Below are 114,332 nucleotides of genomic sequence, written 5' to 3'. Positions count from 1 at the left end.
TTTCCAGTATTAGGCCAAAATTGTGTACCTTTAATTTCTGGATAACCAACTTCGAAAAGCAAAGTTACAGGAGTATCATACATTGCTACATAGCTTTCTTTTAATTTTCGCAAGTAACCTACTGCCTTTTGGATTTCAGGCATCTTCATTATGATCATTTTCAAGTACTGTTAGTGTCCCCTCTTTCCCTGTATCAAAATCGATATCAAACCGCCAATGTGGTTTTCTATCAACGCCACCAAACACCAAAACTTCAAAACTTCATCATTACCATAATATTTAATTCTTATAGTTATACATTCCTCTGTTTTATCTACCACGATATATTCTATAATTGCATCAATAACTTTTCTGATCTTATCCCTATCATTATCTTCCATATTTATAAAAACAGCCCATTGAATAAGGATGAGAAACTCCATGATATCTACTTCAAAAGAACCTTTTCCTTGCAATGAAACTAATCTTTCTTTCAGTTTCTCTACGGATAAAACAAGTTCCTTTCTCTTGCTATTAATTTCGTTCAAAGAATGACCCAAAGAACTTACATCAGGTGCAATAGCTATTGCAATAACAATATTAGAAATTTGAGTATCTAAATCTTTGATCAAGGTTTCTTTTTTATTGAGTTCTTCTTCTAATACGGTTGTATCAGTACCACTTCTCCTACTTTTATCCATGTAGCCAATTAATAGTGCAATCATAGTACAGTGTTCAACTAATTGTGCTGTGATTGACCAACCTGAACACCCCTTTTGTAGATGTACTCCGTTTGTACAGATGTATCGTGCTTTGCCATGATTCATAAATGAATGCATAGTACCGCCACACTTATTACATTTGAGTATCGATAGACCAGAAAGTAATTTTCTATTATCTACAGAATTTTTTCCGATTTATAGTTGCTTTGTTTTTTTCTTTCTTCCAGTAACAAAAACTCTGCTTCATCTTTACATAACCAAGGATAGTAATTTTCTAATTTATAAGGAATGCCCTTTATAGTTACAATACGTTCACCAATTAAAGCACGGTTATCACGCATTTTTTTAGTACCTGATAGTCCCACTCTTTACCTTTCAGACCATTTGAATACTTCTGATCAAGATATTTTTTTACACTGTATACACCACTGCCGGACAAGAACATATCAATCGCTTCACGTGCAATATTCCAATAAGTAGGATGTTTTTCACCGCTTCGTATTGCGATCCTGAATCATCAATCCAGAATGGGTGGCGACCTACGGATTTTATGTTAACTGGCAATCCATTTTTATGGCGTTCTACTAACGTTTCAACATTACCTAAAGTACGTTGAGACTTAGTTTCTGATTCTTCATTGGCACGACTGAACAGCAATAGTGAAATCATTAATTCTGTTGGTTTTTTGTTCACAGAATCAAGTGTATATACCCGCTTATCCATGCCTGTGACGAGTGTCAAACCTAACTCTAACAATTCAATAAAAAGTTTCTGTGCAGTTGTAACATTCTGTCTTGTAATGTGGTCCAGATTTTCCACATATAGCCAGGAATCAGAGGCAATAGCTCCTTGTTTAACAGCATCTATAAAACCCCTAATTTTCCTGAGTTGGTATTCTTGCCACGAAAGGCACTGACGCCTGGGTCTTCGATCTCATCCATTTCCAGCCCAGCATCAGCCGCATATGCTTTCGCGGCTGCAAGCTGCCTGTTTCTGGTTGTCCCTTTGTCCTGGCGATCTGTTGACCACCTGATGTAGCTATAAAGTTGCGGCATCTATATAATCCCCGGCAAAGTGAGCAACTGATTGTACAAAAAAATGTCTAAGATTGGATTTATATCATTAGGGTGCCCGAAAAACCTGGTGGATTCAGAACGCATCCTGACCGAACTGCGCACCGAGGGCTATGACGTGGTGCCAAGCTACGACAACGCCGATATGGTGATCGTTAACACCTGCGGGTTTATCGACAGCGCGGTTCAGGAGTCACTGGAAGCCATCGGTGAAGCCCTGACGGAAAACGGCAAAGTGATCGTGACCGGCTGTCTGGGCGCGAAAGAAGACCAGATCCGCGAAGTGCACCCGAAGGTGCTGGAGATCACCGGCCCGCACAGCTACGAGCAGGTGCTGCAACATGTTCATCACTACGTGCCAAAACCCAAGCACAACCCGTTCCTCAGCCTCGTGCCGGAACAGGGCGTGAAGCTGACGCCGCGCCACTACGCGTACCTGAAAATTTCCGAAGGCTGCAACCATCGCTGCACCTTCTGCATCATCCCGTCCATGCGTGGCGATCTGGTGAGCCGTCCCATTGGTGAAGTGCTGGCGGAAGCCAAACGTCTGGCCGACGCGGGCGTGAAGGAGCTGCTGGTCATCTCCCAGGACACCTCGGCCTACGGTGTAGACGTTAAACACCGCTCCGGTTTCCACAACGGCGAGCCGGTGAAAACCAGCATGGTGGGCCTGTGTGAGCAGCTGTCCAAACTCGGTATCTGGACGCGTCTGCACTACGTCTACCCGTACCCGCACGTTGACGACGTGATCCCGCTGATGGCGGAAGGCAAAATTCTGCCGTACCTGGATATCCCACTGCAGCACGCCAGCCCGCGCATTCTGAAGCTGATGAAGCGCCCTGGCTCCGTTGACCGCCAGCTGGCGCGCATCAAGCAGTGGCGCGAGATCTGCCCGGATCTGACCCTGCGCTCCACCTTCATCGTCGGCTTCCCGGGTGAAACCGAAGAAGACTTCCAGATGCTGCTCGACTTCCTGAAAGAAGCGCGTCTGGACCGCGTTGGCTGCTTCAAGTACAGCCCGGTAGAAGGCGCAACCGCCAACGAGCTGGCGGACCAGGTGCCGGAAGAGGTGAAAGAAGAGCGCTGGAACCGCTTCATGCAGCTGCAGCAGCAGATCTCTGCTGAGCGTCTGCAGGAAAAAGTGGGCCGCGAGATCATGGTTATCATCGACGAAGTGGATGAAGAAGGCGCGATTGGCCGCAGCATGGCGGACGCCCCTGAAATCGACGGTGCGGTGTACCTGAACGGCGAAACCAGCGTTAAGCCGGGTGATATTATTCGCGTGAAGGTTGAAAACGCGGATGAGTATGACCTGTGGGGTAGCCGGGTTTAATCTCCCCCTCTGTAGTAGGCCGGGTAAGGCGTAGCCGCCACCCGGCACATTTCACAGCACTACCCCTTTATCCTCGGATCCAGCGCGTCGCGCAACCCGTCACCCAGCAGGTTAAACGCCAGCACGGTCAGGAAAATCGCCAGACTTGGGAAGATCGCCACGTGCGGGGCAATCACCATATCTGCCCTCGCCTCGTTCAGCATCGCGCCCCACTCCGGTGTCGGTGGCTGCGCCCCTAACCCCAGAAACGACAGGCTGGCCGCCGAGATAATCGACACGCCGATACGCATGGTGAAATAGACCACGATGGACGACACCGTCCCCGGCAGAATATGGCTGAAGAGAATGGTGGCGTCGCTGGCCCCCATACTGCGGGCCGACTCGATAAAGGTCTGCTGTTTCAGCACCAGCGTGTTGCCGCGCACAAGACGAGCAAACGCCGGAATCGAAAACACCGCGACCGCAATGATGACGTTCGCCATGCCGCTGCCCATGATCGCCACCACGGCAATTGCCAGCAAAATGCCGGGAAAAGCAAACAGCACGTCGCAGATGCGCATGATGATGCGATCCCACCAGCCTTCGTAATACCCGGCAACGAGACCCAGCACGGTACCGATGGCCGCGCCGATCAGCACAGCGAACACCCCGGCGGCAAGCGAGATCTGCGCCCCCACCAGCACGCGGCTAAAGATATCGCGCCCGAGGGAGTCCACGCCGAACCAGTGCAGCATCGACGGTCCGTCGTTCAGACGGTCGTAGTCAAAATAGTTTTCCGCATCAAACGGCGCCACCCACGGCGCAATCACCGCCACCGCAATCAGCAGCAACACAAACAGCCCCGCGGTCATCGCGACCGGCTGACGGCGAAAACGCCGCCAGAATTCAGACCATGGGGTGCGGACGTGGTCCGGTTTTAGACCCGGCATCGCGTTTAAAACGGCCTGACGTCGCCAGTTCAACAATCGCATCTTACTTGTACCTGATGGCCGGGTTAATGGCGGCGTAGAGCACATCCACCACTAAGTTGATAAGAATAAACTCCAGCGAGAAAAGCAGGACTTCCGCCTGAATCACCGGGTAGTCGCGCATCTCGACGGAATCGACCAGCAGGCGTCCCAGCCCCGGCCAGTTGAAGACCTTTTCCACGACGATAGAGCCGCCCAGCAGGAAGCCAAACTGCAGTCCCATCATCGTCACGACCGGGATCATTGCATTGCGGAACCCGTGCTTGAGAATGACCCACTTCTCGCTGACCCCTTTCGCCCGCGCGGTGCGAATATAATCTTCGCTCAGCACGTCAACGAACGAGGCGCGGGTAAAGCGGGCCATCACCGCCGACACGGCAGCTCCCAGCGTCATGGAAGGCAGAATGTAATGCTTCCAGGTATCGGCCCCGACGGTCGGCAGCCAGCCCAGTTCGACGGAGAAGATCTGCATCAGCAGCATCCCCAGCGCGAATGCCGGGAAGGAGATGCCGGTCACCGCCAGCGCCATGCCGAGCTTGTCCGGCCAGCGGTTGCGCCAGACGGCCGCGATAATCCCGGCGCCCAGCCCAAACACGACCGCCCAGCTCATACTGGCAATCGTTAACCAGAACGTCGGCATAAAGCGGCTGGCAATCTCCTCCGACACCGGACGGCGCGATACCATCGAGATACCAAAATCGCCCTGCAGAACGTTGCAAATATAATGGATGAACTGCATATACAGCGGCTGGTCGAGGCCAAGCTGCTTACGCACCAGCTCAATGACGGTGGCATCCGCTTCAGGCCCGGCAACCAGACGCGCCGGATCGCCCGGCAGCATATGGACAAACAGAAACACCAGGACCGCCACAATCAGCAGCGTCGGGATAAGCCCCAGCAGGCGTTTACACACATAATTCAGCATGAGGTTTATTTTAAATCCGCATCGTCAAAGCTAAAGCCCGTATCCGGCATGATGTAGAACCCGGTCAACGCTTTATTATGGGCTGACACCAGTTTCTCCACCACCAGCGGCACCCACGGCGACTCTTTCCAGATGATGTCCTGCGCGTCCTTGTAGAGACGTGCTTTCTCCTCCGGCTTGGTGGTTTTCAGGGCATCGGCCAGGTCTTTATCCACCTGCGGGTTGCTGTAAAACGCGGTGTTGAACAGGGTTGGCGGCCAGTTCTGCGAGGCAAACAGCGGCGACAGCGCCCAGTCTGCTTCACCGGTCGAGGCCGACCAGCCGGTATAGAACATCCGCACGCCGCTCTCTTTCTGCCCTTTGCCCTCCACCTCTGCCGCACGCTGTCCGGCATCCATCGCGGTGACCTGCGCCTTGATGCCGACCTGCGCCAGCTGCTGCTGGGTAAACTGCAGCACCTTCTGAGCGGTACTGTGATTATGCGAGGACCACAGCGTGGTGCTGAAGCCGTTCGGGAAGCCCGCCTCTTTCAGCAGCTCGCGCGCTTTGGCCGGATCGTACGGCCACGGCTGATAGCTTTGCGCATAGGCGATAGCCGGCGGCAGCACGCCGGTGGCCGGAGTGGCATAGCCCGCAAAGGCGACCTTCACCAGCGCCTGACGGTTAATGGCGTAGTTGATGGCCTCACGCACCTTCGGGTTATCGAACGGCTTTTGCGTGACGTTCATGCTGATGTAGCGCTGCATGATCGACGGGCTGGCGACCAGCTCCAGCTTGCTGTTTTTCTGCAGAATGGCGGCCTGCTCATACGGGATCGGGAAGGCAAACTGCGCCTCGCCGGTTTGCAGCATCGCCGCACGGGTGTTGTTGTCCACCACCGGGCGCCAGGTGATGGTATCGAGCTTCGGCAGCCCCTGCTGCCAGTATCCGGCGAATTTCTTCACCTTCACAAAATCGGTCTGGTTCCAGGTGAGCAGCTCGTACGGACCGGTGCCAACAGGGTGGAAGCCGATCTCCTTGCCGTATTTCTTCAGCGCGGCAGGGGAAATCATCGCCGTTGCCGGATGCGCCAGAATATTGATAAACGCGGAGAACGGCTCTTTCAGGGTGATTTTTACCGTTGCCGGGTCGACCACCTCGGTGCTGGCGATATTTTTATACAGGTTATAGCGCTTGAGGCTATTTTCCGGATTGCTGGCACGATCGAGGTTAACCTTCACCGCCTCCGCATTGAAATCTGTCCCATCCTGGAACTTCACGCCGGTCCTGAGCTTGATGGTATACACCAGTCCGTCGTCGGACACGGTGTACCCCTCCGCCAGCACGTTTTTGAGCTTCATCTCTTTATCCAGGCCAAACAGGCCCTGGTAGAACGATTTCGCCACCGCCTGAGAGAGCGTGTCGTTGGCGTCATACGGATCGAGCGTGGTGAAGTTAGAGCCGACGGCAACCACCACATCTTTGGCAGCGAACGCGGGGGCAGCGGCCAGGGCTGCCGTCACGCTCGCGGCTAACAACCATCTACGCGCTACAAATGTAACCATTGTGTTCTCCTGCCTGTTGAAAGTTATAACCGCGAAAAGGCATTGTCCTGACGCGGGGGAGCCACGAAATGCCCCGGACTGACCTCGCGCAGCGTCACGCGCTCCACGGCCTCGCCACGCTTACGAATATTGCTCGGCATTTCATCCTGCAGCAGCACGCGCTGGCCGTGACGATGCGCGGGATCGGCTACCGGGACCGCCGCGATGAGCTTGCGGGTGTACGGGTGCTGTGGGTTCTCAAACACCGCTCTTCGCGGACCAATTTCCACGATTTGCCCCATAAACATCACCGCCACGCGATGGCTGATGCGCTCGACCACCGCCATGTCGTGCGAGATAAACAGAAAGGCAATGCCCATATCCCGCTGTAAATCCAGCAATAAGTTGATGATTTGCGCCCGGATAGAGACATCCAGCGCCGAGACGGACTCATCGGCAATCACCACTTTCGGGTTTAGCGCCAGCGCGCGGGCGATGCAGATACGCTGCCGCTGTCCGCCGGAAAACTCGTGTGGATAACGCCAGGCGTGCTCCGGCTTCAGGCCGACGCGCTCCAGCAGCCAGGCCACGCGACGCTGTGCCGCTTCGCCATCGAGCAGGTTATGTACCCGCAGCGGCTCCATGATCGAATACCCCACCGTATGGCGCGGGTCGAGGGAAGCATACGGATCCTGGAAAATAAACTGAATATCCCGCCGCACCGCCTGCAGCCTGCTGTCCGGAAGGATATCAATGCGCTCACCGTTAAAGGTAATACTGCCTTCCTGTGACTCCACCAGACGGAGCAACGCGCGTCCGGTGGTAGATTTACCGCAGCCGGACTCCCCCACCAGCGCCAGCGTTTCACCCGGCCAGAGATCGAAACTGACGTTTTCCACCGCGTGCACTTCGCGCTTCACCCGGTTCAGTACGCCGCTGCGCAGCGGAAAGCGGGTGACCAAATCGCGCACTTCCAGAATGGGCTTACCCGGCACCACGGTGTCCTGCTCGCGCTCATCCTCCTGCTGCTCAGACGCCTCGAGAGAAATCAGGGGGAAGCGGCGCGGCAAATCGCTACCGTTCATCGCCCCCAGACGCGGAACCGCCGCCAGCAGGGCTTTGGTGTAAGGATGCACGGGCGCGTGAAAAATCTGCTCAACCGTGCCGGTTTCCACCGCGCTGCCCTTGTGCATCACCAGTACGCGATCGGCGATATCGGCGACCACGCCCATATCGTGGGTGATGAAAATCACCCCCATCTCCATCTCCTGCTGCAGGACTTTGATGAGCTGCAGGATCTGCGCCTGAATCGTCACGTCCAGCGCCGTCGTTGGTTCGTCGGCAATCAGCACTGCGGGACGGCAGGAGAGCGCCATGGCAATCATCACCCGCTGGCGCATGCCGCCGGAAAGCTGATGCGGATAGCGCCCCAGAATGGCCTGCGCCTCCGGAATGCGCACCAGCTCCAGCATCCGTCGGGCCTCTTTGAGCGCTTCATCGCCGCTCAGCCCCTGATGCAGACGGATGGACTCGGCAATTTGCTCCCCGACCGGGAACACCGGGTTCAGGGAGGTCATCGGCTCCTGAAAGATCATCGCAATGTCCGCCCCGCGCACGCCCTGCATCTGCGCGCCGCTCAGCTCGTTTAAATCAATGACCTGACGGTTACGGCGGCGCAGCAGCATTTTCTCGCTGCTGATTTGCCCGCCCGTCTGTTCCAGCAGGCGCATCAGCGCCAGCGCGGTGACCGATTTCCCGGAGCCGGATTCGCCAACAATCGCCAGTGTCTCGCCGCGCCTGAGCGAAAACGATAAATTCTGTACTGCGGGGATGAACTGCCGCTCTTCCTGAAACGCAATATTCAGCTGATGGACAGCCAGCACTTCGCGGTTGTCCAGCTCTTCACTGTGCGGCACGCGCTGCCCCCTTATTCACGATAGATCCCCGTGCTCGGTTCATCACCGGCATAACCCCAGGCGCGATACATGCCTTCGCTGTTGAACGGCAGTGCCACGTTGCCCTCATGATCCACCGCAATGAGTCCGCCGACGCCGCCCAGGGCAGGCAGTTTTTCCATCACCACGCGCTCGCAGGCCTCGCTCAGGCTTAAGCCGCCGTAATCCATCAGCGCGGTGATGTCGTAGGCCGCGAGGGCGCGAATAAACACTTCCCCGGTTCCGGTACACGACACCGCCGCCGTCGCGTTATTGGCATAGCAGCCAGCGCCTGGCAGCGGGCTGTCGCCGACGCGTCCGGGCAGCTTGTTGGTCATCCCGCCCGTTGACGTCGCCGCCGCGAGGTTTCCGGCCTTATCCAGCGCCACCGCGCCGACCGTGCCCATTTTGGTGGTTTCATCAAGCGGCGCACTGTGGTCAAGCTGCGTCATGCCCGCCGAACGGGCTTCCAGCAGCTGCTGATAGCGCGCTTCCGTGGAAAACAGATCCGGCGATACCGGCTCCATTCCGTGTTCGAAGGCAAACCTCTCCGCCCCCGCGCCCGTCAGCAGCACGTGCGGGCTCTCTTCCATCACCAGACGCGCGGCCAGCACCGGGTTACGCAGGTGGCTGACGCCTGCCACGGCCCCCGCTTTCAGGGTGACGCCGTCCATCACGCAGGCATCCAGCTCGTGCGTTTCATCCCGGGTAAAGACCGAACCGATCCCCGCATTAAATAACGGGCACTCTTCCAGCAGGCGCACCGCCTCGGTGACCACGTCCAGCGCGCTTTCGCCCGCTTCCAGCATTCTCTGGCCCGTTTCCACAATGGCGTACAGCGCGTCGATGTAACGTTTTTCCTGCTCAGGCGTGAGCTGTGCTCGGGTGATTGCCCCGGCCCCGCCATGAATTGCGATTACCGCCTTAACCATTCGCATCACCCGTTAGCCTGTTTTGCGGCTTTTTCTATAAATATCATTATCGTCGACGAAACTTCAGATGATTTTTGAATATAGAAAGACGTAACAGTGATGTAAAGCGTGCCCCCTTCGGTCATACAGTTAGCCGCACTTTTCTGCCATAATGGACGCTTTCGTTGTTACTCCGCAGGAGCCCACCATGGATTTTACCGCCGGATTGATGCCGCTTGAGACGGCACTCACGCAGATGCTTGACCGAGTTTCCCCGCTGCATGACGTTGAGACGCTGCCCCTCGTGCGCTGTTTTGGCCGTATTGCCGCGCGCGATATCGTCTCTCCGCTTAACGTGCCGGGGTTTGATAACTCCGCGATGGACGGTTACGCGGTACGCCTGGCGGATCTCCAGACGGGTAACGCCCTGCCGGTGGCGGGTAAAGCCTTTGCGGGTCAGCCGTTTAGCGGTGAATGGCCTGCGGGCACCTGCGTGCGCATTATGACCGGCGCACCGGTTCCGGCAGGCTGCGACGCCGTGGTGATGCAGGAAGAGACCGAACAGACCGACGACGGCGTGCATTTTACCGCGAGCGTCAAAGCGGGCCAGAACATCCGCCGTACCGGCGAGGACATTACCCTCGGCGCGACGGTCTTTGCCGCCGGACAGAAGCTGACGGTGGCGGAGCTGCCGGTCCTGGCCTCGCTCGGCATCGCGGACATCGACGTTATCCGTAAAGTGCGCGTTGCCGTTTTCTCCACCGGCGACGAGCTGCAGCTTCCGGGCCAGCCGCTGCAGGACGGCCAGATTTACGATACCAACCGCCTGGCGGTACACCTGATGCTGGAGCAGCTGGGCTGCGAAGTGATTAACCTCGGCATCATTCCTGACGATCCGGAAAAACTGCGCGCCGCGTTTATCGAGGCGGATAACGCAGCCGACGTGGTCATCAGCTCCGGCGGCGTCTCCGTGGGCGAAGCGGATTACACCAAAACCATCCTCGAGGAACTGGGTGAAATCGGCTTCTGGAAGCTGGCGATCAAGCCGGGCAAACCGTTCGCGTTTGGCAAGCTTTCACACAGCTGGTTCTGCGGCCTGCCGGGTAACCCGGTCTCGGCGGCACTCACCTTCTACCAGTTGGTGATCCCGCTGCTGGCGAAGCTTTCCGGCAACACGGCCAGCCCGCTGCCGGAACGCCAGCGCGTTCGTGCCGCCACGCGCCTGAAAAAATCACCGGGCCGCCTCGATTTCCAGCGCGGCATTCTGGCGCGCAACGCGGACGGCGAGCTCGAAGTGAGCACCACCGGGCACCAGGGCTCGCACATTTTCAGCTCCTTCAGCCAGGGCAACTGCTTTATCGTGCTGGAGCGCGAGCGCGGTAACGTGGAAGCAGGCGAGTGGGTTGAGGTCGAGCGCTTTAACCACCTGTTCGGAGGCTGACATGACGGTGGAGCTGAGCGACCAGGAGATGATGCGCTACAACCGCCAGATTGTGCTGCGCGGGTTTGACTTCGAGGGTCAGGAAGCGCTTAAGGCGGCAAACGTGCTGGTTGTCGGTCTGGGCGGTCTGGGCTGCGCCGCCGCGCAGTATCTTGCCGCAGCGGGCGTGGGAAAGATGACGCTGCTGGATTTCGATACCGTATCGGTCTCGAACCTGCAGCGCCAGACGCTGCACAGCGACGCGACGGTGGGCCAGCCGAAAGTGGAATCCGCCAGGGCTGCGCTGGCGCGCATCAACCCCCACGTTCAGTTCACGTTGATTGACGCAATGCTGGATGACGACGCGCTCTCCGCGCAGATTGCCCGGCACGACCTGGTGCTGGACTGCACCGATAACGTCACCGTCCGCAACCAGCTCAACGCGGGCTGTTTTGCCCACAAAACCCCGCTGGTCTCCGGCGCGGCGATCCGCATGGAGGGGCAAATCAGCGTCTTCACGTACGCCGAGGGTGAACCCTGCTACCGCTGCCTGAGCCGTCTGTTTGGCGAGAATGCGCTGACCTGCGTTGAGGCGGGCGTGATGGCGCCGCTCGTCGGCGTGATTGGCTCATTGCAGGCAATGGAAGCGATCAAAGTGCTGGCGAATTACGGCACGCCCGCAGCGGGGAAAATCGTGATGTATGACGCGATGACCTGCCAGTTCCGCGATATGAAGCTGATGCGTAACCCGGGGTGTGAGGTTTGCGGAGGGTAAACCCTGCTGCGGCCTGATGCCCTCACCCCGGCCCTCTCCCACAGGGAGAGGGAGAAAACCGTAGGTCGGGTAAGCGTTAGCGCCACCCGGCAACCGCGTCAGATCGACGTCCTTCCAAACGCCCCCTGCCAGTCCTGCTCAAACTTCACAATCGCCGCATCCACTGCCGGAGAGGTAATAAACTGCTGCGCCACGTCCAGCGGCAGCGTGATGGACTCGCACCCTGCCAGCAGGCAGTCCAGCGCCTGACGCGGGGTTTTAAAGCTCGCGGCCAGCACCTTTGACTGTGGGGCATGCAGCGTCAGCAACTGCTGTAATTCCACAACGGTCTGGATCCCGTCCCCGCCCTGCGCGTCCACGCGGTTAACGTAAGGCGCCACATACTCTGCACCCGCCAGCGCGGAGAGCATCCCCTGCGCGGCACCATAAACCGCCGTGCCCAGCGTCGGGATCCCTTCCGCTTTCAGCATCTTGATTGCCGCCAGCCCCTCTGCGGTCACCGGCACTTTCACCACCAGATCGTTGATGATAGCGCGCAGCTTACGCGCGTCCTCCACCATCCCTTCGGCGGTGGTCGCCATCACCTGGGCGAACAGACGACCTTTGCCGCCCAGCGCGTCGTGTAGCGCCGGCAGCAGTTCGTCGAGCGGCGTTTTACCGGCCGCAACGATGCTTGGGTTGGTGGTCACGCCCGCCAGCGGGAAGATACGCGCCAGCTTTTTGACTGCCGCAACGTCAGATGTGTCGAGATAAAGTTCCATGATGTCACCCTCAAAATTAGCCTGCACTTACCCTATCACGACAAAACCTGCTCAAGAGTTGACCTGCATCAAGATAACTTTCATTCGAAAGTCATTTAATCTTCATATGCAAGATGAGAGGCAAAATCATGATCTTCAATATTCAGCGTTACTCTACCCACGATGGCCCCGGCATTCGAACCGTGGTGTTCCTGAAAAGCTGCTCGCTGGGCTGTCGCTGGTGCCAGAATCCGGAAAGCCGCTCCCGCAGCCGGGACGTGCTGTTTGATGCACGCCTGTGCCTGGACGGCTGCGACCTGTGCCAGCAGGCGGCACCGGGCTGTATCGAACGCGCGCTGAACGGGCTGGTCATTCATCGTGAGAAATTAAGTGAAGAGACGCTTAATGCCCTGACCGACTGCTGCCCGACGCAGGCGCTGACCGTCTGCGGTGAAGAGCAGCAGGTCGAGGAGATCATGGCGACCGTACTGCGCGATAAACCCTTCTACGACCGCAGCGGCGGCGGGATCACCCTCTCCGGCGGCGAGCCGTTTATGAACCCCGAGCTGGCACAGGCCCTGTTTAAAGCCAGCCATGACCAGGGTATCCACACCGCCGTCGAAACCTGCCTTCACGTGCCGTGGCACTATATCGAGCCGTCATTACCTTACGTCGATCTGTTCCTCGCCGACCTGAAGCACGTCGACGGTGACGTGTTCAAACAGTGGACGGACGGTTCGGCTAAGCGCATCCTGGACAACCTGAAACGCCTGGCCGCTGCCGGGAAAAAAATCACCATCCGCGTGCCGCTGATCCAGGGCTTTAACGCCGATGAAGCCTCCATCACCGCCATCACCAACTTCGCCGCCGACGAACTCGGCGTCGACGATATTCATTTTCTGCCGTATCACACGCTGGGCATGAACAAATACACCCTGCTCGGCCAACCCTACTCTGCCCCTGACAAACCGCTGGATAACCCTGCCCTGCTGGACTTCGCGCAGCAGTACGCCTGCCAGAAAGGGTTAACCGCGACCTTACGAGGATAAACTTATGACAACCCTGAATCTCAATACCCTCAGCGAGCGCATTAAGGCGCACAAAACGGCGCTGGTGCATATCGTTAAGCCGCCGGTCTGTACCGAGCGCGCGCAGCATTACACCGAAATGTACCAGCAGCACATGGACAAGCCGATCCCGGTCCGTCGCGCCCTGGCGCTGGCCCATCACCTGGCCGAGCGTACCATCTGGATCAAACACGACGAGCTGATTATTGGTAACCAGGCAAGCGAAGTGCGCGCCGCACCGATTTTCCCGGAATACACCGTCTCCTGGATTGAGAAAGAGATCGACGATCTGGCCGATCGCCCGGGCGCGGGCTTTGCGGTGAGCGAAGAGAACAAGCGCGTCCTGCACGAGATCTGCCCGTGGTGGCGCGGCCAGACGGTGCAGGACCGCTGCTACGGCATGTTTACCGACGAGCAGAAAGGCCTGCTGGAAACCGGCATCATCAAAGCCGAAGGCAACATGACTTCCGGCGACGCACACCTGGCGGTGAACTTCCCGCTGGTGCTGGAGAAAGGTCTCGACGGCCTGCGCGCTAAAGTGGCCGAGCGCCGCTCGCGCATCAACCTGACGGTGCTGGAAGACCTGCACGGCGATCAGTTCCTGAAGGCAATTGATATCGTGCTGGAAGCGGTGAGCCTGCACATCAAACGCTTCGCCGATCTGGCGCGCGAGATGGCCTCAACCGAAACCCGCGAAAGCCGCCGCGACGAGCTGCTGGCGATAGCAGAAAACTGCGACGTGATTGCTCACGAGCCGCCAAAAACCTTCTGGCAGGCGCTGCAGCTGTGCTACTTCATTCAGCTGATCCTGCAGATTGAGTCCAACGGCCACTCCGTTTCCTTCGCGCGTATGGACCAGTATCTCTATCCGTACTACCGCCGCGACGTGGAGCTGAACCAGAGCCTGGACCGCGAACACGCCATTGAGCTGCTGCACAGCTGCTGGCTGAAGCTGCTGGAAGTGAACAAGATCCGCTCCGGCTCGCACTCCAAGGCTTCCGCCGGTAGCCCGCTGTACCAGAACGTCACCATCGGCGGCCAGAAGCTGGTCAACGGTGAGCCGATGGACGCGGTGAACCCGCTCTCGTACGCGATTCTGGAATCCTGCGGTCGTCTGCGCTCCACCCAGCCGAACCTGAGCGTGCGCTATCACGCGGGCATGAGCAACGACTTCCTCGACGCCTGCGTGCAGGTGATCCGCTGCGGCTTCGGAATGCCGGCGTTCAACAACGACGAAATCGTGATCCCGGAATTCATCAAGCTCGGCGTTGAGCGCGACGACGCCTACGACTACGCGGCCATCGGCTGCATCGAAACCGCGGTGGGTGGCAAGTGGGGCTACCGCTGCACCGGCATGAGCTTTATCAACTTCGCCCGCGTCATGCTGGCGGCGCTGGAAGGCGGGCGCGACGCCACCAGCGGCAAGGTGTTCCTGCCGCAGGAGAAAGCCCTCTCAGCCGGTAACTTCGACAATTTCGACGAGGTGATGGCGGCGTGGGATACCCAGATCCGCTACTACACCCGTAAATCCATCGAGATTGAGTACGTGGTGGACACCATGCTGGAGGAAAATGTCCACGATATTCTCTGCTCGGCGCTGGTGGACGACTGCATCGAGCGCGCGAAAAGCATCAAGCAGGGCGGCGCGAAGTATGACTGGGTCTCCGGCCTGCAGGTGGGCATCGCCAACCTCGGCAACAGCCTGGCGGCGGTGAAGAAGCTGGTGTTCGAACAGGGCGTCATCGGTCAACAGCAGCTGGCGGCCGCCCTGGCGGATGACTTCGACGGGCTGACCCACGAGCAGTTGCGTCAGCGCCTGATCAACGGCGCGCCGAAGTACGGCAACGACGACGACAGCGTGGATATGCTGCTGACCCGTGCCTATCAGACCTATATTGAAGAGCTGAAGCAGTACCACAACCCGCGCTACGGCCGCGGCCCGATTGGCGGTAACTACTACGCGGGCACCTCCTCGATTTCCGCGAACGTGCCGTTTGGCGCGGCGACGATGGCGACACCGGACGGACGTAAGGCGCACACGCCGCTGGCGGAAGGGGCAAGCCCGGCTTCCGGTACCGACCACCTGGGTCCAACGGCGGTCATCGGTTCCGTGGGTAAACTGCCTACCGAGGCGATTCTCGGCGGCGTGCTGCTGAACCAGAAGCTTAACCCGTCAACGCTGGAAAACGACAGCGATCGCCAGAAGCTGATGGTGCTGCTGCGCACCTTCTTCGAGGTGCATAAGGGCTGGCATATTCAGTACAACATCGTCTCGCGCGACACGCTGCTGGAGGCGAAGAAACATCCTGACCAGTATCGTGACCTGGTGGTGCGCGTCGCAGGCTACTCGGCGTTCTTCACCGCCCTGTCGCCGGATGCGCAGGACGATATTATTGCGCGTACTGAGCATACGCTGTAACGGTGTATCCCCTCTCCCTTGAGGGTGAGGGGGAAATACGCACGCTGATGCCCTCACCCCGGCCCTCTCCCACGGGGAGAGGGAGAAAACACTAAAAACGGCAACCTCGGTTGCCGTTTTGCTTTTACTTTCGAATGAAATTAAATTTGTGCTCCCCGTCACCTTGTTATTAGAATGTTTCAAAACGCAGTGACCCAGGAGCACAGTATGACCGTTAAAGTTATCGTCACCGATATGGACGGAACTTTTCTTGATGATGCCAAGCAGTACGATCGTGACCGCTTCCAGGCACAGTTTGAACAGCTTAAAGCCCGCGGCATTGAATTCGTTGTCGCCAGCGGCAACCAGTATTACCAGCTCATCTCCTTCTTTCCGGAGCTGAAAGACAGGATCTCCTTCGTGGCGGAAAACGGCGCGCTGGTGTTCGATCGCGGGGAGCAGATTTTTCACGGCGAGCTGACCCGCCATGAATCGCAGATCGTCATTGGCGAGCTGCTGAAAGATAAAGGGCTGAACTTCGTGGCCTGCGGGCTGGAGAGTGCCTACGTGAGCGACAAAGCCCCTGAAGCGTTCGTGGCGCTGATGTCAAAGCACTACCACCGCTTAAAGCGCATCAGCGATTACCGTGAAATTGACGACGTGCTGTTTAAGTTCTCCCTGAACCTGCCGGACAGCGATATCCCTAATCTGGTGGATAAGCTGCACGTCTCCCTGGACGGCATCATGAAGCCCGTCACCAGCGGCTTTGGTTTTGTCGATTTGATTATCCCCGGCCTGCACAAAGCCAACGGCATCAGCCGTCTGCTGAAGCGCTGGAAAATCTCCCCGCAGGAGTGCGTGGCCATTGGCGACAGCGGCAACGATGCCGAGATGCTGAAGCTGGTGAAATATTCCTTTGCAATGGGCAACGCGGCGGAAAGCATCAAAGAAATCAGCCGCTACAGCACCGACGACAACAACCATCAGGGCGCGCTGAACGTTATTCAGGCCGTGCTCGACCACCACTCCCCGTTCGACGCCTGATCCTCTCCTCGCCGGAGCCTGGCTCCGGCTTATCACTCTTTTTCCGTCCTGTGGCTTGCGTCAAGTTTTTAAACTTGCATTAACTTAATTTTAACTTAAAGTATCACTTATAGACATTTTTACTTTCGAATGAAAGAGGCGAGGCAGTTATGACCTTTACCAGTGAAACTTTGCCGGCGGATCACAAAGCGGCAATCCGTCAGTTGAAACGTGAGCTGCGTGCGCAGATCGGCGACGTGCAGGCGGTGTTCAACAAGCTCAGCGATAAAATTGCCACCCGCGTGGCGGAAATCAACGCCCTTAAAAACAAAGGCGAATCCGTCTGGCCGGCGATCCCGTTCGCGGATGTAAAAAACGGCACCATTACCGACGCGCAGCGCGAAGCCGTTAAGCGCCGCGGCTGCGCGGTGATTAAAGGTCATTTCCCGCGCGAGCAGGCGCTGGCGTGGGATCAGTCGATGCTCGACTACCTCGATCTGAACAAGTTTGACGAGGTGTACAAAGGGCCGGGCGATAACTTCTTCGGCACCCTGACCGCTTCCCGTCCGGAGATTTACCCGATTTACTGGTCGCAGGCGCAGATGCAGGCGCGCCAGAGCGAAGAGATGGCGCAGGTGCAGTCGTTCCTGAACCGTTTATGGACATTCGAGAGCAACGGCAAACAGTGGTTTGACCCGGACGTGAGCGTGATTTATCCGGACCGTATCCGCCGCCGTCCGCCGGGAACCACCTCGAAAGGACTGGGCGCGCATACCGACTCCGGCGCGCTGGAGCGCTGGCTGCTGCCGGCTTACCAGCAGGTCTTTGCCCGCGTGTTTGACGGCAACGTCGAGAAATACGATCCGTGGAACGCCGCGCACCGTACCGAAGTGGAAGAGTATACCGTCGATAACACCACCAAATGCTCGGTATTCCGCACCTTCCAGGGCTGGACCGCGCTGTCGGACATGATCCCCGGACAGGGGCTGCTGCACGTGGTGCCCATCCCGGAAGCGATGGCGTACATTCTGCTGCGTCCGCTGCTGGACGACGTGCCGGAAGACGAGCTGTGCGGCGTGGCGCCGGGGCGCGTGCTGCCGGTTTCCGAGAAGTGGCACCCGCTGCTTATCGAGGCGCTGACCAGCATTCCGGCACTGGACGCGGGCGATTCCGTGTGGTGGCACTGCGATGTGATCCACTCCGTCGCGCCGGTGGACAATCAGCAGGGCTGGGGCAACGTGATGTACATCCCCGCCGCACCGATGTGCGAGAAAAACCTCGCCTACGCGAAAAAGGTCAAGGAAGCGCTGGAGACCGGCGCGTCGCCGGGGGATTTCCCGCGTGAGGATTATGAAAAGAGCTGGCAGGACCGCTTTACCGTGAACGATCTCAACATCCACGGCAAGCGCGCGCTGGGCATGGTCTAACTGTCGTACAGCCCTTCCCGCTCCACGGCGGTGCGTCGTTTCCCCTGACGTATCCGCCGTACCGAATCCCGCACGGTCAGCGTTCCGTTAAGCAGCAACGTCCCCACCGGCGCGTCCGGGCGCATCAGCCGCTGCTGGAGCATGTGTACCGCTTCGGTTCCCAGTTCGTCGCGGGGAACGTGCACGGCCGTTAATGGAACATCCTGGATCGCCGCCAGGTTAAACCCGTCGATGCTCATCACCGACACGTCCTGCGGCACGCGCAGACCGTGGTTTTGTAATGCGCTGATGGTGCCCGCCGCCATAAAGTCGCCGCCGACCAGAAACGCGGTAGGTAAATCTTTCCCCTGCACTTCGCTGAGCCAGCTGCTGACCGCCTGTTCCGTTTCGCGCGCGCTGAAGCTGGGCACCACCAGCAGATCGCGTTTATCGCTGAACGTCAGGTTGTGGGACTGCCACGCGTCGCGGATCCCCGACAGGCGCAGCTCCATGGTGTAGCGACGCAGGCACAGCACGTTCATCACCTCACGGTGTCCCATCTCGAACAGGTATTCCGCCGCCCGCTCGCCAATGGCGCGGTGATCCGGCGCAACGGCAGGCAGACGCATGTTCCGGTCGCGGCAGTTAATCAGCATGCAGGGTTTACCCACATCCACCGCCAGATCGTGAATGTGGGGATCGTCGATGCCGAGAAGGATTGCCGCCTGAGTATCCGGTTCATTCATGCGCGCCAGAAAAAGCTGGGCATCGCTGTCGTTCTCTTCCAGCGCGCAGTAGCGCAGGCGCACATCGTGGGATGCCAGGCCTTTACTCACGCTCTGGATCACGCGGTAGTAAAAGATGTCGGACCGCTCGTCGAAGGCGCGCTGGGGGGCAAAAACCACCAGGCTATTGAGCAGCAGCCGTCCCGCCGCCATGCCCTCCATCACCCCCAGCTCCCGCGCGCACGCCAGCACCTTTGCGCGCGCTTTTTCGCTGGTATTCGCTTTCCCCGCCAGCACCCGAGACACGGTGCTGATCGAGAGCTGCGTACGGGCGGCGATTTCGGTGATTTTTAGCCTTTTGTCCATTTTGTGATCTGGCTCCATTTGCGAAATGAAAAAATTTTCATAGCGTATCCGTCAGGCAATAACTGACATAAATGCCATCATGCCAGAGTGGTTGAGTCAGTTATGAGAAATTTTGCACAAAATCCACTATTGCCCACTCATTTTCTCCCTTAAGGTGAACTTGTCACACAACTTCCATACTAGTTGTATACCAACTTAAGCAGTTTAAACGGATAGAAATCAAAGGCATAAAAATCTGTGTGACACCTGAACCTCCGTCCCCTTACCGTCCGTCTTGTGGAGAGTAAAATGAGTCAGGACATCAATAACACCGTTGCGACAAGCAAAACCCGTCGCGTCATCAAGAACCTGCGCTGGTACGTGCTGGTGCTGTTCTTACTTGGCGTCACCGTTAACTACATCACCCGAAATTCGTTAGGCATTCTTGCCCCCGAGCTGAAAGAGAGCCTCGGGATCACCACCGAGCAGTACTCCTGGATCGTTGGCGCGTTCCAGATCGCCTACACCATTTTCCAGCCCCTCTGCGGCTGGCTGATTGACGTGATCGGCCTGAAGATTGGCTTTATGGTCTGCGCCGGGATCTGGGCGCTGATGTGTATTTTCCACGCGGGCGCCGGAAGCTGGCTGCACCTGGCTATTTTGCGCTTCTTTATGGGTGCCTCTGAGGCCGCCGCTACCCCGGCTAACGCCAAAACCATCGGTGAATGGTTCCCGAAATCAGAACGACCTGTTGCCGCCGGCTGGGCGGGCGTGGGCTTCTCCATCGGCGCGATGCTGGCTCCGCCAATCATCTACTTTGCTCACGCCTCGTTTGGCTGGCAGGGGGCGTTTATGTTTACCGGCGTGCTGGCGCTGCTGTGGGTGATCCTGTGGTGGGCGTTCTACCATAACCCGGAGCAGCACCCGAACCTGAGCAAGGACGAGCTGGCGTTTATCAAGCAGGATAACGAACCGCCTGCCGTCAAACTGCCCTTCCTGACCGCGCTGAAAACCGTCTCGAAAAACAAACGCTTCTACGGTATCGCCATCCCGGCCTTTATGGCGGAACCCGCCTGGGCGGTGCTAAGCTTCTGGGTGCCGCTGTACCTTGCCAAAGAGCACGGCATGGACCTGAAGCAGATTGCGATGTTTGCCTGGCTGCCGTTCCTCGCCGCCGACCTCGGCAGCGTGGCGAGCGGCTACCTGACGCGTCTGTACACCCGTCTGTTCGGCTGCTCCCGCGTTAACTCGGTCGTCGCCAGCTCCGTGACCGGCGCGTTCCTGATGATCTCGCTGGCCATCGTGGCCATTACCCGCGACCCGTATATCACCATCGTGCTGATCTCCATCGGCGGCTTCGGGCACCAGATCATCTCCTGCATGCTGAGCGCCCTGGTCGTGGAGTCCTTCGACAAAGGCCAGATGGCAACCGTCAACGGCATGCGCGGCTCGGCGGCGTGGATCGCCAGTTTCCTGTTCTCGCTGTTAATCGGTGTGACCGCCGACAAAATCGGCTTTAACCCGCTCTTTATCGCCATGGGCTTCTTTGACCTGATTGGCGCTGTCTTCCTGGTAGCATTTATTGCTGAACGTCGCGCCAAGCGCGCCTGATAGTGGATGTATTGCATATGAAAACCCTGAAAAACTGGACCGTTGATATTCAGTCAGCAAACCATCTGGAACTGCTGGTCGATAACCAGCACCGCCTGTGCCTGTATGTGCTGGAAGAGAACCTTTTCCGCGTGCTGATTAAGCGCAAAGGCGAGCTGGCGCTGGACCGCACCTGGAGTATCGCTCCGGAAAAAGACGTGCCCTGGGAAGGCCGCCGTCGTGACGACATAAGCGGTTTCTCCTGCCCGGCCTGGAACCTGACGCAGCAGGGTGAGACGCTAACCGTGGCAACCGAACAGCTGCGCGTGACCGTCCACCAGCCGCTGTGGCTGGAGTGGCACTACCGCAATGAGGCGGGCGAATGGCTGCCGCTGGTCAATGACCGCCCCACCAGCGCCTACCTGCTGAACGCCCACGGCGACGGCGTAGCGCACTATCTCAGCCGTCGTAAGGACGAGCGTTTCTACGGCCTGGGCGAGAAAGCGGGCGATCTGCAGCGCAACGGTAAACGCTATGAGATGCGCAACCTCGACGCAATGGGGTACAACGCGGCCAGCACCGACCCGCTCTACAAGCACATCCCGTTCACTATCGCCCGCCGCGACGACGTCAGCTACGGCCTGTTCTACGACAACCTGAGCAGCTGTTGGCTGGATCTGGGTAACGAAATCGACAACTACCACACCGCCTATCGCCGCTGGCAGGCGGAAGCGGGCGATATCGACTACTACATCTTTACCGGCAGACGCGTGCTGGACGTTACCAAAGCCTTCGTGCGTCTGACCGGGAAAACGCTGTTCGGACCGAAATGGAGCCTGGGCTACAGCGGCTCGACCATGCACTACACCGACGCGCCGGATGCGCAAAACCAGCTGATGAACTTCATCCGCCTGTGCGAAGAGCACGCCATTCCGTGCGACTCGTTCCAGCTCTCCTCCGGCTATACCTCCATCAACGGCAAGCGCTACGTCTTCAACTGGAACTACGACAAGGTGCCGCAGCCGAAGGTAATGAGCCAGGCGTTCCACGACGCGGGATTGAAGCTGGCCGCCAACATCAAGCCGTGCCTGCTGCAGGATCATCCTCGCTATAACGAAGTGGCGGAGAGCGGCCTGTTCATTCGCGATTCAGAAACCGATGCACCCGAACGTTCCAGCTTCTGGGATGACGAAGGCTCGCACCTCGACTTTACCAACCCGCAGACGGTGCAGTGGTGGCAGAACGGCGTCACCACGCAGCTGCTGGAGATGGGCATCGACTCCACCTGGAACGACAACAACGAATATGAAGTGTGGGACGGGGAAGCCCGCTGCTTTGGCTTCGGTAAGGAGATCGCCATCAAGCACATTCGCCCGGTCATGCCGCTGCTGATGATGCGCGCCTCGCTGGAAGCGCAGCAGCGCTTTGCGCCGGAAAAACGCCCGTATCTGATCTCCCGCTCCGGCTGCGCCGGGATGCAGCGCTACGTTCAGACCTGGAGCGGCGACAACCGCACCAGCTGGGACACACTGCGCTATAACATCCGCATGGGGCTGGGCATGAGCCTGTCGGGGCTGTTCAACGTCGGCCATGACGTGGGCGGTTTCTCCGGCGACAAGCCGGACGCCGAGCTGTTCGTGCGCTGGGTGCAGAACGGCGTGATGCATCCGCGCTTTACCATTCACTCGTGGAACGATGACCACACGGTGAACGAGCCGTGGATGTACCCGGGCGTCACCCCAGCCATTCGCGGCGCGGTTGAGCTGCGCTACCGCCTGCTGCCGTATCTCTACACCCTGCTATGGCAGGCGCACGCCGACGACGAGCCGATGCTGCGTCCGACCTTCCTCGACCACGAGCACGATGCGCAGACCTTCGAAGAATGCGATGACTTCCTGCTGGGCCGCGACCTGCTGGTCGCCAGCGTCGTCGAAGCCGGGCAGCGCGAGCGCCGCGTCTGGCTGCCGGATAACGACACCGGCTGGTATGATTTTTACACCCACGCGTGGTATGCGGGCGGCCAGTCGATCGTTCTCGACGCGCCGCTGGAAAAACTGCCGCTGCTGGTGCGCGCCGGAGCCGGTCTGCCGCTCAGCGAGCGCATCACGCATGTGAGTGCCGAAAAAGATACGACCCGCGAGCTGAAGCTGTTCCCGGTGAAAGGTGTCGGCGCGACCTCCGGGCTGCTGTTTGAAGACGACGGTGAAAGCTGGGGCTATCAGAACGGCAACGCGCTGTGGGTGGAATGGGAAATGGTGTGCGATGGCGCAACCATCAACCTGAAGGTCAACGCGCGCGGGGATTATCGTCCGGCGTGGAAGGCGCTGAAGGTGTCATTACCGGCGGGGGAAAAACGTACGCTGCGGGTGAACGGGGTTGAAGGGATTGAGTGGGTGCTGTAGTGCGGCCTGATGCCCTCACCCTAACCCTCTCCCACAGGGAGAGGGTATAGAACGTAGGCCGGGTAAGGCGAAGCCGCCACCCGGCATTTTTTTAGTTCTCGATACCTTTGCTGCGCAGGTAATCTTCGTAGTTACCGGTGAAGTCCACCACGCGCTCTGGCGTAATTTCGATCACGCGGGTCGCCAGCGAGCTGACAAACTCACGGTCGTGAGAGACGAAGATCAGGGTGCCCTGATACATCTCCAGCGCCATGTTCAGGGATTCGATAGATTCCATGTCCAGGTGGTTAGTCGGTTCGTCCATCACCAGGATGTTTGGTTTTTCCATCATCAGCTTGCCGAACAGCATGCGGCCCTTCTCGCCACCGGAGAGCACTTTAGCCGGCTTTTTGATGTCGTCCTGGCTGAACAGCAAACGACCCAGAATGCTGCGCACCGCCTGCTCGTCGTCGCCTTCCTGCTTCCACTGGCTCATCCAGTCAAAGACGGTCAGGTCATTTTCGAACTCGTACTCATGGTCCTGCGCGTAGTAACCAATCTGCGCGTTTTCGGACCATTTCACGGTGCCGTTGTCCGGTTGCAGTTCGCCGACCAGGGTTTTCAGCATGGTGGATTTACCCACGCCGTTAGCGCCCAGAATGGCAATCTTCTCGCCCACTTCCAGCAGCAGGTTGAAGTTTTTAAACAGCGGGCCTTCATCGAAGCCTTTGGTAAGGGCTTCCACTTCCAGCGCGTTACGGAACAGCTTCTTGTCCTGTTCGAAGCGGATGAACGGGTTCTGACGGCTGGAGGCTTTAACCTCTTCCAGCTTGATTTTATCAATCTGACGCGCGCGCGAGGTTGCCTGACGCGATTTAGAGGCGTTGGCGCTGAAGCGGCTGACGAAGGACTGCAGGTCAGCAATCTGCGCTTTCTTCTTGGCATTGTCCGCCAGCAGACGTTCACGCGCCTGGGTGGCCGCCGTCATGTATTCGTCGTAGTTGCCCGGATACACGCGCAGCTCGCCGTAGTCCAGATCCGCCATGTGCGTACAGACCATGTTCAGGAAGTGACGGTCGTGCGAGATGATGATCATGGTGCTGTCGCGATCGTTCAGCGTCTGCTCCAGCCAGCGGATGGTGTCGATGTCCAGGTTGTTCGTCGGTTCGTCGAGCAGCAGGATGTCCGGGTTAGAGAACAGCGCCTGAGCCAGCAGCACACGCAGCTTCCAGCCTGGCGCGACTTCGCTCATCGGGCCGTAATGCTGTTCAACCGGAATACCCACGCCCAGCAGCAGCTCGCCCGCGCGCGCTTCCGCAGAGTAACCGTCCATCTCGCCGTACTGCGTTTCCAGGTCGGCCACTTTATAGCCGTCTTCTTCGCTCATTTCGGCCAGCGCATAGATGCGATCGCGCTCCTGCTTCACTTCCCACAGCTCCGCGTGCCCCATGATCACGGTGTCGAGCACGGTGAACTCTTCGAAGGCGAACTGATCCTGACGCAGCTTACCGATGCGCTCGTTCGGATCGAGCGACACGTTGCCGAGGGTCGGCTCCAGATCGCCGCCGAGGATCTTCATAAAGGTGGATTTACCGCTACCGTTGGCACCAATCAGGCCGTAACGGTTGCCGCCGCCAAATTTGACGGAAATGTTTTCGAACAGCGGCTTACTGCCAAACTGCATAGTGACGTTGCTGGTAACTAACACGGGGAGATTCCTGCGAAAAGTGTGATAAACACGGCATTATGCCACAATTCCGAATTGAGATCCCGCGTTGCAACCATCCACTAAACTTTAACAAAATCGAAAAAAATGTGATTTCGTACACATCTGAATTCCCTGTGAGCGGGAATGCACATATAATGCGCTCCCATCACAGATTCAGACTTATCAACTCATCGCCTGAATGGCTTAGATACCTCGCACAACATGAACATGAAATTAACAGCGCTTTTTGCGGCGGCGTTAGCCGTAGTAGGTTTTTGTAAGACCGCGTCTGCGGTGACGTATCCCCTGCCGACCGACGGAAGCCGTCTGGTGGGTCAAAACCAGGTGGTGACGGTTCCTGAAGGTAACTCTCAGCCGCTGGAGTATTTCGCTGCGCAGTACCAGCTGGGCCTGTCTAACATGCTGGAAGCGAACCCGGGCGTTGACCCGTACCTGCCGAAAGCAGGTACCGTGCTGAATATTCCTCAGCAGCTGATCCTGCCGGATACCGTTCATGAAGGTATCGTGATTAACAGCGCCGAAATGCGTCTGTACTACTACCCGAAAGGCACCAACACCGTTATCGTGCTGCCAATCGGTATCGGCCAGCTGGGTAAAGACACCCCAATGAACTGGACCACCAAAGTTGAGCGTAAGAAAGCGGGCCCAACCTGGACGCCGACCGCCAAAATGCACGCAGAATACATCGCGGCGGGCGAACCGTTGCCAGCCGTTGTACCGGCAGGCCCGGATAACCCAATGGGCCTGTACGCGCTGTACATTGGTCGTCTGTATGCGATCCACGGCACCAACGCCAACTTCGGTATCGGCCTGCGCGTGAGCCACGGCTGCGTGCGCCTGCGTAACGACGACATCAAATTCCTGTTCGAAAACGTGCCGGTCGGTACGCGCGTGCAGTTCATCAACGAACCGGTGAAAGCGACCTCTGAACCAGACGGCAGCCGCTACATCGAAGTGCACAACCCGCTGTCCACCAGCGAGGACCAGATCAACAACAACGAAGTCGTTCCTGTTACGCTGAACAGCGCGGTGCAGGCGGTGACGTCTCAGCCAGATGTCGAAACGGCGATTGTTGACCAGGCCGTGCAGAACCGCTCCGGTATGCCGGTGCGTTTGAACTGATTACGCTGAATCAATAACGTATCTTATAAGACCCCGTATTATCGGGGTCTTATTGCACTGTAATCTCCATCACGCTGACCCTTTCTGAACAGCTATTACTGCCGTAAGTGCCTTTCTTGCCATTTTCTGCTAACCCAGCGGGGTTACATCTAATCCTCTAAGTGTTATGATGCGCCCACTTATAAAATCAGTTTTATCTGCTTTTATAAGGTCTTTTTATCTCTGGAGCACGCATAGTTTGATGATTAGCATTAACTTAACAACAACAAAATCGCGCCTTTATCTCTGTTCGCAAACGGTGTGGTCACTGGCGAACCAGAGTAAGAAGGTCGATCAAATTGTTGTGTGGGTCTCCAGTACACCTTATCTCAGTGACGAAGGCATCACTGAGGAGCCGGAGTGGGCGCAGAAAATTCGCCAGACGGGCACCAACCTGGTTTTTAAATGGGTTAAGAACACCGGCCCTTATCGGAAATTGTTTCCGGCGCTGCAAGCAGCAACCGAAGACGATATTCTGATTTATGCCGATGATGACGCAATCTATAACGAAATTTGGGCAGAAACACTGCTGGATGATTTTTATCGCCACAATCAAAAATATGTGGTTGCCGCGCGGGTGCGTGAAACAGTAAAGAAGAAGAAAGAACTTCTTGATACCTATCGTAATTTCCCGCTTATCACCGTGCCAAAAGTCGTTGAGCAGAACTATATCATCACCGGTCTTGGTGGCGTTGTGCTCAAGAAAAATATGATCCCGGAATATTTCCATTATAACGAAGATTTTATTACGGTTTGTCCTCGCGCGGATGATATTTGGATCAGCAAACTGATTCAGCTAACCAAAACACCTGTCTATGTTTCTGCACAAAGCATTCGTTTTGTTCATGAAATAATCCATGACTATGGATTATCGCGCGAGAATACCAGCAAAATAAAACGTTCCTGGTTTCAAAAAATCCGTTTTACATTTAAGCCTGGTCAAATACAGCATCTGTGTCAGAACGATCTTTACATAAAAGACACGGACAGCTATTTCGAGTCGTGTGCCTGAAAGACTGATTACCCGTTATTCACGATCACGATCCCGCCGTGGTCGTAGCGATAGTGGCAGTGGGCATACTCCAGCGGCGTGCCATCTTCCAGATAAATCACCTGCTCCACCTCCAGCACCGGATCGGTTTCCTCGCAGACCAGATGCTCTCTGTCCAGCGCGCTGGGCTTAAGCGCCCGCACCACCCGGTACGACCCCATAATTTTCAGCCCCAGCGTTTCCTGAACGTACTGGAACACTGAAGCTTCAAGATGGTTTTTCGTCAGGCCCGGGACCAGATTCATCGGCATCACCGTGGAATCCAGCGACATCGGTTCACCGTTCAGCAAACGGAGTCGAATAAAGTCATAGATCGGCGCATCGGCGTTAATCATCAGCGACGCCTGCTCTTTTTCGTTCGGGAAGCGCAGCTCGAAATGCACCACCTGGCTCGTGACCGTGCCCAGATGTGCCCAGGTTTTGGTCGCGCCAAAGTAGTCGCTGCCGGAGAGATCCCACTGCGAGAGCTGGAGGAAGTTTTTGCGGATGAACGTGCCCTGGCCCTGACGGGTATAGACCAGACCTTCGACGATCAGCTGGCGCATCGCCTGCTGAATGGTCATCCGGCTGGAGCTGAACTCCGCCGCCAGCGCAAACTGGTCCGGCAGGGGTTCGTTGGCGGCGTACTGCTGGCTGATAATGCGTTTCTTAATTTCCCGCGCTATGGTGATGTACTTCGCCGCCATCGTCCTTCCTTTCTGTTAGTTTTCTATCCCGCTGTTTTTCAACGCCACTCGCTCGGCAATTTTGAGGAAAGGCAGGTAGAAGAATACACCAAATACGATGATTGCCAACTGCACCACCACCGCCCGCCAGTCCCCCGCCGTGGCCAGCCAGGCGCTCAGGATCGGCGGCGTGGTCCACGGGATCATCACCACGCAGCGCGACATTAACCCCAGCGTGGTACAGAGCCAGGCGAAATAGATGCCGATGGCGGGTAGCAGCACAAACGGGATCATCAGCGGCAGGTTAAACACGATCGGCAGGCCAAAAATCACCGGCTCGTTGATATTAAACAGGCCCGGTGCCAGCGAGAGACGCGCCACCTGCTTCGCCGACTGCTGGCGCGAGAAGATAAATATCGCAATCAGTAGCGAGATCGTGCTGCCCGTGCCGCCTACCATGCCGAACGTCGGCACGAAGATATTGTTGATGATGTGCGGAATGGGCTGACCGTTGGCGAAGGCCAGCATGTTTTCGTTGGTATTGATCAGCAGGAACGGCTCCAGCACCACGCTGTTGACCACCGACTGATGAATACCGAGCGTGAACAAGAAGTTGCCGAAGCTGTAGATGAAAATCGTCCCCGGCAGGCTGGTGTTGATCAGCCGCAGCGGCTGCTGGATAAAGGTCGTAATGAGATGGATCAGATCCGTATGCAGCACGTTTGCCAGCACCGCCGCCAGCACCGCGAACAGGGAGAGCGTGAGGATGGTCGGGATCAGCGCGGTAAAAGATTTGCTCACGGCCGGAGGCACGTTTTCCCCCAGCGAAATATGCAGCGCCTTCAGGCGCGAAATAGCGATAAACACTTCCGTTGAGAGCAGCCCAATCAGCACCCCGGCGAAAATCCCGGTGGAGCCGATATTGGCGAACGTCAGCACCTGGGTGACTTTCACCGTGGTATCGCTGCCGACGGGCATAATCTGCAATCGCATCGGCATCATGATGATGAAGCTGCTGACGGCGATAACCACTGCCGAGACCGGATTGTCGAAATCTTTGTTGCGCGCCAGCGACCAAGCAATCATCGGCGCCAGCAGCAGCGCGGCAATGTTCAGCGTGCCGTTGATAATCGCCTCGCCCCACACTTTGAAGTGTGCCAGCGTATCGCCGTGAAAAATCCACGGAAACACCACGTTGTTCACCAGCACCACCAGACCGGCGAGGATGAAAATCGGCATCACCGTGGCGAAGGCGTCGCGCAGGGAGCGCAGGTGCACCTGGTTTGCCAGGCGCGCCGAAAACTCGACAAATTTATCGACAAAGGACTGCATGTGCGGTGTGATTTTTGTTTCAGACATAGCGGAGTGTTCCCATCAATCAGTCACAAAAACGGCCCGGCAGCGTACGGCTTACATCTCGCGTCCGTTGGTATGGATAACCTGTTTTAACCACGCGTAGCTCTTCTTCGGCACGCGCTTCAGGTCTTTCAGGTCGTGGTTTTCCCGGTTGACATAGACCACGCCGTAGCGCTTACGCATGTCGCCCTGGGAGCTGAGAATGTCGATCAATCCCCAGCCGAGGTAGCCAATGACCTCTGCCCCGTCCTCGAACATCGCCGCTTTCATGGCCTCGATGTGCGCCCGGTGATAGTCGATGCGGTAGGTGTCCTCAATCGGGTTCACGCCGTCCCATGACTCAATCACCCCAATGCCGTTCTCGATCGGGAACACCGGCAGGCGCCAGTCGTTGGCGTAGCGGGTGATGATGGTGCGGAAGCCCAGCGGATCGATCTGCCAGTTCCACTCGGTGGCCTTCAGGTACGGGTTATTTTTCTCGCCGTGCAGCAGGTAATAGTTCACCGGCGTGCCTTCCGGAATCGCATCGCTGTCCAGCGTTTTGCTGGCGTAATAGCTGAAGGCCATATAGTCGTTCTTTGTACGAGCGAACAGCGCCAGGTCCTCGGCGCGGTAGATATCACCAAAGCCCTCCTGTTCCACCACCGCCATCACCGCCGGGCTGTAGCCTTGCCCTGCGAAGACGCGCAGCAGGTTCTGGTTGAGAAACTCGTCATACTGCTGGGCGCAGAAGATATTGCGCGGTTTGCAGGTAGCCGGGTAGATCAGCTGGTGCGCCAGCATGCCGCCCATCAGCTGGCCCGGTTTAGTCTGGTGCAGGTATTCGGTCAGCGCCATGTGTGCCACCATGGTGTGATGCTGCAGCTCATACAGCTCGCGCAGGGTTTTCTCGCCTTTCATATAGCCGGAAATACGGAACGCTTCTGGCATATGGAAGATGTTCTGCTCGTTGAAGGTCAGCCAGTACTTCACGCGGTCGCCATAACAGTCGATCATCTTTTTGCCATAGCGGATAAAGGCGTCCATTACGTGGCGGTCGTTGAAGCCGTTGTACTCCTGCGCCAGCGCCAGCGGCATATCGAAATGGTACAGGCAGATCATCGGCTCGATGCCGCGGGCGATCAGATCGTCAATAAAGCGGTCGTAAAATGCGATGCCTTCGTCGTTGAACGGGCCGTCACCCTGCGGGCAGACGCGGCTCCATGAGATCTGGAAGCGGTAGCAGTTCATGCCCAGATCCTGCATCAGGTCAAAATCTTCCCGGTAGCGGTGGTAGGAGTCGGTCGCCACTTTCCAGTCGGAGACGTTCTCCCCGGCTTCACGAATGTCGTATACCGACATGCCTTTCCCGCCCTCGTTCCAGGCCCCTTCCGTCTGCATGCTGGACACCGAGTTGCCCCACAAAAAGTTGGTCGGCAGTGAATTGATCATGGTCTCTCCCTATATGACTAGTCATTTAAAATTTCATGACTAGTCATATAGGCGAAGATGAAAGGTCGATCAAAGAGGAGGATCGTTTTTTGTGAGCAAGGCGGGAAAAAAAGCCCCGGTAAGCGATGCACTCCCGGGGCAAGAAGGGTTATTGCTGCGCTAGCTGATTGCGGCGATATTCACCCTGCCGCTCCAGCATCCAGCCCGGATATTCCCGCGGCAGCGCGCTGACCGCATCCAGCTGTTTGAGCTCGTCTTCGCTGAGACGGATCCCGGTGGCGGCAATGTTGTCGTCCAGCTGTTCAACGCGTTTCGCGCCAATGATGACGCTGGTCACCGCTTTCTGATGCAGCAGCCACGCCAGCGCGATTTGCGCGACGGAGACGCCCTTGCTTTCGGCGATAGTGCGCATCACGTCCACGCAGTCGAAGGCGCGCTCTTTATTCACCGGCGGGAAGTCAAACTCCAGACGACGACCACCGGCTTCGCTCTGCCCATCGCGGCCATATTTTCCGCTCAGCAGACCGCCCGCCAGCGGGCTCCAGACCATCAGCCCGACGCCTTCGCTCTGCATCATTGGCACCAGCTCACGCTCAAGATCGCGTCCGGCGATGGTGTAATACGCCTGCAGTGATGCGAAACGCGCCAGCCCGAGACGCTCGGAAATACCCAGCGCTTTGGCAATCTGCCACGCCGCCCAGTTCGAGACGCCGATATAGCGCACGTGGCCGTGCTGCACCAGGTTATCCAGCGCATACAGCGTCTCCTCAATCGGCGTGGCCGGGTCGAAACCGTGAAGCTGATAGAGATCGATATGATCGAGCTGCAGGCGGCGCAGGCTCTCCTTCACGCTGCTGATGATGTGATAGCGCGAGCTACCGCGCGAGTTCACCCCGGCGGTGCCCGTTTCGCCGAACACCTTGGTGGCAACCACCACATTTTCGCGCGGGACGTTGAGGTTTTTCAGCGCCTGCCCGAGGATCGTCTCTGAGCGCCCTTCCGAATAGACGTCAGCGGTATCGATGAAGTTAATGCCCGCATCCAGCGCGCGGCCCACCAGCTGCTCGGCTTCGTTTTGCTTAAGCTGGCCAATCTTGCCCCACATGCCGTCTTCACCACCGAAGGTCATGGTGCCGAGGCACAGTTCAGAAACAAACAGTCCGGTGTTGCCCAGTTTTTGATAACGCATAAGATAATCCTCGCATGTCGTTTAAGGGGTACCCGATAGTTATACCCGCCCCTCAGCGATCGCGAATGTGGCGTTCCTGTCCGTTTCTTGCCCAATCCTCTGAATATTTATCCGCGCGGGGCGTCGCCAAAGACGCTGTAGTCCGGTAATTGCACCTGCTGATACGGCTCCCAGCCGCCGCCGAGCGCCTTGTAGAGCGCCACCAGATCGAGCGCGCTCTGCACCTGCGCCTGCGCGCGCTGCTGCTGAGCCTGCGCCAGCTGTCGCTGGGCGTCCAGCACGTCGATAAAGCTGGCGATCCCCTGGCGGTAGCTGTCGCTTGCCAGGTCAAACGCGTTTTGCAGCGCATCGATCGTTTTCGCCAGCCCCGCTTCACGCTGCTGGTCGGTGCGATAGCTCACCAGCGCGTTTTCGACATCGCCAAGCGCGGTGAGCACCGTCTGACGATAGTCCAGCACCGCCGCCCCCTGCTGCGCGCGCGCCACCTTCACGCTGGAAACCAGTCGACCGCCCTGGAAGATGGGAATGGAGACCTGCGGGCCAAAGCTGTAGAAGTGGCTGCTCCAGTCGGTCAGCCAGTTAGTTTCGCTGTTGCGCAGGCCAAACTGCCCGGAAAGCGTAAAGCTCGGGAACAGCTCCGCCACCGAGACGCCTATTTGCGCCGTCGCGGCGTGGAGGTTCGCCTCCGCTTCGCGCACGTCCGGACGGCGTCGCGCCAGCGTCGACGGAATGCCTGTTTGCACAATATCCGGCAGGTCAGGCATCGGCTGCACGCTTTGTAATTCCGCATCCAGCGCCCCCGGCGGCTTGCCGAGCAGGATCGCCAGGCCGTTCATCGCCTGCCGCTCCTGCGCCTGATATTGCGGAAGCTGTGCTTCAAGGTTGCCTAACTGCGCCCGGGCGTTTTCCACATCCATTTGCGGCGACAGCCCGCCGCGCTGGCGGCTTTCGGTCAGATCCAGCGTCTGCTGCGCGCTTTTAATCTGGGTGTTCAGCGTGGCGATAATGCTCTGCGCCCCGCGAAGCTGGAGCCACGCGCGCGCCACTTCGGCTTCCAGCGACACCAGCGCGTCGTTACGCTGTTCGATAGCCGCTTTCTGCTGCGCTTCGGCGGCTTCCACCTGACGGCGCACCTTGCCCCACAGGTCGATTTCCCACCGGGCGTCGAAGCTGCCCTGGTAGAGGTTGATCGGCTGCGTCAGCGACCCCAGCGCGCCTTTCAGAGCGGGATCGATGCTATCCACCTGGTCGTAAACGCCGTGAGATTTTAGCTCTCCTTCCAGCCCAAGCTGCTGGCGCGTCGCCTGCAGATTGCCGTTCACCGACGGATAAAACGCCCCGCCCGCCTGGTTAATCTGTTCACGCGCTCCCGCGATGCGCAGCACCGTTTGCTGCAGCGTCAGGTTCCCGACGATGGCGCGTTCAACCAGGCTGTCGAGCTGCGGCGAGCCGAAGGTCTTCCACCAGCGCGGGTTGGTCGCGGCGGAGGTCGTTTGCGATTTTACCGAGCCGTCGCCCTTATCGTTCCAGTGCGTGACGGAAGGTGGCGCGGGCTGCTGGTAGTCCGGCCCGACGGCGCAGCCTGCCAGCAGCATCATTATCATCAGGGGGTGTAAACGTCTGTGTATCATCAATGTGCTCCAGCACTCCCCTCGCTCTTAACCGGCGAGAGCAACAAACAAAACGGAATCAGTAACAAGGCCACCGCGCTCAGAATGGTGAAGACGTCGATGTAGGCCAGGAAGCGCGACTGCTCAATCATCGTCTGGTACATACGCCCGGTGGCGATGCCGGTGGGATCGCCCACCTGGGTGGTGAAGTTCTGGATCGCCTGCGCGCTTTCGCGTATCGCCTGCTGAAACTGCTCGTTAAACGGCGAGGCGTGGTACGCAAGGTGCGCGCTGTGCGCCTGCGAGCGCTCGGTAATCGCCGCCGTCGACAGCGAGATCCCGACCGAGCCCGCCACGTTGCGGAACATGGTGAACAGCGCCGCCGCATCGGCGTTCAGCCGCCTTGGTATCGAGATAAAGGCAATGGTAGTCAGCGGCACAAACAGGAACCCCAGCCCCAGCGACTGGGCGCTGCGGAACAACACCAAGGTTTCGAAGTCGATATCCGGGGTCAGCGTGCGCGACCAGAAGAACGACACCGCCAGGCAGGTAAAGCCAAAGGCGATAATCCAGCGCGTCTGCACCACCGGCATCAGCTTCAGCACCAGCGGAATGGTCAGCACAATCAGTACCGCTCCGGGCGACAGCACCAGCCCGGACCAGGTGGCGGTATAGCCCAGGTCCTGTTGCGCCAGCTGCGGGATCACCACCGAGCTGCCGTACAAAATCATCGCCATCCCCGCCATCAGCAGGCTGGAGATGGCAAAGTTGCGGTCCTTCATACAGTGCAGATCCACCACCGGTTTTCTGGCATACATCAGCCAGTAAATCGCACCAATGATGCCGATCAGCGTTAATACCGCGAAAGTGCGGGTAAAGTTCGAGTTAAACCAGTCTTCGTCTTCTCCCCGGTCGAGCATCACCTGCAGACAGCCCAGCCCCAGGGCGATCAGGCCGATCCCCGTCCAGTCGATGGTCAGCTTCTCTTTAGACTTGCTCTCCCACGGCGGATCTTCCAGCAGCTGGTAGATCGCCAGCACCGTGACAATCCCCACCGGGATGTTGATAAAGAACACCCAGCGCCAGGAGTAGTTGTCGGTGATCCAGCCCCCCAGCGTCGGACCGAGGACCGGCGCAACGATAATCGCGATGGACGAGAGCCCAAAGGCTTTGCCCCTGTCTTCGGGCTTGAAGTAGTCGAGCAGCACCGACTGCTGCGTGGGCTGCAGCCCGCCGCCAAAGAAGCCCTGCATCACGCGGAACAGGATGATCTGCCACAGCTCGGTGGCGATCCCGCACAGGAATGAGCAGACGGTGAACATGACGATGCAGATCAGGAAGAACTGCTTGCGGCCAAACACCCGGCTCAGAAACGCCGAGATGGGCAGCACGATGCCGTTCGCGACCAGATAGCTGGTTAACACCCAGGTGGATTCGTCATAGCTGGACGAGAGCGAACCCGCCACGTGGGGCAGCGCCACGTTGACGATGGTGGTGTCCAGAATTTCCATAAACACCGCCAGGGTGACGACAATCGCCACCGCCCACGGATTGCTGGCTGGCTTCCAGCTGTCGTGGCTGTGGTCCGTCATTCCACCGTCACCTTCGGCGCAACCGACAGCCCCAGCGGCAGCGGTTTGTTCGGATCGAGCCCCTTATCAATCACGATTTTCACCGGCACGCGCTGCACAATTTTGACGAAGTTACCGGTGGCATTTTCTGCCGGGAAGGCGGAGAAGCGCGAGCCGCTGCCCTGCTGGATGCTGTCAACGTGGCCCTCGAGCGCCATATCCGGCCACGCGTCGACGGACACGGTGACCTTATCGCCGGGCTTCATGCGCTCAAGCTGGGACTCTTTGAAGTTCGCCACCACCCACACGTTCGGCGAAACCAGGGAGAACAGCGCCGTTCCCGCCTGCACCAGCGTGCCGGGCTGAACGTTGCGTTTTGTGACAAACCCGTCGAACGGGGCGCGGACTTCGGTGTAAGAGAGGTTCAGATTGGCCGTTTCCAGCTGCGCTTTCGCCTGATCGACCTGACGCTCGCGCGCTTCAACGTTGGTTTCCTGCTGGCGGATTTGCAGCTGTACCTGTTCCGCTACTTCCAGCTGCGCCTGGGCGCTGGCCAGCCCCGCCTGCGCGCTGCGCAGCTGAGCGTTCGCGGAATCAATACTTTGCTGGGTGGTTGCCCGAGGGTCGACGCCGCGCTGGCGACGGTACTCCGCCTGCGCGTTCGCCAGATCGGCCTGCGCCTTCAGCACCTGCGCTTTGGCTTCGTCACGCTGGGCGGGATACTGCACTTTTGAGAGCGCCAGCTGTGCCTGAGCCTGATGCAGCTGCGCGATAGCCAGCCCAAGCTGGGCCTGGGCCTGATCGCGCTGGGCGGTGGTATCACGCGGATCGATGACCACCAGCAGATCGCCCTTTTTCACGCGCTGGTTATCAAGCACGCGCAGCTCGGTGACGTAGCCCGCCGTTTTGGGGGCAATCGTCACCACGTCGCCGTCGGTAAAGGCGTCGTCGGTCGTCTCTTCGTTACGGGTTAAAAACCACCAGACCAGCGCCACGACGACCATCACCACCACGACAATGCCGAGGATAATTAACGGTTTCTTGCCCGGGCGCTTACGCGCATTATTGTTTTTGTCCTGCTCGTCTGCAGGGGGAGTTTGATCTTCAGCCATAGGTCAGCAACGGTCCTGTCAGTGAGCGGCATCACACTATGCCGTTCACTAAAGCTAGGACGTTGCTATACGTTTGCCAGGAAAAACTGACAAATTGCGCACTATATGAGAAGGAATAGTCCGAAACCGATCGCCGCGGCCCAAACCAGCATCGGAATCGACCAGACGTGGAAACGCCACCAGATACGACGGTCGTTGGCCATACGCAGGGCAATCAGGTTGGCCAGCGAGCCGGGCAGCAGGCCAAACCCGCCAATGTTAACGGCCCAGGCCAGGAGCGTATCCGGCGGAACGTAGTTGAGCAGCAGAATGGTGGAAGGCACGTTGCTGATAAACTGCGACAGGCCAATCGCCGTTAGCCACAATCCCGGCTGAGACAGCGTGCTGACGCTGTGCAGAACGTTTTGCAGCACCGGAAGCTGGATAAGGAGATGCACATCAATAAACATCGCCATAAAGACCAGCAGCAGCGTCCAGTCCACGCTCACCAGCACACGCCGCGCCAGGACGACAAAGCCCGCGGCGACCAGCAGGACGCCCGCCACTTCATACTTCAGCTCCAGCGCGAACAGAAAGACGATGTATAACCCGAGGCAGCTCCACACCAGACGCGGCTGCCACTGCGGGCCCGTTGTGCCACTGTGGTACTGCAGTTTTTTATCCGGGAAGGCAAACCAGCAGACCGCCAGCAGGGACAGCATCATCACCAGCGCCAGCGGGGCCATCTGCCAGGTAAAGGCGGCAAACGACAGGCCGGAACGGCCCCAGAGCAGGATATTTTGCGGGTTGCCGATAGGCGTCAACAGAGAACCGGCGTTTACGGCGAGCGCTTCAAAGATAATCAGACGACTGACCGGAATTTCACAGAGCTTACGCAGCGTGAGCGTGAGCGGCACGATGATAAATAGCGCCACATCGTTGGTCAGAAACGTCGACAGCACCGCGGCGGAGAACACCATAAACAGGGACAGCCTGCGTTCGGTGGCAAACCGGCGCACCATTTTACGTCCCAGAACGTCAAAATAGCCGCTCAGCTCGACCCCTTTGGTGAGCATCATCAGGCCGCTCAGGGTAATGATGGTGCGCCAGTCAATCGCGGCGGGCCAGGCGTGTGGGGCAAAAGGCACAAAGAGGCTTAACGCTGCGCCAATAATTAATAAGAGATGGAAGAAACGATCGCGTGCCAGGGCCTGCAGTCCAGGGATTTTCATTCAGCGGAGGGACCATATTTAAGCGTAAATTCACGAAATTTCACCAGCGTCTCTTCGCTAACGTGGTGTTCCATTCCTTCCGCATCCCGGCGGGCAATCTCCGGGCTGACGCCCAGCACCAGTAAAAAATTCTCGACAAGCTGATGGCGCTCGCGGCTCTCCTGCGCGAGTTTCTCCCCTTCCGGCGTCAGAAAAACACCGCGCCAGGGGATCATTTCAATTAAGCCCACGGAGGCCAGGCGTTTTAACATTTTAGCGACAGTTGGCTGTGAAACCCCCAGCCTGGCGGCCATATCGACCTGCCGCGCTTCACCAACCTCACGGATCAGATCGGAAATGAGTTCAACATAATCATCAATCAGTTCACGCCGGTGCGCTTCACGGACCTGGCGAAAACCTTCGACATGTTCTTCAACATTCACCAGTTGCGTCGTTTTCCTCATTGTCGGATGACCTGCGCGACGGTTCATTGTACTTCCTCAGTGGGGTGACGCTTCCAGCGCCCGGTTTCGAGAGCGCACATTGTAAACCATAGCTCCGCAAGCACAAAAAATTAACGAAATAGCCATAGCTATACAATATAGCCTGTGCTATATCTGTATGTAATGCAGTCACCTTTCACGGATCGAAGGGATCAAAACTCAGGAGGTCTTATGAACGAATTCAAGAGGTGCATGACCGTGTTTACCCACTCTCCTTTTAAAGTGCGCTTAATGCTGTTGAACATGCTGTGCGATATGTTTAACAACAAACCGCATCAGGACGACAAATCTTCCCACTAAGCGGCGTTGCGGTACGCCGCTTCATTTTCCCGTCACAATCTCGCTCTAAACTGGCTTCCAGCCGCCTTATTCCCGATCTTTTTTACGGATTTGCAATCCCCTTCGCAAAACATCTGCTTAGCAACTGTTGATATTATTTAGCGCTCGCACTATCTTCTTGCAGCCCTGCACAATTTGCGGCTCGCTGAAGCGGACCCTCATTCCCTCTCCACGCACTGTCAGGCAGGTTATGACCCTTGACGCCAGGGTGAGCACATGGCGTTTTCATCCATGATAGTGACCTATGAATGTAACCCTGATAGATACCGTTGTGACCCGCAGCCGGGCCTTAAGCCCGTGGACGGGTTTTTACTTTTTGCAGTCATTACTGATTAACTTTGCGCTGGGTTATCCCTTTAGTCTGCTTTACGCGGTGGCGTTCACCTGCGTTCTGCATTTGCTGTGGCGATCCGCACCGCGCGTGCAAAAAGCGTTAATCGGCATCTGTTCGCTGGTTGCTGCACTCTATTTCCCGTTTGGTCAGGCTTACGGCGCGCCAAACTTTAATACCCTGCTGGCGCTGCACTCGACCAATATGGAAGAGTCAACGGAGATCCTGACGATCTTCCCGTGGTACAGCTACGTGGTCGGGATCTTTATCTTCGCGCTGGGCGTTATCGCCATCCGCCGTCAGTCGGGCGAGAAAAAATCCTGGGGTAAGATCGAAATACTCTGTCTGGTGTTCAGCATTGCCGTGGCCTTTGTCGCTCCCATCCAGAATATTCCCTGGGACGGTAAACTAAGGCTCAGCAATATCGGTTATCCGGTTTTCCGCTTCGTGAAAGACGTCGTTGTAAACAATAAAGAGGTTCTCGACGAACAGGCGCGCATGGCTGAGCTTTCCAATATGAAAGACACCTGGAACGTGCTGGCCGTTAAGCCGAAATATCACACCTATGTGGTGGTGATTGGCGAAAGCGCGCGTCGCGATGCGATGGGAGCGTTTGGCGGTCACTGGGATAACACACCGTTTGCCAGCTCAGTCAAAGGCACGCTGTTTACCGATTATGTCGCGGCCAGCGGCTCGACGCAGAAATCGCTCGGCCTGACCCTTAACCGGGTGGTGGATGGCAAACCGCAGTATCAGGATAATTTCGTCACCCTGGCAAACCGTGCGGGTTTTCAGACGTGGTGGTTCTCTAATCAGGGGCAAATTGGCGAATACGATACGGCCATCGCCAGTATCGCCAAACGCGCTGACGAAGTGCAGTTCCTGAAAAATGGCGACTTCGAAGCCGACAAAAACACCAAAGACGAAGCGCTGTTGAAAATGACGGCACAGGTCTTCGCCACCCCGCGCACCCAGCCTCAGCTGATCGTCCTGCACCTGATGGGGTCGCACCCGCAGGCCTGCGATCGGACCGGTGGGAAGTACGCGGAGTTTGTGCAGTCCAAAGAGACGTCCTGCTATCTCTACACCATGACGCAAACCGACGACCTGCTGAGCAAGCTGTACGATCAGCTACGCAATACGGGCGACAGCTTCTCCATGGTCTATTTCTCGGATCACGGGCTGGCGTTTAAAGAGCGTGGTAAAGAGGTGCAGTACCTGGCGCACGATGACAAGTTCCAGCAGAACTTCCAGGTGCCGTTTATGGTGCTGTCGAGTGACGATAAAACGCATCGCGTTATTAAAGCGCGTCGTTCGGCAAATGATTTCCTGCAGTTCTTCTCGCAGTGGACCGGGATTAAGGCCGAGCAGATAAAAAATGCTTACCCGTTTGTCTCTAACAAGAAAGCTTCCCCAGTGTACGTTACCAACTTCAAGTTACAGAAAGTTGACTACAACCATCTGGGTACGGATATTTTTGATATTAAGAATAAGTAATTGCCGTCTCGTGCGGACCGATGCCCTCACCCTGGCCCTCTCCCACGGGGAGAGGGAACAAACACTAAAAACGGCAACCTAAGGTTGCCGTTTTGCTTTTCACTTCGACAAAAAAATCCGCCACATTGGGCGGATTTTTTATTTAATCACCGAAGTGATTAGAAGCGGTAACCTACGCCAGCGATCCAGGTGCCAACGTCAACGTTGCGGATACGGCTCTGCTCATAGGAGAAGTCCAGAGCAACGTCCTGGATTGGGTTGAACTGCAGGCCTGCGCCATAGGAGAAGCCATAGTCGCTGTTGCTTGCAGTGCGGTTCAGACCCTGGTTTTCGGTCTGCTGGAATTTACCGTAGCCAACACCTACAACACCGTAGATGCTCGCCCAGTCATTCAGACGGTAAGCCGGGCCCGCGGTGATACCGTAGTACTGGCCTTTGTTGTATGCGCCGTTTTCAGAACGATCTTTCTCGGTGTAGGTGAAAGAACCGATCACGCCCAGTGGGTTGTTATCCTGCTCGTAACGATACTTCAGGTTGAAACCGTTAGCTTTGTTCATCACGCCCTGATAGTCGCTCTGAGCGTAACCACCAGTAACAGTAGAAGTAGCAGCTACAGCGGTACCTGCGGAAACAGCCAGTACAGCGGCCAGTGCTGAAAGACATGCAATTTTTTTCATAACCACCTCAAATGTGATCCAAGTAAGTCCGTAAGTTTTAAATATATCAAAAAAATTTGCGAAACTCTTTGTGATTCGTGATGTCTAATGAAACCTTTCCTGTAACAGAACGTTTCCAGCGTCAGCTATCTCTTTCAAATCACATGCAATTTTCACTAGTAAATGCGCATAGTGCGCGTCTGCGCAGTTACATTCATCCAGATTATTCCTAATCTGACAGGCGATAAATCCACCAGCGCTTAACCATTTTACGGATTTGACGTGGTTTTTTTTCAACAGCGCCTCAACCGTAGCCGCATATTTCCTTTACACTGCAACTTTTACCTCATTTGACATAAGCTGACAGGAGAAAGGATGCCTGGGTTATCCCGCACGTCGTCGGTCTGGTTGCCGGTCGCAGTCATACTTATTGCCATGTTGTCCATTCAAAGCGGTGCTTCGCTTGCAAAATCGCTTTTTCCGCTGGTTGGTGCGCCTGGGGTAACTGCCCTGCGTATCGTGCTGGGCACGGCGATACTGGTGGTTATTTTCAAACCCTGGCGTCTGCGATTCAAAAAGGAGCAGCGTTTACCGCTGCTGTTTTATGGACTCTCCCTGGGGGCAATGAACTACCTGTTCTACCTCTCTATTCAGACGATACCCCTGGGGATCGCCGTCGCGCTGGAGTTTACCGGCCCGCTGGCGGTGGCGCTTTTCTCCTCGCGACGTCCGGTCGATTTCATCTGGGTCGTGTTAGCCGTACTGGGGTTGTGGTTCCTGCTGCCGCTGGGCAAGAGTGTTTCTGAGATTGATCTGACGGGCGCAGCGCTGGCGCTGGGTGCAGGCGCCTGCTGGGCCGTCTATATACTTACGGGTCAGCGTGCAGGAGAAGAGCACGGTCCGGCGACCGTCGCGTTGGGGTCACTGATCGCTGCTATCGTCTTTGTACCCATCGGCATGGCGCAGGCGACCGAATCTATCTGGCAATGGTCCGTCATGCCCATCGGGCTGGCGGTCGCGATCCTCTCTACCGCACTTCCCTATTCTCTGGAGATGATTGCCCTGACGCGTCTGCCGACGCGCATATTTGGCACCCTGATGAGCATGGAACCTGCGCTAGCCGCCATTTCCGGGATGGTGTTTCTCGGCGAAACCCTGACATTGACCCAGACGCTGGCGCTCTGCTCGATTATCGCGGCATCAATGGGCTCGACGCTCACCATGCGCCCTGAACCTAAAGTGGAGAAAGTGGATATCCGCTAAGCCCATATATTCTGCATGGCTTCCACGCCATGCAGAATAAAGGCCAGAAAGACTGTCGTTATAATTTTTTACACACTTCACCCTATTTTCAAAATATCCCTCTGGGTTTACATTCCCAGCCAGTAATTAAGATTGATCTGTATCAATTTTAAAATTTCAGATTAATTTCAATGAGTTAAATTCTCAACCTCCTTCTCGCTATTAAACCGATAGGCATATCCAAACCGCAGGGAAAAAATCCGGTGCTATACTTAGTTCCGTAATTACCTGGGACATAAACATCAAGAGGATATGAGATTATGAGTACCGCTAAACTGGTGAAAACGAAAGCGTCTAATCTGCTTTATACCCGTAACGATGTATCGGACAGCGACAAAAAAGCAACCATTGAGTTGCTGAATCGCCAGGTGATCCAGTTCATCGATCTTTCGCTGATCACCAAACAGGCCCACTGGAATATGCGCGGTGCAAACTTTATTGCCGTTCATGAAATGCTGGATGGCTTCCGCACAGCACTGGTGACCCACCTCGATACGATGGCTGAACGTGCCGTTCAGCTAGGCGGCGTGGCGCTGGGTACCACGCAGGTGATCAACAGCAAAACGCCACTGAAGAGTTATCCGCTGGATATCCATACCGTTCAGGATCACCTGAAAGAGCTGGCGGACCGCTACGCGATTGTGGCAAACGATGTGCGCAAAGCGATTGGCGAAGCCAAAGACGAAGATACCGCTGACATTTTCACCGCCGCGTCCCGCGACCTGGATCAATTCCTGTGGTTTATCGAATCTAACATCGAATAATTCATACGAATTTTCTATCAAACCCTCGCCCTCCGGTGAGGGTTTTGCACATCTATGGTGCACAGTTTTTGTCTGCACACCTGCAAAAGTGAACGAAATGTAATAATCACCTCACACAACCGTTAACGGAAGATTGTTTTTTCGTCATAATTTACGCTAAATATCTCCCCGTCAGTTGAGCCAAACGAAGCGCACCAAAACAGTGCTCCACTTTGGTGCAATAAAACCTCATTGCCCCATTTAATGTGCAATGTATGACATCATCCCCTTTGCAAAACAATAGCTTGTAAAGTTGGCACGATTTTTTCATTGTGCCACCTGTTCTCGCAGGGGATCGCCCCGTGGATATAAAAGGAAATGCTATGAAGTCTGTATTAAAAGTTTCACTGGCTGCACTTACCCTGGCTTTTACGGTGTCCTCTCAGGCTGCCGACAAACTGGTTGTGGCGACCGACACGGCGTTCGTTCCGTTTGAATTCAAACAGGGTGATAAATACGTTGGTTTTGATGTGGATCTGTGGGCCGCAGTCGCAAAAGAACTCAAACTGGATTACACCCTGAAGCCGATGGACTTCAGCGGCATCATCCCGGCACTGCAAACCAAGAACGTTGATCTGGCGCTGGCGGGCATCACCATTACCGATGAACGTAAAAAAGCGATCGACTTCTCTGACGGCTACTACAAAAGCGGCCTGCTGGTGATGGTCAAAGCCGATAATAACGACGTAAAAAGCGTGAAAGATCTCGACGGCAAAGTGGTGGCAGTGAAGAGCGGCACCGGTTCGGTTGATTACGCGAAAGCAAATATCAAAACCAAAGACCTGCGTCAGTTCCCGAACATCGACAACGCGTACATGGAACTCGGCACCAACCGTGCTGACGCGGTTCTGCACGACACGCCGAACATCCTGTACTTCATCAAAACAGCCGGTAACGGTAAGTTCAAAGCGGTTGGCGAGTCTCTGGAAGCCCAGCAGTACGGTATCGCGTTCCCGAAAGGCAGCGACGACCTGCGCACGAAAGTTAACGGCGCGCTGAAAACGCTGAAAGAGAACGGCACCTATAACGAAATCTACAAAAAATGGTTCGGTACCGAGCCTAAATAATAAGACGTAACAATGACGTTCACTCGGGGGCGACCTTTCGCCCCTGCTATTTTTGAAACACGGTAACAGTAACAGGAAATTATCATGCAGTTTGACTGGAGCGCCATCTGGCCTGCCATTCCTATCTTGCTTGAAGGCGCTAAAATGACCCTGTGGATTTCGGTCCTGGGTCTGGTTGGTGGGTTGATTATCGGTCTTGTCGCCGGTTTCGCTCGCACCTACGGCGGCTGGATTGCAAACCACATCGCACTGGTTTTCATCGAAGTGATCCGCGGCACCCCAATTGTCGTACAGGTCATGTTCATCTACTTCGCCCTGCCAATGGCGTTCACCGACCTGCGCATCGATCCGTTCAGCGCAGCCGTCGTCACCATTATGATCAACTCAGGCGCTTACATTGCGGAAATCACCCGCGGTGCGGTGCTGTCGATTCATAAAGGTTTCAGTGAAGCCGGTCTGGCGCTAGGTCTTTCTCGTCGCGAAACGATCCGCCACGTTATTCTGCCGCTGGCGCTGCGTCGCATGCTGCCACCGCTCGGTAACCAGTGGATCATCAGCATTAAAGATACGTCGCTGTTCATTGTTATCGGCGTGGCCGAGCTGACCCGTCAGGGTCAGGAGATCATTGCTGGCAACTTCCGCGCGCTGGAAATCTGGAGTGCGGTAGCCGTTGTCTACCTGATCATTACTCTGGTTCTGAGCTTCGTTCTGCGTCGTCTTGAAAGAAGGATGAAAATCCTGTGATTGAATTTAAAAACGTTTCCAAGCACTTTGGCCCAACCCAGGTGCTGCACAATATTGATCTGAACATTAAACAGGGTGAAGTGGTGGTGATTATTGGGCCATCCGGCTCCGGTAAATCCACCCTGCTGCGCTGCATCAACAAGCTGGAAGAGATCACCAGCGGCGATCTTATCGTCGACGGTCTGAAGGTGAACGACCCGAAAGTGGATGACCGTCTGATTCGTCAGGAAGCGGGCATGGTGTTCCAGCAGTTCTACCTGTTCCCGCACCTGACGGCGCTGGAGAACGTGATGTTTGGCCCCCTGCGCGTGCGCGGCGCCAACAAAGCGGCGGCAGAAGCGCTGGCCAAAGATCTGCTGGCGAAAGTCGGCCTGGCTGAACGCGCGCACCACTACCCTTCTGAGCTGTCCGGTGGTCAACAGCAGCGCGTGGCGATTGCCCGCGCGCTGGCGGTCAAACCGAAAATGATGCTGTTTGATGAGCCTACGTCCGCACTCGACCCCGAGCTGCGCCACGAGGTGCTGAAGGTCATGCAGGATCTGGCAGAAGAAGGGATGACGATGGTGATCGTGACCCACGAAATCGGCTTCGCTGAAAAAGTGGCGTCCCGCCTGATCTTTATTGATAAAGGCCGTATCGCGGAAGACGGTAACCCGCAGGAATTAATTTCGAACCCGCCGAGCCCGCGTCTGCAGGAGTTCCTGCAGCACGTCTCCTGATCCATCGCTTTACGCTAAAGCCGGGCTTGCCCGGCTTTTTTACGCCAGATTGTTCCCAAAAATCCCCCTCCGCGTCCCGACTTCTATACTTATCATTTTGTTCGACATTTTCACCGGAGGACGCCGTGCCGTGGATCCTGTTGCTGTTGATTAGCCTGTTTAGTGCGCCATCGTTCGCCGTCGCGATCCCCGGCGTGACCACCGGAACAACCGCCAGCCAGCAAAATACGCCGCCACCGGAACCCGATGTCGAACAGAAAAAAGCCGCCTACAGCGCCCTCGCCGACGTCCTTGAGAACGACACCTCCCGGCAGGAACTTATTGGTCAGCTGCGGAAAGTGGCCGCCACGCCGCCGCAGGAGCCGGTGCCTGTCATCACCCCTCCCCAGGTGGAGGAACAAAAAACGGTACTGGAAAATGTCACCGACGTGAGCCGGCACTATGGGGAAGCGCTCTCCTCGCGCTTTGCTCAGCTCTACCGCAACCTGATTGGCTCGCCGCATAAGCCGTTTAACCCACAAACGTTTACCGCCGCCGCCACGCAGTTCCTGATGCTGGCCGGCGCAGTATTTCTTTTTTACTGGCTGGTGCGCCTGTGCGCGTGGCCGCTCTACCGCAAAATGGGGCAATGGGGACGCAGAAAGAATCAGCAGAAAAGCAGCTGGCTGCACCTGCCGTTGATGATAGCCTCAGCGTTTATCATCGATTTACTGCTGCTTGCGTTGACGCTGTTTTTAGGTCAGATGTTGGCCGACAGGCTGAACGCGGACAACAAAACCATCGCCTTCCAGCAGTCGCTTTTCCTGAACGCCTTTGCCCTGATTGAGTTCTTCAAGGCGCTGCTGCGGTTACTCTTTTGCCCGCACGTACCGGCGCTGCGTCCTTTCGCCATCCGGGATGCGAGCGCGAAGTACTGGGCGCTGCGTCTGAGCGTGCTCAGCGGGCTGATTGGCTACGGTCTGCTGGTTGCCGTGCCGATCATCTCCAACCAGGTGAACGTCCAGTTCGGGGCGCTGGCAAACGTCATTATCATGATCTGCATTACCGTCTGGTCGCTGTATCTGATCTTCCACAATAAAAAAACCATTACCCAAAGCCTGCTGAATCTGGCCGATCGCTCCCTTTCGTTCTTTAGCCTGTTTATCCGCGCTTTCGCCCTGGTGTGGCACTGGCTGGCAAGCGCCTACTTCATCGTACTGTGCTTCTTCTCGCTGTTCGACCCGGGCAATAGCCTGAAATTCATGATGGGGGCGACGTTCAAAAGCCTGGCCATTATCGGTATCGCGGCGTTTGTGTCGGGGCTGCTGTCGCGCTGGATCTCGAAAACCATCACCCTGTCGCCGCAGGTACAGCGTAATTACCCGGAGCTGCAAAAACGGGTGAACGGCTGGATGTCCGTATCGCTCAAAGTGGCGCGCATTCTCACCGTCTGCGTGGCGATTATGCTGCTCCTGAATGCGTGGAGCCTGTTTGATTTCTGGAACTGGCTGCACAACGGTGCGGGTGAAAAAACGGTCGACATCCTGATTCGCATCGCGCTGATTTTGTTCTTCTCTGCCGTCGGCTGGACGCTGCTGGCGAGCCTCATCGAGAACCGTCTGGTGTCGGATATTCACGGCCGCCCCCTGCCCAGCGCGCGGGCAAGAACGCTGTTAACCCTGTTCCGCAACGCGCTGGCGGTGATTATCAGCACCATCACCATCATGATTGTGCTGTCGGAAATCGGGGTGAATATCGCCCCGCTGCTGGCCGGTGCCGGTGCCCTGGGGCTGGCGATCTCCTTCGGGTCGCAAACGCTGGTGAAGGATATTATTACCGGCATCTTTATCCAGTTTGAGAACGGGATGAACACGGGCGATCTGGTGACCATCGGACCGTTAACCGGCACCGTGGAGAGGATGTCCATCCGCTCGGTGGGCGTGCGCCAGGACACCGGGGCGTACCACATCATTCCCTGGTCTTCGATCACCACCTTCGCCAACTTTGTGCGCGGCATTGGTTCAGTTGTAGCGAACTACGATGTGGATCGCCACGAGGATGCCGATAAAGCGAAGCAGGCGCTGCGCGATGCGGTAGAAGAGCTGATGCAGATGGAGGATATTCGCGGGCTGGTGATTGGCGAGCCGTCATTCGCCGGCATCGTCGGGCTGACGAACACGGCGTTTACCCTGCGCGTGTCGTTCACCACCCAGCCGCTGAAGCAGTGGACGGTGCGCTTTGCGCTCGACAGCATGGTGAAAAAACACTTCGATCTGGCGAACGTGCGGATGCCGGTCCAGACCTATCAGGTACTACCGCCGCCCGCAGCGCCGCTTCCACCGCAGGAGCCGACGCTGTAGCCCGGTTGCCGGGTGGCGGCTTCGCCTTACCCGGCCTGCGACGGAGTGCTATTTGCGACGTTTGTTATTGTCCATAAACGTCCAGGCGATAAAGCGGCTTTGCTTCTGGCCCTGCGCCATCTCTTTTTTCACCACTTTTACGGCGCCCGCTTCGGTCAGCGCGCGGTAGAGTGGCGGCAGGTTATCTCCGCGGGAAACCAGCGTTGTGAACCACTTCACCTGACGGCCAAACTGTTTGCTTTCCGCAATCATGCGCAGGATAAACGCCACTTCGCCCCCTTCACACCAGAGCTCCTGCTGCTGACCGCCGAAGTTCAGCGCGGCGTCTTCAGCCTGACCAAGATTGCGGCGCTTGCGCTCGCTGCCCGCGCGGGCCGATGCCGCCGAATCATGGAACGGCGGATTGCACATCGTGGCGTCATAGCTTTCGTTTTTGTGAATAATGCCGTTGAAGATCGACGCCGCCTCTTTCTGACGACGCAGGCGAATGGCGCGGCTCAATCCCGGGTTAGCGCTGATAATTGCCTGGGCGCTGGCAAAAGCCTCGTCACCGATTTCGCTTCCGGTAAAGCGCCAGTGGTATTCATGCGCGCCGATCAGCGGGTAAATCAGATTCGCCCCGGTGCCAATATCCAGAATGGTGGCCTGCGGTGGAACAACGCCCTCATTACCTTCGGCAAGAAGGTCGGCAAGGTGATGCACGTAATCCGCGCGGCCCGGCACAGGTGGACAGAGAAAGCCTTCCGGAATATCCCAGTGAGCCACACCGTAAAAATGCGCCAGTAGAGCTTTGTTCAACATTTTAACCGCCTGCGGGTCAGCAAAGTTGACCGAGGGCTCTCCCGCTGGGGTCTGAACCAGGTAGTCCTGCAGCGGAGGGCAGCTCAGGCATAACGCATTCATGTCGTAGCGGCTGCGGTGGCGATTTCGCGGGTGCAATCCCGGCTTTTGGGCAGTCATGGCATTCTCCTTTAAACAGCGGCGTAAGATACCCTTTGCTGGCCCAACGGTAAATCTTTCTCTGCGTCGCGCAAAAAACCGCCGTAAATCAAACACCTTTATGTCTATGATCTGTCAGCGAATTGTCAATTTATATCGTTCAAAAAATAAGCAGATCATCATCAAATATTTGCGCTAAGTCACACTCATCAGGCTTCTAAACTTAAAGGGAATCACCTGCTGTTTCCTCATGAGGATGTGATTATGAAAAAGTATCTGACCCTTGCTATTATCGCTGGCGTCCTGGCAACCGCTTCATTCTCTGCCATGGCCGTTCAGTCACTGACCCAGAGTACCGACACCAGCCAGCTCCGTCCTGCAGGCACCGTTTCAGTTAGCCGTGCCAGCAACCTTGACGATCTCCAGGCTAAACTTGCCGAAAAAGCCCGTCAGGAAGGTGCAAAAGGATTCGAGATTAATTCCGCCAGCGGCGATAACCATATGTTTGGCACCGCGACCATTTACAAGTAATCCCACTACACTCCAACACACTGCATCTGCCGCACAGATGCAGTTCTCTTTTTCCTTCGCCTTGATTGTTCATTTTTTAACCCCATAGTAAACGTATGGCTTAAACCGATTTCAGGAGGACGCTATGGCTTCCGGCTGGGCAAATGACGACGCTGTTAACCAACAGATCAACAGTACTATTGAAGATGCGGTTGCGCGCGCCCGCGGTGAAATTCCGCGCGGCGAAAGCTTAACGGAATGCGAAGAATGCGGAGAACCCATTCCGGAGGCGCGCCGGAAAGCCATCCCCGGCGTAAGGCTTTGCATCTCCTGTCAGCAGCATAAAGATTCAAAAAACTCATCATATTCGGGATATAATCGCAGAGGTTCGAAAGACAGCCAGTTACGTTGACTTTCCTTTACCTAAGTTAACCCCGCAGGCCCATACCTTTACGCTCACGATTTTTAACGAACCGCGTGGCAAAATGTGCCCTTCATTTCGCTTCTGTAAAGCGCATTAAAAAGAAGTGTAAATCGCCAGTTTGAATTTATTAATATTCAATAAGTTATTTGTCATTCAGTTTTTTTGAGCAACCACGTCAATTCTCTTCGATTTTATCCCTCGCAAAAAAACGTGATACTCATCACATCGACGGAACATCGTCTCCTTAACAGAAACACCTGCGAGAGATTAATTATGAAAACCATCAAATATGCTGTAGCTGCTGTTGCCCTGTCCGCTCTGTCCTTCGGCGCTTTCGCCGTAGAGCCAGTCTCTTCAACTCAGGCACAGAACATGAACAAAGTCGGTGTGGTGAGTGCTGATGGCGCGACCACGCTGGACGGTCTGGAAGCCAAACTGGCTGAGAAAGCCGCTGCTGCCGGTGCAAGCGGATACACCATTACCTCCGCTAACGGCAATAACAAGCTGAGCGGTACCGCGGTTATCTACAAATAATCGCCTGAACGAATGCTGTCCCCTCGCCAAACCCTCTGGTGAGCTGCTCCAACCCTCATTGACCCTGTTGTTTGTTACCCTTGCTTGCCCGTCCGCCACTGGACGGGCTTTTTTTTTAGTTAAAAAGACTGCGCCACGCGTGCCAGCCCGGCTTCTACCGTGTCCACTTCACCGGTTGCCAGCAAACAGCAGGCCATCTGCAGCTTGATCGAATGCGGAACAGGAACTTTTCCGGCAAGGCACTGCTCAATCCAGTGGGCTGTAGTATGGGGATCTTTTGCCTCAGGCAATATCACACCGCTATTTTCCTCCCCGCGTTCCAGAATGGTGCGCGTACCTGCAGAATCAATCAGCATCACCTGCGGGCAACGCTGTGGGTTCGCATAAACCTCACCTTCCGTGCCGTGCATCAGTAACGCCCTTCCACCAATAGCCGCAAAGAACTGACCCACACGCGCCACGTATTCCGGGTGCGAGACGCTGGAAAGACGAAGGGCGGCATCTTCGCCAAACGGTGTGGCCAGCTTCGCCAGCGTGTGCGCGCTGTTGCGCACGCCCATGCGCCAGCGCATATCGAGCTGCTTTTCAAGCGGCGGGCAAAGTGTGCCAACCGGGATATAAACGGGCTGATGGCCATCCAGCTTCGCCTGCGCCTGACCGGCATGACGCGTTGGCTCGATGCCCAGCATCCCGAAAATGGTTTCCGTCAGTACGCGAGTGGGGTCTTCACTCACCCCGTGCACCACCACCGGGAACCCCAGCTTGTGTAATAAAATAGCAAGAAGCGGGGTTAAATTTGCCTGCTTGCGCGCGCCGTTGTAGCTCGGGATTACGATCGGCATGGGCTTTGCCACAGGCGGCGCTAAGCGCAGCGTTTGCGCCTGCATGGCTTCATAGAACCCGCGCATCTCCGCCTCACCCTCTCCTTTGATACGCAGCGCGATCAGAATGCCCCCCATTTCCAGGTCGGGGACGTCGCCCTCAAGCATGCGGGTGTAAAGTGCACGCGCGGTTTCATGGTCCAGATCGCGGGCATGATTTTTCCCACGCCCTACCTCTTTGATAATTTTGCGGTAATCCACGACTTTTCTCCTGACAGCATCATCTTGTTAACAATATAGCCCTGATGATTGCCCGGCCGTTAGTGTTTTATCCCCTAACCCAATGCTCTGTTTTAATGAAAAAAAATATATACAAGCAATTTTTCAATTATTTGTGATTTCTGCAGAAGATTCTTAGACATGTATTTTTTGATTAAATAACCAGCGGAAAGTCTTCCAGGGTCAACGGTGAAAACGTCCAGGCAACGTTCGCACCAGTCACATATCAGGATTCACTATGAACAAGGTTGCTTTAGGTTTATTCATCGCCGCAGCGGTGGGATGTTCTGCATCCGCATTTGCGGCAACAAACGGTGAAGGGCAGATCAATTTCACCGGGGAAATTATTGATTCAGCGTGTCAGGTGGTTAATGGGTTAAGTAACCCGTTAAACGTTCAGTTAGGCAAAGTCTCTAAAACGGTATTTACCGGGGCAGGCTCTACCAGCACGTTAACGAAGTTCGATATTCAGTTAAAAGACTGTCCGGAAACCGTTACCTCTGCAGCGATTAACTTCGGCGGAACGCCGGATGCGAATAACAACGCAACGCTGGCATTAACGCCCGATGTGGATGCGGCAACGGGTGTCGCTATTCAGCTGGTTGACGCTTCTGAGCAGCCGGTGAGTCTGTACACCCCTTCTCAGCAATATCCGTTAGCCTCCGGTACAGCAGTTAACGACCTGATATTCGGCGCGCGTTATATTCAAACCGGGGCCGCGATTACCGCAGGGCCGGCTAACTCCGTTTCGACCTTCACCGTTATCTATAACTGATATTATCAATCCTGAGATATTAACGCGGTTATACGCGTTAATATCTCTCATCTTATTGAGAAATATTTATGCGCCACGGTTATTTACTGAGCACGCTTTTACTGGCGGCCACTACTGCACATGCAGGTGTCATTATTAATGGCACACGTCTGGTCTACCAGGGAGAGAAAAAGGAATCGTCTCTTGGTCTTTCAAACCCAGATGCAACAGATTATCTGGTACAGTCCTGGGTCGACTCTGGCGGTAAAAACCTGGCCAAAGCGCCGTTCCTGATCACCCCTCCTCTTTTCCGTCTGGATGCGAAAGAAGATAACGTTCTGCGCGTTGTACGTACGGTCGGAAATTTACCGGAAGACAGGGAATCTCTGTACTGGTTAAATATTAAAGCGATCCCATCATCAAAGCACGTCGAAGGTGTGAATACGCTACAAATTGCCATTAATACGCGTATTAAATTGCTTTATCGCCCGTCAGCAGTAAAAGGCAGACCAGAAGAGGTGGCCGATAAGCTTGAATGGCGCCGTGAAGGTAATGAGCTGGTGGTGAATAACCCCACGCCTTTCTTTATGAACTTCCAGACCGTCACGCTGAACGGTCATAAAGTAACAAAAGCCACCTGGGCGGTCCCGAAAACGGAAACGCATTTTGCCTTACCTGGCAATATCGGAGGCTCAACCGTCACGTATTCCATTATTACTGATTATGGCAGCATCAGCCATACCTGGTCGAAAGCCGTTCGTTAATACTATCCGCCGGTAATAAAATAATCATGTACAGCCATAAAAAGCCGTTCACCTGCCGAATTTCATCACTGCTGGTCATTCTCTGTGGTCTGGTACTGGCGATCTTTGCGCAGCAGGTTATGGCTGATGATTATTTTAACCCGGCGCTGCTGGATATTGATAATCCGCAACAGGGTAAGACCGATCTGTCGGTTTACGAAAAAGGGCCAGGGCAGGCACCGGGTAAATATCAGGTCGCTATTTTTATTAATAATAATAAAATTGATACCCGCAACGTCACGTTCACATTGCAAAAAGGTTCACACGGCAGCAGTTCACTTCAGCCCTGCTTTAGCCTGAATGATTTAAAAAGCCTTGGGATCAAAACCCAAAAATATCCGGCGCTGATGGCAAAAGGCCAGTGTGCCGATTTAACCGCCATCCCGGCAGCCTCCACGTCGTTTCACGTTCGCAATCAGCAGCTGCTGCTCAGTATCCCTCAACTGGCCCTGGGCCAGGTTCCACGCGGCTATATCGACCCGAAAGAATTCGACGAGGGGATCACCGCAGGTATTCTCAACTACAGCGCGACCGCCAGCCAGAGCCATGCGCGACAGTCGGGCGAGCAGAATAACAGCAGCCAGTACGTTAACCTGCGTCCCGGGTTTAACGTTGGCGCCTGGCGCGTACGCAACTACTCCACGTGGAATCGCAGCACCCAGGGCAAGGAAGAGCAGCAAAGATTCTCTTCCGTTTATACCTATGCCCAGCGCGATATCGTGGCGATGAAAAGCGATCTCACCGTTGGACAAAGCTCTTCGCCTTCTGATGTTTTTGACAGCGTACCCTACACCGGCGTGGAGATTAAATCCGACAGCGACATGCTGCCGGACAGCGAAAAAGGCTATGCGCCCATTATTCGCGGCACCGCACACAGCAATGCGCTGGTGATGGTTCGCCAGAACGGCTACGTCATTTATCAGAACACGGTCGCCCCCGGCGCGTTTGAAATTAACGACCTTTACCCCACCGGCAGCAGCGGCGATCTGCAGGTCACCGTGAAAGAGACCGACGGCAGCGAAAGCCATTTCGTAGTGCCATATGCCTCCGTACCAGTACTGCAGCGCGAAAAAAACCTGCGCTACAGCGTGACCGCCGGGCGGTACCGTTCCTACGACAAAGACGTCGAGAAAACTCCGTTTGCCCAGGGCAGCGCGATTTACGGCCTGCCCTTTGGTTTTACCGCTTACGGCGGCATACAGCAGAGCAGCCACTATCAGTCCCAGGCGCTCGGCGCTGGGAAAAACATGGGCGATTTAGGGGCGTTCTCCATCGACGTCACCCGCGCAAAGGCCCTGCTGAAAAAGCAGCAGGCCAGCAAAGGCCAGTCCTGGCGCGTGCGCTACAGCAAAGATTTTGCCGGTTCAGGCACCAACTTCTCGCTCGCGGGCTATCGCTACAACAGCAAAGGGTTTTACACCCTTGAAGACACCATGGAGTCATATACCCGCTCTGACGACTGGTCTGCCCCCCAGCAGCGCCGCGCCCGAACCGAGGCCACCATCGACCAGACGCTGCCCGAAGGCTGGGGGTCCGTCACCCTGAGCATGGTGAAAGAGACTTACTGGAGCCAGAACCAGGACATGACCTCCATGAGCGTCAGCTACAACAACAGCTGGCACGGGGTGAGCTACAGCCTGAGCTACAGCATGAACAAGAACACCCAGGACAGCGATGAAAAAGGCGACGAAGTGACGAACGACAACCAGTTCTCACTGAGCGTTTCCGTGCCGCTGGACCACTGGATGCATAACACCTGGGCCACCTACAACCTGAACAATACCAAAGACGGTACCACGCAGAATATCGGCCTGAACGGCACGGCGTTGAAGGAAGACAATCTGAACTGGAATATTCAGGAAGGGCTGAGCAGTACCGGCAGCGGTAACTCCACCAGCATGAACGCCGATTACAAAGCGACCTATGGCGAAGTGAGCGCAGGCGTCAGTCAGGATAAATACCAGCAGACCGTGAACGTCGGTTTGCAGGGCGGCGTGGTTGCCCATGCGAACGGCATCACCCTGAGCCAGCCGCTCGGTGAGACCATCGCGCTGGTGAAGGCGCCGGGAACGCACGGGACGCATATCACCAACCAGACGGGCGTTGAGACCGATTTCCGCGGCTACACCGTCGTACCATTCGTCACCGCGTATCGCCATAACACCATTGCGCTGGATACCGAAACGCTGCCGGATGATGCCGACGTGACGCACGCGGCGCAGGTCGTCACCCCAACGCGGGGAGCGGTGGTGCGCGCCAGCTTTAACACCCGCGTGGGCAATCGCGTGCTGATGACGCTCACGCACAACGGTAAACCGCTGCCCTTCGGCGCGACGGTGACCACTGAGGATAAGGACAGCGAATTTATCGTTGGCTCAGATGGCCAAACGTACCTCTCCGGCCTCCCCGCACGCGGAAAACTCTCCGTTATGTGGGGTGACAATGTCAGCGAACAATGCATCGCGCAGTACGCGCTGGCTGAAGAGAGAGATAAATCCGGCATTATTACCGCTGCCGCAACATGTCAGTAATGCACTGGCTGAGACGAAAGATGATGCAAATCGTTAAACAGAGTTTTTTATTGTTAGTGCTGGGAATATCCGCATTTTTTATGCCGCACGCGAAAGCGTCATGCACGTCACCGGATATGCCAAAGATGATTGATGTGGCCTCCATATCGGTACCCACCTCGCTGGCCGTTGGCGCGACCATTCCGGGTTCAGAACAGACGGTGCACGTTGCCGGAAGTTGCTCCAGTACCTACAGCCCGGGGATGGAAATAGTGGCTTGCTATTATGGTTCCGGTTCAGAAATACCGGGCCTGCCGGGCGTGTACGACTCTGGTGTCGCCGGGATTGGTATCGCCCTGATGAACGATCAGGGGCAACGCATCCAGGGGGCCGGCGGCGTCCACTGTGATTCCCGGAATACGCCGGTGGGATATCTCTCTTCAGATGGACAGCTCTCGTTCAATTTTGACGTAACTCTGGAGCTGGTGAAAACCAGCTCCACGGTGTCCTCTGGCTCACTTTCTCAGGCTCAGACGGAGTTTGGGCTTGGCGTTTACAATCACGAAGGTTTAGGCAGTCCGAACACCCTTTCCTATTCAGGAAATATCACGTTTAACGAAGTCACCTGCTCCGTTTCGCCGAAAAGCCTCACCGTGACGCTGGGCAATTTCCCTGTCAGCGACTTCACCGGGACAGGAACTCTGACGTCGCCTCAGACGTTCGACATTACCGTTAACTGCAATAACACCGTACAGCCTCAAGTGATGATCACCAGTGCAAACGGCTATGAAACAGATTTCCCTGGCGTCGTAAAACTGACTCAGGAGAGTGGCGTAGCAACCGGCGTGGGAGTGCGCATGATGTTCGACGGGGAAATTGCCAACTTTGATACTTACAAGAATACGGCGGCAGTTGCACAAGCGAACGTTCCGCTGGCGATCCCGTTTGAGGTCGCATATCAACAAACGGCAGCCAGCGTCACCCCCGGGACAGCAAACAGCATTGCCACGATTACGTTGGGATATAAATGAAAAAAATCACCTTGTTACTACTGGCAGGCCTTCTCACGCAGGCGAATGCCGATGAGATCGCGATCCAGATGAGAGGCAATATCATCGCCAATACCTGCTCGGTAGACAGCCCCAGCCAGAATTTGACCGTTAACCTGGGACAAGCCGCCTCCAGCGATTTTAAGGATGTGGGGGATACCGGGGAGTGGAAGAATTTTGACCTTACGCTGTCCAAATGCCCGTCCACCACCACGCTCGCCACCGCGACCTTTAACGGCCAGGCAGACAGCGCACACCCGACGAAATTTGCCAGCACGGGCAGCGCCGGCGGGCTGGCTCTGGAGCTGGCAGACCGCCTGGATCGCATTACCATTGCCCCGCAGGCGAGCTTCAGCGCCCTGGTTAATCAAAGCGATCATACCGTCGATTTCCCACTTGCCGCACGCTACTACGCCACCTCCATGCCGGTGAGCGCGGGGACGTTCAGCAGTGTGGTGCAGGTGACCTTCACTTACCAGTAGGACCGCGCCCCTTAGCACGGAGGCTTTTCCTGCGCCCGGCGGTCAGTGTTGCCGGGCGTTTTTTTACCTCGGGCACCTCTGGCTGTTCAATCGGAAAGATCGGCAGCGCGTTCAGCAGCCGCTGGCCGTAGTTTTTGGTGAGCAGACGCTTGTCATAAATCACCACTTCGCCCCAGCAGCCGTGGCTACGAATCAGACGCCCCACCTGCTGAATCAGGTTAAACGAGGCCGCAGGTAAACTCTGCACCTCAAACGGATAGCGGTTGAGGCTTTTCAGCCACTCGCCTTCGGTGATGACGACCGGGCTGTCGATAGGCGGGAAGGCGATTTTATGGATATGCACCTGCGTCAGGTAGTCCCCTTTCAGATCCAGACCTTCCGCGAAGGATTGTAATCCCACCAGCACGCTGCGCTCGCCGTTATCGATGCGTTTGCGATGAGTTTCCACCAGCCTGTAGCGCGGCTGATCGCCCTGCACCAGCAGCAATAAACGCAGATCGGTGACGTGCTCCAGGAAGCGCTGCATCGCGCGCCCGCTGGCAAACAGCACCAGCATGCCGGGGTACTTTTTACTCTCGACCTGTTCGCGGAAGTAGGCCGCCATCTCCGCAATGTGCTGCTCCTCGTTGTCGATAAGCGGCTCGAATTTCATGCGCGGAATGACCAGCTTGCCCTGCTCGCAGTGGTTAAACGGCGAGTCCAGCGCCACGAAGCGGTCGCCCGCTTTCTCTTTAAGCCCGCTCATCTCCTGCAGCCTTGAGAAACTGTTTAGAGAACGCAGCGTAGCAGAGGTGACCACCACGTGCGGCACGCTGCGCCAGATCAGCTTTTCCAGCTGATCTGCCACACGGATGCCCACGCAGTGGAAGAACAGGTGCACCTGCCCGTCCCGCACTTCGCGGGTGGCCCATTTGGTGACCGGCGCGCCGGACGCCTGCGCCATCGAGGCGAGCCGCCAGAGCTTGCTCTGCGCTTCGAACATGCCCAACGCGCGGTTCATCTGCAGCAGGATGCGGTGCAGACGCACCACGTCATGCGAGCCGGTTTTCTCGCTCAGATCGTTTAAGAACATCTCCGCCAGCCCGCGCAGCTTTTCCAGATGCTTCGCCAGCTGCTGGCAGATCTCCATTACCTCGTCCGGCAGCTCGCCCATCGCAAAGCGGTGTTCCGCTTCCTGCGTTTGCGGAAGATAAAGATTCAAAATGTTGTTGAGCGATGAGATCAGGCCGTAGACCTCTTCACAGTGGTCGCTCAGCCGCTCGGGTACCGCCAGCGGCGGCGTGGTTTTCGGGCGGAACTGCTCCATGCAGGTGGCGACAAGCTTACAGAACAGATCGAGCTGCAGGCGGAACCAGGGCGCGGTAATTTCCGCACTCATCTCCAGCGCGTCCCGCGCCACGTCCGGCAGGTGGTGGCCTTCGTCTAGCACCAGCAGCAGGTTTTTCGGCTCCGGCAGCACCGCTTCGCTCTCCAGCGCCGCCATCACCAGCGCGTGGTTAGCCACAACCACTTCGGCTTCCTGAATTTCGCGCCGGGCGACAAAGAACGGGCACTCGCGGTAGTAGTGACAGTTGCGGTTCAGGCAGCTCGCTTTATCGGTGCTCAGCCTTCTCCATAAGTCGTCGCTGATGGCCTGGCTGGTGTGATCCCGCAGGCCGTCCCACTTATAGCCGTCGAGCTCGACTTTGAGTTTTGCACACTGCTCCTGCTCGGCCTTATTGTTTGGCGTCAGCTCGTCATCCAGAAACGCGAGCAGATCCTGTTGATTCGGCTCGCTGCTGGCCAGCGCCGCCAGGTTACGCGGGCACACGTAACGCCCGCGCCCAAAGGCGGCCGTAAACCGCAGGTCGGGGATGATTTTACGCAGCAGCGGTAAATCTTTGCTGAAGATCTGATCCTGCAGCGCCACGTTGGCGGTGCTGACCACCAGCGTTTTGTCCTCTTCCCGCGCAATCGCGATGCCGGGGATGAGATACGACAAGGTTTTCCCGACGCCGGTCGGGGCTTCAATCGCCAGATGTCGCCCGTCGTCCCCGGCGAGTGTTTTTGCCACGTCAGCAATCATCTGCCGCTGCGGCGCTCGGGGGATAAAGTCGGGGATCTGCTGTTGTAGCGCCTTATACCAGGCGCCAATTTGCGCTTTCAGCGCCGCGGTTAAAGCCATCGGAAAACCTGAAATACTGTATAAACAGCCACTATTGTGGCACTTTCTCTTCGCTGCCGCAAAAAGAAAAGCCCGGCTTTACGACCGGGCTTCCAGATTACTGCGGGTTAGCAGGTTTACGCGGGCGGCGTCGACGCTGCCCTTCCCCTGCCGGTTTCCCTTCGCCGCTGCGCCACGGGTTTTCACCCGCCGGTTTGCTGTCGCTGTTACGACGCGGCGGTTTGCCGGATGATTTCGGTGCACCGCCTTCTGCTCGACGCGGCTGTTGACCGCGACCGCCGCCACCCTGGCCACGTCCACCACCGCCCTGACGACCGTTCTGAATCGGCTCGGCTTTGATCGACGGGTCCACTTCGTAGCCCGGGGTTTCGATGCGCGGGATCTCTTTCTTCAGCAGACGTTCGATGTCGCGCAGCAGCTTGTGCTCGTCCACGCAGACCAGCGAAAGCGCTTCACCGGTTGCCGCCGCACGGCCGGTACGGCCGATACGGTGAACGTAATCTTCCGGGACGTTTGGCAGCTCGTAGTTCACCACGTGTGGCAGCTCTTCAATATCGAGGCCACGGGCGGCGATGTCGGTCGCCACCAGCACGCGGATGTCGCCGGATTTAAAGTCCGCCAGCGCACGGGTACGCGCGCCCTGGCTCTTGTTACCGTGAATGGCGGCGCTGCGGATGCCGTCTTTATTCAGCTGTTCCGCCAGGTGGTTGGCGCCGTGCTTGGTGCGGGTAAAGACCAGCACCTGCTGCCAGTTACCCTGACCGATCATCTGGGAGAGCAGTTCCCGCTTGCGCTTTTTATCAACAAAGTGAACGTGCTGGGTCACCTGCTCAGAGGCGGTGTTGCGACGCGCCACTTCCACTTCCAGCGGGTTATGCAGCAGCTTTTCCGCCAGCGCCTTGATCTCGTCGGAGAAGGTCGCGGAGAAGAGCAGGTTCTGACGACGCGGCGGCAGCTTGGCCAGCACGCGACGAATATCGTGAATAAAGCCCATGTCGAGCATGCGGTCGGCTTCGTCCAGCACCAGAATTTCAATGCTATCGAGCTTCACCGCGTTCTGGTGTTCCAGATCCAGCAGACGACCAGGCGTTGCCACCAGCACGTCCACGCCGCCGCGCAGCTTCATCATCTGCGGGTTGATGCTGACGCCGCCGAACACCACCAGCGAGCGAATGTTGAGATAGCGGCTATAGTCACGCACGTTCTCACCAATCTGCGCCGCCAGCTCACGGGTTGGGGTGAGGATCAGCGCACGAACCGGACGGCGGCCTTTGGCGTGCGGCTGATTTTTTACCAGCAGCTCTAACAGCGGCAGCGTAAAGCCCGCGGTTTTACCGGTGCCGGTCTGGGCGCTGGCCATCAGGTCACGCCCCTGAAGAACGGCAGGAATAGCCTGCTGCTGGATTGGGGTTGGCTCAACGTAGCCCTGCTCTGCGATCGCGCGCAGAATTTCCGGGTTCAGGCCAAGGGAATCAAAAGACATAAAAACTCCGAACCGCCCCGACCATCACAGGTGTAGTTTTCAGGGAGATATAACGAATAGGGGAGGACAAAAACCACAATGTCGAGAAGGAGCGGAGTGTAGCAGCTTTTGTGACGTGGCGCATAAAATATCCCTCCGCATTCCCTCGACGTTAGCGTGAATCAGGCATAATCTTAATCAATCGATTGATTAATTCTTAATGCCGCTATGAATACAACCCCGACGACATCAAAAGGTGAACAGGCCAAAAACCAGCTTATTGCCGCCGCGCTGGCGCAGTTTGGTGAGTACGGGCTGCATGCAACCACGCGCGATATTGCGGCGCTGGCCGGGCAGAACATTGCGGCGATTACCTACTATTTTGGCTCAAAAGAGGATTTATACCTCGCCTGCGCCGAGTGGATCGCCGATTTTATCGGCACGCAGTTTCACCCGCACGTTGAGGAAGCCACCGCGCTGCTCGGCCAGCCGTCGCCCGATCGCGCCGCCGTTCGCCAGCTTATTCTCAACGCCTGCCACGATATGATCCGCCTGCTGACGCACGACGATACGCTCAACCTGAGCAAGTTTATCTCCCGCGAGCAGCTCTCCCCCACTGCCGCCTACCAGCGGGTACACGATCGGGTGATTGAGCCGATGCACTCCCACCTGACCCGGCTGATCGCCGCCTATACCGGGCGCGATGCCAGTGATACCGAGACAATTTTGCATACCCACGCCCTGCTGGGTGAAATTCTTGCCTTCCGTCTGGGCAGGGAAACCATCCTGTTACGCACCGGCTGGACACAATTTGATGAGGATAAAGCCGCGCAGATTAGCCAGGTCATCGCCTGTCATCTCGATCTAATCCTGCAAGGCTTAACGCAAAGGAGCCTGAAGTCATGAAAAAACCTGTCGCCATCGTTCTGGTGGTTGTTGTTTTGCTTGCCGCCGGAGTCGGTGGATGGCTGTGGTATCAGAGCCATCAGGATAAAGGCCTGACCCTGTACGGTAACGTGGATATTCGCACGGTGAACATGAGCTTCCGCGTGGGCGGACGTCTCGCCTCGCTGAGCGTTGACGAAGGCGATGCCATTAAAACCGGGCAGACGCTGGGGATGCTGGATAAAGCGCCCTATGAGAATGCGCTGCTGCAGGCCAAAGCAGGCGTGTCCGTCGCCCAGGCACAATATGACCTGATGCTGGCAGGCTATCGCGACGAAGAGATCGCCCAGGCCGCCGCCGCCGTTAAACAGGCGCAGGCGGCCTATGACTACGCGCAGAACTTCTACGCTCGCCAGCAGGGGCTGTGGAAAAGCCGAACCATTTCCGCGAATGACCTGGAAAATGCGCGCTCCTCCCGCGACCAGGCGCAGGCAACGCTGAAATCCGCGCAGGATAAGTTAAGCCAGTACCACACCGGTAACCGCCCGCAGGATATCGCTCAGGCGAAAGCCAGCCTTGAACAGGCGCAGGCGCAGCTGGCCCAGGCGGAGCTGGATCTGCACGACACCACGCTCATCGCACCGTCTGACGGCACGCTGATGACCCGCGCCGTGGAGCCGGGCAGCATGCTCAGCGCGGGCAGCACCGTGTTGACCCTCTCCCTGACCCGCCCGGTGTGGGTACGCGCCTACATTGATGAGACGAATCTCGGCCAGATGCAGCCGGGCCGCGAGCTGCTGCTCTATACCGACGGTCGCCCGGACAAGCCGTATCACGGCAAAGTGGGCTTTGTCTCCCCTACCGCGGAATTCACGCCGAAAACAGTAGAAACACCGGATCTGCGTACCGATCTGGTGTATCGCCTGCGCATCATCGTGACCGATGCGGATGACGCGCTGCGTCAGGGCATGCCCGTCACCGTAAAAGTGAACGGCGGGGAACGACATGAATGACGCGGTTATTCAGCTCAACAATCTGGTTAAACGCTTTAAGGGGATGGATAAGCCCGCGGTCGCACCGCTGAACTGTACCATCCAGAAAGGCTATGTGACCGGGCTGGTCGGCCCGGACGGCGCGGGGAAAACCACGCTGATGCGGATGCTGGCCGGGCTGCTGAAGCCGGATGAAGGATCGGCCCGCGTGCTCGGCCTTGACCCGATAAAAGATGACGGCGCGCTCCACGCCATGCTCGGCTATATGCCGCAGAAGTTTGGCCTGTACGAAGACCTGACGGTGATGGAAAACCTGAACCTGTACGCCGACCTGCGCAGCGTCACCGGCGAAACGCGACAGAAAACCTTCGCCCGCCTGCTGGAATTTACCTCCCTCGGCCCGTTCACCGACCGGCTGGCGGGCAAGCTCTCCGGCGGGATGAAGCAGAAGCTGGGGCTGGCCTGTACGCTGGTGGGCGAACCAAAGGTGCTGCTGCTGGACGAGCCCGGCGTCGGCGTTGACCCGATTTCCCGCCGCGAATTGTGGCAGATGGTGCACGAGCTGGCGGGCGACGGGATGCTGATCCTCTGGAGCACCTCCTACCTCGACGAAGCGGAGCAGTGCCGGGACGTGCTGCTGATGAACGAAGGCGAACTGCTTTATCAGGGCGAGCCGACGACGCTGACGCAGAGCATGGCCGGGCGCAGCTTCCTGCTGCACAGCCCCCAGGCGTCCAACCGCACGCTGCTGCAGCGGGTGCTCAAGCTGCCGCAGGTCAGCGACGGGATGATTCAGGGCCGCTCGGTGCGGGTGATCCTCAAAAAAGAGGCCACCGTCGACGATATTCGCCATGCGCCCGGCATGCCTGAGATCGACATGGAAGAGACGGCGCCGCGTTTCGAAGATGCGTTTATCGACCTGCTGGGCGGCGCGGGGACGTCAGAGTCGCCGCTTGGCGCCATTCTGCACACGGTGGAAGGCACGCCGGGCGAAACGGTCATTGAAGCCAAATCCCTCACCAAAAAGTTCGGGGATTTCGCCGCCACCGACAACGTCAATTTTGCGGTGAAGCGCGGGGAGATTTTTGGCCTGCTCGGGCCGAACGGTGCGGGAAAATCGACCACCTTTAAGATGATGTGCGGCCTGCTGGTGCCGACGTCCGGCAAGGCGCTGGTACTGGACATGGACCTGAAGGTCAGCTCCGGCAAGGCGCGCCAGCATCTGGGCTATATGGCGCAGAAATTCTCCCTGTATGGCAACCTGACGGTCGAGCAAAATCTGCGCTTTTTCTCCGGCGTGTACGGCCTGCGCGGGCGCGCGCAGAACGACAAAATCCGCCGCATGAGCGACGCCTTCGGGTTAACCAACATTGCCTCCCACGCCACCGACGAGCTGCCGCTCGGCTTTAAGCAGCGGCTGGCGCTGGCCTGCTCGCTGATGCACGAGCCGGATATTCTGTTTCTGGATGAACCGACCTCGGGCGTTGATCCTCTCACCCGCCGCGAGTTCTGGCTGCATATCAACAGCATGGTGGAAAAAGGGGTGACCGTGATGGTAACCACCCACTTCATGGACGAGGCGGAGTACTGCGACCGCATCGGGCTGGTGTATCGCGGTAAGCTGATTGCCCACGGTACCCCGGACGACCTGAAAAACCAGGCCGCCGACGAGGAGGTCCCGGACCCGACCATGGAGCAGGCGTTTATCACCCTCATCCACGACTGGGATAAGGAGAATGCCCATGCGCAGTAACACCCTTTCCTGGCGCCGGGTGCGCGCGCTGTGCGTTAAAGAGACGCGGCAGATCGTGCGCGATCCCAGCAGCTGGCTGATTGCGGTGGTGATCCCCCTGCTGCTGCTGTTTATCTTTGGCTACGGCATTAACCTGGACTCCAGCAAGCTGCGGGTCGGGATTTTGCTGGAGCAGCAGAGCGAGGAGGCGCTGGACTTCACCCACGCCATGACCGGCTCGCCCTACATTGACGCCACCATCAGCGACAATCGTCAGGAACTGATCCAGAAGATGCAGGCCGGGAAAATTCGCGGTCTGGTCGTCATTCCGGTGGATTTTGCCGCCAATATGGCGCGGGCGAATACCGATGCGCCGATCCAGGTGATCACCGACGGCAGCGAGCCGAACACCGCGAACTTCGTGCAGGGCTACGCGGAGGGGATCTGGCAGCTCTGGCAGATGCAGCGGGCGGAAGATCGGGGTGAAGAATTTAAACCGCTGATCGACGTGCAGACGCGCTACTGGTTTAACCCCGCCGCCATCAGCCAGCACTTTATTATTCCGGGCGCGGTGACGATTATCATGACGGTCATTGGCGCGATTCTGACCTCGCTGGTGATCGCCCGCGAGTGGGAGCGCGGCACCATGGAGGCGCTGCTTTCAACCGAAGTGACGCGCGTCGAGCTGCTGCTGTGCAAGCTTATTCCCTACTACTTCCTCGGCATGCTGGCGATGCTGCTCTGTATGCTGGTGTCCGTCTTTATCCTCGGCGTGCCGTATCGCGGCTCGCTGGTGGTGCTGTTCTTTATCACCAGCCTGTTTTTACTCAGCACGCTGGGGATGGGGCTGCTCATCTCCACCATCACCCGCAACCAGTTTAACGCGGCCCAGGTGGCCCTCAACGCCGCCTTTTTGCCGTCGATTATGCTGTCCGGCTTTATCTTCCAGATAGACAGCATGCCTGCCGTGATCCGCGCCGTGACCTACGTGATTCCGGCGCGCTACTTTGTGAGCACGCTGCAGAGCCTGTTCCTGGCAGGGAATATTCCGGTGGTGCTGATCGTCAACACGCTGTTTTTACTGGCGTCTGCGGCGATGTTTATCGGGTTAACGTGGATGAAAACCAAACGGCGGTTAGATTAAGGAGCGCGCATGTTTCACCGTTTATGGACATTAATACGCAAAGAGCTGCAATCCCTGCTGCGCGAGCCGCAAACCCGCGCCATTCTGGTGTTGCCGGTGCTGATCCAGGTTTTACTGTTCCCGTTTGCCGCCACGCTGGAGGTGACCAACGCCACCATCGCCATTTACAACGAAGACAACGGCAAACACGCCGTTGAGCTAACGCAGCGCTTTGCCCGCGCGAAAGCCTTTACCCACATCCTGCTGCTAAAAAGCCCGCAGGAGATCCAGCCCACTATCGACACGCAAAAAGCGCTGCTGCTGGTACGGTTCCCGGCGGATTTCTCCCGCAATCTGGATACCTTCCAGACCGCGCCGATGCAGCTGATCCTCGACGGACGTAACTCCAACAGCGCCCAGATCGCGGCCAACTATCTGCAGCAGGTGGTGAAGGATTACCAGCAGGAGCTGATGGACGGCAAACCGAAGCCTAACAACAGCGAACTGGTGGTGCGCAACTGGTACAACCCGAATCTGGACTACAAGTGGTTCGTGGTGCCGTCGCTGATCGCCATGATCACCACCATCGGGGTGATGATCGTGACCTCCCTCTCCGTCGCCCGCGAGCGCGAACAGGGCACGCTGGATCAGCTGCTGGTCTCCCCACTCGCCACCTGGCAGATTTTCGTCGGGAAAGCTGTGCCGGCGCTGATTGTCGCGACGTTCCAGGCCACCATCGTGCTGGGAGTCGGTATTTGGGCCTACCAGATCCCGTTCGCCGGTTCGCTGGCGCTGTTTTACTTCACGATGGTGATTTACGGGCTGTCGCTGGTGGGGTTTGGGCTGCTGATCTCGGCGCTCTGCTCGACGCAGCAGCAGGCGTTTATCGGGGTATTCGTCTTTATGATGCCCGCGATTTTGCTCTCGGGGTACGTATCGCCCGTCGAGAATATGCCGGTGTGGCTTCAGGATCTGACGTGGGTAAACCCGATTCGGCACTTTACGGACATCACCAAACAAATCTATCTGAAGGATGCGAGTCTGGATATTGTCTGGGGAAGTTTGTGGCCGCTACTGGTGATTGCGGCCACGACGGGCTCAGTGGCGTACGCGATGTTTAGACGCAACATTGCGTAGCTTTTTCTCTTTGGTCAGCAATGAGACGACCGCAGGCCCTGCGAGGATAGCCATACCCGCCAGGGCCAGCAGCAGGTTGTTTTGCAGCACGCGTGACAGCAGCCACAGGACGATCATCGCCGCACCAAAATACCAGGTGGTGGTGAGCTCTTCGAGCACATCACCCACCTCGCGCCAGCGTGCTTCATGGTGGCGCTGTAAGAACAGCATCGACAGCACGGTGACGCCGTAAAGGACGCATAGCCCCAGGCCAACATGCACCAGCGTGCCGCTCATCCAGCCCATCACCAGTACGGCCACGACCAGTAAATGCAACATTATCTGCCAGCAACTCAGGCCAGTTGCGACACGAACACGTTGTTGCCACTTCATGGCTTCTCTCCTGAAGGATTTTTCTCTGCTTAATCAGACTACCGCACTTTACGGAAAATTCCGTAACGCCGCATCTTTTTGTGACGCCGACTACACTTTATTTTCATTGGGATAGTCACTCAGGAAGGAGCTTATGACGAAAAAAATGCAGCATTTCTCGCTTAAAGTGCTGACGATAAACATTCATAAAGGCTTCACAGCATTTAATCGCCGCTTCATTTTACCGGAGCTGCGCGACGCGGTTCGCACCGTCAGCGCGGATATTGTCTGCCTGCAGGAGGTGATGGGCGCACACGAAGTGCATCCGCTTCACTTTGAGAACTGGCCCGACACGCCGCACTATGAATTTCTGGCCGACACCATGTGGAGTGATTACGCCTACGGCCGCAATGCGGTCTATCCGGAAGGGCATCACGGAAACGCGGTGCTGTCCCGTTATCCCATAGAACATTACGAAAACCGCGACGTTTCCGTCGGGGAGAGCGAAAAACGCGGCCTGCTTTACTGCCGCGTTACCCCGCCCGATCTTGAGCTGCCCATCCATGTCGGCTGTGTTCATCTGGGCCTGCGCGAAGCCCATCGTCAGGCGCAGCTGAAAATGTTGGCCGAATGGGCCAACGCGCTTCCCGAAGGTGAACCGGTGGTAGTGGCGGGCGATTTCAACGACTGGCGACAGCGGGCAAACCATCCGTTAAAGGTAGAGGCCGGACTGGAGGAAATTTTCACCCGGGCGAACGGCAGGCCTGCGCGCACCTTTCCGGTCCGTTTCCCGCTGCTGCGGCTTGACCGCATCTACGTAAAAAATGCCCATGCCAGCAGCCCGACCGCCCTGGCGCTCCTCAACTGGCGGCATCTTTCCGACCATGCCCCGCTCAGCGCGGAGATCCACCTATGAAATGTTCCTGGCAGGAAGGCAACCGGATCACGCTGCTGGTCAACGGGGACGAGTATTACCCGGCCGTGTTTAAGGCGATTGATCACGCTCAGCAGAAGGTGATCCTCGAAACCTTTATCTGGTTCGAAGACAACGTTGGCAAGCAGCTGCACAGCGTGCTGCTGCGCGCCGCCCAGCGCGGGGTGAAAATTGAAGTGCTGCTGGATGGCTACGGCTCGCCGGACCTCAGCGATGCATTCGTCAATGAACTGACCGCCGCGGGGGTGGTGTTCCGCTACTACGATCCCGGCCCTCGCCTGTTCGGTATGCGTACCAACCTTTTCCGCCGGATGCATCGCAAAATTGTGGTGGTGGATGAGACGGTGGCGTTTGTCGGCGGCATTAACTACTCCGCTGAGCATATGTCCGACTACGGCCCGGAAGCGAAGCAGGATTACGCGATTCGCATTGAAGGCCCGGTGGTGCAGGACATCTTGCTGTTTGAGCTGAAGAACCTGCCGGGGAAAGAGGCCGTTCGCCGCTGGTGGAAACGCCGTCATCGCCCGGAAGAGAATCGGAAGCCCGGCGAAGCGCAGGCGCTTTTCGTCTGGCGCGACAACGGCGAGCACCGGGACGATATTGAACGTCATTATCTCAAGATGCTGGCCAACGCGAAGCGTGAAGTGATCATCGCTAACGCCTACTTTTTCCCGGGCTATCGTCTGCTGCATGCCATGCGCAATGCCGCCCGACGCGGCGTGCGCGTGAAGCTGATTGTGCAGGGCGAGCCGGACATGCCGATCGTCAAAGTCGGGGCACGGCTGCTGTATAACTATCTGGTGAAGGGCGGCGTCCAGATCTACGAATATCGCCGCCGACCGCTGCACGGCAAAGTCGCGCTGATGGACGATCACTGGGCCACCGTGGGCTCCAGCAACCTCGATCCGCTGAGCTTATCGCTCAACCTTGAAGCCAACCTGATCATTCACGATCGCCAGTTTAATCAGACCTTGCGGGATAACCTGCAGGCGTTGATCGTTAACGACTGCGTGCGCGTGGATGAGTCCATGGTTCCCAAACGCACCTGGTGGAACCTGGGCATCAGCGTGGTGGTGTTCCACTTTCTGCGGCATTTCCCGGCGATGGTCGGCTGGCTGCCGGCGCATACGCCGAAGCTGGCGCAGGTGGACCCGCCGGTACAACCCGAAATGGAAACCCAGGACCGCATAGAAGCGGAAGACGGAGGCAAACCCTGATGTCGAAATCGCATCCACGCTGGCGGCTGGCAAAAAAGATCCTCACCTGGCTGTTTTTTATTGCGGTCGCGGTTCTGCTGGTGGTCTACGCGCAGAAAGTTGACTGGGAAGAGGTGTGGAAGGTCATCCGCAACTATAACCGGATGGTGCTGCTGGGCGCTGTGGGGCTGGTTATCGTGAGCTACCTGATGTACGGCTGCTATGACCTGCTGGGCCGCGCTTACTGCGGCCACAAGCTGGCCAAACGTCAGGTAATGCTGGTGTCGTTTATCTGCTACGCCTTTAACCTGACGCTGAGTACCTGGGTCGGCGGCATTGGCATGCGCTATCGCCTTTATTCGCGCCTTGGCCTGCCGGGCGGAACCATCACGCGCATTTTCTCGTTAAGCATCACCACTAACTGGCTGGGCTATATTCTGCTCGGCGGGGTGATCTTCACCATCGGCGTGGTGCAGTTGCCCGCGCACTGGTATATCGATGAGGCTACGCTGCGCATTCTGGGCATCGTACTGCTGCTGATTATCGCCGTTTATCTCTGGGCCTGCGCCTTTGCCAGACGCCGTCATATGACCATTAAAGGGCAAAAGCTGGTCCTGCCCTCGTGGAAGTTTGCGGTGCTGCAGATGGCGGTTTCCAGCGCTAACTGGATGGCGATGGGAGCCATCATCTGGCTGCTGATTGGCGAGGACGTAAACTACTTCTTCGTGCTGGGCGTGCTGCTGGTGAGCAGTATTGCGGGCGTGATTGTGCATATTCCGGCGGGGATCGGCGTGCTGGAGGCGGTGTTTATTGCCCTGCTGGCCGGGGAGCATGTTTCTCAGGGAACGATTATCGCCGCCCTGCTGGCGTACCGCATGCTGTATTACTTCCTGCCGCTGGCGCTGGCAACGATCTGCTATCTGGTGCTGGAAAGTCGGGCGAAAAAGCTGCGGGCGAAGAATGAGAGGATGCTAGCGAAGTGAATAAGTCGGGTGGCGGCTTCGCCTTACCCGACCTACGGTTCGCGCTTCGTAGGCCGGGTAAGGCGAAGCCGCCACCCGGCAAAGCAACCTTAACGACGGTTGCCGAAAATACGCAGCAGCATCAGGAACAGGTTGATGAAGTCCAGATACAGCGTCAGGGCGCCCAGGATCGCGTATTTGCGCAGGTTCGAGCTGTCGCGCACGTCAATCTGCTCGCCGATGTTTTTCAGCTTCTGGGTGTCATACGCCGTCAATCCAACGAAGATCACCACCCCGATGTAGGTCACGGCCCACATCAGCGCTTCGCTCTTCAGCCACAGGTTCACCAGCGACGCCAGCACAATCCCGATCAGCCCCATAAACAGCATGCTGCCGAAGCCGCTCAGATCGCGCTTCGTGGTGTAACCGTACAGGCTCATCGCGCCAAACATCCCGCCGGTGACCACAAAAGTGCTGGCGATGGAGGAGTAGGTGTAGACGATGAAAATACTGGAGAGCGTCAGCCCGGTCAGCGCCGAATAGAGCATAAACAGCGTGGTCGCCATTCCGGCACTCAGCTTTTGCACCAGACCCGAAAGCACAAACACCAGCGCCAGCTGCGCGATAATCAGCCCAAAGAAGGTGATCTTACTGGAGAAGATAAACATCATCAGCTCCGGCGTGTTCGCCGCATACCACGCGATAAACGCGGTAAGCAGCAGGCCAACCGTCATCCAGCCGTACACCTGAGCCATATACGTCTGCAGGCCGCTACGGGTCTGCTGTACTATTGAATCGGAACGCGGAAATCGGTCCATGATTCACTCCTGATTAAGTTTAAGTAGACACACACGTTAAGATTAACACATCCGCGTAAACCGACTACCAACGGCTGGCGGCTTGTTTATCGCTGTCGCGAGATTCTACCCAGCGGTCACCCTCCGGCGTGGCTTCGCGCTTCCAGAACGGCGCCCTGGTTTTGAGGTAATCCATAATGAACTCCCCGGCGGCAAACGCGCTGCCGCGGTGCGCGCTGGTCACCCCGACGAAGACAATCTCCTCGCCGGGCCACATCTCGCCGATGCGGTGAATCACCGTGACGCGGCCGAGCGGCCAGCGGCCCCGCGCCTCGCCAACAATCTCCGCCAGCGACTTCTCCGTCATGCCGGGATAATGCTCCAGCGTCAGCGCCTTCACGCTGTCGCCGAGGTTGTGGTTGCGCACTTTGCCAGTGAAGGTGACAACTGCGCCGTCTTCATCGCGTTCCGCCAGCCAGCTGTATTCGGTCCCCACGTTAAAACGCCCGGGGCTCACCAGAATTCGGGTTTCAGCCATCTTAGCCCCCCGTTACCGGCGGGAAGAAGGCCACTTCATCCCCTTCGGCCAGCGGGTGGGTGAATTCCACCAGCGTCTGGTTAACGGCGGCCAGCAGCTTGCCTTCGTCCAGCGCCAGCGCCCAGCGGTCGCTTTGTGCCGCCAGATGCGCGCGCAGGGCAGCAACGTTTTCAAAAGACGCATCCAGCGTCAGGCTGTCGGTATTCACCAGCTCGCGCACCTGCGCAAAAAAGAGCACCTTAATCATGACTGTCCACCTTAAAATCTCCGGATTTGCCGCCGCTTTTTGCCAGCAGGCGAACCGGGCCAATCACCATATCTTTCTGCACCGCTTTGCACATGTCGTAGATGGTCAGCGCGGCAACGGAGGCCGCCGTCAGCGCTTCCATCTCCACGCCGGTTTTGCCGGTTAAGCGGCAGAGTGACTCAATGCGCACCCGGCTCTGCTCCGGCTGGGCCTGCAGGTTCACCTCCACCTTGCTCAGCATCAGCGGATGGCACAGCGGGATGAGATCCCAGGTGCGCTTGGCGGCCTGAATCCCCGCGATGCGCGCGGTGGCAAAGACATCGCCCTTGTGATGGCTGCCGTCGATAATCATCGCCAGCGTCTCCGGCAGCATGGTGACGAACGCTTCGGCGCGCGCCTCGCGCACCGTTTCCGCTTTGGCGGAGACGTCCACCATATGCGCTTCGCCTGCGGCGTTAATGTGGGTCAGTTGTGACATAGCTTATTTCTTTAAATGGGGATGGAAATTACACGGACGGGTACGGGCATCCAGCTGCGGGGCGATGATGTTTTCCCACGCGGTGCGGCAGGCTTTGGTCGAGCCCGGCATGGCGAAAATCAGGGTTTTGTTAGCCACCCCGGCAACGGCGCGCGACTGCAACGTGGAGGTACCAATCTCTTCAAAGGAGAGCATGCGGAACACCTCGCCGAAGCCTTCCACCTCGCGGTCGAACAGCGGGATAAGCGCTTCGGGGGCCTGATCGCCTGCGGTAAAGCCGGTGCCGCCGGTGATCAGCACCACCTGCACCTCATCGCTGGCGATCCACTGAGAGACCTGCGCGCGAATGGCGTAGCGGTTCTCCTTCACGATCGCTTTATCAACAATGTGATGCCCCGCGTCATGGGCCGCCTCGCGCAGCCAGTGGCCGGAGGTATCATCCTCTTCGCCACGGCGATCGGAAACGGTAAGGATAGCAATGCGTGTCGGGATAAATTCTGCGCTTACCTGACTCATTTTCTGTTTCCTTCTTAAGCCTGATTACCCGCCGATGTAGGACAGGTTCTGAGTAATGCCGGTATTGCCCTGATGCAGGAAGTGGGTCTGTTTTTTATGCGTCAGCGCTTCAGAAATGCGTGCTTCAAGCGCGTCCTGCTGCGCATCGTCTTCCAGCAGATCGCGAAGGTCTACGCCGCCGTCACCAAACAGGCAAAGATGGAGCTTGCCCACGGAGGAGACGCGCAGGCGGTTGCAGCTGGCGCAGAAATCTTTCTCGTAAGGCATGATAAGCCCGATCTCGCCTTCGTAATCCGGGTGGCAGAAGACCTGCGCCGGGCCGTCGCTGCGCTGGCGGATCTGATGGAGCCAGCCGCGTTTTAGCAGCTCGTCGCGCAGCACCATGCCGGAGATGTGATGGCGGCGGAACAGCTCGCTACCCTCGCCGGTTTCCATCAGCTCAATAAAACGCAGCTGAATGGGGCGGGATTTAATCCACGCCAGGAAGGTATCAAGCTGGTGATGGTTTACATCACGCATCAGCACCGTGTTGACTTTGACTTTTTCGAAGCCGGCCGCAAATGCCGCATCGATACCGTCCATGACCTGCTGGAATTTATCCTGGCCGGTAATGGCGTGGAACTGGCGGGCGTCCAGGCTATCGACGCTGACGTTGATCGCCGTCAGCCCCGCATCGCGCCAGGTCGCCACGTCGCGCGCCATGCGGTAACCGTTGGTGGTCACCGCAATCTGGCGGATACGTTCGTTTTCACGTACCGCGGCAATGATGTCGGGGAAATCGCGGCGCAGCGAGGGTTCACCGCCGGTAAGGCGCACTTTTTCGGTGCCGAGCTCAGAGAAGGCGCGCGTGACGCGGCGCACTTCATCCACGGAGAGAAAGCCGTTATTGGTGACGCTGCCCGGTTTGTAGCCATCGGGCAGGCAGTAGGTGCAACGGAAGTTGCACACATCGGTAATCGACAGACGTAAGTAATAAAACTTACGCGCGAAAGCATCAGTAAGTTGTGAAGCCATGTACACCTTTCCAGATCGGGAGGCACAGTCATTTCTTTCTGTACCCTGGTGGCAAATTCGCCACGGCCAGAGCGCCATATCTTTCGACACAGGCGCAAGGGCTAGAGTGTATGTTTTCAATTTTGAAAACGTGGTTAGGGCGATAGTAGCGCGGAAATTCTGACGGCGCCATTATCGCTTTTCGCTATATAATTAAGTATATAGCGAGTCATTCGTCCATTTTCGCTACAGAATACCTAAAAACCGCATTTTCACATTGATATACGTCATTTTGCATCGGGTGAAGCATCGTCTTTTAGGGGTAGTTAGGTTACTGTTACGCGATCGAACGTAATAAGGAATACGTATGCGCAATCGCACTTTTGCGGATCTTGACCGAGTGGTCGCTCTTGGCGGAGGACACGGCTTAGGCCGGGTTATGTCCTCTTTGTCGTCACTGGGCTCAAGGCTGACAGGGATAGTGACCACCACCGATAACGGCGGCTCAACCGGGCGCATTCGTCGTGCCGAAGGCGGCATTGCCTGGGGAGATATGCGCAACTGCCTGAACCAGTTAATTACCGAGCCGAGCGTCGCGTCGGCGATGTTTGAGTACCGTTTTGGCGGTAATGGCGAACTTTCCGGGCATAACCTCGGAAATCTGATGTTAAAGGCGCTGGATCACCTGAGCGTACGGCCTCTCGAAGCCATCAATCTGATCCGTAATCTGCTCAAAGTGGACGCATTCCTGATCCCCATGTCTGAACAACCGGTTGACTTGATGGCTATCGACGCCGAAGGGCATGAAGTTTACGGCGAGGTGAATATTGACCAGCTCCTTCTGCCGCCAACGGAGTTGATGACCTATCCGAGCGTGCCCGCCACGCGTGAAGCGGTAGAGGCAATCGGGGAAGCGGATCTTATCCTGATCGGTCCAGGCAGTTTTTATACCAGCCTGATGCCCATTCTGCTGGTGAAAGAGCTGGCGCAGGCGCTGCGCCGCACCCCGGCGCCGATGGTTTACATCGGTAATCTGGGACGTGAACTGAGCCCGGCGGCGGCGAGCCTGTCGCTGGCGGACAAGCTTGAATTAATGGAGCATTACGTCGGCAAGAAAATCATTGACGGCGTAGTCGTGGGACCAAAAGTGGATGTGTCAGGGATTGGCGATCGTCTGGTGGTGCAGGAGCCACTGGAGGCCTCAGACATCAAGTATCGCCACGACCGTCACCTGCTGCGCGAGGCGCTGGAGAAGGCGATTCAGGCGCTGGGTTAGGTTCGTTTTTTGCGGCCTGATGCCCTCACCCCGGCCCTCTCCCACGGGGAGAGGGAGAAATACGCTGCTTTAACCTATGATGCCGCGATAAACAGATCCCGCAGTTGATGAAGCTGGTCGCGGATCTGCGCCGCCTCTTCGAACTCAAGGTTCTGCGCGTGCTGCATCATCTGCCCTTCCAGCTCGTGGATTTTCTGCTGCAGCGCTTTCGGCGTCAGCACGACGGTATCTTCTTCCACCACTGAACGCGCCTTGCCGCGGCCTTTCGCTTTGGTTTTGGCAATGTTCTGACCCAGCGCCAGAATATCCACCACCTTCTTGTTCAGACCCTGCGGCGTAATGCCGTGTTCTTCGTTGTAGCGCTGCTGTTTCTCGCGGCGGCGTTCCGTCTCACCAATCGCTTTCGCCATCGACGGGGTAATTTTGTCACCGTACAGAATCGCTTTACCGTTGACGTTACGCGCCGCACGACCGATGGTCTGGATCAGGGAGCGTTCAGAACGCAGGAAGCCCTCTTTGTCCGCATCGAGAATCGCCACCAGCGAGACCTCCGGCATATCGAGACCTTCTCGCAGCAGGTTAATCCCTACCAGCACGTCAAACTCGCCCAGACGCAGGTCGCGGATAATCTCCATGCGCTCCACGGTATCGATATCCGAGTGCAGATAACGCACCTTCTCGCCGTGCTCTTCGAGATACTCGGTCAGGTCTTCCGCCATACGCTTGGTGAGCGTGGTCACCAGCACGCGCTCGTTGATGGCGGAACGGGCGCGGATCTCAGAGAGCAGGTCGTCCACCTGGGTGGCCACCGGACGCACCTCGATAACCGGATCCAACAGCCCGGTCGGACGCACCACCTGGTCAACCACCTCATCGCCCGATTTTTCCAGCTCGTAGTTGCCCGGCGTGGCCGAAACGTAGATGGTTTGCGGCGCGAGCGCCTCAAACTCTTCAAATTTCATCGGACGGTTATCCAGCGCCGACGGCAGGCGGAAGCCGTACTCTACCAGCGTCTCTTTACGCGCCCGGTCGCCGCGGTACATCCCGCCGATCTGCGGGATCGTAACGTGGGATTCGTCGATCACCAGCAAACCGTCTGCCGGAAGGTAGTCAAACAGCGTCGGCGGCGGCTCGCCCGGCCCGCGCCCGGAGAGGAAGCGGGAGTAGTTTTCGATGCCGGAGCAGTAGCCCAGCTCGTTCATCATCTCAAGGTCAAACTGGGTGCGCTGGCTCAGGCGCTGCTCCTCCAGCAGCTTATTGTTGGCCAGCAGCACCTTACGGCGCTCGGCCAGCTCCACTTTGATCTCTTCCATCGCCTGCACGATACGCTCGCGCGGCGTCACGTAGTGCGTTTTTGGGTAGATGGTGAAGCGCTGGATCACCGACTCAACGTGTCCGGTCAGCGGGTCGAAGAGCGACAGGCGTTCAACCTCTTCGTCGAACAGCTCGACGCGCAGCGCCATATCGTCCGATTCCGCCGGGAAGATGTCGATCACCTCACCGCGTACGCGGAAGGTGCCGCGCTGGAACGCCTGATCGTTACGGGCATACTGCAGCTCCGCCAGACGACGGACGATGGCGCGCTGGTCGATGATCATCCCCTGCGTCAGGTGCAGCATCATCTTGAGATAGAGATCCGGATCGCCGAGACCGTAGATCGCGGAAACCGATGCGACAACGACCACATCGCGACGCTCCAGAAGCGCCTTAGTGGCCGACAGACGCATCTGCTCGATGTGTTCGTTCACCGAGGCATCTTTCTCAATGAAGGTGTCAGAGCTCGGTACATAGGCTTCAGGCTGGTAGTAATCGTAGTAGGAGACGAAATACTCCACGGCGTTTTCCGGGAAGAACTCTTTCATCTCGCCGTAAAGCTGTGCGGCCAGGGTTTTATTGGGTGCCAGCACCATCGTGGGGCGCTGGAGATCCGCAATCACGTTGGCGATGGTGAACGTTTTACCCGAGCCGGTTACCCCCAGCAGCGTCTGGTGCGCCAGCCCATCTTCCAGCCCTTCTTCCAGACGACGGATCGCCTCAGGCTGATCGCCAGATGGACGGAAAGCAGAATTCAATTTGAACGGTTTACTCATGGGCGACAACCTGATGACGTTATAAGCGGCAGGTGAGTAATTTTACTCCTTGTTGCCAGGAATGCCAGTAAAAAACACTGGATGAAAAACCAGTAGCGTGTCAGGATATTTAGAGTAGCGCCTGAATGATTAGCGCGATAGCGACCAAAATTTGGACTGTGACAATATAAAACACCAGTCAGGTCAGGTTATCCCCAGAACTTTTTCTTTTTTAACATTTGTCAAGCCAGGTAATGATAGTTTTGTGGCAACGAGTGACACTTTCATGACGGGAATTGCTTTTATCTAAGCAATTAAATAATAAACGATATTTTCTAAAGCCGCGTTTCGCGTCAATTTGGGCGTAAGCCGCGTCTTCTCTCGCTTATCGCGTGTTTTCTAACTCTAATGCACATGGTTATCCACAGGAATAGTGGATAACTGCTTCCAGCCCATGCAGACTGGCGCTCGGCAAATTCCCGGATTTTCCCACGAGACGGCGGTAAAAAATTTTTATAGCTATTTTTTGCTGATTAACAGTTGCGTCATTCATAACCAACCGATGCGATCTTGCTCACATTTTCAGCATTTCGGGTTCTGCACCACAACTCAACACCGCCAGCACCGTCGATGTGCAATCCCGTTTTTTCTCGGCCCCTCTCCGATGACTTATTCCTAAAAAAGCCGGTTTTTTAAACATTTTTCGGTTTCTGGCAGGGGTTTTGCAGATTCAAACCCGAGCCTCACCTACACACATTTTTAAGGAGAGAAAGATGTTGAGTCTGCGTGCTGTGAATCAGTTTTACGGAAGCCAACATACGCTATGGAACGTGAATTTGGATTTTCCGCAAGGAATGTGTACAGGCGTCGTTGGCCTGCCGGGAATGGGGAAAACCACCCTCATGAATTGCATCGCCGGAAGAGTGCCCGTCGAAAGCGGCAGCATCATCTGGCATGAGGCAGGCGCGCCGCCGCGCGATTTGCTTAACCTGCCGCCAGAACAGCGTTCAGGAACGGAGATAGGCTATGTCCCGCAGGACAGGCGGATCTTCTCCCAGTTAACGATTGAGGAGAATCTGCATATCGCCATGCGGGCGATGGGGAAACCCAACCCGGAAGCGAAAAATGACGTTTACGACCTGTTCCCGGCGCTCTACGCATTGCGACAGACCCGCGCCAACACGCTCTCTCCGGACGACCAGTACCAGCTGGCGCTGGCTAATGCGCTGGTGAACCGTCCTCACCTGCTGATCCTCGATGAGCCCCTGCACGGCGCAGGACACAGCTTCGCCCAGAAGCTGGGGCAGCTGCTGGTGCGCTTAAACCGGGAGTTAGGTATGACGGTGCTGTTAGCGGAGCAGCAGCTGTCGTTTATCCGCCGGGTGGCGGACCGTTTCTGTATGCTCTATCGCGGGCGTAACGTGGCGCAGGGCCACGTTAACGAACTGGATGACGAGCTTATCGCGCACTGGATGTCGCGGGAAGCAAGACGCTGAGATCGAGATAACGCCCGGTTTCGGCATTTTCCGCGCCGTCAGCAAGCCAGGGAATTTCCCCGAGGCACGGGGCGGGAAGGACGCGCCTGAGCGTCGCCAGATACTCCTGGTGTCGTTTCCCCGGCGCAACCACGTCGTTGGCTATCCAGCCCGCCAGACGCAGCCCGGCCTGCCGTATGGCCTGCGCGGTCAGCATGGCGTGATTGATACAGCCCAGCTTAACGCCGACGACCAGAATGACCGGAAGCTGCTCGGCCTGCACCCAGTCAGCAAACGTCTGCGTGTCCGAAAGCGGCGTAAACCAGCCGCCAGCCCCTTCCACCAGCACCCAGTCGGCCTGGCTTTCCAGCGCCCGTAACCCGGCTGAAAGCACGGCGAAATCAATCGGACGACCTTCGTCAGCGCTGATGATGTGCGGCGAGGTCGGCTCGGCAAAGGTGTACGGATTGACCGCTGAATAGGCGAGTTCACGCGTGCTGTTACGCTGGAGCGCCAGCGCGTCGGTGTTGCGTAACCCTTCCGCCGTCATCTCGCTGCCGGAAGCAACGGGCTTATATCCGGCGGTGTTTTTTCCGAGCTTTCGTGCCGCCTGCAGCAGCGCAGAGCTGGCCACCGTTTTGCCCACTTCCGTATCCGTTCCGGTGACAAAATAACGTTCAGTCACGTTCGATAATCCCATGAAAAAGTTGATAAGAGAGCGGGAAATAACCCCGCTGCTGAGGCCAGGCCAGCTCCAGCCGCTGCAGCTGTCCGCGGGTGAGTGGTTTTTTCTCCCGTCCGGCATGCAGGTGCGTGGCGCCGATGCCCTTCAGCGAGCGCATCGCGCTGAACGCATCGCTAAAATTGAGGGTGATGGTCTGCACCGTGCTACGGTAGCGCCAGCCTGTCAGCGCCTGCGTCACCTGCTCATGCGATAAAAAACGGTTAGCGTGCGGCTGCTCATCCACCGCTTTCCACGCCTGATTCAGCTCCGGCAGCGAACTCTCCAGCAAGGTGGTAAAGGCCACCTTCCCGCCCGGTCGCGCCACGCGATAAAGCTCACGCAAGGCCTGCGGCAGGCTGCTGCACCACTGGACCGCCAGATGGCTCCAGACCAGATCGAACTGCGCATCCGCCAGCGGGATCGCCTCGATATCGGCCAGCAGATAGCGATCCGCTGCCTGCCTTTGACGCGCCTCGTCGAGCATCTGCTCTGAGAGGTCGATAGCCGTGACCTGGCTTCCCGCCCCGCGCCAGTAGCGGCTGTTGCTGCCCGGACCACAGCCGGCGTCCAGCACCTGGGGAAAACGGCTCTCGCCAAGCGCGGTCAGAAGCCCCTGCGCGCTCAGACGCTGCAGCTCATCGTGCTGCGAATAGCTCTGCGCGGCGCGACCAAATGCCGCCGCGATGGCCTGCTTATTCACCGGCAACATGGAGCGCCTCCAGCAACGTCTCAATATCCTGTGCTTCATGCGCCGCCGTCAGGGTTAAACGCAGCCGCGCGGTACCTGGCGGGACCGTTGGCGGGCGGATAGCGGTCACCCACATGCCGCGCTGGCGCAGCGCCTGTGCCAGCGCCAGCGCGCGGCCGTTTTCACCGACAATCACCGGCTGGATAGCGCTCTGCGAATCGGGACTGCGGAAGGGCAGCGCCTCAAGTCCCTGACGGAAGCGGGCGATATGCTCTGCCAGACGCTGGCGACGTTCATCCCCTTCTGCGCTGCGGATCACCGCCAGCGATGCAGACAGCGCCACGGCCTGCGCCGGGGGCATGCTGGTGCTATAGATTAGGTGTCGGGCAAACTGCAGCAGATAGTCGGCGACGGATTCGCTGCACAGCACGGCGGCGCCGCTGACGCCAAAACCTTTGCCGAAGGTGACAATCAGCAGCTCCGGCTTCACGTTTTGCTGATACGCGCTCCCGCGCCCTTCGTTACCCATTACGCCAATGCCGTGGGCATCGTCCACCAGCAGCCAGGCGTTTTGCCGTTTGGCGGTATCGTGCAGCGCGGCAAGCGGCGCGCTGTCGCCGTCCATGCTGAATACCCCTTCCGTGACCGCCAGCTGTTGTCCGTCGCAGGGTTTATCCAGCAGCGCAGCTAGCTGTCCCGCATCGTTATGAGCAAAGCGGCGCAGCTGCGCCGGGCTTAAATGTGCCGCCTCCAGCAGGGAGGCGTGACTTAAGCGGTCGGCGACAATGCGGTCCTCTTTTTCCATCAGGGCAGTAATCACCGCCTGGTTGGCGGCAAAGCCGGAGATAAACAGCAGCGCACGCGGGTAGCCGAGCCAGTCAGCCAGTTCCTCTTCCAGCGCATGATGCGCTGTGGTGTATCCGCTGACGTGTCCCGAGCCGCCGCTGCCCACGCCAAACCGCTCAGCGCCCTGCTGCCAGGCGCGGATAATGGCCGGATGCTGGCTCAACCCGAGATAATCGTTGCTGGAGAAATTACAAAACTGCCGCCCGTCGCGGGTAAGAAAACGGCCCGCGCCGTTTTCCACCACCCTGCGAACGCGAAATGCCTCTGCCGCCCGACGGTCGTCAAGCGCAGAGTTGATACGTGCCTGCCAGGTCATACGGCTGCCGCGTTGTAGAACTGGTCGGTGTCAGCGTTAAAAATCTGCTGCTCCAGCTGCTGCTGTTGCTCGTTATCGCCCGTCAGCACCTCGGTCTGATGCGGGTTAAGCCCCAGCTTGCGGAACAGCTGAACGTCTTTGTCTTCTTCCGGGTTCGGCGTGGTCAGCAGCTTGCAGCCGTAGAAGATGGAGTTGGCTCCGGCCATAAAGCACATGGCCTGGGTCTGCTCATTCATCTGCTCGCGACCGGCAGAGAGGCGCACGAAAGAGGTTGGCATCATGATGCGCGCCACCGCGATGGTGCGAATAAAATCAAACGCATCCACGTCGTCGTTGTCCGCCAGCGGCGTGCCCTTGACCTTCACCAGCATGTTGATCGGCACGCTTTCCGGCGGGGTCGGCAGGTTAGCCAGCTGCAGCAGCAGGCCCGCGCGGTCTTTCACCGTTTCTCCCAGGCCCACGATACCGCCGGAGCACACTTTGATTCCGGCATCACGCACTTTATCCAGCGTATCCAGACGCTCCTGGTAGGTACGCGTGGTGATGATGTTGCCGTAAAATTCCGGCGAGGTGTCGAGGTTGTGGTTGTAGTAGTCCAGCCCCGCCGCCGAGAGGCGCTGCGCCTGCTCCTCGTTGAGCGTGCCGAGCGTCATACAGGCTTCGAGACCCATCTCCTTCACGCCTTTTACCATCTGCTCCAGGTAAGGCATGTCGCGATCGTGCGGGTTCTTCCACGCCGCGCCCATGCAGAAGCGGGTCGAGCCGGCGTTTTTCGCCTTGCGCGCCGAGTCGAGTACCTGCTCAACTTCCATCAGCCGTTCGGATTCCAGGCCGGTTTTGTAGCGCGCGCTCTGCGGGCAATATTTGCAGTCTTCAGGGCAGGCGCCGGTTTTGATCGACAGCAGCGTGCTGACCTGAACATGGCGAGGATCGAAGTGCTGACGATGCACCTGTTGGGCTTCGAACATCAGCTCAAGGAAAGGTTTATTGAATAATTCAGTGACTTGCGACATCGTCCAGCGTGCGTGGTGAGCCATGGGGCTTCTCCAAAGGGTTTTGTTAATTTTCGGTTCGGTTTATACTCGTAAACCTAAAACTTTTCAAAATGGTTTACAAGTCGATTATGACCCAGGACGATCTCGCCTTCGACAAGCAGCATATCTGGCACCCTTACACCTCCACGACCCGCCCCCTTCCCGTCTATCCGGTGACCTCCGCCCACGGCTGCGAGCTGCATCTCGCCAGCGGCGAACAGCTCGTTGACGGGATGTCCTCCTGGTGGGCGGCCATTCACGGGTACAACCACCCGCGCCTGAATGCGGCGATGAAGGCGCAGATTGACCAGATGTCCCACGTGATGTTCGGCGGGATCACCCATCAGCCCGCGGTGGATTTATGCCGTCGCCTGGTGGCGATGACGCCTGACTCGCTGGAGTGCGTGTTCCTGGCGGATTCCGGCTCCGTGGCGGTGGAAGTGGCGATGAAAATGGCGCTGCAGTACTGGCACGCCAAAGGCGAAACGCGCCAGCGGTTCCTCACCTTCCGCAACGGCTATCACGGGGATACCTTCGGGGCGATGTCGGTATGCGATCCGGACAACTCCATGCATAGCCTGTGGAAGGGCTATCTGCCGGAAAACCTGTTTGCCCCGGCCCCCCAGAGCCGCTTCGACGGCGAGTGGAACGAAATGGACATGGTCGGCTTCGCGCGGCTGATGGCGGCGCATCGCCATGAAATCGCCGCCGTGATACTTGAGCCGATTGTGCAGGGTGCGGGCGGGATGCGGATGTACCACCCGGAATGGCTGAAGCGTATTCGCAGGATGTGCGACCGCGAGGGCATTCTGCTGATTGCCGATGAGATCGCCACCGGCTTTGGCCGCACCGGCAAGCTGTTTGCCTGCGAACATGCGGGTATCGCCCCGGATATTCTGTGCCTCGGCAAAGCGCTGACCGGCGGCACCATGACGCTCTCCGCCACGCTCACGACCCGCCAGGTCGCCGACACCATCAGCGACGGCGAAGCGGGCTGCTTTATGCACGGCCCGACGTTTATGGGTAACCCTCTCGCCTGCGCCGTCGCAAGCGAAAGCCTCGCCATTCTGGAGAGCGGCGAGTGGCAGACGCAGGTTGCGGCGATTGAAGCGCAGCTGAAAGCGGAGCTGAGCGCCGCCTCGGGGGCGAATTTCGTGGCGGACGTGCGGGTGCTGGGCGCCATCGGGGTGATTGAAACCACCCATCCGGTGAATATGGCGGCGCTACAGCGCTTCTTCGTGGACCAGGGCGTGTGGGTACGGCCTTTCGGCAAGCTTATCTACCTGATGCCGCCGTACAGCATTACGTCGGAGCAGCTGCGTAAATTAACCGACGCGGTTGTAACAGCCGTTAACATTCCCGCGCATTTCACGATTTAACCCTATGCATTACACTTGCTGAACGAGCGATCAACGAGGGTAAACCGTATGAAAATCATCAGCAAAGATCTGCGCGACGGTGAAAAACTGCCGGAGCGTCACGTTTTCAACGGCATGGGGTATCAGGGAGACAATATCTCCCCACACCTGGCATGGGATGAGGTTCCGGCAGGCACCAAAAGCTTTGTCGTGACCTGCTACGACCCGGATGCGCCTACTGGCTCCGGCTGGTGGCACTGGATTGTGGCGAACCTGCCTGCCGACACGCGCGTCCTGCCGCAGGGTTCCGGTTCAGACCTGGTTGCCCTGCCTGAAGGTGCCATTCAGACGCGCACTGACTTCGGTAAAGCGGGCTACGGCGGCGCGGCGCCGCCAAAAGGGGAAACCCACCGCTATATCTTCACGGTGCACGCGCTGGATGTGGAGAAGATTGAGGTCGATGAAGGGGCGAGCGGCGCGATGGTCGGGTTTAACGTGCATTTCCATACGCTTGGCAGCGCGTCGATTACGGCGATGTATTCGTAATAGTGCGGGCTGATGCCCTCACCCCGGCCCTCTCCCACAGGGAGAGGGAGAAAACCTGGCAATTCCCTCTCCCTTTGGGAGAGGGTTAGGGTGAGGGGAAAAATCACAGCACCGAAGGTAACAGCCCCACCAGCCGCCCCTCTTCCAGAAGCTGCATCGCCTTATCAATATCCGGCGCAAAGAAGCGGTCGTCATCGTAATGCGATACATGCTCGCGCAGCGCATGACGCGCCTGCTCCAGCAGCGGGCTGGATTTTAGCCCTTCACGCAGATCGATACCCTGACTTGCCGCCAGCCATTCCACCGCCAGCACGCCGCGGGTGTTGGAGGCCATTTCCCAGAGACGACGCCCGGCAGCCGGTGCCATCGAAACGTGATCTTCCTGGTTTGCAGACGTTGGCAGGCTGTCCACGCTGTGCGGGTGCGACAGGGCTTTGTTCTCGCTTGCCAGCGCTGCGGCCGTCACCTGAGCAATCATAAAGCCCGAGTTGACCCCGCCGTTACGCACCAGGAACGGTGGCAGCTGGGACATATGTTTATCCATCATCAGCGCGATACGGCGCTCGGACAACGCGCCGACTTCGGCAATCGCCAGGGCGATATTATCCGCCGCCATCGCTACCGGCTCGGCGTGGAAGTTACCGCCGGAGACCACCTCGTTTTCCTGAGCGAACACCAGCGGGTTATCGGACACCGCGTTGGCCTCCACCAGCAGCACCTCCGCCGCCTGGCGCAGCTGCGTCAGGCACGCGCCCATCACCTGCGGCTGGCAGCGCAGGGAATACGGATCCTGCACCTTTTCGCAGTTATGGTGTGAATCGGCAATTTCGCTGGTGTCGGTAAGCACGTGACGGTACATCGCGGCGGCATCAATCTGCCCACGCTGACCGCGCACCTCGTGGATGCGGGCATCGAACGGGCGACGCGAGCCCAGCACGGCTTCGGTGGTCAGCGCGCCGCACACCACCGCAGAGGCAAACAGATCTTCCGCTTCAAACAGGCCGCGCAGCGCGAAGGCGGTCGATGCCTGCGTGCCGTTCAGCAGCGCCAGCCCCTCTTTCGCCGCCAGCGTAATGGGCGTTAAGCCGGCTTTTTTCAGCGCCTCTTTCGCAGGCAGCCACTCGCCCTGCCAGCGCGCTTTGCCTTCGCCCAGCAGCAGCAGCGACATGTGCGCCAGCGGGGCAAGATCGCCGGATGCCCCAACAGAGCCTTTTGCCGGGATCCACGGATAGACTTCCGCATTGACCAGCGCCATCAGCGCCTGAATCACGCTCAGGCGAATGCCGGAAAAGCCGCGCGCCAGGCTGTTGATTTTGAGCACCATCATCAGACGGACAATCTCATCGTCAAGCGGCTGGCCGACGCCCGCCGCGTGCGACAGCACCAGCGAACGCTGTAAGTTTTCCAGATCGTGCGTCGCGATGCGGGTCTGTGCCAGCAGCCCAAAGCCGGTGTTAATCCCGTAAGCCGTGCGCCCTTCGGCCACAATGGCTTCCACACAGGCAACGCTGTCATTAATGGCCGCGTGCGCGCTTTCATCAAGCGAAAGGGTGACCGGTTTACGCCAGACGTTACGCAGCTGTTTGAGCGTCAGCGAGCCGGGAGTGAGTGTTAATGCGTTCATTCATGCTTTCCTTGTGTGGCAGGGATCATCGGCAGGTTAAGGCCCTGCTCTTTGGCACAGTCAATGGCAATCTCATAACCCGCATCCGCGTGACGCATCACGCCGGTTGCCGGGTCGTTGTGGAGTACGCGAGCGATACGCGCGGCGGCTTCATCGGTTCCGTCGCAGACGATGACCATCCCGGAATGCTGGGAGAAGCCCATCCCCACGCCGCCGCCGTGGTGCAGCGATACCCAGGTCGCGCCGCTGGCGGTATTGAGCAGAGCGTTCAGCAATGGCCAGTCGGAGACCGCATCCGAGCCGTCGCGCATGGCTTCGGTTTCGCGGTTCGGGCTGGCGACGGAGCCGGAGTCCAGGTGGTCGCGGCCAATGACGATCGGCGCGGAAACTTCACCGCTGCGCACCATTTCGTTGAAGGCCAGACCGAGTTTTTGCCGCCACTCCAGCCCTACCCAGCAGATACGCGCCGGCAGGCCCTGGAAGTTAATGCGCTCGCGGGCCATATCCAGCCAGCGGTGCAGGTGTTCGTCATCGGCGACGATCTCCTTCACTTTGGCGTCGGTTTTGTAGATATCCTCCGGGTCACCGGACAGGGCAACCCAGCGGAACGGACCGATGCCGCGGCAGAACAGCGGGCGAATATAGGCAGGAACGAAGCCCGGGAAGTCGAAGGCGTTATTCACGCCCATCTCTTTCGCCATCTGGCGAATGTTGTTGCCGTAATCAAAGGTCGGGATCCCCATCTGGCTGAAGGCCAGCATCGCGGAGACGTGTTCCGCCATGGAGCGTTTCGCGGCAAGCACCGTGCCTTCCGGATCGGTTTCCGCTTTTTGCTGATAGTCTTCCCACGTCCAGCCTTTTGGCAGGTAACCGTGCAGCGGGTCATGGGCGCTGGTCTGGTCGGTCACGAGATCCGGGCGTACGCCGCGGGCGACGAGCTGCGGGAGAATGTCCGCCGCGTTGCCGCACAGGGCAATCGACACCGCTTTGCCTTCAGACGTGTATTTTTTGATGCGCGCCAGCGCATCGTCCAGATCGGTTGCCTGTTCGTCGACGTAACGGGTACGCAGACGGAAATCAATGCGGCTCTGCTGGCACTCAATGTTCAGCGAGCACGCGCCGGCAAGCGTGGCGGCCAGCGGCTGCGCGCCGCCCATCCCACCGAGACCCGCGGTCAGTACCCAGCGGCCTTTCAGCGAACCGTTATAGTGCTGGCGACCGGCTTCCACGAAGGTTTCGTAGGTGCCCTGCACAATCCCCTGACTGCCGATATAGATCCAGCTACCCGCGGTCATCTGGCCATACATCGCCAGCCCTTTCGCGTCCAGTTCGTTGAAGTGTTCCCAGGTGGCCCAGTGCGGCACGAGGTTAGAGTTAGCGATCAGCACGCGCGGCGCGTTTTTGTGCGTTTTGAACACGCCCACCGGCTTGCCGGACTGCACCAGCAGGGTTTCGTCGTGTTCGAGTTCGGTCAGGGATTTTACAATTGCGTCATAGCATTCCCAGTTGCGCGCGGCGCGGCCTATGCCGCCGTAGACCACCAGCTCGTGGGGGTTCTCCGCCACCTCAGGATCAAGGTTGTTCATCAACATACGCAGCGGGGCTTCGGTGAGCCAGCTTTTGGCGGTGAGAGTGGTGCCGCGCGCGGCGCGGACATCCTGCTGGCGGTATTTACCTGACGACATTGTGTGCTCCTCATACGGGACAGTGATGCATTTAGATATACTTGTATAGACAAGCACACACAAGGTCGGATTTAACAAAAAAGATACAATTTTGTTATATTGCGTTAGCTATCACGCTTTTAAAACTTATGACATAAAGTGGCCCTGCAGCCGGTAACGGTTCCCCGGGAAAAGCAGTCGGGCATGCGACACGATGTGCGACGAGGACCAGGTCCGACGGCGAATTAGCAGGCACGGATCGTGCTCTTTAATGCGCAGCCGCTCGCACTCCTGCGGCGTGGCGCGCACGGCCTCCACAATGTGCTCCCCTTCCGTCAACGGTGCGACGAGCGAGAGATAGGCGTGCGGGGTGGTCTGGGTGTAATCCTGGTTCAGATAGTCCGGTATCCGTTCAGCGTTCACGCAGCGATCTTCAATCTGCACCGGAATGTCGTTCTCAAAATGCACCATAACCGAGTGGAAGATCCGGCTACCTTCTTTGACGTTCAGCTCTACCGCCTGCTCGGCGCTGGCCTGGGTCTCTTCGAGCACCAGTACCTCACAGCGGTGCTGGTGATTACGCGAGGTTATCTCATCGGCAATACTGCGGATTTCAAACAGGGCAGATTGCCCTTTCGGTTCCGCCACAAATGTCCCCACGCCCTGCAGGCGCACCAGAAGCCCTTCGTCGGTCAGCTCGCGCAGCGCCCGATTGACGGTCATCCGGCTAAAACCGAACTGCGCCACCAGCTCGGCCTCCGAGGGAATGCGATCGTGCGGCCGCCAGACGCCGGTGGCGATTTTTTCGCTGATCGCCTGCTTCACCTTTTCGTAGAAAGGCGCGGGAGGGCTCGACTGCGGCAGAGGTGAGCGTGAAAACATCGTAACTCCTTGAATAGTGTTATGCCCACCAGTGAGCAATTTGCCAGGCCAGACGGGCGGCAAGCTTTGCGCCCTGTCCGTCCCGATCGTACAGCGGGTTAAACTCTACCAGATCGGCGGCCTGTAGCTTACCGCTACGGCAGATTTGTTCGATAACCGGCAGAAGATCCAGCGCCGGTATGCCTAACGCAGCCGGAGCGGAAACGGCAGGCATTTCGCTGGCGGGCAGGACGTCCAGATCGATCGTCAGGTAGATACGGTCAGCCTGCGCCAGCACTTTTTCCAGCGAAGATAGCGCATCGCGCCTGAAATGGAGATCTTCCACCAGCGTGACGTTCAGGCGTTCAGCCTCATCCCACAGCGCCTGCGTGTTCGCCGCCCGGCTCACGCCAAAGCAGGCGTACTGAAATGCCCGCCCGCGCTCATCGCAGTAATGCGCCAGCTGACGAAACGGGGTGCCGGACGTGGCATGGTCGGCCTTGCGCAGGTCAAGATGCGCATCAAGATTGATCACCGCCACGCGCTCGTTAGGGAACGCGTCAAGAACGCCCCGACCGTGCGCCCAGGCGGTTTCGTGCCCACCGCCAAAGACCAGCGTACGCATCCCGGACTGCTGACAGGCCGTGACGGCATCGCTTAAAGCCTGCTGTGCCGCTTCCAGCTCGTCGCCTTCAACGTAAACCGAGCCCATATCCGCCAGCCGTTCGTGCCCCTGATGGCTTGCCATATTCGCCAGCGCTTTTCGCAGCATATCCGGCGCCTGCACGGCGCCGGGCCTGCCCTGATTGCGTTTTACGCCTGCATCACATTCAAAGCCTATCAGCGCGATGCCGGATGAAAGCGGCGTGAACTGCCCCTGCTGCTTTATCGTCTGGAAAATGCGCGTCGCATTGCTGGCCTCGGCGCTGTCGTCGCGCCCCTGCCAGACCGTTTCGGCTACGGGCCGCCATAACCTCATACTGCCTCCCCACGGAAAATACGTTGATACAGCGGATTGCCTCCCGGCTCGTAGACCATCTCAACCGGATGGTGAGCATCCCAGACGATAAAATCGGCGACAAACCCGGCCCGCAGCTGTCCGTGAGTTGCGCCACGCCCCAGCGCCTGCGCCGCGTGTCGCGTCACGCCAGCCCAGGCCTCTTCCGGCGTCAGGCCAAACTGGACGCAGGCCATGTTCATCGCCAGGTGCAGGCTGGCAAACGGGCTGGTGCCGGGGTTGTAGTCGGTGGCGACCGCCATCGGGACACCCTGTTTTCTGAGCTGTTCAACCGGCGGACGCTGGCGCTCCTGCAGAAAATAGAACGCCCCCGGCAACAGGACCGCAACCGTGCCGCTTTCCGCCATCGCCTGAACGCCTGCGTCGTCAAGATATTCGATATGATCGGCGGAGAGTCCCTTATACCGGCTGACCAGCGCCGCACCGCCCTGATTCGACAGCTGTTCGACATGTCCTTTCACCGGGATGCCGAGCGCGGTTGCCGCCTGAAAGAGGCGCTCGGTTTGCGACGGGGTAAAGCCGACGTTTTCGCAGAACACGTCTACTGCTTCATATAACTCTTTTTGCCACAGCGCGGGCAATATCTGCTCACAGACAAGCGTGATATACGCATCTGGATCCTGTCGGTATTCCGGCGGAACCGCATGGGCCGCCAGCAGCGTTGGGCTGATATCGATCGGATTATTGAGGCTCAGCTGACGGGCAACCTGCAGCATCTTCTCTTCGGCCTCGGGGTTTAGACCGTATCCCGACTTGATTTCAACCGTAGTGACGCCTTCATTCATCAGTCGCTGAAGCCGCTGCTGCGCCAGCTTAAGCAGGGTTTCGGGTGAGCTGCTGCGCGTCGCCGTCACGGTCGCGTTAATCCCGCCCCCCTGGGCGCTGATGGTTTGATAAGAGACGCCGTTCAGACGCTGCTCCCACTCCGCCGCGCGATCGCCGCCAAACACCAGGTGGGTATGGCAGTCAATCAGGCCAGGCGTGACCAGACGCCCCTGGAGATCGACACAGTGAGGGTGTCCGGCAGGAATGTCAGATTCAGGGATCACGGCCAGAAGGGTGTGGCCGCGCACGACCAGGGCATGTTGCTCTTTCAGTCCATAGGGCGCAGAGACGTCCGGCACCATCGTAGCCAGTCGCGCATTTCGCCATATTACATCGTCGGGATGAATCTGCTGCATGGGCATTCCACTTGTCATGGGTTGTATAGACATTTATTTTCATCTGTTGCCTGCTGTCAACCGACTTTGCGGAAAATGTTATTTATTTGTGATCACTTACCTGCCGCTCCGGGGCTAAAAATGCAACTTTTACCCTTTTTATCTTCCCGTTTCGCTCAACTTAGTATAAAAAAGCAGGCTATTTCGTCTATCCCGTAAAGACTTGCATACCCAGGAGCTTCACCTTGAACATTTCCAGGATTTCCCGTCTGGCGTTAGCACTCGCCTTTGGCGTGACCTTATCCGCATGCAGTTCAACCCCACCGGATCAGCGACCTTCTGAGCAGGTTGCGCCCGGTACCGCCTCCCGCCCGATTTTGTCCGCTGATGAAGCGAAGAACTTCGATCGTGCGCACTACTTCTCAGCGATGGATCCTAACGCTGCACCGTGGACACCGTCGTCTATTAACCTGCCTAAACAGCCTGACTTCGTGGTAGGCCCGGCGGGTGCACAGGGCGTAACGCATACCTCTATTCAGGCTGCGGTTGATGCTGCCATCACTAAACACAGCGCGTCTCGCCAGTACATCGCGATCCTGCCAGGTGAATATGAAGGCACCGTGTATGTTCCGGCCGCACCAGGCAGCATTACGCTTTACGGTCTGGGCGAAAAAGCTATCGACGTAAAAATTGGCCTGGCGATTGATTCCGAAATCGACAGCAACACCTGGCGTCACCTGGTGAACCCGGCCGGTAAATATATGCCGGGTAAACCAGCGTGGTACATGTTTGATAACTGCCAGAGTAAGCGTTCCGCCACCATTGGCGTGATGTGCTCAGCGGTGTTCTGGTCTCAGAATAACGGTCTGCAGCTGCAGAACCTGACCATCCAGAATACCCTGGGCGACAGCGTTGATGCCGGTAACCACCAGGCCGTTGCGCTGCGTAGCGATGGTGACCAGGTGCAGATTAACAACGTCAACATTCTGGGCCGTCAGAATACCTTCTTCGTGACCAACAGCGGCGTGCAGAACGCCCTGCAGAATAACCGCCTGACCCGTACCCTGGTGACCAACAGCTACGTTGAAGGTGACGTGGATCTGGTGTCCGGTCGCGGCGCGGTGGTGTTTGATAACACCGATTTCCGCGTGGTGAACTCACGTACTCAGCAGGAAGGTTACGTGTTTGCTCCGGCAACCCAGTCTAACCTCTTCTACGGCTTCCTGGCCGTGAACAGCCGCTTTAATGCTGCCGGTGACGGCGTGGCGCAGCTGGGACGTTCCCTGGACGTGGACTCTGCCACTAACGGCCAGGTCGTGATCCGCGACAGCGTGATCAACGAAGGCTTCAACATGGCGAAGCCGTGGGCTGATGCAGCAATCTCCAAACGTCCGTTCTCCGGCAATACCGGTGCGATGGATGATAAAGGGAACGTGCAGCGCAACCTGAACGACGCTAACTTCAACCGCATGTGGGAATACAACAACCGCGGTCTGGGTAGCAAAGTGGTTGCTGAGCCGAAGCAGTAATAAGATGAGAGTAAAAGGGGGAGTTTAATCCCCCTTTTTACTGCGACTGAATGCGTCAGGCTCCAAACTTAAGATACGCATCCAATAGTTGCATAATCGCAACCATGAGTTGCAGGAACAGAATTGCCCATTCCACACCGCTCATACGCCACTCCTTTGGTATAGAGCACTTCTCCCCTGATTTACCTTTCCGCGGCCTGTCACCAGAGGTGTGTTGGTTATGTTTTGATGTGCTCCGCAGTTTAGGCACTGTCGGCACCACCCGACAGCCAGGACTGAATACGGATCCTGAATTGCGGAACTGCAACACATCAAGCCAACGGACAGAATGATATCAAATCACTACTGTACATAAAAACAGATAAGGTCAGTTTAGGAATTTATAAAGAAAACGCCTCTAAACAACTGATTATTTTAAAAATAACAACCGATAATCATTCTGTGTTCTTTGTCCTTCGTTGACGATGCGTTTACTTCACCTTGAGTCGACATTATGATGACCATGTTGGTTACGTTTTGATGTGCTCACCCGGCAACCACCGGGCATAAAAAAACCTCGCGTTCGCGAGGTTTTTTGTTTTAAGCCGCTTAGTGAGCGTTAACCACGACCCACATTGGCCCCTGTCCGACGGCGTAACGTCCTTTCTCTTCCAGCAGACCCTGCTCGCCTTTAATTTCATACAGCGCGATGTGGTGGGATTTCTGCCCCGCTGCAATCAGGTATTTACCGCTGTGATCGATATTAAAGCCGCGCGGCTGGGTTTCCGTTGGCTGGAAGCCTTCAACCGCCAGCACGCTGCCGTCTTCAGAAACGCTAAACACGGTAATCAGGCTGGAGGTACGGTCACAGGCGTACAGATGGCGGCCATCTGGCGTAATGTGGATATCCGCCGCCCAGCGGGTGTCGGAGAAGTCAGGCGGCATCATGTCCAGCGTCTGCACGCACTCAATCTGGCCGTTAGGATCTTTCAGCTCCCAGACGTCCACTGAGCTGTTCAGTTCATTAACCACGTAGGCGTACTGCTGGTTCGGATGGAAGACCATATGGCGCGGACCCGCGCCTTCAACGGTAGTCACTTCGGCAGGATTCTGCGCCACCAGGTGACCATCGTCGCTCAGGGTGAACAGGCAGATACGATCCTGCTTCAGCGCAGGCACCCACAGCGTGCGGTTATCCGGCGTGATATTCGCCGAGTGGCAGCCTTCAAGCCCTTCCACCACATCCACGGTTTCGACCGGAATGCCATTTTCCAGACGCGTTACGCTGACGCAGCCCGCGTTATAAGAGCCGCTGAAGACAAAATTGCCTTTACGATCGGTAGAGATATGGGTTGGGCTGCCCGGCAGCGGGGCTTCGGCAGTGTACGTCAGCGCGCCATCGTCCGGAGAAATGCGATAGGCCAGCACGCGGAACTCCGGGCGCACACCCACGTACAAGAAACGTTTATCCGGGCTGATGACCATCGGTTGCACCTGGCCTGGCACATCAACAACCTGCACCAGCGTGAGTGTCCCTTCGGTATTTAAACGCCAGACGTGGATCTGCTGGCTTTCAGGACTGGCGGTATAAACGGTTTGTTTCATGAATATTCACTCCTCACTGCGCATGAAAGTAGTTAACTTTTGACGGTGAATGCTGAATTGTCGACAGGAGTTTTGAAGCATTCGCCTCTCGGTGTACCATCCCATCAAAACGTAAATTCAATATTAACCCGGGAAAACAGATGACCTCGCGTGTGATTGCTCTGGATTTAGACGGTACCTTACTGACGCCGCAAAAAACCCTTCTTCCCTCTTCTCTGGAAGCGCTTAAACGCGCACAGGAAGCGGGATATCAACTCCTTATCGTAACGGGTCGACATCACGTTGCCATTCACCCTTTTTATCAGGCACTGGCGTTAGATACACCTGCAATTTGTTGTAATGGCACCTATTTGTATGATTATCAGGCAAAAAAGGTTTTAGCATCCGACCCGCTGCCGGTTCCCCAGGCGCTGCAACTGATTGATCTGCTGGATGAGCATGCCGTTCACGGTCTGATGTACGTAGATAATGCGATGGTGTATGAGCGCCCTACCGGCCATGTGGTGCGCACCAGCAACTGGGCGTTGTCCCTGCCTGAAGCGCAGCGTCCGGTCTTTACCCAGGTTTCCTCCCTGCGTCAGGCGGCCCAGGACGTTGAGGCTATCTGGAAATTCGCCCTGACGGATGAAGACACCACCAAACTGAATGCCTTCGCAAAACACGTGGAACAGACGCTGGGTCTGGAGTGCGAATGGTCCTGGCACGATCAGGTGGATATTGCCCGCAAAGGCAACAGCAAAGGCAAACGGCTGACGCAGTACGTGGAATCGCAGGGCGGGTCAATGCAGGACGTGATCGCCTTCGGTGACAACTACAACGACATCAGCATGCTGGAAGCCGCCGGTACCGGCGTGGCGATGGGCAATGCCGACGACGCGGTCAAAGCGCGTGCTAACGTGGTGATCGGCGACAACACCACCGACAGCATCGCGCAGTACATTTATACCCACCTGCTGTAATCAGGCGGTGATCGAGACACTCTTGATTTGCGCGTAAAGCCACAGGCCGGGTTTGATCCCTAACTCATCCCTGGCCCACGGGCTGATGCGCGCCCAGAGCGTTCTGCTTCCCACTTCAAGCTTCACTTCCACCTGCCCGTTATCATCAAAACACTCCGCGACTTTGGCGCGCAGAATATTTCGAATACTGGTTTGCAGCGGCGGTTGCAGCACCAGCGAGACGTCCGACGCCTGAATGCGAATTCGCAGTACGGACTGTAACGGTTTATCAATCTTATTGACCCAAAGATGCTGGTCACCCAGCGCCAGGGCGGTCATCGCATAGTGCGGGTGGTGTTCCAGCACGCTCACTTTCAGGATGCTGCTCTGCTGTTCCCGGGGTAACCACGGGTGCATTACGCTGCTGCCCCACACCTCTTCCAGGTTGCCGAAGGCCTTGACGCGACCCTCTTCCAGCACCAGCACCTTATCGGCCAGGTGGAGGATCTCATCCAGCGAATGGCTGACGTAGAGCATCGGAATATTAATCTCGCGCGTCAGCCGCTGTAGATAAGGCAGAAGTTCGCGTTTACGCGGAATATCCAGCGAGGCCAGCGGTTCGTCGAGCAGCAGCAGTTCGGGCGCGGTCAGCAACGCGCGGCCAATGGCCACGCGCTGCTTTTCTCCGCCGGAAAGCGAGGAAGGCAGCCTGTCGAGCAGAGGTTCAATGCCTAGAAGCGTTACCAGCTTCTCAAACTGCGAAGCCATGCTTTTCGCCATGCCGTAACGCAGATTGCCGCGCACGCTGTAGTGCGGGAATAAGCGCGCGTCCTGGAAAACATAGCCGATGCGGCGCTTATCCGGCGAGAGGTAAACCTTATTCTCCACGTCATTCAGGACGCGGTCATTCAGGACAATACGGCCTGACTGCGGGCGGGTCAGACCGCTGATGGCATTAATCAGCGACGTTTTTCCCGCCCCCGACACGCCAAAGATGGCGGTGATGCCGCTTGCCGGCAGCGTCTCGTTAAGCGTCAGGGTATGGTTTCCCAGCGTCTGGGTGAAATGGAGTTCCAGCATGCTTATTTCCCCATTCGCTCGCGGCTGAGCCGCGCCAGCCATTCAGACACCATTAGCGATGCCAGCGCCAGCACGATTGAAATAATACACAGCCGCGCCGCCGCGCCTTCACCGCCCGGCGTTTGAATCAGGGTATACATCGCAGACGGGATGGTTCGCGTCTCGCCGGGGATGTTCGACACAAACGTGATGGTCGCGCCAAACTCGCCCAGCGAACGGGCGAAGGCCAGCACCGTGCCAACAATAATGCCGGGTAACGTCAGGGGTAGCGTGATGGTGAAAAAGACGCGCCAGCGGCCTGCCCCCAGCGTGCGGGCCGCCTGTTCGAGCTTCATGTCCACGCCTTCCAGCGCGAGGCGGATCGCCCTCACCATCAGCGGGAATGACATCACCGCCGCCGCCAGTACCGCACCGCGCCAGCTAAACGCAAACGTCAGCCCAAACCAGTCGTAGAGCTTCTCGCCGATAAAACCGCGCCGCCCCATCGAAATCAGCAGCAGGTAACCGACCACCACGGGCGGCAACACGAGCGGAAGATGAAGCACGCTGTCGAGCAGCGCTTTGCCGGGAAACTGACAGCGAACCAGTAACCAGGCAAAGAAGATCCCAAAGGGCAAACTCAGCGCAACCGCCAGGGAAGAGACTTTAAGGCTCAGCAGAACAGCCTGCCATTCAGGATCGGTCAATATCATCAGTGAGTCGTAAATCCGTAACGTTTAAAGATTGCGGACGCTTCCGGCCCCTTCAGGTAATCGCGGAAGGCCGTCACAGTCGCATTTTTATGTCCATCAACAATCGCAACAGGATATTCCACTTTCTTGTGGGAGTCTTCCGGGAACGTTGCGACCACTTTTACACCTTTACTGGCAACCGCATCAGAGCCATACACAATGCCCAGCGGGGCTTCGTTGCGTTCCACCAGTGCCAGCGCGCCGCGGACATCTTCCGCCGGAGCCAGCTTCGGCGACAATGTCTCCCATGCGCCCAGCTTTTGCAGCGCTTCTTTGGCATAAATACCGGCCGGAACGTGCTCCGGATCGCCCACCGCCAGACGGCCACCGTTCAGCAGGCTCGTCCAGTTGGTCTCTTTGTTGATGGTAATGTCCGCCTGGGCGCTGGCTTTTGGCGCCACGACAACCAGGCTATTCCCCAGCAGCGTTTCGCGGGTTGCCGCATCAATCGCTTTCTTCTCCACCGCGTAATCCATCCACTTTTGATCGGCAGAGATGAACAGATCCGCCGGTGCGCCCGCTTCTATCTGGCGCGCCAGCGTCGAGGAAGAGGCAAAAGAGGAGACCACCTCGACGTTTTTCTCTTTTTTATACGCCGCCGCGATATCCTGCAGCGCGTTGGTCAGCGACGCCGCCGCAAAGACCGTGATTTTACCGTCGTCCGCCAGCGCGTGGCCGGTAAGTGAAAGCGTCAGCGTTGCCCCTGCGAAAAGGGGTACCCAGGTACGTGCCATTTTTAACTCCTGTGAGTAGCGTTATATACATATTAATATAACGGTAACGTCAGGGAGATCCCAGCGTTAAATCGTACCGCTGAAGAGGTAAACAGGTGTGATACGTTAAATATTATCGGCGAAAACGGGAAAATCTTGAGAGCAAAACGCCCGGGCAAGCCGGGCGTTTTGTGGGGAATCAATGCTGCTTTTTAGCCTGGTCTCTGTGACCAATGTTCGAAAAGACGTTGAACACTTCACCCAGGCCGTAGATGGCACCGAGGATGATGGCCATCACTACTGGTACCATGATCACGGCGAATACCAGACTTTTCAACAACTCTAACATGGTTTTCTCCAGATATTGTGAATAGCTTATTCTACCCTTTCAAGTGAGAAAAACATCCCCTTTTGTGCGGTACTCTTTGCGCCCTGCACCATTTGGGTCACAATACTCTTTTTGCCAGGACACTGTTATGCAGGCCGAAATTCTTCTCACACTCCGACTTCAGCAAAAGCTTTTCGCCGATCCGCGACGTATCGCCCTGCTTAAACAAATAGAACAAACAGGCTCGATTAGCCAGGGGGCGAAAAACGCGGGCATCAGCTATAAAAGCGCCTGGGACGCCATCAACGAGATGAACACCCTGAGCGAACAGCCGCTGGTAGACAGAGCCACGGGCGGCAAAGGCGGCGGCGGTGCAATCGTGACACGTTACGGTCAGCGCCTTATTCAGCTTTACGATCTGCTGGCCCGAATCCAGCAAAAAGCGTTTGATGTGTTGAGCGACGACGACGACGTTCCGCTGGACAGTTTGCTGGCCGCCATTTCCCGCTTCTCATTACAAACCAGCGCCCGCAACCAGTGGTTTGGCACGGTGACGGCGCGCGATAATCTGCAGGTACAGCAGCATATTGAAATCCTGCTTGCCGATGGCACTACCCGTCTGAAAGCCGCCATAACGGCGCAGAGTGCAGAGCGCCTTGAGCTGGACGAAGGGAAAGAGGTGCTGGTGCTGCTGAAAGCACCGTGGGTCAATATCACGCGCGATCCCGACACCGCAAAGGCAGCAGATAACCAGCTGCAGGGCGCAATTAGCCATATCGAACGCGGCCAGGCGCAGTGCGAAGTGCTGATGACCCTGGCAGACGGGCAACGGCTTTGCGCGACAATACCGCTTAGCGAGGCGGACGGTTTAGAAGAAGGTACTGTCGTCACCGCCTGGTTCAACGCAGATCGGGTGATTATCGCCACATTGTGCTGAGCACATTGACAATCGCGCCGACAGTGCGTATCCCTGATATCTATTGCTGCAAAAACAGGGATAAATCATGTCATCATTGCATATTTCGCAAGGCACGTTTCGTCTTAGCGATACCCGAACGCTGACGATTGCTGATTTGACAATACGCGCAGGTGAAAGCTGGGCGTTTGTCGGCACTAACGGCAGCGGTAAATCTGCGCTGGCCCGCGCGCTGGCCGGCGAGCTCAACCTCCTCAAGGGCGAATACCAGAGCACCTTTACGCGCCTGACGCGCCTGTCGTTTGAACAACTGCAAAAGCTGGTCAGCGACGAGTGGCAGCGCAACAACACCGATTTACTCAGCCCTGGCGAAGACGATACCGGCCGTACGACGGCAGAAATTATTCAGGATGAGGTAAAAGACCCCGCCCGCTGTCAGCGCCTGGCAGAACGGTTCGGTATCACCGCCCTGCTGAACCGGCGCTTTAAATACCTTTCGACCGGCGAGACGCGGAAAACGCTGCTTTGTCAGGCGCTGATGAGCGAGCCTGACCTTCTTATTCTGGACGAACCGTTCGACGGTCTTGACGTGCAGTCCCGTGCGCAGCTTGCTGCTCTGCTGGAGTCGCTTAATCGGCAGGGATATACCCTGGTGCTGGTACTTAACCGCTTCGATGAAATTCCGGACTTTATCCAGCACGCGGGCGTACTGGCCGACTGTAACCTGACCGAGACCGGCGAAAAAACCGCGCTGCTTAAGCAGGCGCTGATTGCCCAGCTCGCGCACAGCGAACAGCTTGATGGTATTACCCTTCCGGAACCCGACGCCCCGTCGGCCCGCCATGCGCTTGACTCCCACCAGCCGCGCATCGTGCTGCGGGATGGGATGGTCTCTTATGACGATCGCCCGATTCTTAACCGCCTCAGCTGGACGGTCAATCCGGGCGAGCACTGGCAGATTGTCGGCCCTAACGGCGCGGGAAAATCCACGCTGCTGAGCCTCATCACCGGCGATCACCCGCAGGGCTATAGCAACGATCTGACGTTGTTCGGTCGGCGTCGCGGCAGCGGCGAAACCATCTGGGATATTAAAAAACATATCGGCTATGTCAGCAGCAGCCTGCATCTGGATTACCGGGTCAGTACCACGGTACGCAACGTGATCCTCTCCGGCTATTTTGATTCCATCGGTATTTATCAGGCGGTGTCGGACAAACAGCACAAGCTGGCCCAGCAGTGGCTGGATATCCTGGGCATGGACAACCGGGTCGCTGATGCACCGTTTCATAGTCTGTCGTGGGGGCAGCAGCGTCTGGCCCTGATCGTTCGCGCGCTGGTAAAACACCCTACGCTGCTGATCCTCGACGAACCGCTGCAGGGACTCGATCCGCTGAACCGACAGCTTATCCGCCGCTTTGTGGACGTGCTGATTAGCGAAGGTGAAACGCAGCTGCTTTTCGTTTCACACCATGCCGAAGATGCCCCCTCCTGCATCACCCATCGGCTGGAGTTTGTTCCGGACGGTGAGCAGTATCGTTATCTGCAAAGCAAAATCGATTAACCCCCGGAGGGCACCGCCCTCCGTTTTTCAGATAACCTGCACTAAGACATTGCTATCCCGTTGATCTACAATGCCCCACAGCGGCTGATAATCGGACTTTAAAAACAGTGTAAACGATTCCACTATTTTATCCCATGTCACACTTTTCGCGTCTCTGTTATGCTATGGTTATTACATACCATAAGCCCAATGGAGCGAAATATGCGAGTTCTGGTAACAGGTGGTAGCGGTTACATAGGTAGTCATACCTGCGTGCAACTGCTGCAAAACGGTCACGACGTCATCATCCTCGACAACCTGTGCAACAGTAAGCGCAGCGTGCTGCCTGTGATTGAACGTCTTGGCGGTAAACAACCGACTTTTGTAGAAGGCGACATCCGCAACGAAGCGCTGATGACCGAGATCCTTCACGACCACGCCATCGAAGCGGTGATCCACTTCGCAGGTCTGAAAGCGGTCGGTGAATCCGTTGCGAAACCGCTCGAGTATTACGACAACAACGTCAACGGTACTCTGCGTCTCATCTCCGCCATGCGTGCGGCCAACGTCAAAAACTTCATCTTTAGCTCTTCGGCTACCGTCTACGGCGATCAGCCCAAAATCCCTTACGTTGAAAGCTTCCCAACCGGGACACCGCAAAGTCCGTACGGCAAAAGCAAACTGATGGTGGAGCAGATCCTGACCGACCTGCAAAAAGCGCAGCCGGAGTGGAGCATCGCGCTGCTGCGCTACTTCAACCCGGTCGGCGCCCATCCGTCCGGCGATATGGGTGAAGATCCGCAGGGCATCCCGAACAACCTGATGCCGTATATCGCGCAGGTTGCCGTGGGTCGCCGCGACTCGCTGGCGATTTTTGGCAATGACTACCCTACCCAAGACGGCACCGGCGTGCGTGACTACATCCACGTCATGGATCTGGCCGACGGCCACGTGGCGGCGATGCAGCAGCTGGCCAACAAGCCGGGCGTGCATATTTACAACCTCGGCGCCGGGGTCGGCAGCAGCGTGCTGGACGTGGTTAACGCCTTCAGCAAAGCCTGCGGTAAGCCGGTGAGCTACCACTTCGCACCGCGTCGTGATGGCGACCTGCCTGCTTACTGGGCCGATGCCACCAAAGCCGACAAAGAGCTTAACTGGCGTGTCACGCGCACGCTTGATGAAATGGCACAGGATACCTGGCACTGGCAGTCACGCCACCCGCAGGGCTATCCGGACTAAGGATCCGTCATGACGCAATTTAATCCCGTCGATCATCCGCATCGTCGTTTTAACCCGTTAAGCGGGCAATGGATTTTGGTTTCTCCGCATCGCGCCAAGCGCCCCTGGCAGGGGGCGCAGGAAACGCCTGCGAAACAAACGCTGCCACAGCACGACCCAGACTGCTTCCTCTGTCCGGGCAACACGCGCGTCACCGGGGATAAAAACCCGGACTACAAAGGCACCTTCGTCTTCACCAACGATTTTGCCGCCCTGATGACCGACACCCCGGACGCGCCGGAAAGCCACGACCCGCTGATGCGCTGCGAAAGCGCGCGCGGAACCAGCCGCGTGATCTGCTTCTCCCCCGATCACAGCAAAACGCTGCCGGAGCTGAGCGTGGAAGCGCTGAAAGAGGTGGTAAGCACCTGGCAGGCGCAAACCGCCGAGCTGGGTCAAACTTACCCGTGGGTGCAGGTGTTCGAAAACAAAGGCGCGGCTATGGGCTGCTCCAACCCGCATCCGCATGGCCAGGTCTGGGCGAACAGCTTCCTGCCTAACGAAGCCGAGCGTGAAGACCGTCTGCAAAAAGCGTATTACGCGGAAAACGGTTCCCCAATGCTGGTCGATTACACCCGCCGTGAGCTGGCCGACGGCAGCCGCACCGTGGTGGAAACCGAACACTGGCTGGCCGTCGTGCCTTACTGGGCTGCCTGGCCGTTTGAAACGCTGCTGCTGCCGAAAGCGCACGTACAGCGCATCACCGATCTCAGCGACGCGCAGCGTGACGACCTTGCTCTGGCGCTGAAAAAGCTGACCAGCCGTTACGACAACCTGTTCCAGTGCTCCTTCCCGTACTCCATGGGCTGGCACGGCGCCCCGTTTAACGGCGAAGAGAATCTACACTGGCAGCTGCACGCCCATTTCTATCCGCCGCTGCTGCGCTCTGCGACGGTGCGTAAATTTATGGTGGGCTATGAAATGCTGGCGGAAACCCAGCGTGACCTGACGGCGGAACAGGCGGCAGAACGTCTGCGTGCCGTTAGCGACGTCCACTATCGCGAATCAGGAGTCTAAAAAAATGAGTCTGAAAGATAAAACACAATCCCTGTTTGCTGAAAAATTTGGCTACCCTGCCACCCACGTTATCCAGGCCCCTGGCCGCGTCAACCTGATTGGTGAACACACCGACTATAACGACGGTTTCGTCCTGCCGTGCGCCATCGATTACCAGACGGTGATCAGCTGTGCGAAGCGCGACGACCGCCAGGTTCGCGTGATTGCAGCGGATTACGGTAATGAGACGGACGCGTTTTCCCTCGATGCCCCAATCGTGACGCACGACAGCCAGCAGTGGTCAAACTACGTGCGCGGCGTGGTGAAGCATCTACAGAAGCGTAACAAAAACTTTGGCGGCGCAGATTTAGTGATCAGCGGCAACGTGCCGCAGGGCGCGGGCTTAAGCTCCTCTGCGTCTCTGGAAGTCGCGGTGGGTACCGTGTTCCAGCAGCTTTATCATTTACCGCTGGATGGCGCGCAAATCGCCCTGAATGGTCAGGAAGCGGAAAACCAGTTCGTGGGCTGTAACTGCGGCATTATGGACCAGCTGATCTCCGCGCTGGGCAAAAAAGAACACGCGCTGCTGATCGACTGCCGCTCGCTGGGCACTAAAGCCGTTCCCCTGCCAAAAGGCGCGGCTGTGGTAATCATCAACAGCAACTTTAAGCGCACGCTGGTGGGCAGCGAGTACAACACCCGCCGCCAACAGTGCGAAACCGGTGCCCGCTTCTTCCAGCAGCCCGCCCTGCGCGACGTAACGCTCAATGAATTTAACAAAGTGGCGCACGAGCTGGATCCGGTCGTTGCCAGGCGCGTTCGTCACGTGCTGACGGAAAATGCCCGTACCGTTGAAGCCGCCTCCGCGCTGGCGAAAGGCGACCTGAAACGTATGGGTGAGCTGATGGCGGAATCTCACGCCTCCATGCGCGATGATTTTGAAATCACCGTTCCACAGATCGACACCCTTGTGGACATCGTCAAAGCCACCATCGGCGACAAAGGTGGCGTGCGCATGACGGGCGGCGGTTTTGGCGGCTGCGTCGTTGCGCTGGTGCCTGAAGAGCTGGTTCCTGCCGTACAGGATGCCGTGGCGAAGCAGTACGAAGCAAAAACAGGTATCAAAGAAACCTTCTATGTTTGCAAAGCATCACAAGGAGCCGGACAGTGCTAAACGAAACACCTACCCTTGCACCGGATGGTCTGCCGTATCGCCTGTTAACCCTGCGCAACAGCGCGGGGATGGTCGTTACGGTGATGGACTGGGGTGCTACCCTTCTTTCTGCCCGCGTACCGATGCCGGACGGCAGCGTACGCGAAACCCTGCTGGGCTGCGCCTCGCCTGAGCAGTACGTCAATCAGTCCGCCTATCTGGGCGCGTCCGTTGGGCGCTATGCGAACCGCATCGCGAAGAGCCGTTTTGAGCTCGACGGCGTGCAGTACGCCCTGCTTCCAAGCCAGGGTGAGAACCAGCTGCACGGCGGACCGGACGGATTTGATAAACGCCGCTGGAAGATTGTTCGTCAAAACGACGGGGAAGTGCTGTTCTCGCTGGATTCGCCTGACGGCGATCAGGGCTTCCCGGGGAATCTTATCGCGTCCGCGCGCTTTACGCTGACCGACGACAACCGTATCGCCATTGAATACCGTGCGACGGTCGACAAGCCGTGTCCGGTCAACCTGACCAATCACGCGTACTTTAATCTGGACGGTAACCAGTGCGACGTGCGTAACCACAGGCTGCAGATCCTGGCGGATGCCTGGCTGCCGGTTGACGAGATGGGCATTCCGCATCAGGGCCTCAAAGACGTGAGCGGCACCAGCTTTGACTTCCGCAGCGCGAAAACGATCGCCCAGGATTTCCTGAGCGATGACGATCAGCGCAAGGTGAAAGGCTACGACCACGCGTTCCTGCTACAGGCCAAAGGTGATGTGAAACAACCTGCCGCACAGGTCTGGTCTGCGGATGAGAAGCTGCAGATGACGGTGTATACCACTGCCCCTGCCCTGCAGTTCTACTCAGGTAACTATCTCGGCGGAACGACGGCGCGCGAACACGAAGAGTATAGCGACTGGCAAGGCCTGGCGCTGGAGAGCGAGTTCCTGCCGGACAGCCCGAACCATCCGGAATGGCCGCAGCCGGACTGCGTGCTGCGCCCGGGTGAAGAGTACGTTAGCGTCACAGAGTATCATTTCATTCCGCATTGATTTCCAGCCCTCCCATCGGAGGGCTTTTTTCTGCGCGCCTTGCTGAAAATAGCGCCGATCGCAGACAAAATCATAACCCTGGATTCACAAGCATCTTACACTCAGAGACTATTTTCGCTATGGTTAGGGTTAAGCGTTGCTGGTGGCACGGCCACGGCAATATAATGAGAATTGTTATCATTCTAAAAATGCTTGAGGAGTAAGAGATGGCTATAACTAAGCTGGTCCTGGTGCGTCACGGCGAAAGCCAGTGGAACAACGAAAACCGCTTTACCGGTTGGTACGACGTTGATCTGTCTGAGAAAGGCGTAAGCGAAGCAAAAGCAGCAGGTAAACTGCTGAAGGAAGAAGGCTTCAGCTTTGATTTTGCTTACACCTCTGTGCTGAAACGTGCCATCCACACCCTGTGGAACGTGCTGGACGAACTGGATCAGGCCTGGCTGCCGGTTGAGAAGTCCTGGAAACTGAACGAACGTCACTACGGTGCGCTGCAGGGCCTGAACAAAGCGGAAACCGCTGAGAAATATGGCGACGAGCAGGTTAAACAGTGGCGTCGCGGCTTCGCAATCACCCCGCCAGAGCTGACCAAAGATGACGAGCGCTACCCGGGCCACGACCCGCGTTACGCGAAGCTGACCGACGCTGAGCTGCCAACCACCGAGAGCCTGGCGCTGACCATCGACCGCGTTGTGCCTTACTGGAACGAAACCATCCTGCCACGCCTGAAAAGCGGCGAGCGCGTGATCATCGCGGCTCACGGTAACTCCCTGCGCGCGCTGGTGAAATACCTGGACAACATGGGTGAAGACGAAATCCTCGAACTGAACATCCCAACTGGCGTACCGCTGGTGTATGAGTTCGACGAAAACTTCAAGCCAATCAAACACTACTATCTGGGTAACGCGGAAGAGATCGCGGCGAAAGCAGCGGCTGTCGCGAACCAGGGTAAAGCGAAGTAATTTTCGCCAGACATAAAAAAAGCGCGGAGCCTTCCGCGCTTTTTTATTTGTGCCTGATAATTCAGCCGCGACGCGCTTTTACCGCATTCGCCAGCTGACGCAGGATGGTATCGGTATCGTCCCAGCCGATGCAGGCATCGGTCACGCTTTTGCCATACACCAGCGGCTCGCTGCCTTCCAGATTCTGGTTACCTTCAACCAGATGGCTTTCGATCATCACCCCAATCACCGCCTTCTCACCGCCGGCAATCTGCTGACAGACGTCTGCGCCCACTTCCATCTGCTTTTTAAACTGCTTGCTGGAGTTGGCGTGGCTGAAATCGATCATCACCTGCGGTGGCAGCCCGGCTTTTTCCAGCCCGACCTTCACTTCTGCCACGTGTTTTGCGCTGTAGTTCGGCTCTTTGCCGCCGCGCAGAATGATATGGCAGTCGCCGTTACCGCTGGTGTTAACGATGGCGGAATGACCCCATTTGGTCACCGACAGGAAGCAGTGCGGTGCACCTGCAGCATTGATAGCGTCAATGGCGACCTTGATGGTGCCGTCAGTGCCGTTTTTGAAGCCCACCGGACAAGAGAGACCGGACGCCAGCTCGCGGTGCACCTGAGATTCAGTGGTACGGGCACCAATTGCGCCCCAGCTCATCAGGTCTGCCAGGTATTGTGGCGTAATCATGTCCAGGAATTCACCGGCCGCAGGCAGGCCGCTGTCGTTGATCTCCAGCAGCAGCTTGCGCGCAATGCGCAGACCGTCGTTGATCTGGAAGCTGTTGTCCATGTGCGGGTCGTTAATCAGCCCTTTCCAGCCCACGGTGGTGCGCGGTTTTTCAAAGTAGACGCGCATGACGATTTCCAGCTCGTCCTTCAGCTCTTCACGCAGGGTGAGCAGACGGGCAGCGTATTCTTTCGCGGCTGCAGGATCGTGAATGGAGCACGGGCCAATCACCACCAGAAGACGATCGTCATTACCTTTCAGGATCTTATGGATCGCTTTACGTGCATGAGAAACCGTGTTTGCGGCATTTTCAGTGGCGGGGAATTTCTCAAGGAGCGCTACAGGAGGTAATAACTCATTGATCTCTTTAATGCGTAAATCGTCGTTCTGATAATTCATTTTCTTTCCAGCTCTGCCATATCTTTAGTAATGAAAGCAATCCTTTCAATCTATCTTGTCGACCAGGAAGTGTAAACACGGTTTTACACTTCACGCAGATAATTCCTGGAATTCGCCTAAAAATCGCCACAAAATAGCGAAAAATGAGATCTAACCTAAGCTTTTTAACTGTAACAACCAATTTTACACGCTTAAACGCGATTCCCTACTGACGTAAGTCCGTAAGGCGGAATCTTTCGCCTCTGAAAAAGATGCACTGTTGGAGAATGTTATCCAGCGTAACGACAAGAACAGGAGCACCATGATGAAAATGACAAAACTGGCAACCCTCTTCCTGACCGCCACACTCACTCTGGCCAGCGGCAGCGTCCTGGCCGCGGAAACGGGCACATCAGACAGCAACGGGGATGCAAATGCGGCTGCGGCAGCAGGCCAGCCCGCCCCGGATGCGAAACAGAATATCGCCCCGAATAATGTCGACAACAACCAGATCGATACCGGGAACACCAACACCGGCGGCACGATGCTGCATCCCAACGGCAGCGGTTCCGGCACCATGAATCATGACAATATGAGTTCGGATGAGGTTCATAAGAACTCGATGTGTAAGGACGGCAAATGCCCGGACCCTAACGACAAAGTGGGTAACGACGCCAATACCAAAACTGATGGCACCACCCAGTAATTTGTTATGAACCGTCAGAAAAAGGAGAGCTCAGGCTCTCCTTTCTTTTTGGAGTAACCTATTAAAAACGCTACACTAAAACAATAACACATCAGGAAAGCAGACATGGCGCACTCCCATTCCCACTCGCATTCTCCCGGCAACGACAACGCTAAACGACTGATGCTGGCCTTTGGCGTCACGGCAACGTTTATGGTTATCGAGGTCATTGGCGGCCTGGTTTCCGGCTCTCTGGCGCTTCTGGCCGATGCCGGACATATGCTGACTGATGCCGCAGCGCTGCTCTTCGCCCTGCTGGCGGTGCAGTTCGCGCGTCGTCCACCAAATGCCCGCCACACATTCGGCTGGCTGAGGCTGACCACCCTGGCCGCGTTTGTTAACGCCATTGCGCTGGTGGTCATTACCGTGCTTATCGTCTGGGAGGCCGTACAGCGCTTCCGGCATCCTCAGCCGATCGCCGGAGCGACCATGATGGTGATTGCCATGGCAGGGCTGCTGGCGAATATCCTGGCCTTCTGGATTCTGCACCGCGGCAGCGGAGAAAAGAACCTCAACGTGCGCGCGGCAGCGCTGCATGTTCTGGGGGATTTACTCGGTTCCGTCGGGGCGATTGTCGCCGCGCTGGTGATCCTCTATACCGGCTGGACGCCTGTCGATCCGATTCTGTCCGTGCTGGTGTCGTGTCTGGTCTTACGCAGTGCCTGGCGGCTGTTGAAGGAGAGCGTGAATGAACTGCTCGAAGGGGCACCGGCATCCATGGATATCGACGAACTGAAGCGCAACTTGCGCCGTTCAGTCCCGGAAGTCCGCAATGTTCATCATGTGCACGTCTGGCTGGTGGGGGAAAAACCGGTCATGACACTGCACGTCCAGGTGATCCCGCCTCACGACCATGATGCGCTGCTGGAACGCATCCAGCATTTTCTTGAGCATCACTACGAAATTGGCCACTCCACCATCCAGATAGAGTATCAGCCCTGTAACGGGCCGGACTGCCACCTTAACGAGGCGCAGTCCGGACATTCACATCATCATCACCACTAGCTGGAAAGCGCGTGAGAGCCTCGCTCACGCGCGCTGTTAATCCACATCCGGCTGCCGTTCAGCGCAATGAAGGTCAGCAGCAGATATTCCAGCGACATCGCATAGACGCCCTGCAGGGCGAAGATCGCCACGCTGATCACGTTGATGATGACCCACAGCAGCCAGTTCTCAACGTATTTACGGGTCATCAGGATCATCGCCGCAATCGACAGCACCATCATGCAGGAATCCCAGAACGGGAAAGCATCCGGCTGCAGCTCTGGCATCGTCACGTTCAGGCCGATACCGGACATGACCGAAACGGCGACGCGGGTCAGGAACGCAAACACCGGGTTGATGTAGACGGTCATTAAGCCAATGGCCACCACGCAGGCGACGAACCAGGCGATGGCTTTCGGCAAGGGCAGCCAGCGGATCTGCAGCTCTGCCTCCTGCTGGCTGTTCTGCCGCGACCACGCGTACCAGCCGTAGATATTAGCGGCGAAGAAGAACAGCTGTAAAAGCAGGCTGGCGTAAAGCTGGATCTGGAAGAAGATAATCGCAAACAGCGTGACGTTAATCAGCCCGAACGCATAGTTGCTGATCTTCTCCAGGCTTGCCAGCCAGATACAGAGTAATCCCGCCAGTGTGCCAACGGCCTCAATCCATGACAGGTCATAGCCACCTGCACCAATCGGTATATGAACCAGAATGTTATGTGTGCTAAAAAAATCCATCTTTTCTCCGCGGCGTGTTGAATTAAGTACGTAGTGTAGCCGCAAAATCCAGCATGCGGTTAAGCGGAATCAACGCCCCTTCACGCAGAGCGGCATCCACATGGATTTCATGTGCTGCACCGCCTGTCTCGAGCCCTTCGGCAATGGCCTTCAGGCCGTTCATCGCCATCCACGGGCAATGGGCACAGCTGCGACACGTTGCGCCCTCACCCGCCGTTGGCGCTTCAAGGAGCTCTTTCTCCGGCACGGCCTGCTGCATCTTATAGAAGATACCGCGATCGGTCGCCACGATGAGCTGCTTGTGAGGCAACGTCCTGGCCGCATTGATAAGCTGGCTGGTTGAGCCCACGGCATCCGCCATGTCGACAATTGACTGCGGTGACTCAGGGTGAACAAGAATGGCGGCGTCAGGATAAAGTGCCTTCATGCGCGCCAGCGCCTGGGTTTTGAATTCATCATGCACGATGCAGGCGCCCTGCCAGCAGAGAACGTCAGCCCCCGTCTGCTTTTGGACATAATTTCCAAGATGACGGTCAGGCGCCCAGATAATTTTCTCTCCCAGGCTGTCCAGATGTTCAATCAGCTCAACGGCGATGCTCGACGTGACTACCCAGTCGGCCCGCGCTTTTACCGCCGCAGAGGTGTTGGCGTAAACCACCACGGTCCGATCAGGGTGGGCGTCACAGAAGGCCGTGAATTCGTCAATCGGACAGCCCAGATCCAGCGAACACTCCGCGTTAAGCGTGGGCATCAGAATGGTTTTTTCAGGGCTCAGGATCTTTGCCGTTTCGCCCATAAAACGCACGCCAGCAACCAGTAGCGTGGAAGCGGGGTGTCGTGCACCGAAGCGTGCCATCTCCAGTGAGTCAGAAATGCAGCCTCCGGTCTCTTCAGCCAGCTGCTGAATTTCCGGGTCGGTGTAGTAATGGGCCACCATTACCGCATCGCGCTCTTTAAGAAGACGTTTGATCTTCTCGCGGTAGAATTGCTTTTCATCCTGGCTCAGCGGGACAGGCTTTGGCGGAAACGGATAGATTGCGGCTTCAGGATCAAACATCACACTCATTATGGCTTCTCGTTTTACTGGCTTAACAATATTGCCTTTCTTTTGCCTGACATAGCAAAACGCGTGGCAATTGTGTTTTGTATACTAAACAAGATAGCGAATCTGGAGTGAAAAGTCACCGGGAATAGATGGGCGGAGCATTTGTTGTACCGCAGATAGCAAAAAGGCGCCTTTAGGGCGCCTTTCTACACTGGTGGGTCGTGCAGGATTCGAACCTGCGACCAATTGATTAAAAGTCAACTGCTCTACCAACTGAGCTAACGACCCATTCGGGTGTTGACTTCGAAGATTTTTACTCGGTACCACCGGAGAGTGGTGGGTCGTGCAGGATGACTCGGCTTCGCCTCGCCCTTCGGGCCGTTGCTAAAGCAACGTTATCCTTCACGTTTAATATCTGAGTAAGATATTAAAATTGGTGGGTCGTGCAGGATTCGAACCTGCGACCAATTGATTAAAAGTCAACTGCTCTACCAACTGAGCTAACGACCCATTCGGGTGTTGACTTCGAAGATTTTTACTCGGTACCACCGGAGAGTGGTGGGTCGTGCAGGATGACTCGGCTTCGCCTCGCCCTTCGGGCCGTTGCTAAAGCAACGTTATCCTTCACGTTTAATATCTGAGTAAGATATTAAAATTGGTGGGTCGTGCAGGATTCGAACCTGCGACCAATTGATTAAAAGTCAACTGCTCTACCAACTGAGCTAACGACCCACTTTTACGCTGTTTTCACGTTGTTTGATATCCCGTGGCAACGGCGGCATATATTACTGATTTAAGAATTCTGCGCAACAAAAATTTCGATGAAGATCACTTAACTGCTTACGAATCATGCTGCACGACCAGAAATAACGCGATTTCTGGTCATGCGGTAATCATCCCATCGAATTCAGACGTTTTTGCGCCTGCTTAGCACCTTCGGTACCCGGGAATTTAGAGACCACCTGCTGATAAACCGCTTTGGCTTTCGCAGTGTCGCCTTTGTCCTGCATGATGACGCCCACTTTGTACATCGCATCAGGCGCTTTTGGCGATTTCGGGTAGTTTTTTACCACGGAGGCAAAATAAAACGCCGCATCGTCCTTTTTACCCTTGTTGTAATTCAGCTGACCGAGCCAGTAATTCGCATTTGGCTGATAAGTGGAATCAGGGTATTTCTTAACAAAGTTCTGAAACGCAGCAAGCGCGTCATCCTGACGAGATTGATCCTGCACCAGGGCAATGGCCGCGTTGTAGTCCGTATTCGCGTCACCGCTCTGTACAGGCGCACCTGTTGAAGCAGAAGCATCCGCAGCCGGAGCTGATGTCGCTGCACCGCTCTGATCGCCCGCGGCTGGCTGTGCTTGTGCTGCACTACCGCTGCTCAGGCTATCCATCTGCAGCAAAATCTGCTTCTGACGTTCCACAACCTGGTTAAGCTGATACTGGCTTTCCTGAATCTGCCCGCGGAGAGCGTCAATATCATTCTGGTTATCGGAGAGCTGTTGCTGGAGTTGGGTTAAAAGCTGGCTGTGAGCGTTAGAAATACGCTCGAGTTGAGTGACCCGGTCTTCTACCGAGCCTGAGCCGACACTACTGATTGGTGCCTGAGCAAAAGCGGCCCAGGGGGCCGCTATTCCAACCAGTAACGACAGACTCAACAGATGATGTCTGAAGTTACTGCTCATGCAATTCTCTTAGTAAACCAGTACGGCACGACGGTTTTTGGAGTAAGCCGCTTCGTCGTGACCCAGTACTGCAGGTTTTTCTTTACCGTAAGAAACGATGGAGATCTGGTCAGCAGAAACGCCTTTACCCTGCAGGTACATTTTAACAGCGTTAGCACGACGTTCACCCAGGGAGATGTTGTACTCTGGAGTACCACGTTCGTCCGCGTGACCTTCTACGGTGACTTTATAAGATGGGTTGCTACGCAGGAAGTTAGCGTGCGCATCCAGCATCGCAGCGAAGTCAGAACGGATGTCGTATTTATCCAGATCGAAGTAAACGATGTTGTTCTGCTGCAGCTGCTGCATCTGAAGACGCGCTTGCTCTTCAGAAGACATGTTGCCATTGCCGTTCGCGTCCATACCGGTGCCGGCACCCATCATGCCTTCGCCGCTCTGGTCATTGCTTGCGTTCTTGTTAGAAGAACACGCTGCGATTGCCATTACAGGCAGAGCGATCATCAGCCCCTTCAGCACTTTGTTCAGTTGCATTTCTATGATTCCTTTAGTAATCAATTAATTATTATTTACAGATACGGCGACCAGGCAGGAGATTTTACCTGTCCATCAGTTGCCGGAATACGCGCTTTGAAACGCCCATCTGTAGAAACCAGATTCAGCACAGATCCCATCCCCTGAGAAGAGCTGTAGATTACCATCGTGCCGTTAGGTGCCAGACTTGGCGTTTCATCCAGGAACGTTGACGACAGAACTTGAACGCCACCCGCTACCAGATCTTGTTTGGCAATGTGCTGCTGCCCACCGTTGGAGCTCACCATTACCATAAATTTACCGTCGCTGCTCACGTCTGAGTTCTGGTTCTGCGAACCTTCCCAGGTAATACGCTGCGGAGCACCGCCGTTGATGTTGACTTTATAGATTTGTGGCCGGCCAGCCTGGTCAGAGGTAAACGCCAGGTTTTGACTGTCCGGGAACCATGAAGGTTCGGTGTTGTTGCTGCGACCGTCGGTCACCTGACGGATCTGGCCAGAGCCAATGTCCATCACGTACAGGTTCAGGCTACCGGTTTTTGACAGCGCAAACGCCAGTTTAGAACCGTCCGGAGAGAACGAAGGCGCACCGTTGTGACGTGGGAAAGATGCTACCTGACGAACAGCACCGTTTGCCAGCGTCTGGATAACCAGCGCTGAACGGCCACTTTCGAAGGTGACATACGCCAGTTTAGAACCGTCCGGAGACCAGGCTGGAGACATCAGCGGCTGTGAAGAACGTTTCACCAGGAACTGGTTGTAGCCGTCGTAGTCAGATACGCGCAGCTCATACGGGAACTGACCACCGTTGGTCTGCACCACATAAGCAATACGGGTACGGAACGCACCTTTAATGCCGGTCAGTTTTTCGAATACCGCATCGCTGGCAGCGTGAGCCGCGTAGCGCAGGTACTGCTTAGTAACCTTGTAAGAGTTCTGAGCCAGAACGGTACCCGGTGCACCGCCGGTATCCACCAGCTGCCAGGCCACGTTGTAAGAGCCGTCCGGGTTAGGCGTAACCTGACCCACTACCACGGCATCAATACCCAGTGCAGACCATGCTGCAGGCTGTACTTCCTGCGCGCTACCCGGCTGCTGAGGCAGACGAGAACGATCTAACGGGTTGAATTTACCGCTGTTACGCAGGTCAGCCGCCACGATGCCACCGGCATCTTCAGGTGCAGCGCCAGGACCGGCCCACTGGAATGGAACAACACCGATTGGGCGTGCCGAGTCCACCCCCTGGGTGATCTCGATACGTACTTCTGCGTGCAGTACTGCTGCCCACAGCATTAAAAAACCAAATGCTACACGTAATGCCTGCTTCATCATATCTCCCTTATCCGGGTAACCTTACCCACGATAATTTAGCAGAATGTTAACAAACTCAAATAGACAAAACTACCCGAACCCTGTGACTAAACCTGGTCTATTTTTCCCCGTTTGCACGGGGAAAATGTAACTTAAGGTTTGAAGTCCAGCGGCGCATTTTTGAAGACTTCGTAAACTGCCTGAGACGGCGGTTTCGGCATCTTCGCCTGACGCGCTGCAGCCAGGGCCGCAGTACATAAAGCCGGGTCGCCACCTTCCGACTTGATATCCAGCAGCATGCCGTCCGGAGCCAGTTTTATACGCAATGTACACGTTTTACCGGTATAGGAAGACGCATCATAGAATCGGCTTTCAATAGCGGATTTAATCTGCGCGGCATAACCGTTGATTTCAGCCCCGGTCGCACCGTTACTCTTAGTGTTACCACTTCCGGTCGGCGCTGCGTTGTTTCCTTTCGCCCCACCGCCCGTTTTCGGTGCATTCTTACCGGAGCTCAAATCGCCCAGAAGATCGTCAACCCCTGCGGCAGCAGCAGCTTTTTCAGCGGCGGCAGCCTTTTTAGCAGCCGCTTTTTCAGCAGCGGCTTTCTTATCGGCAGCGGCCTTCTCAGCTGCAGCTTTTTTATCAGCAGCGGCTTTTTCCGCGGCAGCTGCTTTTTCTGCTGCCGCTTTCTCAGCAGCAGCCGCTTTCTTAGCGGCCTCGGCAGCAGCTTTCTTCTCTGCGTCCTGAGCGGCTTTCTTCGCGGCTTCCGCTTCAGCTTTCTTCTGAGCATCAGCAGCGGCTTTCTTCGCGGCTTCCGCTTCGGCTTTCTTCTGAGCATCAGCAGCGGCTTTCTTCGCGGCTTCCGCTTCAGCTTTCTTCTGAGCATCTGCAGCAGCTTTCTTCGCCGCTTCCGCTTCAGCTTTCTTCTGAGCATCAGCCGCGGCTTTCTTCGCCGCTTCTGCCGCTAATTTTGCCTGGGCATCAGCCTGTGCTTTCGCGTCCGCTGCGGCTTTTGCTGCCGCCTCTTCCGCCTGCTTTTGCTGTTCCTGTGCTTTCTTCGCGGCCTCTTCGGCTTGTTTCTGCTGTTCCGCCTGCTCTTTTGCGGCTTCCTGCGCCTGCAAACGTTCTTTCTCAAGCTGCTTCAGACGTTCCTGCTCTGCGGCCTGCTTTTCACGCAGCTCTTCCGCCTGCTGTTGCGACTGTTTTTCACGCTGTTCTTCAGCCCGTTTGGCACTCGCCTTCTGCTGTTGTTCGCGATTATAGTTCTGTACTACCGCACCGGGATCCACCATCACGGCGTCAATGGAAGAGCCTCCACCGCCGCCGGCTGATGCATCAATATGCTCGTCGAACGAACTCCAGATCAGCGCTGCAAAGAGAATAACGTGCAGCACTGCGGAGACGATTATCGCTCGCTTAAGCTTGTCGTTCTGTTCGGTTGCCTTTGACACTATCGGTTCCCAAAAACTACGCGGATGATCAAATAGGTTGGGTCATTAAGCCAACTGACTTAACACCCGCACTA

The 114,332-nt window shown here is 57.0% G+C and carries 108 protein-coding genes, 3 tRNA genes and 1 riboswitch (2 of these 112 cut by a window edge); of the genes, 50 read left to right on the top strand and 61 right to left on the bottom strand.

Annotated elements, in window-relative coordinates; translation table 11 throughout:
- The 5 genes from GXP72_RS22585 to GXP72_RS22565 all read right to left on the bottom strand — a co-directional run.
- Positions 1-149: the 5' portion of a hypothetical protein gene (locus GXP72_RS22585; RefSeq protein WP_244319944.1), read on the bottom strand. It extends 142 nt beyond the left edge of the window; the window shows 149 of its 291 coding nt (coding positions 1-149); its start codon is at positions 147-149; the stop codon falls past the left edge of the window.
- 21 nt (positions 150-170) lie between these two features.
- On the bottom strand, positions 171-818 hold the full coding sequence (locus tag GXP72_RS22580; protein ID WP_244319943.1) for a hypothetical protein: 648 nt from the start codon (positions 816-818) through the stop codon (positions 171-173).
- Positions 819-877: 59 nt separating this feature from the next.
- Positions 878-1,042 (bottom strand): hypothetical protein, encoded by a 165-nt coding sequence (locus GXP72_RS22575; RefSeq protein WP_228117513.1) that lies wholly within the window; start codon positions 1,040-1,042, stop codon positions 878-880.
- Between the two features lie 70 nt (positions 1,043-1,112).
- Positions 1,113-1,520 carry a hypothetical protein gene (locus GXP72_RS22570; RefSeq protein WP_228117514.1) on the bottom strand — a complete coding sequence of 136 codons (408 nt, stop codon included), beginning with the start codon at positions 1,518-1,520 and terminating at the stop codon, positions 1,113-1,115.
- 44 nt (positions 1,521-1,564) lie between these two features.
- Positions 1,565-1,756 carry a recombinase family protein gene (locus GXP72_RS22565; protein ID WP_228117515.1) on the bottom strand — a complete coding sequence of 64 codons (192 nt, stop codon included), beginning with the start codon at positions 1,754-1,756 and terminating at the stop codon, positions 1,565-1,567.
- 43 nt (positions 1,757-1,799) lie between these two features.
- Between GXP72_RS22565 and rimO the strand changes: the two genes are divergently transcribed.
- Complete coding sequence (gene rimO / locus GXP72_RS07000; RefSeq protein WP_090417628.1) at positions 1,800-3,107, top strand: 30S ribosomal protein S12 methylthiotransferase RimO; 1,308 nt, start codon at positions 1,800-1,802, stop codon at positions 3,105-3,107.
- A gap of 59 nt (positions 3,108-3,166) precedes the next feature.
- On the opposite strand, the gene gsiD is transcribed toward rimO, so the two are convergent.
- From gsiD to iaaA, 5 genes are read right to left on the bottom strand one after another with little or no spacing between them, the layout of a single operon-like run.
- On the bottom strand, positions 3,167-4,078 hold the full coding sequence (gsiD, locus tag GXP72_RS06995) for a glutathione ABC transporter permease GsiD (RefSeq protein WP_024908682.1): 912 nt from the start codon (positions 4,076-4,078) through the stop codon (positions 3,167-3,169).
- Position 4,079: 1 nt separating this feature from the next.
- On the bottom strand, positions 4,080-5,000 hold the full coding sequence (gene gsiC, locus GXP72_RS06990) for a glutathione ABC transporter permease GsiC (RefSeq protein WP_208763652.1): 921 nt from the start codon (positions 4,998-5,000) through the stop codon (positions 4,080-4,082).
- 5 nt (positions 5,001-5,005) lie between these two features.
- Positions 5,006-6,544, bottom strand: coding sequence for a glutathione ABC transporter substrate-binding protein GsiB (gene gsiB / locus GXP72_RS06985; protein ID WP_048990344.1), 1,539 nt, complete (start codon positions 6,542-6,544; stop codon positions 5,006-5,008).
- A 23-nt stretch (positions 6,545-6,567) separates the two neighbouring features.
- Positions 6,568-8,439 carry a glutathione ABC transporter ATP-binding protein GsiA gene (gene gsiA / locus GXP72_RS06980; protein ID WP_208763651.1) on the bottom strand — a complete coding sequence of 624 codons (1,872 nt, stop codon included), beginning with the start codon at positions 8,437-8,439 and terminating at the stop codon, positions 6,568-6,570.
- Positions 8,440-8,450: 11 nt separating this feature from the next.
- Entirely contained in the window at positions 8,451-9,389 is a 939-nt protein-coding gene (gene iaaA / locus GXP72_RS06975) for a beta-aspartyl-peptidase (RefSeq protein WP_032649358.1), read from the bottom strand.
- A gap of 187 nt (positions 9,390-9,576) precedes the next feature.
- Here iaaA and moeA point away from each other — a divergent pair, with 187 nt between their 5' ends.
- Positions 9,577-10,809 (top strand): molybdopterin molybdotransferase MoeA, encoded by a 1,233-nt coding sequence (gene moeA / locus GXP72_RS06970; protein ID WP_208763650.1) that lies wholly within the window; start codon positions 9,577-9,579, stop codon positions 10,807-10,809.
- 1 nt (position 10,810) lies between these two features.
- Positions 10,811-11,563, top strand: a complete 753-nt coding sequence (gene moeB, locus GXP72_RS06965; RefSeq protein WP_208763649.1) for a molybdopterin-synthase adenylyltransferase MoeB — start codon at positions 10,811-10,813, stop codon at positions 11,561-11,563.
- 98 nt (positions 11,564-11,661) lie between these two features.
- Here the strand turns inward: moeB and fsa are convergent, their stop codons facing one another.
- Positions 11,662-12,324, bottom strand: a complete 663-nt coding sequence (gene fsa, locus GXP72_RS06960; protein ID WP_023326972.1) for a fructose-6-phosphate aldolase — start codon at positions 12,322-12,324, stop codon at positions 11,662-11,664.
- A gap of 128 nt (positions 12,325-12,452) precedes the next feature.
- Between fsa and GXP72_RS06955 the strand changes: the two genes are divergently transcribed.
- From GXP72_RS06955 to GXP72_RS06940, 4 genes are all read left to right on the top strand, one after another.
- Complete coding sequence (locus GXP72_RS06955) at positions 12,453-13,352, top strand: glycyl-radical enzyme activating protein (RefSeq protein WP_208763648.1); 900 nt, start codon at positions 12,453-12,455, stop codon at positions 13,350-13,352.
- A 4-nt stretch (positions 13,353-13,356) separates the two neighbouring features.
- Positions 13,357-15,789, top strand: coding sequence for a formate C-acetyltransferase/glycerol dehydratase family glycyl radical enzyme (locus tag GXP72_RS06950; protein WP_208763647.1), 2,433 nt, complete (start codon positions 13,357-13,359; stop codon positions 15,787-15,789).
- Between the two features lie 207 nt (positions 15,790-15,996).
- Complete coding sequence (locus GXP72_RS06945; protein WP_090417640.1) at positions 15,997-16,812, top strand: Cof-type HAD-IIB family hydrolase; 816 nt, start codon at positions 15,997-15,999, stop codon at positions 16,810-16,812.
- 149 nt (positions 16,813-16,961) lie between these two features.
- Positions 16,962-18,218, top strand: coding sequence for a DUF1479 domain-containing protein (locus tag GXP72_RS06940; RefSeq protein ID WP_090417642.1), 1,257 nt, complete (start codon positions 16,962-16,964; stop codon positions 18,216-18,218).
- Here the strand turns inward: GXP72_RS06940 and GXP72_RS06935 are convergent.
- Positions 18,215-19,288: a LacI family DNA-binding transcriptional regulator gene (locus GXP72_RS06935; RefSeq protein WP_090417644.1), complete on the bottom strand. Its 1,074-nt coding sequence runs from the start codon at positions 19,286-19,288 to the stop codon at positions 18,215-18,217. The genes GXP72_RS06940 and GXP72_RS06935 overlap by 4 nt on opposite strands.
- Positions 19,289-19,576: 288 nt before the next feature.
- On the opposite strand from GXP72_RS06935, the gene GXP72_RS06930 reads away from it, so the two are divergent.
- Together GXP72_RS06930 and GXP72_RS06925 are read left to right on the top strand one after the other, a co-directional pair.
- Complete coding sequence (locus GXP72_RS06930) at positions 19,577-20,878, top strand: MFS transporter (protein ID WP_024908695.1); 1,302 nt, start codon at positions 19,577-19,579, stop codon at positions 20,876-20,878.
- A 17-nt stretch (positions 20,879-20,895) separates the two neighbouring features.
- The gene (locus tag GXP72_RS06925) at positions 20,896-23,259 is read left to right on the top strand and encodes a glycoside hydrolase family 31 protein (protein WP_208763646.1); all 2,364 of its coding nucleotides are present in this window, start codon (positions 20,896-20,898) and stop codon (positions 23,257-23,259) included.
- A 91-nt stretch (positions 23,260-23,350) separates the two neighbouring features.
- On the opposite strand, the gene GXP72_RS06920 is transcribed toward GXP72_RS06925, so the two are convergent.
- Positions 23,351-24,946, bottom strand: a complete 1,596-nt coding sequence (locus tag GXP72_RS06920) for an ABC-F family ATPase (protein ID WP_024908697.1) — start codon at positions 24,944-24,946, stop codon at positions 23,351-23,353.
- A 222-nt stretch (positions 24,947-25,168) separates the two neighbouring features.
- Here GXP72_RS06920 and ldtB point away from each other — a divergent pair, with 222 nt between their 5' ends.
- Positions 25,169-26,089, top strand: a complete 921-nt coding sequence (ldtB, locus tag GXP72_RS06915; protein WP_024908698.1) for a L,D-transpeptidase — start codon at positions 25,169-25,171, stop codon at positions 26,087-26,089.
- 241 nt (positions 26,090-26,330) lie between these two features.
- A complete protein-coding gene (locus GXP72_RS06910; protein ID WP_157188808.1) occupies positions 26,331-27,140 on the top strand; it encodes a glycosyltransferase in 810 nt (269 codons plus the stop codon).
- 8 nt (positions 27,141-27,148) lie between these two features.
- On the opposite strand, the gene GXP72_RS06905 is transcribed toward GXP72_RS06910, so the two are convergent.
- The 9 genes from GXP72_RS06905 to mntR all read right to left on the bottom strand — a co-directional run bounded on the left by GXP72_RS06905 (position 27,149) and on the right by mntR (position 37,794).
- The gene (locus tag GXP72_RS06905) at positions 27,149-27,865 is read right to left on the bottom strand and encodes a GntR family transcriptional regulator (protein WP_024908700.1); all 717 of its coding nucleotides are present in this window, start codon (positions 27,863-27,865) and stop codon (positions 27,149-27,151) included.
- 15 nt (positions 27,866-27,880) lie between these two features.
- Positions 27,881-29,203, bottom strand: coding sequence for a PTS transporter subunit EIIC (locus GXP72_RS06900; RefSeq protein WP_208763645.1), 1,323 nt, complete (start codon positions 29,201-29,203; stop codon positions 27,881-27,883).
- 51 nt (positions 29,204-29,254) lie between these two features.
- Positions 29,255-30,631 carry a glycoside hydrolase family 1 protein gene (locus GXP72_RS06895; protein WP_208763644.1) on the bottom strand — a complete coding sequence of 459 codons (1,377 nt, stop codon included), beginning with the start codon at positions 30,629-30,631 and terminating at the stop codon, positions 29,255-29,257.
- A 148-nt stretch (positions 30,632-30,779) separates the two neighbouring features.
- Positions 30,780-31,820, bottom strand: coding sequence for an aldo/keto reductase (locus GXP72_RS06890; protein ID WP_208763643.1), 1,041 nt, complete (start codon positions 31,818-31,820; stop codon positions 30,780-30,782).
- Positions 31,821-31,927: 107 nt separating this feature from the next.
- Complete coding sequence (locus GXP72_RS06885; protein WP_208763642.1) at positions 31,928-33,451, bottom strand: efflux transporter outer membrane subunit; 1,524 nt, start codon at positions 33,449-33,451, stop codon at positions 31,928-31,930.
- Complete coding sequence (locus GXP72_RS06880; RefSeq protein WP_032649392.1) at positions 33,451-35,022, bottom strand: DHA2 family efflux MFS transporter permease subunit; 1,572 nt, start codon at positions 35,020-35,022, stop codon at positions 33,451-33,453. The genes GXP72_RS06885 and GXP72_RS06880 overlap by 1 nt, the downstream gene beginning before the upstream one ends.
- Positions 35,019-36,113, bottom strand: a complete 1,095-nt coding sequence (locus GXP72_RS06875) for an HlyD family secretion protein (protein ID WP_208763641.1) — start codon at positions 36,111-36,113, stop codon at positions 35,019-35,021. Before GXP72_RS06875 ends, GXP72_RS06880 begins: the two co-directional genes overlap by 4 nt.
- Positions 36,114-36,214: 101 nt before the next feature.
- On the bottom strand, positions 36,215-37,324 hold the full coding sequence (locus GXP72_RS06870; protein ID WP_157188804.1) for an anion transporter: 1,110 nt from the start codon (positions 37,322-37,324) through the stop codon (positions 36,215-36,217).
- Positions 37,321-37,794, bottom strand: coding sequence for a manganese-binding transcriptional regulator MntR (gene mntR / locus GXP72_RS06865; RefSeq protein ID WP_023310887.1), 474 nt, complete (start codon positions 37,792-37,794; stop codon positions 37,321-37,323). Before mntR ends, GXP72_RS06870 begins: the two co-directional genes overlap by 4 nt.
- Positions 37,795-37,977: 183 nt before the next feature.
- Between mntR and mntS the strand changes: the two genes are divergently transcribed.
- Positions 37,978-38,106 (top strand): manganase accumulation protein MntS, encoded by a 129-nt coding sequence (gene mntS / locus GXP72_RS06860; protein ID WP_032645368.1) that lies wholly within the window; start codon positions 37,978-37,980, stop codon positions 38,104-38,106.
- A 283-nt stretch (positions 38,107-38,389) separates the two neighbouring features.
- Positions 38,390-39,973, top strand: a complete 1,584-nt coding sequence (locus tag GXP72_RS06855; protein ID WP_024908708.1) for a phosphoethanolamine transferase — start codon at positions 38,390-38,392, stop codon at positions 39,971-39,973.
- Positions 39,974-40,131: 158 nt separating this feature from the next.
- On the opposite strand, the gene ompX is transcribed toward GXP72_RS06855, so the two are convergent.
- Positions 40,132-40,650, bottom strand: a complete 519-nt coding sequence (ompX, locus tag GXP72_RS06850; protein WP_024908709.1) for an outer membrane protein OmpX — start codon at positions 40,648-40,650, stop codon at positions 40,132-40,134.
- Positions 40,651-41,004: 354 nt separating this feature from the next.
- On the opposite strand from ompX, the gene rhtA reads away from it, so the two are divergent.
- From rhtA to ybiO, 6 genes are all read left to right on the top strand, one after another.
- Positions 41,005-41,892 carry a threonine/homoserine exporter RhtA gene (rhtA, locus tag GXP72_RS06845; protein WP_024908710.1) on the top strand — a complete coding sequence of 296 codons (888 nt, stop codon included), beginning with the start codon at positions 41,005-41,007 and terminating at the stop codon, positions 41,890-41,892.
- Between the two features lie 299 nt (positions 41,893-42,191).
- On the top strand, positions 42,192-42,695 hold the full coding sequence (gene dps / locus GXP72_RS06840; RefSeq protein ID WP_010428924.1) for a DNA starvation/stationary phase protection protein Dps: 504 nt from the start codon (positions 42,192-42,194) through the stop codon (positions 42,693-42,695).
- Positions 42,696-43,057: 362 nt separating this feature from the next.
- Positions 43,058-43,801, top strand: coding sequence for a glutamine ABC transporter substrate-binding protein GlnH (glnH, locus tag GXP72_RS06835; RefSeq protein WP_090417658.1), 744 nt, complete (start codon positions 43,058-43,060; stop codon positions 43,799-43,801).
- Between the two features lie 84 nt (positions 43,802-43,885).
- On the top strand, positions 43,886-44,545 hold the full coding sequence (gene glnP / locus GXP72_RS06830; RefSeq protein WP_014169254.1) for a glutamine ABC transporter permease GlnP: 660 nt from the start codon (positions 43,886-43,888) through the stop codon (positions 44,543-44,545).
- Positions 44,542-45,264: a glutamine ABC transporter ATP-binding protein GlnQ gene (glnQ, locus tag GXP72_RS06825; RefSeq protein ID WP_090417660.1), complete on the top strand. Its 723-nt coding sequence runs from the start codon at positions 44,542-44,544 to the stop codon at positions 45,262-45,264. The genes glnP and glnQ overlap by 4 nt, the downstream gene beginning before the upstream one ends.
- Before the next feature lie 125 nt (positions 45,265-45,389).
- Complete coding sequence (ybiO, locus tag GXP72_RS06820) at positions 45,390-47,603, top strand: mechanosensitive channel protein (RefSeq protein ID WP_090417661.1); 2,214 nt, start codon at positions 45,390-45,392, stop codon at positions 47,601-47,603.
- A 48-nt stretch (positions 47,604-47,651) separates the two neighbouring features.
- On the opposite strand, the gene rlmF is transcribed toward ybiO, so the two are convergent.
- Positions 47,652-48,563 (bottom strand): 23S rRNA (adenine(1618)-N(6))-methyltransferase RlmF, encoded by a 912-nt coding sequence (gene rlmF, locus GXP72_RS06815; RefSeq protein WP_175557787.1) that lies wholly within the window; start codon positions 48,561-48,563, stop codon positions 47,652-47,654.
- Positions 48,564-48,806: 243 nt separating this feature from the next.
- On the opposite strand from rlmF, the gene mcbA reads away from it, so the two are divergent.
- From mcbA to ybiJ, 3 genes are all read left to right on the top strand, one after another.
- Entirely contained in the window at positions 48,807-49,073 is a 267-nt protein-coding gene (mcbA, locus tag GXP72_RS06810) for a DUF1471 family periplasmic protein McbA (protein ID WP_024908715.1), read from the top strand.
- A gap of 124 nt (positions 49,074-49,197) precedes the next feature.
- Positions 49,198-49,464 (top strand): DksA/TraR family C4-type zinc finger protein, encoded by a 267-nt coding sequence (locus GXP72_RS06805; protein ID WP_090417667.1) that lies wholly within the window; start codon positions 49,198-49,200, stop codon positions 49,462-49,464.
- Positions 49,465-49,749: 285 nt separating this feature from the next.
- Positions 49,750-50,010 (top strand): DUF1471 family protein YbiJ, encoded by a 261-nt coding sequence (gene ybiJ, locus GXP72_RS06800; protein ID WP_023310874.1) that lies wholly within the window; start codon positions 49,750-49,752, stop codon positions 50,008-50,010.
- 119 nt (positions 50,011-50,129) lie between these two features.
- On the opposite strand, the gene ybiB is transcribed toward ybiJ, so the two are convergent.
- A complete protein-coding gene (ybiB, locus tag GXP72_RS06795) occupies positions 50,130-51,092 on the bottom strand; it encodes a DNA-binding protein YbiB (protein WP_090417668.1) in 963 nt (320 codons plus the stop codon).
- Positions 51,093-51,348: 256 nt separating this feature from the next.
- Here ybiB and GXP72_RS06790 point away from each other — a divergent pair, with 256 nt between their 5' ends.
- The 5 genes from GXP72_RS06790 (at position 51,349) to GXP72_RS06770 (ending at position 56,708) form a co-directional block, all read left to right on the top strand.
- Positions 51,349-51,885, top strand: a complete 537-nt coding sequence (locus GXP72_RS06790) for a fimbrial protein (RefSeq protein ID WP_024908718.1) — start codon at positions 51,349-51,351, stop codon at positions 51,883-51,885.
- A gap of 68 nt (positions 51,886-51,953) precedes the next feature.
- Positions 51,954-52,628 (top strand): molecular chaperone, encoded by a 675-nt coding sequence (locus GXP72_RS06785; protein WP_090417669.1) that lies wholly within the window; start codon positions 51,954-51,956, stop codon positions 52,626-52,628.
- Between the two features lie 26 nt (positions 52,629-52,654).
- The gene (locus GXP72_RS06780) at positions 52,655-55,198 is read left to right on the top strand and encodes a fimbria/pilus outer membrane usher protein (RefSeq protein WP_139210887.1); all 2,544 of its coding nucleotides are present in this window, start codon (positions 52,655-52,657) and stop codon (positions 55,196-55,198) included.
- Positions 55,199-55,221: 23 nt separating this feature from the next.
- On the top strand, positions 55,222-56,208 hold the full coding sequence (locus tag GXP72_RS06775; protein WP_090418231.1) for a fimbrial protein: 987 nt from the start codon (positions 55,222-55,224) through the stop codon (positions 56,206-56,208).
- On the top strand, positions 56,205-56,708 hold the full coding sequence (locus tag GXP72_RS06770) for a fimbrial protein (RefSeq protein ID WP_024908722.1): 504 nt from the start codon (positions 56,205-56,207) through the stop codon (positions 56,706-56,708). Before GXP72_RS06775 ends, GXP72_RS06770 begins: the two co-directional genes overlap by 4 nt.
- Here the strand turns inward: GXP72_RS06770 and dinG are convergent.
- Together dinG and rhlE are read right to left on the bottom strand one after the other, a co-directional pair.
- A complete protein-coding gene (dinG, locus tag GXP72_RS06765) occupies positions 56,695-58,872 on the bottom strand; it encodes an ATP-dependent DNA helicase DinG (RefSeq protein ID WP_090417670.1) in 2,178 nt (725 codons plus the stop codon). The two genes, GXP72_RS06770 and dinG, sit on opposite strands and share 14 nt — an antisense overlap.
- Positions 58,873-58,969: 97 nt before the next feature.
- Positions 58,970-60,355, bottom strand: a complete 1,386-nt coding sequence (rhlE, locus tag GXP72_RS06760) for an ATP-dependent RNA helicase RhlE (RefSeq protein WP_208763640.1) — start codon at positions 60,353-60,355, stop codon at positions 58,970-58,972.
- 207 nt (positions 60,356-60,562) lie between these two features.
- On the opposite strand from rhlE, the gene cecR reads away from it, so the two are divergent.
- The 5 genes from cecR to GXP72_RS06735 are packed head-to-tail and all read left to right on the top strand — an operon-like array spanning position 60,563 to position 66,203.
- A complete protein-coding gene (gene cecR, locus GXP72_RS06755) occupies positions 60,563-61,240 on the top strand; it encodes a transcriptional regulator CecR (RefSeq protein WP_090417696.1) in 678 nt (225 codons plus the stop codon).
- Positions 61,237-62,232 (top strand): secretion protein HlyD, encoded by a 996-nt coding sequence (gene hlyD, locus GXP72_RS06750; RefSeq protein WP_090417698.1) that lies wholly within the window; start codon positions 61,237-61,239, stop codon positions 62,230-62,232. Before cecR ends, hlyD begins: the two co-directional genes overlap by 4 nt.
- Positions 62,225-63,964, top strand: coding sequence for an ATP-binding cassette domain-containing protein (locus GXP72_RS06745; RefSeq protein ID WP_090417700.1), 1,740 nt, complete (start codon positions 62,225-62,227; stop codon positions 63,962-63,964). The genes hlyD and GXP72_RS06745 overlap by 8 nt, the downstream gene beginning before the upstream one ends.
- Positions 63,954-65,087, top strand: a complete 1,134-nt coding sequence (locus GXP72_RS06740; RefSeq protein ID WP_090417702.1) for an ABC transporter permease — start codon at positions 63,954-63,956, stop codon at positions 65,085-65,087. Before GXP72_RS06745 ends, GXP72_RS06740 begins: the two co-directional genes overlap by 11 nt.
- A gap of 9 nt (positions 65,088-65,096) precedes the next feature.
- The gene (locus GXP72_RS06735) at positions 65,097-66,203 is read left to right on the top strand and encodes an ABC transporter permease (protein WP_208763639.1); all 1,107 of its coding nucleotides are present in this window, start codon (positions 65,097-65,099) and stop codon (positions 66,201-66,203) included.
- Here the strand turns inward: GXP72_RS06735 and GXP72_RS06730 are convergent.
- Positions 66,165-66,575 carry a YbhQ family protein gene (locus GXP72_RS06730; protein WP_032649440.1) on the bottom strand — a complete coding sequence of 137 codons (411 nt, stop codon included), beginning with the start codon at positions 66,573-66,575 and terminating at the stop codon, positions 66,165-66,167. The genes GXP72_RS06735 and GXP72_RS06730 overlap by 39 nt on opposite strands.
- A gap of 133 nt (positions 66,576-66,708) precedes the next feature.
- Here GXP72_RS06730 and GXP72_RS06725 point away from each other — a divergent pair, with 133 nt between their 5' ends.
- Genes GXP72_RS06725 through GXP72_RS06715 form a run of 3 tightly spaced genes read left to right on the top strand, consistent with a single transcriptional unit; the run spans position 66,709 to position 69,667 of the window.
- The gene (locus GXP72_RS06725) at positions 66,709-67,470 is read left to right on the top strand and encodes an endonuclease/exonuclease/phosphatase family protein (protein ID WP_032649441.1); all 762 of its coding nucleotides are present in this window, start codon (positions 66,709-66,711) and stop codon (positions 67,468-67,470) included.
- Positions 67,467-68,705, top strand: a complete 1,239-nt coding sequence (gene clsB, locus GXP72_RS06720) for a cardiolipin synthase ClsB (RefSeq protein WP_208763638.1) — start codon at positions 67,467-67,469, stop codon at positions 68,703-68,705. Before GXP72_RS06725 ends, clsB begins: the two co-directional genes overlap by 4 nt.
- On the top strand, positions 68,705-69,667 hold the full coding sequence (locus tag GXP72_RS06715; RefSeq protein WP_048991527.1) for a YbhN family protein: 963 nt from the start codon (positions 68,705-68,707) through the stop codon (positions 69,665-69,667). Before clsB ends, GXP72_RS06715 begins: the two co-directional genes overlap by 1 nt.
- Positions 69,668-69,756: 89 nt before the next feature.
- On the opposite strand, the gene GXP72_RS06710 is transcribed toward GXP72_RS06715, so the two are convergent.
- From GXP72_RS06710 to moaA, 6 genes are all read right to left on the bottom strand, one after another.
- Entirely contained in the window at positions 69,757-70,464 is a 708-nt protein-coding gene (locus tag GXP72_RS06710) for a Bax inhibitor-1/YccA family protein (RefSeq protein ID WP_024908758.1), read from the bottom strand.
- 64 nt (positions 70,465-70,528) lie between these two features.
- Positions 70,529-70,981: a molybdopterin synthase catalytic subunit MoaE gene (moaE, locus tag GXP72_RS06705; protein ID WP_148769799.1), complete on the bottom strand. Its 453-nt coding sequence runs from the start codon at positions 70,979-70,981 to the stop codon at positions 70,529-70,531.
- Position 70,982: 1 nt separating this feature from the next.
- Positions 70,983-71,228, bottom strand: a complete 246-nt coding sequence (gene moaD / locus GXP72_RS06700; protein ID WP_032649449.1) for a molybdopterin synthase sulfur carrier subunit — start codon at positions 71,226-71,228, stop codon at positions 70,983-70,985.
- Positions 71,221-71,706: a cyclic pyranopterin monophosphate synthase MoaC gene (gene moaC, locus GXP72_RS06695; RefSeq protein ID WP_023292962.1), complete on the bottom strand. Its 486-nt coding sequence runs from the start codon at positions 71,704-71,706 to the stop codon at positions 71,221-71,223. Before moaC ends, moaD begins: the two co-directional genes overlap by 8 nt.
- A 3-nt stretch (positions 71,707-71,709) precedes the next feature.
- A complete protein-coding gene (gene moaB / locus GXP72_RS06690) occupies positions 71,710-72,222 on the bottom strand; it encodes a molybdenum cofactor biosynthesis protein B (RefSeq protein ID WP_024908761.1) in 513 nt (170 codons plus the stop codon).
- A 24-nt stretch (positions 72,223-72,246) separates the two neighbouring features.
- Positions 72,247-73,236, bottom strand: coding sequence for a GTP 3',8-cyclase MoaA (gene moaA / locus GXP72_RS06685; protein ID WP_032645389.1), 990 nt, complete (start codon positions 73,234-73,236; stop codon positions 72,247-72,249).
- A riboswitch (molybdenum cofactor riboswitch) is annotated at positions 73,224-73,357 on the bottom strand. Its footprint overlaps the gene before it by 13 nt.
- A gap of 225 nt (positions 73,358-73,582) precedes the next feature.
- Between moaA and yvcK the strand changes: the two genes are divergently transcribed.
- On the top strand, positions 73,583-74,491 hold the full coding sequence (yvcK, locus tag GXP72_RS06680; RefSeq protein WP_048992088.1) for a uridine diphosphate-N-acetylglucosamine-binding protein YvcK: 909 nt from the start codon (positions 73,583-73,585) through the stop codon (positions 74,489-74,491).
- Positions 74,492-74,565: 74 nt separating this feature from the next.
- On the opposite strand, the gene uvrB is transcribed toward yvcK, so the two are convergent.
- On the bottom strand, positions 74,566-76,581 hold the full coding sequence (uvrB, locus tag GXP72_RS06675; RefSeq protein ID WP_024908763.1) for an excinuclease ABC subunit UvrB: 2,016 nt from the start codon (positions 76,579-76,581) through the stop codon (positions 74,566-74,568).
- A gap of 752 nt (positions 76,582-77,333) precedes the next feature.
- On the opposite strand from uvrB, the gene GXP72_RS06670 reads away from it, so the two are divergent.
- Positions 77,334-78,056 carry an ATP-binding cassette domain-containing protein gene (locus GXP72_RS06670; protein WP_208763637.1) on the top strand — a complete coding sequence of 241 codons (723 nt, stop codon included), beginning with the start codon at positions 77,334-77,336 and terminating at the stop codon, positions 78,054-78,056.
- Here the strand turns inward: GXP72_RS06670 and bioD are convergent.
- Genes bioD through bioB form a run of 4 tightly spaced genes read right to left on the bottom strand, consistent with a single transcriptional unit; the run spans position 78,019 to position 81,646 of the window.
- Positions 78,019-78,720, bottom strand: coding sequence for a dethiobiotin synthase (gene bioD / locus GXP72_RS06665; protein WP_208763636.1), 702 nt, complete (start codon positions 78,718-78,720; stop codon positions 78,019-78,021). The genes GXP72_RS06670 and bioD overlap by 38 nt on opposite strands.
- A complete protein-coding gene (bioC, locus tag GXP72_RS06660; protein ID WP_208763635.1) occupies positions 78,713-79,468 on the bottom strand; it encodes a malonyl-ACP O-methyltransferase BioC in 756 nt (251 codons plus the stop codon). The genes bioD and bioC overlap by 8 nt, the downstream gene beginning before the upstream one ends.
- Entirely contained in the window at positions 79,452-80,609 is a 1,158-nt protein-coding gene (bioF, locus tag GXP72_RS06655) for an 8-amino-7-oxononanoate synthase (protein WP_208763634.1), read from the bottom strand. The genes bioC and bioF overlap by 17 nt, the downstream gene beginning before the upstream one ends.
- Positions 80,606-81,646 carry a biotin synthase BioB gene (bioB, locus tag GXP72_RS06650; RefSeq protein WP_033144975.1) on the bottom strand — a complete coding sequence of 347 codons (1,041 nt, stop codon included), beginning with the start codon at positions 81,644-81,646 and terminating at the stop codon, positions 80,606-80,608. The genes bioF and bioB overlap by 4 nt, the downstream gene beginning before the upstream one ends.
- Positions 81,647-81,714: 68 nt before the next feature.
- On the opposite strand from bioB, the gene bioA reads away from it, so the two are divergent.
- Both bioA and GXP72_RS06640 read left to right on the top strand, forming a co-directional pair.
- Positions 81,715-83,022: an adenosylmethionine--8-amino-7-oxononanoate transaminase gene (gene bioA, locus GXP72_RS06645; protein WP_090417729.1), complete on the top strand. Its 1,308-nt coding sequence runs from the start codon at positions 81,715-81,717 to the stop codon at positions 83,020-83,022.
- A 48-nt stretch (positions 83,023-83,070) separates the two neighbouring features.
- A complete protein-coding gene (locus tag GXP72_RS06640) occupies positions 83,071-83,547 on the top strand; it encodes a kinase inhibitor (RefSeq protein WP_024908770.1) in 477 nt (158 codons plus the stop codon).
- A 103-nt stretch (positions 83,548-83,650) separates the two neighbouring features.
- On the opposite strand, the gene hutH is transcribed toward GXP72_RS06640, so the two are convergent.
- The 5 genes from hutH to hutI all read right to left on the bottom strand — a co-directional run bounded on the left by hutH (position 83,651) and on the right by hutI (position 89,895).
- Positions 83,651-85,171, bottom strand: coding sequence for a histidine ammonia-lyase (hutH, locus tag GXP72_RS06635; protein ID WP_061715729.1), 1,521 nt, complete (start codon positions 85,169-85,171; stop codon positions 83,651-83,653).
- A complete protein-coding gene (gene hutU, locus GXP72_RS06630) occupies positions 85,168-86,856 on the bottom strand; it encodes a urocanate hydratase (RefSeq protein WP_208763633.1) in 1,689 nt (562 codons plus the stop codon). Before hutU ends, hutH begins: the two co-directional genes overlap by 4 nt.
- Positions 86,857-86,982: 126 nt before the next feature.
- The gene (locus GXP72_RS06625) at positions 86,983-87,717 is read right to left on the bottom strand and encodes a histidine utilization repressor (protein WP_024908773.1); all 735 of its coding nucleotides are present in this window, start codon (positions 87,715-87,717) and stop codon (positions 86,983-86,985) included.
- A 19-nt stretch (positions 87,718-87,736) separates the two neighbouring features.
- A complete protein-coding gene (gene hutG / locus GXP72_RS06620; protein ID WP_208763632.1) occupies positions 87,737-88,675 on the bottom strand; it encodes a formimidoylglutamase in 939 nt (312 codons plus the stop codon).
- On the bottom strand, positions 88,672-89,895 hold the full coding sequence (hutI, locus tag GXP72_RS06615; protein WP_208763631.1) for an imidazolonepropionase: 1,224 nt from the start codon (positions 89,893-89,895) through the stop codon (positions 88,672-88,674). Before hutI ends, hutG begins: the two co-directional genes overlap by 4 nt.
- A 224-nt stretch (positions 89,896-90,119) precedes the next feature.
- Between hutI and GXP72_RS06610 the strand changes: the two genes are divergently transcribed.
- On the top strand, positions 90,120-91,403 hold the full coding sequence (locus GXP72_RS06610; RefSeq protein WP_024908776.1) for a putative acyl-CoA thioester hydrolase: 1,284 nt from the start codon (positions 90,120-90,122) through the stop codon (positions 91,401-91,403).
- 55 nt (positions 91,404-91,458) lie between these two features.
- On the opposite strand, the gene tisB is transcribed toward GXP72_RS06610, so the two are convergent.
- Both tisB and pgl read right to left on the bottom strand, forming a co-directional pair.
- Positions 91,459-91,548, bottom strand: coding sequence for a type I toxin-antitoxin system toxin TisB (gene tisB, locus GXP72_RS06605; protein WP_023332440.1), 90 nt, complete (start codon positions 91,546-91,548; stop codon positions 91,459-91,461).
- A 443-nt stretch (positions 91,549-91,991) separates the two neighbouring features.
- Positions 91,992-92,987 carry a 6-phosphogluconolactonase gene (gene pgl / locus GXP72_RS06600; protein WP_048992106.1) on the bottom strand — a complete coding sequence of 332 codons (996 nt, stop codon included), beginning with the start codon at positions 92,985-92,987 and terminating at the stop codon, positions 91,992-91,994.
- 140 nt (positions 92,988-93,127) lie between these two features.
- On the opposite strand from pgl, the gene GXP72_RS06595 reads away from it, so the two are divergent.
- A complete protein-coding gene (locus GXP72_RS06595; RefSeq protein ID WP_048992107.1) occupies positions 93,128-93,946 on the top strand; it encodes a pyridoxal phosphatase in 819 nt (272 codons plus the stop codon).
- Here GXP72_RS06595 and modC read toward each other — a convergent pair whose 3' ends face one another.
- From modC to GXP72_RS06575, 4 genes are all read right to left on the bottom strand, one after another.
- Entirely contained in the window at positions 93,947-95,005 is a 1,059-nt protein-coding gene (gene modC / locus GXP72_RS06590; protein ID WP_048992108.1) for a molybdenum ABC transporter ATP-binding protein ModC, read from the bottom strand.
- 2 nt (positions 95,006-95,007) lie between these two features.
- Positions 95,008-95,697, bottom strand: coding sequence for a molybdate ABC transporter permease subunit (gene modB, locus GXP72_RS06585; protein ID WP_061715733.1), 690 nt, complete (start codon positions 95,695-95,697; stop codon positions 95,008-95,010).
- The gene (gene modA / locus GXP72_RS06580; RefSeq protein ID WP_208763630.1) at positions 95,697-96,470 is read right to left on the bottom strand and encodes a molybdate ABC transporter substrate-binding protein; all 774 of its coding nucleotides are present in this window, start codon (positions 96,468-96,470) and stop codon (positions 95,697-95,699) included. Before modA ends, modB begins: the two co-directional genes overlap by 1 nt.
- Positions 96,471-96,648: 178 nt before the next feature.
- Positions 96,649-96,798, bottom strand: a complete 150-nt coding sequence (locus GXP72_RS06575; protein WP_008501118.1) for an AcrZ family multidrug efflux pump-associated protein — start codon at positions 96,796-96,798, stop codon at positions 96,649-96,651.
- Between the two features lie 127 nt (positions 96,799-96,925).
- Here GXP72_RS06575 and modE point away from each other — a divergent pair, with 127 nt between their 5' ends.
- The 7 genes from modE to gpmA all read left to right on the top strand — a co-directional run bounded on the left by modE (position 96,926) and on the right by gpmA (position 104,674).
- Complete coding sequence (modE, locus tag GXP72_RS06570) at positions 96,926-97,714, top strand: molybdenum-dependent transcriptional regulator (RefSeq protein ID WP_032649488.1); 789 nt, start codon at positions 96,926-96,928, stop codon at positions 97,712-97,714.
- Positions 97,715-97,781: 67 nt separating this feature from the next.
- Positions 97,782-99,254 (top strand): molybdate ABC transporter ATP-binding protein ModF, encoded by a 1,473-nt coding sequence (modF, locus tag GXP72_RS06565; protein WP_208763629.1) that lies wholly within the window; start codon positions 97,782-97,784, stop codon positions 99,252-99,254.
- A gap of 201 nt (positions 99,255-99,455) precedes the next feature.
- The gene (gene galE, locus GXP72_RS06560; protein ID WP_048992115.1) at positions 99,456-100,472 is read left to right on the top strand and encodes a UDP-glucose 4-epimerase GalE; all 1,017 of its coding nucleotides are present in this window, start codon (positions 99,456-99,458) and stop codon (positions 100,470-100,472) included.
- 9 nt (positions 100,473-100,481) lie between these two features.
- On the top strand, positions 100,482-101,528 hold the full coding sequence (gene galT / locus GXP72_RS06555) for a galactose-1-phosphate uridylyltransferase (RefSeq protein ID WP_061715735.1): 1,047 nt from the start codon (positions 100,482-100,484) through the stop codon (positions 101,526-101,528).
- A gap of 4 nt (positions 101,529-101,532) precedes the next feature.
- A complete protein-coding gene (gene galK / locus GXP72_RS06550) occupies positions 101,533-102,681 on the top strand; it encodes a galactokinase (RefSeq protein ID WP_032649494.1) in 1,149 nt (382 codons plus the stop codon).
- Complete coding sequence (gene galM, locus GXP72_RS06545; RefSeq protein ID WP_048992120.1) at positions 102,675-103,715, top strand: galactose-1-epimerase; 1,041 nt, start codon at positions 102,675-102,677, stop codon at positions 103,713-103,715. Before galK ends, galM begins: the two co-directional genes overlap by 7 nt.
- Positions 103,716-103,921: 206 nt before the next feature.
- On the top strand, positions 103,922-104,674 hold the full coding sequence (gpmA, locus tag GXP72_RS06540; protein ID WP_023310804.1) for a 2,3-diphosphoglycerate-dependent phosphoglycerate mutase: 753 nt from the start codon (positions 103,922-103,924) through the stop codon (positions 104,672-104,674).
- Positions 104,675-104,735: 61 nt separating this feature from the next.
- On the opposite strand, the gene aroG is transcribed toward gpmA, so the two are convergent.
- A complete protein-coding gene (aroG, locus tag GXP72_RS06535) occupies positions 104,736-105,788 on the bottom strand; it encodes a 3-deoxy-7-phosphoheptulonate synthase AroG (protein ID WP_024908788.1) in 1,053 nt (350 codons plus the stop codon).
- 304 nt (positions 105,789-106,092) lie between these two features.
- Between aroG and GXP72_RS06530 the strand changes: the two genes are divergently transcribed.
- Together GXP72_RS06530 and zitB are read left to right on the top strand one after the other, a co-directional pair.
- Positions 106,093-106,473 carry a protein YbgS gene (locus GXP72_RS06530; RefSeq protein WP_090417763.1) on the top strand — a complete coding sequence of 127 codons (381 nt, stop codon included), beginning with the start codon at positions 106,093-106,095 and terminating at the stop codon, positions 106,471-106,473.
- A gap of 105 nt (positions 106,474-106,578) precedes the next feature.
- Positions 106,579-107,517 (top strand): CDF family zinc transporter ZitB, encoded by a 939-nt coding sequence (gene zitB / locus GXP72_RS06525; RefSeq protein WP_208763628.1) that lies wholly within the window; start codon positions 106,579-106,581, stop codon positions 107,515-107,517.
- On the opposite strand, the gene pnuC is transcribed toward zitB, so the two are convergent.
- From pnuC to tolR, 10 genes are all read right to left on the bottom strand, one after another.
- Entirely contained in the window at positions 107,514-108,233 is a 720-nt protein-coding gene (pnuC, locus tag GXP72_RS06520; protein WP_024908791.1) for a nicotinamide riboside transporter PnuC, read from the bottom strand. The genes zitB and pnuC overlap by 4 nt on opposite strands.
- 22 nt (positions 108,234-108,255) lie before the next feature.
- On the bottom strand, positions 108,256-109,299 hold the full coding sequence (gene nadA, locus GXP72_RS06515; protein ID WP_008501105.1) for a quinolinate synthase NadA: 1,044 nt from the start codon (positions 109,297-109,299) through the stop codon (positions 108,256-108,258).
- A gap of 191 nt (positions 109,300-109,490) precedes the next feature.
- Positions 109,491-109,566 (bottom strand) — tRNA-Lys (locus GXP72_RS06510).
- Between the two features lie 146 nt (positions 109,567-109,712).
- Positions 109,713-109,788: transfer RNA gene (locus GXP72_RS06505), tRNA-Lys, on the bottom strand.
- Positions 109,789-109,934: 146 nt separating this feature from the next.
- Positions 109,935-110,010 (bottom strand) — tRNA-Lys (locus tag GXP72_RS06500).
- A 161-nt stretch (positions 110,011-110,171) separates the two neighbouring features.
- Entirely contained in the window at positions 110,172-110,963 is a 792-nt protein-coding gene (gene cpoB / locus GXP72_RS06495) for a cell division protein CpoB (protein WP_024908792.1), read from the bottom strand.
- Positions 110,964-110,972: 9 nt separating this feature from the next.
- The gene (pal, locus tag GXP72_RS06490; RefSeq protein WP_003858578.1) at positions 110,973-111,494 is read right to left on the bottom strand and encodes a peptidoglycan-associated lipoprotein Pal; all 522 of its coding nucleotides are present in this window, start codon (positions 111,492-111,494) and stop codon (positions 110,973-110,975) included.
- 35 nt (positions 111,495-111,529) lie between these two features.
- Complete coding sequence (tolB, locus tag GXP72_RS06485; protein ID WP_032649508.1) at positions 111,530-112,822, bottom strand: Tol-Pal system beta propeller repeat protein TolB; 1,293 nt, start codon at positions 112,820-112,822, stop codon at positions 111,530-111,532.
- A 134-nt stretch (positions 112,823-112,956) separates the two neighbouring features.
- Positions 112,957-114,258, bottom strand: coding sequence for a cell envelope integrity protein TolA (gene tolA / locus GXP72_RS06480; RefSeq protein WP_048990051.1), 1,302 nt, complete (start codon positions 114,256-114,258; stop codon positions 112,957-112,959).
- A gap of 28 nt (positions 114,259-114,286) precedes the next feature.
- Positions 114,287-114,332, bottom strand: the final stretch of a protein-coding gene (tolR, locus tag GXP72_RS06475) for a colicin uptake protein TolR (protein ID WP_003858589.1). The gene runs 383 nt beyond the window's last position; the window shows 46 of its 429 coding nt (coding positions 384-429); its start codon lies beyond the right edge, outside the window — the gene reads right to left on this strand; it ends in the stop codon at positions 114,287-114,289.

Origin of the sequence: Enterobacter sp. SES19 (assembly GCF_011765665.1) — a bacterium.
GTDB lineage: Bacteria > Pseudomonadota > Gammaproteobacteria > Enterobacterales > Enterobacteriaceae > Enterobacter > Enterobacter pseudoroggenkampii.
Note: the sequence above shows the minus strand (reverse complement) of the source record. Positions and strands in the feature narration are given on the sequence as shown.

What these genes read in the sequence shown, in the direction of transcription:
- GXP72_RS22580 (WP_244319943.1), bottom strand. Translation starts at nt 818, where the DNA reads ATGCATTCATTTATGAATCATGGCAAAGCACGATACATCTGTACAAAC.
- GXP72_RS22575 (WP_228117513.1), bottom strand. Translation starts at nt 1,042, where the DNA reads ATGCGTGATAACCGTGCTTTAATTGGTGAACGTATTGTAACTATAAAG.
- GXP72_RS22565 (WP_228117515.1), bottom strand. Translation starts at nt 1,756, where the DNA reads ATGCCGCAACTTTATAGCTACATCAGGTGGTCAACAGATCGCCAGGAC.
- rimO (WP_090417628.1), top strand. Translation starts at nt 1,800, where the DNA reads ATGTCTAAGATTGGATTTATATCATTAGGGTGCCCGAAAAACCTGGTG.
- gsiD (WP_024908682.1), bottom strand. Translation starts at nt 4,078, where the DNA reads ATGCGATTGTTGAACTGGCGACGTCAGGCCGTTTTAAACGCGATGCCG.
- gsiC (WP_208763652.1), bottom strand. Translation starts at nt 5,000, where the DNA reads ATGCTGAATTATGTGTGTAAACGCCTGCTGGGGCTTATCCCGACGCTG.
- gsiB (WP_048990344.1), bottom strand. Translation starts at nt 6,544, where the DNA reads ATGGTTACATTTGTAGCGCGTAGATGGTTGTTAGCCGCGAGCGTGACG.
- iaaA (WP_032649358.1), bottom strand. Translation starts at nt 9,389, where the DNA reads ATGGTTAAGGCGGTAATCGCAATTCATGGCGGGGCCGGGGCAATCACC.
- moeA (WP_208763650.1), top strand. Translation starts at nt 9,577, where the DNA reads ATGGATTTTACCGCCGGATTGATGCCGCTTGAGACGGCACTCACGCAG.
- moeB (WP_208763649.1), top strand. Translation starts at nt 10,811, where the DNA reads ATGACGGTGGAGCTGAGCGACCAGGAGATGATGCGCTACAACCGCCAG.
- fsa (WP_023326972.1), bottom strand. Translation starts at nt 12,324, where the DNA reads ATGGAACTTTATCTCGACACATCTGACGTTGCGGCAGTCAAAAAGCTG.
- GXP72_RS06955 (WP_208763648.1), top strand. Translation starts at nt 12,453, where the DNA reads ATGATCTTCAATATTCAGCGTTACTCTACCCACGATGGCCCCGGCATT.
- GXP72_RS06950 (WP_208763647.1), top strand. Translation starts at nt 13,357, where the DNA reads ATGACAACCCTGAATCTCAATACCCTCAGCGAGCGCATTAAGGCGCAC.
- GXP72_RS06945 (WP_090417640.1), top strand. Translation starts at nt 15,997, where the DNA reads ATGACCGTTAAAGTTATCGTCACCGATATGGACGGAACTTTTCTTGAT.
- GXP72_RS06940 (WP_090417642.1), top strand. Translation starts at nt 16,962, where the DNA reads ATGACCTTTACCAGTGAAACTTTGCCGGCGGATCACAAAGCGGCAATC.
- GXP72_RS06935 (WP_090417644.1), bottom strand. Translation starts at nt 19,288, where the DNA reads ATGGACAAAAGGCTAAAAATCACCGAAATCGCCGCCCGTACGCAGCTC.
- GXP72_RS06930 (WP_024908695.1), top strand. Translation starts at nt 19,577, where the DNA reads ATGAGTCAGGACATCAATAACACCGTTGCGACAAGCAAAACCCGTCGC.
- GXP72_RS06925 (WP_208763646.1), top strand. Translation starts at nt 20,896, where the DNA reads ATGAAAACCCTGAAAAACTGGACCGTTGATATTCAGTCAGCAAACCAT.
- ldtB (WP_024908698.1), top strand. Translation starts at nt 25,169, where the DNA reads ATGAACATGAAATTAACAGCGCTTTTTGCGGCGGCGTTAGCCGTAGTA.
- GXP72_RS06910 (WP_157188808.1), top strand. Translation starts at nt 26,331, where the DNA reads ATGATTAGCATTAACTTAACAACAACAAAATCGCGCCTTTATCTCTGT.
- GXP72_RS06905 (WP_024908700.1), bottom strand. Translation starts at nt 27,865, where the DNA reads ATGGCGGCGAAGTACATCACCATAGCGCGGGAAATTAAGAAACGCATT.
- GXP72_RS06900 (WP_208763645.1), bottom strand. Translation starts at nt 29,203, where the DNA reads ATGTCTGAAACAAAAATCACACCGCACATGCAGTCCTTTGTCGATAAA.
- GXP72_RS06895 (WP_208763644.1), bottom strand. Translation starts at nt 30,631, where the DNA reads ATGATCAATTCACTGCCGACCAACTTTTTGTGGGGCAACTCGGTGTCC.
- GXP72_RS06890 (WP_208763643.1), bottom strand. Translation starts at nt 31,820, where the DNA reads ATGCGTTATCAAAAACTGGGCAACACCGGACTGTTTGTTTCTGAACTG.
- GXP72_RS06885 (WP_208763642.1), bottom strand. Translation starts at nt 33,451, where the DNA reads ATGATACACAGACGTTTACACCCCCTGATGATAATGATGCTGCTGGCA.
- GXP72_RS06880 (WP_032649392.1), bottom strand. Translation starts at nt 35,022, where the DNA reads ATGACGGACCACAGCCACGACAGCTGGAAGCCAGCCAGCAATCCGTGG.
- GXP72_RS06875 (WP_208763641.1), bottom strand. Translation starts at nt 36,113, where the DNA reads ATGGCTGAAGATCAAACTCCCCCTGCAGACGAGCAGGACAAAAACAAT.
- GXP72_RS06870 (WP_157188804.1), bottom strand. Translation starts at nt 37,324, where the DNA reads ATGAAAATCCCTGGACTGCAGGCCCTGGCACGCGATCGTTTCTTCCAT.
- mntR (WP_023310887.1), bottom strand. Translation starts at nt 37,794, where the DNA reads ATGAACCGTCGCGCAGGTCATCCGACAATGAGGAAAACGACGCAACTG.
- mntS (WP_032645368.1), top strand. Translation starts at nt 37,978, where the DNA reads ATGAACGAATTCAAGAGGTGCATGACCGTGTTTACCCACTCTCCTTTT.
- GXP72_RS06855 (WP_024908708.1), top strand. Translation starts at nt 38,390, where the DNA reads ATGAATGTAACCCTGATAGATACCGTTGTGACCCGCAGCCGGGCCTTA.
- ompX (WP_024908709.1), bottom strand. Translation starts at nt 40,650, where the DNA reads ATGAAAAAAATTGCATGTCTTTCAGCACTGGCCGCTGTACTGGCTGTT.
- rhtA (WP_024908710.1), top strand. Translation starts at nt 41,005, where the DNA reads ATGCCTGGGTTATCCCGCACGTCGTCGGTCTGGTTGCCGGTCGCAGTC.
- dps (WP_010428924.1), top strand. Translation starts at nt 42,192, where the DNA reads ATGAGTACCGCTAAACTGGTGAAAACGAAAGCGTCTAATCTGCTTTAT.
- glnH (WP_090417658.1), top strand. Translation starts at nt 43,058, where the DNA reads ATGAAGTCTGTATTAAAAGTTTCACTGGCTGCACTTACCCTGGCTTTT.
- glnP (WP_014169254.1), top strand. Translation starts at nt 43,886, where the DNA reads ATGCAGTTTGACTGGAGCGCCATCTGGCCTGCCATTCCTATCTTGCTT.
- rlmF (WP_175557787.1), bottom strand. Translation starts at nt 48,563, where the DNA reads ATGACTGCCCAAAAGCCGGGATTGCACCCGCGAAATCGCCACCGCAGC.
- mcbA (WP_024908715.1), top strand. Translation starts at nt 48,807, where the DNA reads ATGAAAAAGTATCTGACCCTTGCTATTATCGCTGGCGTCCTGGCAACC.
- GXP72_RS06805 (WP_090417667.1), top strand. Translation starts at nt 49,198, where the DNA reads ATGGCTTCCGGCTGGGCAAATGACGACGCTGTTAACCAACAGATCAAC.
- ybiJ (WP_023310874.1), top strand. Translation starts at nt 49,750, where the DNA reads ATGAAAACCATCAAATATGCTGTAGCTGCTGTTGCCCTGTCCGCTCTG.
- GXP72_RS06790 (WP_024908718.1), top strand. Translation starts at nt 51,349, where the DNA reads ATGAACAAGGTTGCTTTAGGTTTATTCATCGCCGCAGCGGTGGGATGT.
- GXP72_RS06785 (WP_090417669.1), top strand. Translation starts at nt 51,954, where the DNA reads ATGCGCCACGGTTATTTACTGAGCACGCTTTTACTGGCGGCCACTACT.
- GXP72_RS06780 (WP_139210887.1), top strand. Translation starts at nt 52,655, where the DNA reads ATGTACAGCCATAAAAAGCCGTTCACCTGCCGAATTTCATCACTGCTG.
- GXP72_RS06775 (WP_090418231.1), top strand. Translation starts at nt 55,222, where the DNA reads ATGCAAATCGTTAAACAGAGTTTTTTATTGTTAGTGCTGGGAATATCC.
- GXP72_RS06770 (WP_024908722.1), top strand. Translation starts at nt 56,205, where the DNA reads ATGAAAAAAATCACCTTGTTACTACTGGCAGGCCTTCTCACGCAGGCG.
- dinG (WP_090417670.1), bottom strand. Translation starts at nt 58,872, where the DNA reads ATGGCTTTAACCGCGGCGCTGAAAGCGCAAATTGGCGCCTGGTATAAG.
- rhlE (WP_208763640.1), bottom strand. Translation starts at nt 60,355, where the DNA reads ATGTCTTTTGATTCCCTTGGCCTGAACCCGGAAATTCTGCGCGCGATC.
- cecR (WP_090417696.1), top strand. Translation starts at nt 60,563, where the DNA reads ATGAATACAACCCCGACGACATCAAAAGGTGAACAGGCCAAAAACCAG.
- hlyD (WP_090417698.1), top strand. Translation starts at nt 61,237, where the DNA reads ATGAAAAAACCTGTCGCCATCGTTCTGGTGGTTGTTGTTTTGCTTGCC.
- GXP72_RS06745 (WP_090417700.1), top strand. Translation starts at nt 62,225, where the DNA reads ATGAATGACGCGGTTATTCAGCTCAACAATCTGGTTAAACGCTTTAAG.
- GXP72_RS06740 (WP_090417702.1), top strand. Translation starts at nt 63,954, where the DNA reads ATGCGCAGTAACACCCTTTCCTGGCGCCGGGTGCGCGCGCTGTGCGTT.
- GXP72_RS06735 (WP_208763639.1), top strand. Translation starts at nt 65,097, where the DNA reads ATGTTTCACCGTTTATGGACATTAATACGCAAAGAGCTGCAATCCCTG.
- GXP72_RS06730 (WP_032649440.1), bottom strand. Translation starts at nt 66,575, where the DNA reads ATGAAGTGGCAACAACGTGTTCGTGTCGCAACTGGCCTGAGTTGCTGG.
- GXP72_RS06725 (WP_032649441.1), top strand. Translation starts at nt 66,709, where the DNA reads ATGACGAAAAAAATGCAGCATTTCTCGCTTAAAGTGCTGACGATAAAC.
- clsB (WP_208763638.1), top strand. Translation starts at nt 67,467, where the DNA reads ATGAAATGTTCCTGGCAGGAAGGCAACCGGATCACGCTGCTGGTCAAC.
- GXP72_RS06715 (WP_048991527.1), top strand. Translation starts at nt 68,705, where the DNA reads ATGTCGAAATCGCATCCACGCTGGCGGCTGGCAAAAAAGATCCTCACC.
- GXP72_RS06710 (WP_024908758.1), bottom strand. Translation starts at nt 70,464, where the DNA reads ATGGACCGATTTCCGCGTTCCGATTCAATAGTACAGCAGACCCGTAGC.
- moaE (WP_148769799.1), bottom strand. Translation starts at nt 70,981, where the DNA reads ATGGCTGAAACCCGAATTCTGGTGAGCCCCGGGCGTTTTAACGTGGGG.
- moaD (WP_032649449.1), bottom strand. Translation starts at nt 71,228, where the DNA reads ATGATTAAGGTGCTCTTTTTTGCGCAGGTGCGCGAGCTGGTGAATACC.
- moaC (WP_023292962.1), bottom strand. Translation starts at nt 71,706, where the DNA reads ATGTCACAACTGACCCACATTAACGCCGCAGGCGAAGCGCATATGGTG.
- moaB (WP_024908761.1), bottom strand. Translation starts at nt 72,222, where the DNA reads ATGAGTCAGGTAAGCGCAGAATTTATCCCGACACGCATTGCTATCCTT.
- moaA (WP_032645389.1), bottom strand. Translation starts at nt 73,236, where the DNA reads ATGGCTTCACAACTTACTGATGCTTTCGCGCGTAAGTTTTATTACTTA.
- yvcK (WP_048992088.1), top strand. Translation starts at nt 73,583, where the DNA reads ATGCGCAATCGCACTTTTGCGGATCTTGACCGAGTGGTCGCTCTTGGC.
- uvrB (WP_024908763.1), bottom strand. Translation starts at nt 76,581, where the DNA reads ATGAGTAAACCGTTCAAATTGAATTCTGCTTTCCGTCCATCTGGCGAT.
- GXP72_RS06670 (WP_208763637.1), top strand. Translation starts at nt 77,334, where the DNA reads ATGTTGAGTCTGCGTGCTGTGAATCAGTTTTACGGAAGCCAACATACG.
- bioC (WP_208763635.1), bottom strand. Translation starts at nt 79,468, where the DNA reads ATGTTGCCGGTGAATAAGCAGGCCATCGCGGCGGCATTTGGTCGCGCC.
- bioF (WP_208763634.1), bottom strand. Translation starts at nt 80,609, where the DNA reads ATGACCTGGCAGGCACGTATCAACTCTGCGCTTGACGACCGTCGGGCG.
- bioB (WP_033144975.1), bottom strand. Translation starts at nt 81,646, where the DNA reads ATGGCTCACCACGCACGCTGGACGATGTCGCAAGTCACTGAATTATTC.
- bioA (WP_090417729.1), top strand. Translation starts at nt 81,715, where the DNA reads ATGGTTTACAAGTCGATTATGACCCAGGACGATCTCGCCTTCGACAAG.
- GXP72_RS06640 (WP_024908770.1), top strand. Translation starts at nt 83,071, where the DNA reads ATGAAAATCATCAGCAAAGATCTGCGCGACGGTGAAAAACTGCCGGAG.
- hutH (WP_061715729.1), bottom strand. Translation starts at nt 85,171, where the DNA reads ATGAACGCATTAACACTCACTCCCGGCTCGCTGACGCTCAAACAGCTG.
- hutU (WP_208763633.1), bottom strand. Translation starts at nt 86,856, where the DNA reads ATGTCGTCAGGTAAATACCGCCAGCAGGATGTCCGCGCCGCGCGCGGC.
- GXP72_RS06625 (WP_024908773.1), bottom strand. Translation starts at nt 87,717, where the DNA reads ATGTTTTCACGCTCACCTCTGCCGCAGTCGAGCCCTCCCGCGCCTTTC.
- hutG (WP_208763632.1), bottom strand. Translation starts at nt 88,675, where the DNA reads ATGAGGTTATGGCGGCCCGTAGCCGAAACGGTCTGGCAGGGGCGCGAC.
- hutI (WP_208763631.1), bottom strand. Translation starts at nt 89,895, where the DNA reads ATGCAGCAGATTCATCCCGACGATGTAATATGGCGAAATGCGCGACTG.
- tisB (WP_023332440.1), bottom strand. Translation starts at nt 91,548, where the DNA reads ATGAGCGGTGTGGAATGGGCAATTCTGTTCCTGCAACTCATGGTTGCG.
- pgl (WP_048992106.1), bottom strand. Translation starts at nt 92,987, where the DNA reads ATGAAACAAACCGTTTATACCGCCAGTCCTGAAAGCCAGCAGATCCAC.
- GXP72_RS06595 (WP_048992107.1), top strand. Translation starts at nt 93,128, where the DNA reads ATGACCTCGCGTGTGATTGCTCTGGATTTAGACGGTACCTTACTGACG.
- modC (WP_048992108.1), bottom strand. Translation starts at nt 95,005, where the DNA reads ATGCTGGAACTCCATTTCACCCAGACGCTGGGAAACCATACCCTGACG.
- modB (WP_061715733.1), bottom strand. Translation starts at nt 95,697, where the DNA reads ATGATATTGACCGATCCTGAATGGCAGGCTGTTCTGCTGAGCCTTAAA.
- modA (WP_208763630.1), bottom strand. Translation starts at nt 96,470, where the DNA reads ATGGCACGTACCTGGGTACCCCTTTTCGCAGGGGCAACGCTGACGCTT.
- GXP72_RS06575 (WP_008501118.1), bottom strand. Translation starts at nt 96,798, where the DNA reads ATGTTAGAGTTGTTGAAAAGTCTGGTATTCGCCGTGATCATGGTACCA.
- modE (WP_032649488.1), top strand. Translation starts at nt 96,926, where the DNA reads ATGCAGGCCGAAATTCTTCTCACACTCCGACTTCAGCAAAAGCTTTTC.
- modF (WP_208763629.1), top strand. Translation starts at nt 97,782, where the DNA reads ATGTCATCATTGCATATTTCGCAAGGCACGTTTCGTCTTAGCGATACC.
- galE (WP_048992115.1), top strand. Translation starts at nt 99,456, where the DNA reads ATGCGAGTTCTGGTAACAGGTGGTAGCGGTTACATAGGTAGTCATACC.
- galT (WP_061715735.1), top strand. Translation starts at nt 100,482, where the DNA reads ATGACGCAATTTAATCCCGTCGATCATCCGCATCGTCGTTTTAACCCG.
- galK (WP_032649494.1), top strand. Translation starts at nt 101,533, where the DNA reads ATGAGTCTGAAAGATAAAACACAATCCCTGTTTGCTGAAAAATTTGGC.
- gpmA (WP_023310804.1), top strand. Translation starts at nt 103,922, where the DNA reads ATGGCTATAACTAAGCTGGTCCTGGTGCGTCACGGCGAAAGCCAGTGG.
- aroG (WP_024908788.1), bottom strand. Translation starts at nt 105,788, where the DNA reads ATGAATTATCAGAACGACGATTTACGCATTAAAGAGATCAATGAGTTA.
- GXP72_RS06530 (WP_090417763.1), top strand. Translation starts at nt 106,093, where the DNA reads ATGAAAATGACAAAACTGGCAACCCTCTTCCTGACCGCCACACTCACT.
- zitB (WP_208763628.1), top strand. Translation starts at nt 106,579, where the DNA reads ATGGCGCACTCCCATTCCCACTCGCATTCTCCCGGCAACGACAACGCT.
- pnuC (WP_024908791.1), bottom strand. Translation starts at nt 108,233, where the DNA reads ATGGATTTTTTTAGCACACATAACATTCTGGTTCATATACCGATTGGT.
- nadA (WP_008501105.1), bottom strand. Translation starts at nt 109,299, where the DNA reads ATGAGTGTGATGTTTGATCCTGAAGCCGCAATCTATCCGTTTCCGCCA.
- cpoB (WP_024908792.1), bottom strand. Translation starts at nt 110,963, where the DNA reads ATGAGCAGTAACTTCAGACATCATCTGTTGAGTCTGTCGTTACTGGTT.
- pal (WP_003858578.1), bottom strand. Translation starts at nt 111,494, where the DNA reads ATGCAACTGAACAAAGTGCTGAAGGGGCTGATGATCGCTCTGCCTGTA.
- tolB (WP_032649508.1), bottom strand. Translation starts at nt 112,822, where the DNA reads ATGAAGCAGGCATTACGTGTAGCATTTGGTTTTTTAATGCTGTGGGCA.